This window comes from Amycolatopsis melonis (genome assembly GCF_040064235.1).
Classification (GTDB): Bacteria; Actinomycetota; Actinomycetes; order Mycobacteriales; family Pseudonocardiaceae; genus Amycolatopsis; species Amycolatopsis melonis.
Genome location: NZ_JBDZYD010000017.1, coordinates 164555 through 253652, shown reverse-complemented (window position 1 = coordinate 253652; position 89098 = coordinate 164555). Strand labels below are relative to the sequence as shown.

The window sequence follows — 89098 nt, the reverse complement described above, 5'->3', positions numbered from 1 at the left end:
TGTGGGTTAAGGCCCCCAACAGACCATTGGGTTGATAGGCCAGAAATGGAAGCACAGTAATGTGTTGTCGAGTTGACTGGTACTAATAGGCCGAGGACTTGCCTACGAAGATGTTACGCATCCACTCTACAGCTCTGAAACACCACACTAGGGTGTGTGTTGTTTCGTAGTGTTTCGGTGGTTATAGCGTCAGGGAAACGCCCGGTCCCATTCCGAACCCGGAAGCTAAGCCTGACAGCGCCGATGGTACTGCAACCGAAGGGTTGTGGGAGAGTAGGACACCGCCGAACTTACCTTCCGTACGGCCCGTTAGGATAGCCAGTTGGCTGCCCTAGCGGGCCGTACGCGTATGTCCAGATCATGATTTTCACGGCAGGAGGCCAGGTGTCCGAGTTCGGTCGACGAGACTCAGCGGATGATGGGTCCGGCCGGTCGGCACGCCGGGACGATGACTCCCGGGGCCGGTCGGACGCACCCCGGGGAGACAGGCGCGGCGCGCGGCAGGACCGCGGCGGCCGCGACGGCGGCTACCAGGGCCGGCCGCGCCGTGACGACCGCGGAGTCCGCGGCGGCGGCAAGCCGTACCGCGGCGGCGACGGTCCCCGCGACCGCGACCAGCGCGGAGGTTCGGCAGGCCAGGGCCGCAACTTCCCCGACCGCGACGACCGCCGCGGCGGCGGCTACACAGGCCGCCCCTCCGCCGGACGCCCGGACGACCGTGGCGGCAACCGCACAGCCGGCCGCTACGACGACCGCGGCGGCAACCGTTCCGGCGGGCGCTTCGACAACCGCAGCGACAACCGTTCCGGCGGCCGCTACGACGACCGCAGCGACAACCGCTCCGGCGGCCGCTTCGACGACCGCAGCGACAATCGTTCCGGCGGCCGGTACGAGGATCGTGGCGGCAATCGTTCCGGCGGGCGGTATGAGGACCGCGGCGACAACCGTTCCGGTGGGCGCTTCGACAACCGCAGCGACAATCGTTCCGGCGGCCGCTACGACGACCGCAGCGACAACCGCCCGGGTAGCCGTTACGAGGACCGTGGTGGCAATCGTTCCGGCGGCCGCTACGAAGACCGTGGCAGCAGCCGCCCCAGTGGGCGGTACGAGGACCGTGGCAGCGATCGCTCTGGCAGCCGTTACGAAGACCGTGGTGGCGACCGTTCCGGCGGGCGTTACGACAACCGCAGCGACAACCGCTCTGGCGGCCGGTACGAGGATCGTGGCGGCAATCGTTCCGGCGGGCGGTACGAGGACCGCGGTGGCAATCGTTCCGGCGGGCGGTACGAGGACCGTGGCGGCGATCGCTCTGGCAGCCGCTTCGACAAGCGTGACGACAGTCGTTCCGGCGGCCGCTACGAGGACCGCGGCGGCGATCGTTCCGGCGGCCGGTCCGACAAGCCCGGCCGCAGCTTCGACGACCGCGGCGGCCGTCCCGGGGGTGGGCGTCCGCAGGGCAAGTCGTCCTACGGTGACCGGAAGCCTCGCTGGGAAGACCGTGGCGGCTCCGGGAAGCGCGATGACGAGCGCAGCACCCGTTCGGGTGGTTTCCAGCGTCGCGACGAAGACCGCAGCCGCGATCGGCGCGAGGACCGTCGGGCGCCTCAGCCGAAGTTCGGGGGCGGGGCTCCGCTCGACGACGAGGCCCTCGCCAAGGAACTTCTCGAAGCTCCCGAACTCCCCGAGGACATCGAGTTCTCCGACCTCGACGAGGACGCCCGCCGCGAGCTGCGGACGCTTCCGAAGGGCCTGGCCGAAACCGTCGGGAAGCACCTCGTCGCCGCCGGGGGGCTGATCGACAGCGATCCCGAGGCCGCCCTCGAACATGCCAAGTACGCCAAGGCCAAGGCCTCGCGCGTGCCGATCGTGCGCGAAGCTCTCGGGCTCGTCGCCTACCACGCTGGCAACTGGTCGGAGGCCCTCTCCGAACTGCGGGCCGTGCGGCGGATGACGCGCAGCGACGACCACATCGCCATCATCGCCGACGCCGAGCGGGCGCTGGGCCGTCCCGAACGGGCGCTCGACCTCGCCAAGGAGGTCGACACCGCCAAGCTGACCAAGGCCACCCAGATCGAACTCGCGATCGTCGCGGCCGGGGCGCGGCGGGACCTCGGGCAGCTCGATGCCGCCGTCGTCTCCCTCCAGGGCGACGACCTCAAGCCCGAGAAGCGCGACCCCTGGAGCGCCCGCCTCTTCTACGCCTACGCCGACAACCTCGCGGCTGCCGGCCGCAAGGAAGAAGCCGTCCAGTGGTTCCTCAACGCCGCTGAGGCCGACGCCGAAGACGAGACCGACGCCGCCGAGCGGGCCGCCGACCTGTCGAACGAAGGCGAGACCGGCGCCGATGAGTGACGCCCTCCTCGCGGCCTACGACGCGGTCCTCTTCGACCTCGACGGCACCGTCTACCACGGCACCCGGGTCATCCCGGGTGCCCCGGAGACGGTGCGGGCCGCGCGGGAGCACGGCACCTCCGTCCGGTTCGTCACCAACAACGCCTCCAAGGCACCTGACGAGGTCGTTGCGCACCTCACCGGGCTCGGCATGCCGTCCGAGCCCGCCGAGGTGCACACCAGCGCCCAGGCCGGGGCCGTGCTGCTGCAGGAACGGCTCGAGCCCGGCGACGAGGTCCTCGTCGTCGGGACCTCGTCGCTCGCCGACGAGGTCGCCCGCGCCGGCCTGGAACCCGTGCGGCGGCACGGGGACCGCGTCCGGGCCGTCGTGCAGGGGCACTCGCCCGACAACACCTGGGCCGCGCTCGCCGAGGCATGCCTGGCCATCCGGGCCGGCGCGCTGTGGGTTGCCTGCAACGTCGACGCGACGCTGCCCAGCGAACGCGGCCTGCTGCCCGGGAACGGCTCGATGGTCGCCGCGCTGCGGACCGCCACCGACGTCGTGCCGCTCGTCGCCGGGAAGCCCGAACCGCTGCTGTTCGAGACCGCCGCCCGGTCCGCGGGTGCCGACCGGCCGCTGGTCGTCGGGGACCGGCTGGACACCGACATCGCCGGCGCCGTCTCCGCGGGCATCGACTCGCTGGTCGTGCTTTCCGGTGTCGCGACGCCGAAGCAGCTGATCGAGGCCATCCCGGCCGAGCGCGGCACCTACCTCGCCCGTGACCTCACCGCGCTCACCGAGCCCGCCGATGACCTGCGGATCGGGCCGCGGCCGGGCTGGTCGGTGCAGGTGCGGGACGACGTCCTGGTCGCGTCCGGCGACGGTGACGATCTGGACCTGCTCCGCGCGCTGTGCCACTCGGCGTGGGAAACCGGCATCACGGCGATCGACGGGGACGCCGAGGCACGGCTGGGCCTCTCCTGACTGATACCGTGAGTGACGTGCAGGACCATCCCTATCCCGTTCCGGGCCCGCCGCCCGGCGCGTTCTCGCAGCAGACCGACCCGCGTGCCGGCATCGACGAAGCCGTCGCCGGACTGGACGATCTGGACGCGCTGCCGCTCGCCGAGCACGTCGAGCGCTTCGACGCCGTGCACACCGAGCTGACCGTCGCCCTGTCCAGCATCGACAAGGTCTGACCGGCGTGCCCAAGCGGGCCCGCCTCGACGCGGAACTGGTTCGGCGCGGCCTCGCCCGGTCGCGCGAACAGGCGTCGGCCCTGATCACCGGCGGCAAGGTCACCGTGCGCGGCATGGTCGCGACCAAGCCCGCCACCGGCGTGGAATCCGATGCCCCCATCGTCGTCAAGGACGAGGACGACCCCGGCTGGGCCTCCCGGGGCGCGCACAAGCTCCTCGGCGCCCTCGAGGCGTTCACGGACCTGAGCGTCGAAGGCAAGCGCTGCCTCGACGCCGGCGCGTCCACCGGCGGGTTCACCGACGTCCTGCTCCGGCACGGCGCCGCGACCGTGATCGCCGCCGACGTCGGCCGCGGCCTGCTGGACTGGCGGATCCGCACCGACGACCGGGTGGTCGTCATGGACCGCACCAACGTCCGCAACCTGACTCCCGAGGACCTCGGCGGGCAGGTCGACCTCGTCGTCGGCGACCTGTCGTTCATCTCGCTCAAGCTCGTGCTGCCCGCGCTCGCCGCGTGCGCGCGCGACGGCGCCGACCTGGTGCCGATGGTGAAACCGCAGTTCGAGGTCGGCAAGGACCGGCTGGGCAGCGGCGGCGTGGTCCGCGACCCGCAGCTGCGCGCGGAATCCGTGCTCATGGTCATCGACGAGGCCGCGAAACTCGGCCTCGCGCTGCGCGGGGTGACCGCCAGCCCGCTGCCGGGACCGTCCGGGAACGTCGAGTACTTCGTGTGGCTCCGCAAAGAACACGTGGCCGAGTCCACTGTGGACGGGGTAGACAGGTCTGAGGCCGAGCGGCTCGTCCACGCCGCCGTCGAGGAAGGGCCCGCATGACCACCGAACGTGAAGTGCTCCTCATGGTGCACCCCGACCGCGACGCGACCGGCGAAGCCGCGCGCGAGGTCTCGGCGCGCTTCGCCAAGGCCGGCATCCGCATCCGGGTGATCGAGGACGACGTCTGCCGGCTCATCGACCCGGACCTGCACGGCGTCGGCGCGACCTGCACCGTCGTGGACCCGGCGGGCAACCCCGCCGACGGCGTCGAGCTGGTCTTCGTCCTCGGCGGCGACGGCACGCTGCTGCGCGCGGCCGAGCTGGCCCGCCCGGCCGGGGTGCCGGTGCTGGGCGTCAACCTCGGGCGCGTCGGCTTCCTCGCCGAGGCCGACTCCGACGCGCTGGCCGACACCGTGCAGCGCGTCGTCGACGGCGACTACCAGGTCGAAGAGCGGATGACCATCGACGTCACGGTCACTCACGACGGCGAAGAGGTCGCCCGCACCTGGGCACTCAACGAGGCCAGCGTGGAGAAGAGCAGCCGCGAGCGGGTGCTCGACGCGCTGATCGAGGTCGACGGCCGTCCCGTCTCGGCGTTCGGCTGCGACGGTGTGCTCTGCGCCACACCGACCGGTTCGACGGCGTACGCGTTCTCGGCGGGCGGCCCGATCATCTGGCCGGACGTCCAGGCGCTGCTGGTGGTCCCGAGCAATGCGCACGCGATGTTCTCGCGGCCGCTGGTCGTCTCGCGCGACTCGGTGATCACGGTCGGGATCGACCCCGACGGCTCGCCCGCGGTCCTGACCTGCGACGGAACCCGGCCCATCGATCTGGAACCGGGTGCTCGGGTGCGGGTGACCTGCGGCAAGATCCCGGTGCGGCTGGTGCGCCTGTGGGACGGCCCGTTCACCGACCGGCTGGTGCAGAAGTTCTCGCTGCCGGTGAAGAGCTGGCGGGAGCGGCACGCACGCCCCTGCGACTGAGCACCGCTCGGCGATTTATTCGAACACATTGGCGACGCGCCGGGTGCCCGCGCGCGCAGAGTGTCGGTGGTGGCCGCTACCGTAGGCGGCGTGCTGGCCGAGATGCGCATCCAGGGCCTCGGAGTCATCGAGGACGCCCTGCTGGAACTGCACGCGGGCTTCACCGTCGTGACCGGTGAGACCGGTGCCGGGAAGACCATGGTCGTCACCGGGCTGCACCTGCTGTCCGGGGGCCGCGCCGAGGTGTCCAAGGTCCGGACGGGAATGCTCAAGGCATTCGTCGAAGGGCGGTTCACCTACGCCGGCGTCGAAGGCGCCGAGCGGATCGTCACCGAAGCCGGTGCCGACGTGGACGAGGATGGCAGCGTGATCGCGCTGCGCGCGGTCGCCGTCGACGGGCGCTCCCGCGCCCACCTCGGCGGGCGGTCCGTGCCCGTCGGCGTGCTCGCGGAGCTGTCCGAGCAGCTGATCGCGGTGCACGGGCAGAACGACCAGCTGCGGCTGCTGCGCCCGGCCGAGCAGCGCGCGGTCATCGACCGGTTCGCCGGCGACTCCGTCGCGAAGCCCCTGCAGGCCTACCGGGAGATCCGGGCCGAATGGCTCGCGGTGATCGCGGAGCTGACCGAGCGCTCGACCCGCTCGCGCGAGATGGCGCAGCAGGCCGACCTGCTCAAGCACGGGCTCACCGAGATCGACGCCGTCGCCCCGGAACCGGGCGAGGACGTCGAGCTTACCGAGCAGATCAAGCGGCTCGCGGCGGTCGACGAGCTGCGGGCGGCCGCGACCGAGGCGCACATCGCCGTCTCCGGCTCCCCGGACGGCGATCCGGACGCCCCCGGCGCGGCCGGGCTCGTCTCCGAAGCACTGCGGCGGCTTTCGACGTCGGAGGACGCCGTGCTGCGGGAGCTGGCACCGCGGCTGGAGGAGGCGTCGGTGCTGCTCGCCGACGTCGGCGCCGAGCTGGGCAGTTACGTCGAGACGCTGGACGCCGACCCGGCGCTGCTGGAGAAGGTGCTGGCCCGCCAGGCCGACCTCAAGCGGCTGACCCGCAAGTACGCCGCGGACGTCGACGGTGTGCTCGCCTGGGCCGACGACGCGCGCCGCCGCCTGGAATCGATGGACACCTCCGAGGAGGCGCTCGCCGAGCTGGCGCTGCGGCGCGACCAGCTCGCGGTGCAGCTGGCCGCGCACGCCGCCGAGGTCTCGGCCGCGCGGGAGAAGGCGGCGGCCGAGCTGGCCGCGGAGATCACCCGCGAGCTGTCCGGGCTGGCGATGGGCCAGGCCGCGATCGAGGTGACGGTCGAGCAGCGCCCGGCCGAGCACGGCGACACCCACGCGCTGACCATCGACGGCCGCGCGGTGCACGCGGGCCCGGACGGCGTGGACGACGTCGAGCTGCTGCTGCGTGCGCACGACGGCGCGCCGCCGCTGCCGGTCCACAAGGCCGCCTCCGGCGGTGAGCTGTCGCGGGTGATGCTGGCGATCGAGGTGGTCCTCGCGCACGCGGACACCGTGCAGACGCTGGTGTTCGACGAGGTCGACGCCGGGGTCGGCGGCCGCGCGGCGGTCGAGATCGGGCGGCGGCTGGCCCGGCTCGCGCGCACGCACCAGGTCCTCGTGGTCACCCACCTGCCGCAGGTGGCGGCGTTCGCCGACCAGCACCTGGTGGTGGACAAGGGCCACAGCGGCGGCGTGACGCGCAGCGGCGTGAAGACCCTCGACCAGGCCGAGCGGGTCAGCGAGCTGGCCAGGATGCTCGCCGGCCTGGACAACGAGACGGGCCGCGCGCACGCCGAGGAGCTGCTGGCGACGGCGGAGAAGGACAAGGCGGAGTTCCAGCCGAAACGGAAGCGGGCCAAGAAGAAGTAGCCGCCGGGAAATAGTCTTCGCGGGACAAGCCGTCTGCGAAGGAAGGACCCCGATGCGTGCGGTCGTGCTCTCCGGGCCCGGTCCCGTCGAGAACCTCGAACTGACCGAGCTCCCGCTGCCCGCGACGAAACCCGGCTGGGTGCGGATCGCGGTCCGGGCGTTCGGGCTCAACCGGTCGGAGCTGCACACCCGGCTCGGCCTGGCCGAAGGCGTCACGTTCCCGCGCGTGCCCGGCATCGAGGCCGTCGGCGTCGTCGACGAAGACCCCGACGGGCTCCTGCCGCCCGGGCAGCAGGTCGCGACGATGATGGGCGGGATGGGCCGCACGTTCGACGGCGGCTACGCCGAATACACGCTCGTCCCGCGGACGCAGGTGATCCCGTTCCGCAGCGACCTGCCGTGGGCGGTGCTCGGCCAGGTCCCGGAGACGCTGCAGACCGCGTACGGCTCGCTCACCACCGGCCTCGACCTGCGGAAGGGCCAGACGCTGCTGATCCGCGGCGGCACGTCCGCCCTCGGCTTCGCCACCGCCACTCTGGCACGCGACCTCGGCGCCACCGTCCTCGCCACCACGCGGCAGCCGGACCGGCTCGAGACGTTGCGCGCGCACGGCGTGGACCACCCGCTTCTCGACGACGGCGACATCGCCGGGCAGGTCCGCGAGATCGTCCCCGGCGGTGTCGACGCGGCGCTCGAACTCGTCGGGACGCCGACCCTGCCGGACACGCTGAAGGCCACGCGCGTGCACGGCACCGTCTGCTTCACCGGCATGCTGTCCAACCAGTGGATCGTCAAAGATTTCTATCCGATCGGTTACCTTCCCGCCGGGGTGCGGCTGACCGCTTATGGTGGTGAGGCGGACGACCTGCCCGCCTCCGTCCTCCAGCGGTACCTCGATCGCATCGCCTCCGGCGAAGCGAGCCTCGGCCCGGCCAAGGTGTACCCGATGACGGAGATCCGGCAGGCGCACGACGACCTGGAGCACAACCGGACGGCGGGCAAGCTCGTCGTGCTGACCGGCCGAGCGGAGGGAGCCGCCCCGTGATCCTGCCGCCGCCCGCCGACGTCGAAGCCCAGCTCGCCGCCGCCCGGCGGGACAGCGACCTCGACCGCTACCTCGGCCTCCTCGCCGGCGAGGAGCTGTTCGTGCCGATCCGGCGGGTGGACGCCCGCAGCATCCTCGACGAGCGGGCGGAGACGTTCCCGAACGTCTACCACGAGACCGGCGGCGACGAGTTCCTGCAGGTCTTCACCCGCGGCGCGCTGCCCGACCTCGGCCCGGACATCGTGGTCATGAGCGGCGCGCTGGACTGGGCGGTCGACGGCGTCGGGCGGCACGAGCGGGTCGTGTTCAACCGCGGCACGCGCGGTGAGTGGCGGCTGCCGGGGGCGACCCTGCAGCCCTGGCTCGACGCGCACCTCGACGACGTCACGCCGCTGGAAGAGCAGGTCGAACGGCTGATCACCGCGTCGTACGGGCACCTGGACGGCCCGATCGCGCACGCGCTGGCCTGCGGTGCCCACCTGGCGGTGCTCAACGCGGCGCCGTGGAACGTCCTCGACGGCCGCTACCACGACTACGTCGCCGAGGTCCGCGGGCTGCGGGACTGGTGGGGCGTGCCGGACCCGCCGGGCTGGCGCGCGACCATGGCCGGGCTGATCGGTGACGGCTACGCGCTGACGCCCGGCAACCTGGCGCTGATGCTGCGCCTGCGGTTCGCCGCCGAATACGGGCTGCCGGGCGGCGAGTTCGACCCGGTGACGTGGGCGGGGCTGGCGGACCGCTGGTGTGCGGACAACGATGCCGCGGACCAGGCGGACGAGCTGCGGCAGGTCGTGCGCCGGGTGTCGCGCTACGAACAGCGGTTCCGCGCCGACGGCCTGCTCGACGCCGACGGGTTCGTCACGACGGCGCTGTCCTGGGACGTCGGCCGCGCGGTCACCATCGCCCGCAGCGGGCTGGCGGCGGGGTACTGCGACGCGCTGACCGCCGAGCTGATGGTGCTCGAAGCCGGTTCCCTCGCCCGCCGTTACCACCAGTCATGGGCCGACCTGTCGGCGGGGTACGTCATGGGACGGCTGCTGCACGACGGCGAAGACGAGTTCGGCGACTGGTACGCGGCGGCCGTGCGGGTCCACCACCTGCTCCTTCGGGATCCGGCGAGCCCGTGGCTGAACCTGGGGTTCGGGTCTCTTTCGGAGGAGTCCGACGCCTGACCCGCGCGGGGGAGAGCGACGGGGCTCACCACAACGGGTCACGACGGCTACGGCGTGGCGTACGTCGTCCCACGAGCAAATTTGTCACCATCGGCCACATGAAGCTCACGGGTCTGCTCACGCGGAATCAAGAACCCCTCCCGGGGATCACCGGGGTCGCCCGGGTCGACCGCCGCACCCGGGAGCTGCTGCGCCGGATCAGTCCCGGCGACATCGTCGTGCTCGACCAGCTGGACCTCGACCGCGCGACGGCCGACGCCCTGGTGGAGGCCGAGGTCGCGGGCGTGGTCAACGCGTCGCCGTCGATCTCCGGCCGGTTCCCGAACATGGGACCGGAGATCCTCGTCGCGGCCGGCATCCCGCTCGTCGACTCGGTCGGCGGCGAGCTGCTGCGCACGATCAAGGACGGCACGAAGCTGCGGCTGCACGACGGTGTCGTGTACGTCGGCGAGCGGCAGGTCGCCTCCGGCATCGAGCAGACCGCCGAGAGCGTCGCCGACCAGATGATCGAGGCCAAGGCCGGGATGTCGACGCAGCTGGAGGCGTTCTCGGCGAACACCATCGAGTTCCTGCGCCGCGAGCGCACGCTGATCCTCGACGGCGTCGGCGTGCCGGAGCTGAAGGTCCCGATCCGCGACCGGCACGTGCTGGTCGTGGCGGGCGGCAACGGGCACCTCGAAGACCTCAAGAAGCTCAAGAAGTACATCGCCGAGCATCGGCCGGTGCTGATCGGCGTCGACGCGGGCGCCGACACCCTGCGCGTGCAGGGGTACCGGCCGGACGTCGTCGTCGGCGACCCGACCGGCATCGGCACCGCGACCCTGCGCGGCGGCGGCGAGGTCGTGGTGCCCGCCCAGCCGGACGGGCACGCGCCCGGCGTCGAGCGGATCCAGGACCTGGGGATCGGCGCGGTGACGTTCCCCGCATCCGGCAACGCCGAGGACCTCGCGCTGCTGCTGGCCGACGCGCACGGCGCGAGCCTGGTCGTCACCGTCGGCTTCCAGGCCACGCTGCGGGAGTTCCTCGACCACGGCCGGTCCGGCTCGAACCCGTCGACGTTCCTCACGCGGCTGAAGCTCGGCACGAAGCTCGTCGACGGCAAGGCGGTGGCGACGCTGCACCGCAGCCGCGTGTCGATCGGCGCGGTCGTCCTGCTCGTGCTCGCCGCGGTGGTGGTGGTCGCCGCGGCACTGCTGGTGTCCGATGTGGGCTCGGTCTACGTGGACTGGCTCCGGCACACCTGGAATTCGTTCGCCGGCTGGGTCAAGGGGCTCTTCACGTGATTTCGCTGCGCTACCACGTCGTTTCCATCGCCGCCTGCTTCCTCGCGCTGGCCGTCGGCGTCGTGCTCGGCTCGACCGCCCTGAACGGCACGCTGCTGTCCGGGCTGGCCGGGGAGAAGAAGGACCTGGGCAGCCAGGTCGCGGACCTCGAAGCGCAGCGCAACGCGCTCAACGCGCGGCTGGCCGACGCGGACGCGTTCGCCGGCTCGATGGGCCCGAAGGTCGTCGCGGGCGCGCTGGACAAGCGGTCGGTGGTGCTGGTGACCACCGAGGACGCGCGCCCGGCCGACCGCGACGCGCTGAAGAAGCTGGTCGGCCAGGCCGGTGCCGCGGTGACCGGCGAGGTCCAGCTGACCGCGGCGTTCGCCGACCCGGACAAGGCCGACCAGCTGCGCGACGTCGTCACGCGGCTGCAGCCTGCCGGGGCGAAGTTCCCGACCGCGGGCGACTCCGGCACGCTCGCCGGCGCGCTGCTCGGTTCGGTGCTGCTGCTGGACAAGACGACGGCGAAGCCGCAGTCCTCGGGCGAGGAGCTGGCGGCCGCGCTCGGCGGGCTCACCGACGGCGGGTTCGTCAAGGCGGGCCCGGACGTCAAGCCTGCCCAGCTGGCGATCGTGCTGACCGGCGCGCAGGCGACCGGCGAGAGCGCGGGCGACCGCGCGGCGACGATCGCCCGGTTCGCCACGCAGCTCGACCGCAGCGGAGCGGGCACGGTCCTGGCGGGCGACGCCGGATCTGCCGACGGCACCGGGGCGCTGGGCGTGGTCCGCGCGGACACCTCGGCGACGTCGATCCTGTCCACTGTGGACAATGTGGACACCTCGGCGGGCCGGGTGAGCACGATCCTGGCGCTGAAGGAACAGCTCGACGGCGGCGCGGGCCGCTACGGCATCGCGGGCAACGCGACGGCACCCGCCCCGGGCGTCACCAACCCCGACGGCAACTGACCGGCTTCAGCTCACGACGGCCAGGTGCGGCGCTTGTCCAACGGCCGGGCGTACGAACCCGCGCGGCTCGTGTTCAAGCCCAGGGCAACGAGGGATTCGGCGAGGCGGACCGCGGCCGCGACGCCGTCGATCACCGGGATGTCCAGCATCGTCGCGATCTTGCGGTCCAGCCCGGTCATTCCCGCGCAGCCGAGGACGAGGACCTCGGCTCCGGCGTCGCGCGCGCGGCGTCCGGCGGTGAGCAACGCCGACTCCGTGCGGCGTTCGTCGGTCAGCTCCAGCACGCCGAGCCCCGCGCCGGTGACCGTGACGCAGTTCTGTGCGACGCCCGCCGCGTGCAGGCTGTCCTCGATCAGGCCGCACGTGCGGTCCAAAGTGGTCACCACACCGTAGCGGCGGCCGAGCAGGCAGGCCAGGTGCGCGGCCGCTTCGGTGATGTCGACGACCGGGACGTCCAGCAGCTCGCGGGCACCCTCGCGGCCGTGCTCGCCGAAGCCGGCGAGCACCACCGCGTCGAACGGTTCATCCAGGCCCCGCAACAGGTCCAGCACCGCGGCCGCGGACAGGAAGCTGTCGAGCCAGCCCTCGGCCGACTCCGGACCCCACCGCGGTGTCCGGGCGAGGATCTCGGTGCCCGGGCTCGCCGCGGCCCGGGCACCGGCTTCGATCTCCTTCGTCATCGCCTCGGTGGTGTTGCAGTTGGTGACGACGATCCTCATCGATGCTTCCTCGAAACCGCGTAGTACACGAGTGCCGACGACGCCGTGCCGATGAACCATGAGTACGGCGCCGCGGGGCCGAAGAACGGCACCAGTGCGATGACTGCGGACAACGCGGCCGTCGGGAAGAACGTCACCAGCGCCCGCGGGTTCACCCGGGGGTACGCGCCGCCGTCGACGAACAGCTGGGCGACGTCGACCTTGCCGCGGCGGATCAGGTAGTAGTCCACGATCATGATCCCGAACAGCGGGCCGAGGAACGCGCCGAGCCCGCCGAGGAAGTAGTTGACCACTGCCGGGGAGGAGTACAGCTTCCACGGCAGCACGCACAGCGCGGCGACCGCGCTGATCATCCCGCCGATGGTGAACGTGATCCGCTTCGGCCAGATGTTGGCCAGGTCGTAGGCGGGGGAGACGAAGTTCGCGACGATGTTGACGCCCATGGTGGCGACGGCGAAGGTCAGCGCGCCGACGATGAGCACCGGCGTGTTGTGCACCTTCGCCAGCAGCTCGGCCGGGTCGGTGATGGCCTCGCCGAACACCTGCATGCTGCCCGCGGTGACGATCACCGACAGCAGCGCGAACGCCGTCGAGTTGATCGGCAGGCCCCAGAAGTTGCCGCGCTTGACCGTCTTCTGGTCCGGCGCGAAGCGGGAGAAGTCGCAGAAGTTCAGCATGAGCGTGCCGTAGGTGGCCAGGATGAGCCCGGCCGCGCCGAACCACTGCCGGATCTGCTCGCCGGTCGAAAGCTGTTTCGGGCTGCTGGTGAAGGAGATGTTCCAGTGCCCGGCGGCGAGAATCCACACGGCGAGCGCGATCATCACGACCCAGATCGCCGGCCCGCACCAGTCCTGGAACTTGCGCACGGACTCCATGCCGCGGGTCAGGATCAGCGCCTGGACCGCCCACAGCGCGACGAAACAGATCCAGCCGAGCGCGTGCAGGCCGAGGAAACCGTGCTCGGTCAACGGTTTCAGGCCGGGGTCGATGGCGAGCACGAGCAGCGTGATGGCCACGCTCGCGAGGTAGGTCTGGATGCCGTACCAGAAGATCGCGATGATGGCGCGGATCAGCGCGGGCAGGTTGGCGCCGAACGTGCCGAAGCTGATCCGCGCCACGACCGGGAAGGGCACGCCGGTGCGCTGGCCGATCCGGCCCATCAGGTTCATCCCGAAGTAGATGATGATGAACCCGAACAGCAGGGCGGTGAACACCTGCCAGGCGGACAGGCCGAGCACGAACAGCCCGGCCGCGAAGGTGTAGTTGCCGAGGTTGTGCACGTCGGACATCCACAGCGCGAAGATGTCGTAGACCTTCCACCGGCGTTCCTTCGCGGGGGCGAGGTCCTCGTTCCACAGCCGGGGGTCGGGTGGCGGAGTTGTGTCTTGGTGGGGTTCCGTGAGCGGGGCGGCGGTCATGCAAGCCCTCCGATCGACGTGCGACGACGGCGATTTGGGATACCAAACTTTGGAATCCCAAATATCGCCCCGGCGTCCACGCGAGTCAACCCTTCCGCCGATAAACTCGTGTTACGGCCGGTTACGCCGGTGTTGAGGGAGGGGGCGCGGTGAACGAGCGGCAACCCCTCGCGGCCACGCGGCAGCGGGTCCGCGAGGAGCTGCGCGAACGGATCCTGACCGGACGCCTGCGCCCGGGCGACCGGCTGGTCGAGCGCGAGCTGGCCGAGGACCTCGGCGTCTCGCGCGTCCCGGTCCGCGAGGCCATCCGCAGCCTGGAGGCCGAGGGCTTCCTCGTCGTCCAGTCGCCGCGCCGGGTCGTCGTCCGGCAGCTCGCGCGCGTCGACGTCGAGGAGCTGTTCGACGTCCGGGAGGCGCTCGAAGGACTCGCCGCCGGGCTCGCCGCGGCGCGGGCCGGCGCGGCGGAACGGAAGCGGCTCGAACGCGTCCTCGCCGACGCCGCCCGCGCGACCGCCCGCGGTGACGCGGCCCGGATCCCGGTGCTCAACTCGCGCTTCCACGACGAGATCGTCGCCATCGCGGGCAACGCGCTGCTCAGCACGATGCTGCAGCCGCTGGAGGGCAGGCTCCGCTGGCTCACGAGCCAGAACGAGCACTGGGCCGACCTGCTCGACGAGCATCGCCGGCTCTACGAGGCGATAGTTTCCGGGGACGCCGAGCGCGCGAAGGCGTCCGCCGTGGAGCACGTGCGGGTGAACCGCGAAGTGACGCTGCGTTCCCTCTTCGGCGAAGAACCCGGGGAGCGGCCCGCGGGCTGAGGCCTGCCCGGTTTGGCGAAGATTGCGCGGGGGCGCCCGGTTTTTCAGCCATTGGCACCAGCGGTGACACGACTTTGGTCTGTGTCACGCGGCCGAACGGCTGCTTACGGTCTTCGCTCACCGGTCCCGCCGACCGGGTCCCCACCTTCCCGGAGGTTCACTGTGCGTAGAGCGACAGTATTCGCCGCAGCCTTCACCCTCGCCCTCACCACCGCCGGCATCGCCGACGCGGCCCCGGCGCCGCACGGCCACGCCCAGCGCGTCTGCTCGGCCGCGCCGGCCGGCTTCGCCGCGTGCAACGCCTGGATCGACACCGACACGACCTTCGCCGCCGCGCCGTCCGGGCTCGGCCCGGCCGACCTGCTGTCGGCGTACAACCTCGGCTCGCTCGCGGGCAGCGCCGGGGCCGGCCGCACGATCGCCATCGTCGACGCCTACGACGCCCCGACCGCTTTCTCCGACGTCAACGTCTACCGCGCGCAGTACGGCATCCCGGCACTCGCGTCCTGCACGCCGTCGTCGGTCAACGCCAGCACCACCCCGTGCTTCGCCAAGTCCAACCAGACCGGCGGGACCACCTACCCGCGCAAGGACGGCGGCTGGGCCCAGGAGATCTCGCTCGACGTCGACATGGCGTCGGCGATCTGCCCGAAGTGCAACATCCTGCTGGTCGAGGCGTCCTCGGCGAGCTTCACCGACCTCGGCACGGCGGTGAACACGGCCGTGAACCTGGGTGCCGAGGTGGTCAGCAACAGCTACGGCGGCAGCGAGTTCTCCAGCGAAGCGAGCGCCGAGGGCCAGTACTTCAACCACCCGGGCGTCGCGATCACGGTCAGCTCCGGCGACTCCGGCTACGGCGTCGAGTTCCCGGCCGCGTCGCGCTACGTGACTGCGGTCGGCGGCACCAGCCTGAAGAAGGCGTCGAACACCCGCGGCTGGAGCGAGACGGCGTGGAGCGGCGCGGGCAGCGGCTGCTCGGCCTACATCACCAAGCCGTCGTGGCAGACCGACAGCGGCTGCGGCAGGCGCACGGTCGCCGACGTCAGCGCGGTCGCCGACCCGGCCACCGGCGTCGCCGTCTACGACAGCACCGCCTACCAGGGCCGCTCGGGCTGGATGGTGTTCGGCGGCACCAGCGTCGCGGCTCCGGTCGTCGGCAGCGTCTACGCGCTCGGCGGTGTCACCGGCGTCACGGGCGCGAACACTGTGTACTCGCACACATCTTCGCTGTACGACGTGAGTGGCGGCAGCAACGGCTCGTGCGGCGGCAGCTACCTCTGCACCGCCGTGACCGGCTACGACGGCCCGACGGGCCTCGGTACGCCGAACGGCGGCACCGCCTTCTGACGCCAGGCGGACGGTCCGCCACACGGACGCCCGTGTGGTGGACCGTCACGCACCGCACTACCATGATCACGGAAACCCCGCTCTCCGAGCAAAAGTGGCATATCCGACACGCCCCATGAGCTCCGCCAACAGGCGCTTCCCAGTGGCTTCATGGGAAATTCACAGAATGGGTGGCAAGTCTGACAACGTGAACCACGCCGACGACGGTGCCGGACCGGTGGCACGATGACGACCGCCCAGGCCACACTCGAAGCACCCGCCCGCCGCACGAGACCGGGCGGCAAAGCGCCCTACCTGCACCAGATCGACCTGTTCCGGTTGGTCACGTTCGCCTGCGTCATCCTCATCCACGTGGTGGGCGCGACGAACTACGCGCAGGACGTGGGCGCCAACGCCGTCGAGACGCCGCTGCACTTCACGCGTGAGGCGTTCTTCGCGCTGACCGGCTTCGTGCTGGTGTTCCAGAACCGCCGCCGCGAGTTCACCGCCGCGGACTTCTGGCGACGGCGGCTGCCGCTGGTCGCGACGCCGTACCTGGCGTGGTCGATGTTCTTCTGGGCGTTCGCGCTGGTGACCGGCGAGCAGCAGCCGGGCTCGCTGGAGGCGTCGATGCGCCTGCTGCTGAAGGATCTCGTCACCGGCGGCGCCTGGTACCACCTGTACTTCCTGCTCGTGACGATGCAGGTCTACCTGCTGTTCCCGTGGCTGATCAAGCTCCTGCGGGCGACCGAGGGCAAGCACAGATGGCTGCTGCTCGGCAGTGGCGCGGTGCAGGTCGGCGTGACGTTCTTCATGACGTACCAGCCGTTCGGCGTCAGCTACGAGACCATCACCCACCTGTACGCCACGATCGTGCCGTACCAGTTCTACACACTGTTCGGTGCCGTGGTGGCCATGCACTTCGAGGCGGTGCACGCCTGGGCGGGCCGCCACCGGCTGCTGCTCGGCGGCGCGCTCGTCGCGGTGCTGGCGGGGACGGAGTGGTACTACCTCCGTACCGTCCACAAAGGAACGTTCCCGCAGGTGGCCAGCGACCCGTTCCAGCCGTACCTGATCCCGTGGTTCCTCACCGTGATCGCGGCGATCTACGCGTTCACGACGTGGTGGGCCGCGCGCCGCCGCGAGGGCAGCCGCGGCGCGCGGGTGGTGTCGTGGGCGGCGAACCGGTCGTTCAGCATCTTCCTCGTCCACCCGCTGGCGCTGGCCCTGCTCGGCCCGCTGATCCCGGTCGTGGCGGAACACTTCGGCGCGCCGTGGCTCAGCGTGATCATCTACGTCGCGACGATCGTCCTGACGATCCTGATCGTGGAGATCCTCCGGCGGCTGCCGGGCAGCCGGGCGCTCACCGGACGTCCCCGGCTGAAGGCCGCGGCCTGACCTCACCCGCACGGGTGGCCTCGGTCATAACCGGCGGCCGGGGCATGTCACAGCGCGCGGATCCGCAGCCGTGGGATATGCTGGCGGCCCGTGGGACTTCAGTCACGGGCTACCAAGTACGTCTTTGTCACCGGAGGCGTCGCCTCCTCTCTGGGTAAGGGACTCACGGCTTCCAGCCTGGGTCAGCTCCTTACCGCGCGCGGGCTTCGCGTCACGATGCAGAAGCTCGACCCCTATCTCAACGTCGACCCCGGGACGATGAACCCGTTCCAGCACGGTGAGGTGTTCGTCACCGACGACGGTGCCGAGACCGACCTCGACATCGGGCACTACGAGCGCTTCCTCGACCGCGACCTCGACGGCAAGGCCAACGTCACCACCGGCCAGGTCTACTCCGAGGTGATCGCCAAGGAGCGCCGCGGCGAGTATCTCGGCGACACCGTGCAGGTCATCCCGCACATCACCGACGAGATCAAGGCACGGATCACCGCCGCCGCCGGGCCCGACGAGACCGGCCAGACGCCGGACGTCGTCATCACCGAGGTCGGCGGCACGGTCGGCGACATCGAGTCCCTGCCGTTCCTGGAGGCCTGCCGCCAGGTCCGCCACGACGTCGGCCGCGACCACTGCTTCTTCCTGCACGTCTCGCTGGTGCCGTACCTGGCGCCGTCGGGCGAGCTGAAGACCAAGCCGACCCAGCACTCGGTCGCCGCACTGCGCAACATCGGCATCCAGCCCGACGCGCTGGTCTGCCGGGCCGACCGGGAGATCCCCGAGGACCTCAAGCGCAAGATCGGCCTGATGTGCGACGTCGACACCGAGGCCGTCATCGCCTGCCCGGACGCGCGGTCCATCTACGACATCCCGAAGGTGCTGCACGGCGAGGCGCTCGACGCCTACGTCGTCCGCCGCCTCGGCCTGCCGTTCCGCGACGTCGACTGGACGGTGTGGGGCGACCTGCTCGACCGGGTGCACAACCCGAGCGAGACGGTGAAGATCGCGGTCGTCGGCAAGTACATCGACCTGCCGGACGCCTACCTCTCGGTGACCGAGGCCCTGCGTGCGGGCGGGTTCGCCCACCGCGCCAAGGTCGAGATCGTCTGGGTCGCCTCCGACGACGCGCAGACCGCGTCCGGCGCCGCGTCCGTGTTGTCCGATGTGGACGGTGTGCTGATCCCTGGCGGGTTCGGCATCCGCGGCATCGAGGGCAAGGTCGGCGCGATCGAGTACGCGCGCACCCGCGGGGTGCCGCTGCTCGGGCTGTGCCTCGGCTTGCAGTGCATGGTCATCGAGGCGGCGCGGCACCTGGCGGGCATCAAGGACGCCGGGTCGTCGGAGTTCGACGAGAACACCAAGCACCCGGTCATCTCGACCATGGCCGACCAGCGCGACGTCGTCGCGGGGGAGCGGGACATGGGCGGCACGATGCGCCTCGGCGCGTACCCGGCGAAGCTCAAGCCGGGTTCGCAGGTCGCGAAGGCCTACGGGACCACCGAGGTGTCCGAGCGGCACCGGCACCGCTACGAGGTCAACAACGCCTACCGCAAGCAGCTCTCGGACGCGGGCCTGGTGTTCTCCGGCACCTCGCCGGACGACCACCTGGTCGAGTTCGTCGAGCTGCCCGCCGACAAGCACCCGTTCTTCGTCGGCACCCAGGCGCACCCCGAGCTGAAGAGCCGCCCGACCCGGCCGCACCCGCTGTTCAGCGCGTTCGTCAAGGCCGTCGTGGACCGCAAGGTCGCCGAGCGGCTGCCGGTCGAGCTGCCCGAGGCGCCGGTGGCGGCCCGGTGACCGCGCCGGGCGAGCACGAGTTCACCGTCGCGTCCAGCCGGGACGTCCACATCGGACGCGTCGTCGGCCTGCGGATCGACGAGGTCGTCATGCCGGACGGCAACACCGCGACCCGCGAGGTGATCGAGCACCTCGGCGCGGTCGCGATCGCCGCGCTGGACGAGGACGACCAGGTCACGCTGATCCACCAGTACCGGCACCCGGTCGGGCACCGGCTGTGGGAGCTGCCCGCCGGCTTGATCGACCACCTCGGCGAGGACCCGCTGGGCACGGCCCGCCGGGAGCTGGTCGAGGAGGTCGGGCTGGCGGCCACGGAGTGGTCGACCCTGGTCGACGTCGCGGCCTCGCCCGGCTTCACCGACGAGGTGGTCCGGGTCTTCCTGGCCCGCGGGCTGTCCGAAGTGGACCGCGACGTGCTCGGCGAGGAGGAGGCGGACCTGGTCATCCGCAAGTTCCCGCTCGCCGAGGCGGTCCGGATGGCACTGGCGGGCGAGCTGGTCAACGGCGCCACGGTGTCCGGCGTGCTGGCCGCGCACGCGGTGGTCACCGGCGCGGCCTCCCCGCGTCCGGCGGACGCGCCATGGGAGGACCGCCCGACGGCGTTCGCCAAGCGCCGCGAGTCCTGAGCCCGCGTGAAGGCCACCCCGAGGAAGTTCAAGTTCCTCGAGGTGGCCTTCACGGACTTCGGGCCGGCGGGGAACGGGGTTTCTGCCGGGTCGCGAGCCCCGGGCGGCCTAAGGTAGCCGCGTGGCAGCGGGCAGCACGGCCGACGTGATCGCCGCGTATCTCGACCACCTGGTCGTCGAACGCGGGACCGCGCGCAACACCCTGGTCAGCTACGCCCGCGACCTGCGCCGGTACGCCGCGCACCTCGACGGCGCGGGCGTCGCGAAGATCGCCGACGTCACGCCGTCGCACGTCACGTCCTTCGGGGCCGCCCTGCGCGAAGGCGACGACGAGCACCAGCCGCTGGCCGCGTCGTCGGCCGCACGGGCGCTGGTCGCCGTGCGGGGCCTGCACAAGTTCGCCCACGCCGAGGGCCTCACCGAGCACAACCCGGCCCGCGAGGTCCGGCCGCCGACGCCGGCGAAACGGCTGCCCAAGGCGTTGCCGGTCGACGACGTGCTGCGGCTGCTGGAGACCCCGCCGCCGGACGGCGAGCGCGCGCTGCGCGACCGGGCGCTGCTGGAGCTGCTCTACTCCACCGGGGCGCGGATCTCCGAGGCGGTCGGCCTGGACGTCGACGACGTCGACGACACCGAACGCACCGTCCTGCTCGACGGCAAGGGCGGCAAGCAGCGGATCGTGCCGATCGGCCGTCCGGCGCTGGCCGCCCTGCACGCCTACACCGTCCGCGCGCGCCCGGCGCTCGCCGCGCACGGCCGCGGCACCGCGGCGCTGTTCCTCAACGCCCGCGGCAGCAGGCTGTCCCGGCAGAGCGCGTGGCAGGTGCTCAAGGACACCGCCGAGCGCGCGGGCATCAGCGCCGCGGTCTCGCCGCACACCCTCCGCCACTCCTTCGCCACGCACCTGCTCGAAGGCGGCGCCGACGTGCGCGTCGTGCAGGAACTGCTCGGCCACGCCTCGGTGACGACGACCCAGGTGTACACCCTGGTCACGGTCAACACCCTGCGCGAGGTGTACGCGACGGCGCACCCGCGGGCGCTGGGCTAGAAAGCACTAGAAACGGCGAAGGGCCTTCCCAACCTGGACCGACGGTCGAGTGACATTGCCCCGTCGAGTCCGGCGCGTTGCTTTGCCGGGGCTCCGACTCCGGACATAGGCTGCGGCGGGACGCGACGAACAAGGAGCCTTCTCGCCATGTCGACACCGAACCAGCCGGCCGCCCCGGCCGAGTCCGCCGGGTCGGCGGCGGCGAACCTCAGCGAGGTCACCATCGCGACACCGATCGACCACGACGGCGACGAACAGCCGGAACGCAACGGCAAGAAGGTGAAGCTCGAGGGCATCGGGCCCACCGGCAGGCCGATCCGCGAGCACCCCGAGCCGCCGCCGCTGGACAAGCACGGCCCGGCCAAGATCATGGCGATGTGCAACCAGAAGGGCGGCGTCGGCAAGACGACGTCGACCATCAACCTGGGTGCCGCGCTGGCCGAGTACGGGCGCCGGGTGCTGCTGGTCGACTTCGACCCGCAGGGTGCGCTCGCCGTCGGTCTCGGCATCCAGCCGCACGAACTGGACCAGACGGTCTACAACGCCATCATGGAGCGGTCGGTCAGCGCCACCGACGTGCTGATGAAAACCCGCGTCGAAGGCGTTGACCTGCTGCCGAGCAACATCGACCTGTCCGCCGCCGAGGTCCAGCTCGTCGCGGAGGTAGGGCGCGAACACACGTTGTTACGGGTCCTTCGTCCGCTCATGAACGACTACGACTATGTTCTTGTCGACTGCCAGCCCTCGCTCGGCCTGCTCACGGTGAACGCGCTGACCGCCGCGGACGGCGTGATCATCCCGCTGGAGTGCGAGTTCTTCAGTCTGCGAGGCGTCGCCCTCCTGATCGACACCATCGAGAAGGTGCAGGAACGCCTCAACCCCAAACTGGACATAGTCGGGATTCTCGCCACCATGTACGACCCGAGAACCCTGCATTCGAAGGAGGTCATGGCTCGCGTGGTGGAGGCATTCGGCGAGACCGTGTTCGACACGGTCATCAACCGCACCGTGCGGTTCCCCGAGACGACGGTCGCGGGTGAGCCGATCACGACCTGGGCGCCCAAGTCGGCAGGCGCGGCGGCGTACCGCCAGCTGGCCCGCGAGGTGATCGCTCGGTGAGCAGGCGCGCGTCCCTGCCGGGAGCGTCGGAACTCTTCCGCATCACCTCGAATCCCGCCCTCGATCTCCCCTCCCCGCCCCCGGCCGCGCCGGCACCCGCCGAGCCGTCCGGAAACGGCAAGGCCAAGCCCGCCGGCCGCAAGGAGCAGCTCGCCCGCAGCGGCGACGCGGCCCCGCACGGGTCCGGCCGGACCAAGCACGACGCGAAGATCACCGTCTACGTCTCCGGCGACGAGCTGCTGGCCATGGAACAGGCCCGGCTGACGCTGCGCGCGAAGCACGAGCTGGTCGTCGACCGCGGCCGCCTGGTCCGCGAGGCGGTCGCGGTGCTGCTGGCCGACTTCGACCAGCACGGCGAGGACTCGGTGCTGGTCCAGCGGCTGCGGGTGGTCGGCTCAGACGGCGGCGAAACCGAGGGCTGATGGACGAGCCGCCAGCGGCTCCGGAGGAACAGGTCCCCGAAGAGCACCAGACGGTGCACGGCGGGATGATCCCCGAAGGCGTCAACACCGAAGAGCTGAGCACGTCGAAGTTCAAGGTGCGGCTGGCCAACTTCGAGGGGCCGTTCGACCTGCTGCTGCAGCTGATCTCGCAGCACCAGCTCGACGTCACCGAGGTGGCGCTGCACCAGGTCACCGACGACTTCATCGCGTACACGCGGGCGCTGGGCAGCGACTGGAACCTCGACGAGACGACGGAGTTCCTGGTCATCGCGGCCACGCTGCTGGACCTGAAGGCGGCGCGGCTGCTGCCCGCGGCCGAGGTCGAGAGTGAAGACGACCTGGCGCTGCTGGAAGCGCGTGACCTGCTCTTCGCGCGGGTGCTGCAGTACCGGGCGTACAAGCAGGTGGCGGCGCTGTTCGGCGAGCTGGAGCAGAACGCGCTGCGGCGCTACCCGCGGTCGGTGGCGCTGGAGGAGCGGTTCGTCGGGCTGCTGCCCGAGGTGATGCTCGGGGTGACGCCGGAGAAGTTCGCCGAGATCGCGGTGGCGGTGTTCCGGCCGAAGCCGCCCCCGACGGTGTCGATCGCCCACATCCACATGGGCCGCGTGTCGGTCCGCGAGCACGCGGCGGTGCTGCGCGTACTGCTGGCCGAACGCGGCCAGGCAACGTTCGGCGAGCTGGTCGAGGACTGCGAGCACACGGTCGAGATCGTGGCCCGCTTCCTGGCACTGCTGGAGCTGTACCGCGAGGCGACGGTCCAGTTCGAGCAGAGCGAAGCGCTGGCGGAGCTGCACGTCCGCTGGACGGGCGGCTCGAAGGAAGAAGCCTCCGCGGCGGCCGAGCTGGACCGCGCCGCCGGGGACGAAGAGGAGTACGGGTGAGCCCCGAGAACGACGAGCCGGTATCCCCGCCCGAACCACCGGCGGGCCAGCCGGAAGAAGCCGCGGCGGAACTGGCACTGGACGAGGCACTGTCCGGCGAGCCGGTCACCGATTCCGGCGAGCCGGAGGAGCCTTTGGCCGTGGAGGCGGAGGCGCCACTTTCACGTGAAAGTGACGCGCCTGCCGAGCCCGAGGCGGCGGCTGGGGAAGGCCGTGCCGAGGATGCCGAAGCCGGGGACGGCGAAGCGACGGGCTCTGCCGATGCTGCCGGGGTGACCGAAGCCGCCGAGTCCACCGGCGCGGCCGAATCCGGGGAGCCTTTGGCCGTGGAGGCGGAGGCGCCACTTTCACGTGAAAGTGACGCGCCTGCCGAGCCCGAGACCTCAGGTGACGGCGGCGAGGAGCCCGGTCCCGACGATCCCGAGTCCGACCTCGTGGCCACCGGGGACGTCAGCCTGCTGCCCGACGTCACCTCCGACGAGGCACTCGAAGCCGCGCTCGAGGCGCTTCTGCTCGTCGTCGACTCGCCGGCCAGTGAGGAACTGCTCGCCGAGACCCTCGAACAGCCCAAGTCGCGGATCGTCGTCGCGCTGCGGACCATGGCGCAGAAGTTCACCGAGCGTGCCTCCGGGATCGACCTGCGGCGCGTCGGGGAAGGGTGGCGGTTCTACACTAGGGACGTCTATGCCCCGTTCGTGGAGAAGCTCCTGCTGGACGGCCAGCGGTCGAAGCTGACCAGGGCCGCGCTGGAGAGCCTCGCCGTGATCGCGTACCGGCAGCCGGTGACCCGGGCTCGGGTTGCCGCGGTGCGCGGCGTGAACGTGGACGGCGTGATCCGGACGCTGCTCGCGCGCGGCCTCATCGAAGAGATGGGGACCGATCCCGAGACGACCGGCACGCTGTACGTGACGACCGAGCTGTTCCTGGAGCGACTGGGGCTGTCGTCACTGAACGACCTGCCGCCGATCGCTCCGTTGCTACCCGAAGTGGACACCATCGATGACATCCAGTGAACACCCCGACGGCGTCCGGCTGCAGAAGGTGCTGTCGCAGGCCGGGGTCGCCTCCCGGCGCGCGGCGGAGGACCTGATCGTCGCCGGCCGGGTCGAGGTGAACGGCGAGGTCGTCACCGAGCTGGGCCGCCGCGTCGACCCCGACCAGGCGATCATCCACGTCGACGGCACCCGCGTGAACCTGCGCGACGACCTGATCTACCTCGCCCTGAACAAGCCCAAGGGCGTGCACTCGACGATGTCCGACGACCGCGGCCGCCCCTGCGTCGGCGACTACCTGCGCGGCCGCTACGAGGAGACGCCCGGCGTCGTGCACGTCGGACGGCTCGACGAGAACACCGAGGGCCTGCTGCTGCTCACCAACGACGGCGACCTCGGCCACCGGCTGATGCACCCCTCCTACCGGGTGCTCAAGACCTACCTCGCCGAGGTCGACGGCCTGGTCCCGCGCGGGCTCGGCAAGGAGCTGCGGAAGGGCTGGGAGCTGCCGGACGGCATCGTCAAGGTCGACCAGTTCCGCGTCAAGGACATGCACTCCGGCAAGTCGCTGGTGGAGCTGGTGATCCACGAGGGCCGCAAGCACATCGTGCGCCGCCTGCTCAAGGACACCGGCCACCCGGTGCTCAAGCTGGTCCGCACGGCGGTCGGCGACGTCCAGCTCGGCAACCAGCGGTCCGGCTCGATCCGGCGGCTGACCAAGGGCGAGGTCGGCTCGCTCTACCGGGCCGTCGAACTCTGACGCACGGTCACCACAGGCCGATCCCCGCCGCACGCCCGACTTTCTGCCGTGGTGGGGAAATTTCCGCGGTCCTAGCGTGAGTGCCATGCGACTCGGTGTGATGTGCGGGGTCCTTGCGGTGCTCTTCTCCGGTGCGGTGGCTCCGGCGGCCGCGGCTCCGGCGGCGAGTGAACCGGTCTACGACTACGCGAAGGCGATCCGCGAAACCGTCTGGGTCGACATCGGGCGCGACGGTGACGGCGACGGGCGCTCCGACCGCGTCGCCGCGGACATCGTGCGGCCGTCCGAAGCGACGTCGCGGGTTCCGGTGATCATGGACGCCAGCCCGTACTACTCGTGCTGCGGGCGTGGCAACGAGAGCGAGCTGAAGTCCTACGACAGCGCCGGTAAGCCGGTGAAGTTCCCGCTGTTCTACGACAACTACTTCGTGCCGCGTGGCTACGCCGTCGTGCTGGTCGACCTGGCTGGGACGAACCGCTCGGCCGGCTGCGCCGACGTCGGCGGTGCCTCGGACGTCGGTTCCGCGCGCAAGGTCGTCGACTGGCTGAACGGCCGCGCCACCGGCTACAGCGCCAAGACCGGCGGCAGCGCGGTGACGGCGAGCTGGAGCACCGGGAACGTCGGGATGATCGGGAAGTCCTACGACGGCACGATCGCCAACGGCGTCGCGGCGACCGGTGTCGCGGGGCTGAAGACGATCGTGCCGATCTCGGCGATCAGCTCCTGGTACGACTACTACCGTTCCGACGGCGCCACCTTCGGCTTCAACCCCGACGGGCTCGCCCGCACGGTCGAGTCCCGCAACGGCGGCCAGAACTGCTCGGCGCAGAACCAGGTTCTCGCTTCCGGCGCCACCGCGAACGGCGACTACGGGCCCCTCTGGGCGGACCGCGACTACGTCGCCCGCGCGGGCAACGTGCGGGCCAGCGTGCTGCTGTCCCACGGCGTCAACGACCTCAACGTCAAGACCATCCACTTCGGACAGTGGTGGAGCGCGCTGAACGTCGAGAAGAAGATCTGGCTGTCGCAGACCGGGCACGTGGACCCGTTCGACTACCGGCGGGCGGCGTGGGTGGACCTGCTGCACCGGTGGTTCGACCACTACCTGCTGGGGCTGGACAACGGCGTCCAGAACGGCCCGGCGGCCAGCATCGAGCGGCAGCCGGACCAGTGGGCCGACCAGAGCGCGTACCCGGCGGCGAACGCGGTCGCGACGACGCTGCACCCGCAGGCGGCGGGGACGCTCGGCACCGCGACGTCGTCCGGGACGGCGTCGTTCACCGACAACCCGAGCCTGGGCGAGGACACCTGGGTGACCAACCCGGGCACCGCCGCGCTGACGTATTCGACCGGAACGCTCGCTGCGGACCTGCAGGTTTCGGGAACCTCGACGGTGACCGTGACGGCGACGCCGAGCACGTCGTCGGCACGGGTGTCGGCGCTCCTGGTCGACCTCGGCCCGGCGACGATCCGCAACTTCGCCGGCGGCGGCGAGGGAATCACGACGGGAACCGCGGAGAACTGCTGGGGCGCGTCGGCGCCGGGGGACGACGCCTGCTACCGGATCACTTCGGCGGACCAGAAGAAGGTCAGCTACACGATCCTCAGCCGCGGCTGGGCGGACCTGGCGAACTACGCGTCGCTGACCCAGGAACGGGCGCTGACCCCGGGAACGGCGTACACGATGACGTTCCGGCTGGCATCGACGGACCACGTGGTGCCGCGCGGACACGCGCTGGCGCTGATCATCGGCGGCACGGACGCGAGCTTCATCCGCGGCCCGGCCCAGCCGGGCCGGATCACGCTGGACCTGGCCCGGACGTCGGCCTCGGTGCCGCTGGCAGGCATCCCACCGGCGGCGACGACCCACCCGGCCCCGCCCGGGGCAGCGCACGTGCCGTCGGAGGCGCGGGCGGATCTGCGGTAGCCGGCGGCCAGTGCGCCCCAATGTGGCCTTGGGTGCGCTCAACGCACCAAAGGCGGCCTTCGGTGCGTCCAACGCACCGAAGGCCGCCTTGGGGCGCTTGGTTCGGGTGGAGCGGTGGGCCGGGGCCTGGCTTGGCTCGGGTGGACTTGTGTTGACCCGCGGTTGGCCGGCGCCGGGGCTGGAGCTAATCCGCGGCCGGGGTGCCCTGGTGGTGGAACATCTGCCAGTGCCCGTCCTCGGTGCGGCGCCACAGTGACGTTCGGTGGGCACGGCGTCCCGCGCGCTCGGACGTGTACTTCACCATCACCACTCCGTCGGCGATGCGCATTCCGCGCATGTCCTGCACCTCCGCCTGCTCCGCTTCGGGCGTCGACGCCGCGATCCGCAGCGCCTCCTCGTAACCGAACTCGCGGCCGGATGTGCCGAACTCGTGGAAGTCCGGCGCGATGAGCCGTGCGAAGCGGGCCGCATCGCGGCGGCAGTCGTTGCGGAGTGATTCACGTTCCGCCGCGATTGCCGCCGCCACCTGGTCGTCCATCAGCTCGCCTCTGCCGGTGCCGTCTTCGCCGCTGCCTTGCGCTGCAGGGCTCGGGCGATCGGCTCCACCACGCGGGCCGCCGTCGGGCCGAGGATCGCCATCAGGAGCACGTACGCCGTGGCCAGGGCCGCCAGCTCGCCGGTGACCGCGCCCGCCGAGACCGCCAGGCCCGCGATCACGATCGAGAACTCGCCGCGGGCCACCAGGGCCGCTCCGGCGCGGGCGCGGCCCATCTTGCCGATGCCCTGACGCCTCGCCGCCCACCAGCCGGTGGCGACCTTCGTCAGCGTCGTCACCACCGCCAGGACCACCGCCCAGCCGAGCACCGGCGGGATCGACGCCGGGTTCGTGTTGAGCCCGAACACCACGAAGAACACCGCGGCGAACAGGTCGCGCAGTGGCTCCAGCAGCCGCGTTGCGTTCTCCGCTGTCGAGCCGGAGATCGCGATGCCGAGCAGGAACGCGCCGACCGCGGCCGACACCTGCATCGCCGACGCGAACCCGGCCACCAGCAGGGCCGCGCCGAGGACCTTGAGCAGGAACACCTCGCGGTCCGGGCTGTCGACCGCCGCCGAGACGTAGCGGCCGAACTTCAGCGCGACCACCAGCACCACGGTGATCACCAGCAGCGAGATGCCGACCGCCTCCAGGCCGCCGAGCAGGGAGACCCCGCCCAGCACCGCCGTGAGGATCGGCAGGTACAGCGCCATCGCCAGGTCCTCGAACACGAGGATCGACAGCACCACCGGCGTCTCGCGGTTGCCGAGCCTGCCGAGGTCGCCGAGGACCTTGGCGACGATCCCGGACGACGAGATGTACGTGACGCCCGCCATCACCATCGCGCCGACCGGGCCCCAGCCCAGCAGCAGCGCGACGGCCGCGCCGGGCGCCGCGTTGAGGACGATGTCGAGCAGGCCCGCCGTCCACGAACGGCGCATCCCGGTGAACAGCTCGGCCGCGGAGTACTCCAGGCCGAGCAGCAACAGCAGGAGCACGACGCCGATTTCGCCTGCCAGGTGGGTGAACCCGCCGATGTCGGTCAGCGGGATCAACCCGCCCGAGCCGAAGCAGAGGCCGCCGAGCAGGTAGAGGGGGATGGGGGAGAGGCCGATCTTCCCGGCCAGGCGCCCGAGGGCGCCCAGCCCGAAGAAGACCGCCCCCAGTTCGATCAGGGACAGCGCGGTGTGGTCCATGGGCGGCTCAGCCGTACTTGAGGATCTTGGCGGCGGCTTCCAGGCCTTCGCCCGTGCCGACCGCGACCAGCAGGTCGCCTCCGGTGAACGTGAAGTCCGGCGTCGGCGAGGGGTGCACCTGCCCCGCCCGCGCCACCGCCACCACCGAAACGCCGGTGCGGGTGCGCATCCCGGTGTCGCCGAGCGTCCGGCCGTCGAACGGGCCGGACGGCTTGATCGGCAGCTGCCGCGTGCTGATCCCCGGCAGGTCGCGGTGCTCCTCGGTGAGCTGCGCGACCAGCTGCGGCGCGCCGAGCAGGTTGGCCAGTGCGCCCGCCTCGTCCGCGGTCAGCGGGATCGAGGCGAGGCAGGCATCGGGATCGTCCGATTTGGACACGATCAGCTCGATGTGGCCGTCCCGCTGGGTGACGACGCCGATGCGGCGGCCGGTACGGGTGGCGAAGTCCTTGCGGACCCCGATGCCGGGCAGGGGAGTGACTTCGACGTTCACCCGACCACCGTAACCCAGGTGTCCGATTCGCGGGTTTCAGCCGAGCAGCAGGAGCAGCGCCGCGACGAGCATGACGACGGCGGTCGAGCCGTGGACGCCGAAGGCGACGGCCTTCTTCCCGCGGTGGCGCAGGATGATCAGCATGTCGAAGACGGGCCAGAGCGCCGCGGCGAGCATGGCCCAGCCCAGCGCGTGCGCGTCGCCGTAGACCAGCAGGGCCAGCGGGACCAGGCCGGCGCCGATGTCGCGGCCGCCCTTGACGTTGAAGAAGGTGTCGGCGTTCTCCGGAATCTCGTTGAAGCCGAAGCCCACGGCGATCTTCCGCGGCGCGAAGAGGTAGTTGAGGCCGATGTAGATGATCCCGAGCGCGACGATCGCGGTGAGGACGTAGCCGGTGACGATCATGGTGTTTCCCTCCAGTTTTCTAGCATCGCTAGGATTGCTAGCAACGCTAACCTAGCGACGCTAGTTTGTCTAGCAGTGCTAGCATGTGACTCATGACGCAGCGACAACGCCGGGCACGCGACCGGACCGAGCGGGGACGGCGGATCGTCGCCGCGGCCAGGGAACTCGCCGAGGCGGAGGGCTGGGACGCGGTCACCACCCGGCGGCTCGCCGCGCTGATCGAGTACAGCCAGCCGGTCCTCTACAGCCATTTCCCGGGCGGCAAGGACGCGATCATGACGGCGGCCGCGCTGGAGGGCTTCGCGGAGCTGGCGGTGGCGCTCGCCGCCGCACGGGACGCGGGCATCGAGGGCGTCGCGCGGGCGTACGTCGACTTCGCCGAGGCCAAGCCCGCGCTCTACGACGCGATGTTCACGCTGGCGTCCGAGCTGCGGTTCGCCCAGGACGACACCCCCGAGGTGATGAAGGCGAACTTCACGGAGCTGCTGGCGGTGATCGAGCCGGTGGCGGGCAAGCAGGACCCGGGCGTCCTCACCGAGGTGTTCTGGAGCACCCTGCACGGCCTCGTGACGCTGGATCGCGGCCGTCGGCTGTCGCCGGAGAACCGGGCCGGGCGCCTCGCCTTGGTGGTCGCCCGCTTCGGGGCGCGGGCCGACTGATCTCGCCCGCACCCCGACCGGCAGAATGGACACCGGCCAGGACGAGACGAGAACGCGAGGAGAGTGCCGGTGACGGGAGCCCTACGTGGTGTGGTCGCGCTGGACGGCCCGTCGGGGACCGGGAAGACCACCGTCGCCCGCAAGCTCGCCGACCGGCTCGGGGCGGGCTACCTCGACACCGGTGCCATGTACCGGATGGTCACCCTCGCCGTGCTGCGCGCCGGGGTCGACCCGGCCGACGCCCAGGCCGTCGCGGCCGTCGCCGACCAGGCCGAGTTCAGCATCGGCACCAGCCCGGACCAGCCCGAGATCCGGCTGGCCGGCGAGGACGTCGCCGCCGACATCCGCGGGCCCGAGGTCACCAAGGCCGTCTCGCCCGTCTCGGCCGTGCCGCACGTGCGCGAGCTGCTGGTCGCGCGGCAGCGGCGGATCATCGACGACGTCGTGGCGCACCGCGGCGGGATCGTGGTCGAAGGCCGGGACATCGGCACGGTCGTCGCGCCGGACTCGCCGCTCAAGGTGTACCTGACCGCCTCCGCCGACGTCCGCGCGTCGCGGCGCAGCACCCAGGACACCGCCGCCGGGCGGAAGTCCTCGGTGGCCGACGCGCTCGCGTCCGTCGAACGCCGCGACCACCTGGACTCGACCCGCGCCGCTTCGCCGCTGCGCGCCGCCGACGACGCCGTGCACGTCGACACCTCCGAGCTGTCGATCGACCAGGTGATCGTCGCGCTGAGCGAGCTGGCCAGCCACCGCGGCCTGCTGGCGGGCTGCGGCGCCGAGGTCGCTCGATGAGCGGTGACGGACTCCCCGAGGGATCCGTCGGCGCACTCCACGACGCCGGGCGGGTCTTCGCCCGGTACTATCTGCGGTCGGCCTTCCGCGTCCGCGTGCACGGCCGCGAGCGCATGCCCGCCACCGGGCCGGTGCTGGTGATCGCCAACCACAGTTCGATGATCGAGCCGCAGCTGATCTTCGGAATGCTGCCGCGCCGCTCGGCGTTCCTGGTCAAGGCCGAGATGTTCGGCGGGATCGTCGGGAAGTTCCTGCTGGCGATCGGGCAGATCCCGCTCAAGCGCGGCGAGATCGACCGCAAGCCGCTGATGACCGCGGTCGGCGTGCTGAAGGACGGCGGGGTCGTCGGGATCTTTCCCGAAGGCACCCGCGGTGCCGGCGACGTCGGCGCGGCCGAACGCGGCGCGGCCTGGCTGGTCCGGGCCTCCGGCGCGACCGTGCTCCCGGTCGCGACGCGGGGCACGCTCAAGCCTGCCGGCGGCAGGCGGCGCTGGCGCCCGCGTGTGGACATCCTCGTCGGGGAGCCGTTCACGCCGGAGGTCGGACCCGGGAAGACCGGGCTCGACCAGGGCACCGAACAGCTGCGCGGCGAGCTCGCGGCGCTGGTGAAGACTTTGGACGACTGGCGTGCCGAACACGGATTCGGCGCGGTATAAGGGAAAATAGGTTCCGATGGAAGAGTACGAAGGCGTCGGCGAAGTCGACGGCACCTGGTCCGACGAGACCGAGTTCGCCGCGCTCGACGCGCAGATCGAGGCGGCGGAAGCGGCCGAGGAGGCCGCGCTGTCGCAGCCGGTCCTCGCCGTCGTCGGCCGCCCGAACGTGGGCAAGTCGACGCTGGTCAACCGCATCCTGGGCCGTCGCGAAGCCGTGGTGCAGGACGTGCCGGGCGTGACCCGCGACCGCGTCGCCTACGACGCCTACTGGGGCGGGCGCAAGTTCACCCTGGTCGACACGGGCGGCTGGGAGCCGGACGCGACGGGCCTGCAGGCCGCCGTCGCCGCGCAGGCCGAGCTGGCCATGCAGACGGCCGACGCGGTGCTGCTGGTGATCGACGCGACGGTCGGCGCGACCGCCACCGACGAAGCCGTCTCCAAGGTGCTGCGCCGCTCGAAGAAGCCGGTGCTGCTGGCGGCGAACAAGGTCGACGACGACCGGCTGCTCGCCGACACCGCGTCGCTGTGGTCGCTGGGCCTCGGCGAGCCGTACCCGGTCAGCGCGCTGCACGGCCGCAGCTCCGGCGACCTGCTCGACGCCATCCTCAAGGCCCTGCCCGAGTCGCCGCGCGAAGGCGGCCCGGTGACGTCCGGGCCGCGGCGCGTCGCGCTGGTCGGCAAGCCGAACGTCGGCAAGTCGAGCCTGCTCAACAAGCTGTCGGGCGAGCAGCGCTCGGTCGTCGACTCGGTGGCGGGCACGACCGTCGACCCGGTCGACTCGCTGGTCGAGCTGGACGGCGAGACCTGGCGGTTCGTCGACACCGCGGGCCTGCGCAAGCGCGTCAACTTCGCCTCGGGCATGGAGTACTACGCCTCGCTGCGTACCAAGACCGCGATCGACGCGGCCGAGGTCGCGATCGTGATGCTGGACGCGGCCGAGCCGCTGTCCGAACAGGACCTGCGGGTGCTGACCATGGTCGTCGAGGCCGGGCGCGCGTGCGTGCTGGCGTTCAACAAGTGGGACCTGGTCGACGAGGACCGCCGGCACGCGATGGTCCGCGAGCTGGACCGCGGCCTGGTCCGCGTGCCGTGGGCGGAGAAGGTCAACATCTCGGCGCTGACCGGCCGTTCGGTGCGCAAGCTCGCCCCGGCGCTGCGGACGGCGCTGAAGTCGTGGGACCAGCGGGTGCCGACCGGCCAGCTCAACGCGTGGCTGTCCGACCTCATCGCGGCGACCCCGCCGCCGGTCCGCTCCGGCAAGCAGCCGAAGGTGCTGTTCGCGACCCAGGCGGGCATCCGCCCGCCGACGCTGGTGCTGTTCACCACGGGCTTCCTCGAGGCGGGCTACCGCCGGTTCATCGAACGCAAGTTCCGCGAGCAGTTCGGCTTCACCGGCAGCCCCGTCCGGGTGAATGTCCGGGTCCGCGAAAAGAAGGCGAAGCCGAAGGCCGGCGGAAAAGCCGCCCGGACCCGGTGACGTTCCGGGCATCACACGTGATTCCACGGGCATCATGCGTGATTGGCGGGGCATCACCCTCGATGCCCCGCCAATCACGGGTGATGCCTCTCTGATCACGCGTGATGCCCCGATCTTCGTGAGGTCGGACACGCGAGCGTGACCCTGTGGATATCTTTTGGTGATCCGCGGGTATGGTGGAAGGTCGTTGCGGGCGCCTCATTCCGGAGTGCAAGCCCGATGAGGCTCCCGAAAGGTGAGTGGTGGGCTTGCGCGCCCATGGTTTTGTCCTGCCCGGGGTGAGCGGCCGATGACCGTCACCATCGAACCCCGCGGTTCCGCCCCCGAGGTCACGCAGGCCGATCGGGCCCTGTTCTGGTCCGGCCTCGGTGCCGGTGAGCGCACGCTGCTCGACATCCTCGCCGCCACCGCCGAGCGGCACCCGAACGCCGCCGCGATCGACGACGGCACCACCACCCTGACCTACCGGCGGCTGCTCGAGGAGATCGACGGCTACGGGCGGCGCCTGCGCAGCTACGGCGTCGGGCTCGGCGACCGCGTCGGCATCCGGATCTCCTCCGGCACCGCCGAGCTGTACGTCGCCATTCTCGCGACCCTGTCCGTCGGCGCCGCCTACGTGCCGGTCGACGCCGACGACCCGGACGAGCGTGCCGAGCTGGTCTTCGAAGAAGCCCAGGTCGCGGCCGTCGCGACCGACGGGAAGATCCAGGTCCACTCGACGCCCGGCGGCCGCGAAGGCCGTCCCGGCCCGGCCGACGACGCCTGGATCATCTTCACCTCCGGCTCCACCGGCAAGCCCAAGGGCGTCGCGGTCACCCACGCGAGCGCCGCCGCCTTCGTCGACGCCGAGGCCGGGCTGTTCCTGGCCGACGAGCCGATCGGTCCCGGCGACCGCGTCCTGGCCGGGCTGAGCGTCGCCTTCGACGCCTCCTGCGAGGAGATGTGGCTGGCCTGGCGGCACGGCGCCTGCCTGGTTCCGGCACCCCGCGCGCTGGTCCGCACCGGCGTCGACCTCGGCCCGTGGCTGGTCGCGCAGCGCATCACCGTCGTCTCGACCGTGCCGACGCTGGCCGCGCTGTGGCCCGCCGACGCCCTCGAAGACGTCCGCCTGCTCATCTTCGGCGGCGAGGCCTGCCCGCCGGAGCTGGCCGAGCGCGTCGCCGTCGAAGGCCGCGAAGTCTGGAACACCTACGGCCCGACCGAGGCCACCGTCGTCGCCTGCGCCGCGCAGCTCACCGGCGAAGGCCCGGTCCGGATCGGCCTGCCGCTGGCCGGGTGGCAGCTCGCCGTCGTCAACGACGAGGGCCAGCCGGTTGCCATGGGCGAGACCGGCGAGCTGGTCATCGGCGGCGTCGGCCTGGCCCGCTACCTCGACGCGGCCAAGGACGCCGAGAAGTTCGCGCCGCTGCCGTCGCTGGGCTGGCAGCGCGCCTACCGCTCCGGCGACATGGTCCGCGCCGAGCCGGAGGGCCTGCTCTTCCTCGGCCGTCTCGACGAGCAGGTCAAGCTCGGCGGCCGCCGCATCGAGCTGGGCGAGGTCGACGCCGCGCTGCAGGCCCTGCCCGGTGTGCAGGGCGCGGCCGCCGCGATCCGCCGCACCAAGGCGGGCAACCAGGTCCTCGTCGGGTACGTCGTCCCGGGCAGCGAGGACTTCGACCACGACCAGGCCGCGACGCGCCTGCGTGAACACCTCCCGGCCGCGCTGGTGCCGCTGCTCGCCGTCGTCGACGACCTGCCGACGCGCACGTCCGGCAAGGTCGACCGCACCGCCCTCCCGTGGCCGCTGTCCACAGTGGAGGCTTCCGGGCTGACCCCGACCGAGGCGTGGCTCGCCGAAGGCTGGGCCGAAATCCTCGGCGTGTCGGTCGACAGCCCGAAGGCGGACTTCTTCACCCACGGCGGCGGCAGCCTGACCGCCGCGCAGGTGGTCGCCCGCATCCGCACCCGGCACCCGCAGGTGTCGGTCGCCGACATCTACGCCTGCCCGAAACTCGGCGCGCTGGCCGCGATGCTGGACGCGCTGAGCGGCCAGGCCACCGAACGCCGGGACATCACGCCCACCAAGCGCCGCGCCGGCGTGATCCAGACGCTGCTGATGGTCCCGCTGATGGGTCTCGTCGGCCTGCGCTGGGCAACGCTGGCCGCCGCGCTGTCGAACATCCTGTCGCTGCTCGGGTTCGCCTGGGCGCCGACGCTGAACTGGGCCTGGATCGTCGTGGGCTGGGCCGTGCTCTTCAGCCCGGCGGGCCGGATCGCCGTCGCCGCCGGTGGCGCGCGCGTCCTGCTGTCCGGCGTCCGGCCGGGCACGTACCCGCGCGGCGGCAGTGTCCACTTGCGACTGTGGACGGCCGAGAAGCTCGCCGAGTTCTCCGGCGCGGACAGCGTTGCCGGTGCGTCGTGGATGACGACGTACGCCAAGGCGCTCGGCGCGCGGATCGGCAAGGACGTCGACCTGCACTCGCCGCCGCCGGTCACCGGCTTCCTCAAGCTGGGCCGCGGTGCCGCGATCGAACCCGAGGTCGACCTGTCCGGCCACTGGGTCGACGGCGACGTCGTGCACATCGGCAAGGTCCGCGTCGGTGCCGAAGCCCGTGTCGGCGCGCGCAGCACGCTGTTCCCGGGCGTCCGCATCGGCAAGGGCGCGGAGATCGCGGCCGGGTCGACCGTCCGCGGCGCCGTCCCGGCCGGGCAGCGCTGGGCCGGTTCGCCCGCCACCCGCGTCGGCAAGGAGGAGCGCGACGCGCTGAAGTGGCCGTCGAGCCGCCCGCCGCGGTCGCACTTCTGGGCCGTCGTCTACGGCGCTTCTTCGCTGGTCCTGGGCTTCCTGCCGGGCCTGGCCGCGCTGCCGGGCGTCGCGGTGCTGGGCTACGCGGTCGCCGGGGCCCCGACGCTCCTGGCCGCCTTCACGCAGGCGCTGCTCTTCGTGCCCGTCGCGACCCTCGCGTACTTCGGCACGTACATGCTGCTCGTGCTGGCCGGCGTCCGCTCGCTCAGCATCGGCATGGTCGAGGGCTACCACCCCGTGCACGGCCGCGTGGCGTGGCAGGTCTGGGCCACCGAGCGCCTGATGAGCATGGCCCGCGAAGGCCTGTTCCCGTTGTACGCCAGCCTGTTCACGCCGGTGTGGCTGCGGCTGCTCGGCGCGAAGGTGGGCCGCAACGTCGAGGCGTCGACCGTGCTGGCCCTGCCGAAGATGACCAAAGTGGACAGTGGCGCGTTCCTGGCCGACGACACCATGGTCGCCACCTACGAGCTGGGCCACGGCTGGCTGCACGTCGCCCCGGCCCGGATCGGCAAGCAGGCGTTCCTCGGCAACTCGGGGATGACCGCGCCCGGCCGCTCGGTGCCGAAGCGCGGGCTGGTCGGCGTCCTGTCGTCGACGCCGCTGAAGGCGAAGAAGGGCTCGTCGTACCTCGGGATGCCGCCGCTGCCGGTCCGCCGCGCGGTCGGCGAGGCCGACACGAGCCGCACCTACACCCCGGCGCTGCACCTCAAGGCGGCGCGGGCGCTGGTCGAGCTGTGCCGGATCGTCCCGGTCATGTGCGGGGTCGCGCTGACCGTGTCGGTCGCCTTCGGCCTGCTGTGGGCGGCCTCGGCGTTCGGCTTCGGCGTCGCCGTGCTGCTGGCCGGGCCCGCCCTGCTGGCCGCCGGGATCGTCGCCGCGCTGACCGCGACGGTGATGAAGTGGCTGCTGGTCGGCAAGTTCCGCGAGGTCGACCACCCGCTGTGGAGCTCCTTCGTCTGGCGCAACGAGCTGGCCGACACCTTCGTCGAGGCGCTGGCGGTGCCGTGGCTGATCGGCTCGGTCGGCGGCACCCCGCTGCTGACCGCCTGGCTGCGCACGATGGGCGTCAGGATCGGCCGCGGCGTCTGGCTGGAGACGTACTGGCTGCCCGAGTCCGACCTCGTCGAACTCGGCGACGGCGCGACGATCAACCGCGGCTGCGTCGTCCAGACGCACCTGTTCCACGACCGGATCATGAGCATGTCGCGGGTGACCCTCGGCGAGGGCGCGACGCTCGGCCCGCACGGGATCGTGCTGCCGGGCGCGGGCATCGGCGCCCGCACCACGGTCGGCCCGGGCTCGCTGGTGACCCGCGGGGACGAGGTGCCCGCCGACACCCGCTGGCTCGGCAACCCGATCTCCGCCTGGCCGGGCAAGTAACGAAAGCCGGACCGGGCGCGCCGGACTCACCCGTTCGTGCGAGCCTGGTTCCAGCACGCACGACGAAAGGGTCGCCACGGGTGATTGCGAAGGCCCCCGCCCCCGGCGCGGACACCTCCGGCGACCCCTACCTGCCCGCGCACGGCAACGGCGGCTACCGGGTCCGGCACTACGACCTGAACCTCGACTACAAGGTCGCGCCCAACCGGCTTTCGGCGTCGGCGGCGATCACGGCCGAGGCGACGCAGGCGCTGTCGCGGGCCAGCTTCGACTTCGGCGAGTTCCGGATCAACCGCGTGCTGGTCGACGGCAAGCCCGCCAAGTACCTCAAGCGCGGGGCGAAGCTGCACGTCAAGCCGGCGAAGTCGATTCCCGCGGGCGCGGAGTTCACGGTCGAGGTGCACTACGTCGGCAACCCGAGCCCGGTGGGCAGCCGCTGGGGTGACGTCGGCTGGGACGAGCTGACCGACGGCGCGCTCGTGGCGAGCCAGCCGGTCGGCGCGCCGTCGTGGTTCCCGTGCAACGACCACCCCTCGGACAAGGCGTCCTACCGGGTGAGCGTGACGACGGCGTCGCCGTACCTGGTCGCGGTCACCGGGAACCTGGCCGAGCGGTCGGTCGGGGGCAGCACGACGAAGTGGGTGTTCGACCGGCCGGAGCCGACGGCGACGTACCTGATGAGCGTCCAGATCGGCCGCTACGACGAGGTCGTGCTGACCGGCTCGCCGGTGCCGCAGCGCGCGGCCGTCCCGCCGAGGCTGCGCCGGGCGTTCGACCGCGACTTCGGGCGGCAGCCGCGGATGATGGAGTTCCTGCAGCGGCTGTTCGGGCCGTACCCGTTCGGCGAGTACGTCATCGTGGTCACCGACGACGACCTCGACGACCCGATCGAGGCACAGGGCATGGCGATCTTCGGCGCCAACCACGTCGACGGCCGCCGCACCCACGAGCGGCTCGTGGTGCACGAGCTGGCCCACCAGTGGTTCGGCAACAGCCTGACCGTGGCCGACTGGCGCCACATCTGGCTGAACGAGGGCTTCGCGACCTATGCGGAGTGGCTGTGGTCCGAGGAGTCCGGCGGCCCGGCGGCGGCGACGCTGGCCCGCGACTGGCACACCCGGATCAAGGCCAAGCCGGCCGACGTCCGCATCGCCGACCCGGGCGTGGCCCGGATGTTCGACGAGCGCGTGTACAAGCGCGGCGGGCTGACGCTGCACGCGCTGCGCGCGGAGATGGGTGACCCGGCGTTCTTCGCGCTGCTGACGGCGTGGGCGGGGGAGCACCGGCACGGGCTGGTGACGACGGCGCAGTTCGTGGCCGCGGCCGAGGCACACGCCGGTCGCTCGCTGGGTGCGTTCTTCACCCGCTGGCTCGACACGCCGGCGCTGCCGCCGCTTCCCTGACGTGCCCTTCCGCATTCATCCGATGTCTCTGCCGCTTTCCGGGTGATGGCCTCTGGCGTTTCGGGGACTCCTCTGCAAGTATGGCCGGACGCCGCCGCAGGATCTGCCCGAAACGTAGTATGAATTCGGAGGACGCTTCATGGAAGCAGTGTCCCGGCGGACGGTGCTCCGCGCTGCCTCGGTCGTCGCGGGGGCGGCCGCGTTCGGCGGTCTGTGGTCGCGGGCCGCGCCGCCCGCGCTGGCCGCGGCGAATCCGCACCGCGATGTCGCCGCCGATGCGCGGATGGTCTGGCGGCTGCTGCCGAAGAACTGGCAGGAAGGCCCGTTCCTCGCCAACGGCTACCTTGGCACCCAGGTCTACGCCGGGAAGACCCCGAACACCCTCAAGTTCATGCTGAGCCACACGCAGGTCCAGGACCAGCGGATCCAGTGGGAGGCAGGCATCGGCCTGTCCCGGCTGCCGATCGGGTACCTCACGCTCACCTTCGCCGGCGCGATCACCGCCGTCGACTGGACGCTCGACCTGTACAACGCCGAGCTGGGCGGCACCATCACCACCACACAGGGCTCGGTCGCCTTCTCCGCGGTCGTGCACAACGACCTCGGCGTGCTGCTCGTCTCGATGACCCCGAGCGCGGGTGAAGCCGGGGCGGCCTGGGCGTTCCAGCCGCTGGAGTCCGCGACCACCCGGACCGTCCGCAAGCCGCCGGAGTACGTCGCGAACCCCGCGCCCGAGAGCGCCGACGGGTACTGCGCGCAGCCGATGCTCGCCGGTGGCGGGTACACCACGGCCTGGCGGGAACGCGCGATCGGCTCCCGGCGCCTGCTCGCCGCCACCGTCGCCTACAGCTTCCCGGGCACCACGCACACCGCCGACGCCCTCGCCGCCGTCCGCCACGCGCTGGCCGTGCACCCGGACGCGCTGCTGGCCCGGCACCGCCGCTGGTGGAACGACTACCACCGGCGCAGCTTCGTTTCGGTGCCGGACAAGCAGATCCAGCGGTTCTACTGGATCCAGCTGTACAAGATCGCCTCGGCCACCCGGGCCGAGGGGCCGGTGGTGTCCGAATGGGGACCGTGGTTCCCCGAGGTCGGCAACAGCTGGACCGCCGTCTGGTGGAACCTCAACGTCCAGGTCACCTACCCGATCGTCAACAGCACCAACCACCCCGAACTCGACGCCGTCACCGAAACGTTCCGGCGCGACCACGCCAACCTCGAAGTGTCCGTGCCACCGGCCTACCGCGACGGCGACACCTACGCGCTTTCGCATCCCGGTGACTGGCGGCTGCGGCCCGGCGGCACGCGCTCGGTCGGTGTCCCCGGGACGACGTCCAAAACGGACCAGACCGGGAACCTGCTGTGGGGCCTGCACAACGTGTGGCTGGCCTACCGTCACCACATGGACCGGCGCGTGCTGCGCGACGTCCTGTACCCGACGCTGGCCAAGGCACTGAACTTCTACCGCCACTTCCTCTTCACCGGCCCGGACGGGCTGCTGCACCTGCCGCTGACCCGGTCGCCGGAATACGCCGACGCCCCCGACTGCACCTACGACCTGTCCCTGATCCGCTGGGCGGCCCGCACGCTCGTCGACTCGGCGCGGATCCTGTGCCTCGACGAACCGCGCGTCCCGATCTGGCAGGAGATCGGTGCGAAACTGGTGCCGTACCACGAAGATCCCGCCGACGGCGTGCTGATCGGCGACGGCGTGCCGCTGGCCGCGTCGCACCGGCACTTCTCCCACCTGCTGTGGCTGTACCCGTTGCGGGAGAAGAACTGGGACCGCGTAAGCGACCGGGACGTCATGACCCGCACGTTCAACCACTGGGTCGCCGACCAGAAGGCCTGGCACGGCTACAGCTACGCGGCCGCGTCGTCGATGTGCTCGGTGATGGACGCGCCCGAGGAGGCGGTGCGCTACCTGAAGTTCTTCCTCGACCGCAACGTCGTCGACAACACCGAGCTGACCGCCAACACCATGTACCGCGAGGGCTCGAACTTCGCGATCGAAAGCCCGATCACCGCCGCACAGTCCGTTGTGGACATGCTGATGCAGGGATCCGGTGGCGTGCTCAAGGTTTTCCCGTCGGTGTCGGCGACCTGGCGTGACGCCTCGATCCAGGGCCTGCGCGCGGAAGGCGCGTTCCTCGTGGACGCCTCCCGCCGCGGCGGCACCACCGAATTCGTCCGTGTGCACAGCGAAGCGGGGGAGCCGCTGGTGCTGCAGCACGGCATCGCCGGGGACGTCGACGTCCGCGACGAGCACGGCAGGCGGCTGCCGGTCCGGCCGGCCGGGCCCGGTCGGCTCGCGATCGGGCTGCGCCGCGGCGGCACCGCCGTCGTCACCCCGCGGGGCGGGCGGCCGGACTTCGGCCCGCGCGACGTCCCCGCACTCGGTTCCGCCCCGGCGTGGGGGCTGCCGGGCTGACATCCGTTTCCGACGAGGAGGTCGAATGGAGATCACCCGCAGGACGATGCTCGCCGGGCTGGCGGCGGCCGGGATCGCGACACCCGCGTACGCCGACGTCCCGGGCAGCGACGACTTCGGCTGGGCGGCGTTCCTGGCCACCGCGGACCTGCAGTGGCGGCGGCTGCCGAAGACCTGGTACGAGGGCCCGTTCCTGGGCAACGGTTTCCTCGGCTCGGGCATCTACGCCGAGCCGGGGAGCAACGCGCTCCGCTTCAACGTCCAGCACAGCCAGGTGCAGGACCACCGGCCGGAGTTCGGCTCGCTGTTCGGGCTAGCGCGGCTGCCCATCGGGTACTTCACGCTCGAACCCGCCGGGACGATCACCGCGATCGACTGGCGGCTGGACCTGTGGAACGCCGAGCTGACCGGGACGATCACCACCACGGCGGGCAGCCTGAGCCTGCGTGCGATCGTCCATACCAGACAGTCGCTGCTCGCCGTGGAAATCCGGCCCAGTGAAGGAGAACGCGGGTTCCGGTGGGTGTTCCACCCGGCGGTCGCGGTCAGTCCGCGTGCCGATCCCGTGTGGAACAAGCCGCCGCCGGACGGCTACACGGCGAATCCGCCGGTCCAGCGGTCCAGCAGCGGGGACGCCGAGCTGGCCGTCCAGCCGCTGCTGGCCGGGGGCGAGCACGTGACGGCCTGGCGGGAGGTGACGCGCGGCGGCACGCGCACGCTGTACACGTCCGTCGCGTGGTCGCATCCGGAGAAGACGTCGGTGGCGAGGGCACTCGGCACGGTTCGCCGGGCGCTGCCGTTCGGCGCGCTGACGTCCGAGCACCGGCGCTGGTGGCACGACTACTACCGGCGCAGCTTCCTGTCCATTCCGGACAGTCGCCTGCAGAGCTTCTACTGGATCCAGCTGTACAAGGTGGCGTCGGCGGCGCGGCGGGAGGCGCCGGTGATGGCGACCTGCGGGCCGTGGCTGGAGAACACGCCGTGGCCGGCAACCTGGTGGAACCTCAACGTCCAGCTCGAATACTGGCTCATCCACGGCTCCAACCACCTGGAACTGGACGCGGTCAGCTACGCGCTGGACAGGTACCGGGACAACCTGACCAGCCAGGTCGCGCCGCCGTACCAGGCCGATTCGGCGGGCATCCCGCGGACGACGGACATGACGCTGCGCAACGGCGTCGCCAACGCCACCAGCGGGTACCCGGTCGGCATCCCGGGCCGGGACACGCCGACCCCGGAGGTCGGCAACCTGACCTGGGCGCTGCACAACGTGTGGCTGTCCTACCGGCACACGATGGACGCGGGAATGCTGCACGGCACGCTGTTCCCGTTGCTGCGCAAGGCGATCAACTACTACCTGCACTTCCTCGCGCCGGGAGCGGACGGGAAGCTGCACCTGCCGCCGACGTTCTCGCCCGAGTACGGCGTCAACGCCCCGGACTGCAACTACGACCTCGCGCTCATCCGCTGGGGCTGCAAGACGCTGCTGCACACGGCACCCGGTGATCCGCTCGCGGCGAAGTGGCGGGACGTCCTGGCGAATCTGGTGGACTACCCGGCCGACGCCAACGGTTACATGATCGGCGCCGGGGTGCCGTTCGCGAAGTCGCATCGGCACTATTCGCACTTGCTGCAGATCTATCCGCTCTACGACGTCACCTGGGAGCAGCCGGAGCACCGGCAGATCATCGAGACGTCGCTCAACCACTGGGTCGGCTTCGAAGGTGCGCTGCAGGGTTACACCTTCACCGGGGCCGCGTCGATCTCGGCGCAGATGCTGCGGGGCGAGCAGGCCGCGTTCTATCTCGGCGAGCTGCAGCGGCGCTACCTCCAGCCGAACACGATGTACAAGGAGTCCGGGCCGGTCATCGAGACGCCGTTGTCGGCGGCGAAGTCGTTGCAGGACATGCTGGTGCAGAGCTGGGGCGGGGTGCTGCGGCTCTTCCCGGCGGTGCCGCCGTCGTGGGGCGACATCGCGCTGCGCGACTTCCGCACCGAAGGCGCGTTCCTGCTCAGCGCGTCGCGTGCCGGCGGGCGGACGCGGTGGCTGAAGGTGCACAGCGAGGCCGGGGCGCCGTGCGTGCTGCGGCCGGGCATCGACGGCGAACTGGTGGTGACGGACGCGCGTGGCCGCACCCGCCGCTGGCGCACCCTGCCGGACGGCGACGTCCAGGTGGACCTCGGGCGCGGCGAGGACGCGTTCGTGTACCGGAAGGGGGACAAGCCGGACTTCGGCGTCCGGCCGGTCGCGCCGGGCGGCGCCGCCCCGCCGTGGGGCCTGCCGTGATCGGCGGTTTCCGCCCGCCGAAGCCGTCGCGACGGCAGAATGGGGCTCTCCGACGAAGGGGGAGCGTGGATGAGCGAGCCGGGTGGCAGACCGCCGTACCAGTACCCGCAGTGGCAGCCGCCGGCGCCGCCGAAGAAGCTGTCCTCGGCGGCCACCGTGCTCGTCGCGGGCTCGGTCGTCGTGGTGATCGTGATGGTGCTGGCCTTCCTGGCCTGGGGCTACCCCGGATTCCTGCGTGAGCCGGACGGCCGCGCGGCCGTCGCCCCCGGCTCCTGGACCGGCGGGCCGCCGACGCTCGTGACCCCGACGACGGCGGTGCCGAGCACCCCGGTCTCGGTGCCGGGCGGGCGGGTGCCGCTGCCGACGCGGACCAAGCCGCTGGCGAACCCGGTGACGTGCGCGTTCACCCCCGACGCCGTCACGCCGGCGCCGAAGAAGGCGACGCTCCCGCCGGACGGCCCGGCACCGTCGTCCGGCACGGCAGGCGTGCGGCTGACGACGACCGCGGGCGACATCGGGCTCACGCTGGACCGCGCGCTGGCGCCGTGCACGGTGGTCAGCTTCCTGAGCCTGGTCCGGCAGGGGTTCTACGACGGGACGTCGTGCCACCGGCTGTCGGTGACGCCGGGCCTGCAGATGCTCCAGTGCGGCGACCCGGCAGGCGACGGAACCGGCGGGCCGGGCTACACGATCCGCGACGAGGTGTTCCCCGGCCTGACCTACGGCCGGGGCATCCTGGCGATGGCCAAGACGGCCGAGCCGGACACCGGCGGCTCCCAGTTCTTCCTGGTCTACGGCGACACGACGATCCCGCCGGAGTACACGGTGTTCGGCAGCATCGACGACCAGGGCCTGGCGGTCCTGGACCGCGTCGCCCGCGGCGGCGTCGACCAGTCCCGCCCGGGCCCCGGCGACGGCAGCGGTCCCCCGAAAATCCGGGTCACCTTGACCCACGTCACCACGTGACGAAAGGGGCATCACGCGTGATCCGGCGGGCATCATGCGTGATTGGCGGGGCATCAGCCTCGATGCCCCGCCAATCACGAGTGATGCCCCTCTGATCACGCGTGATGCCCGTCCGGGCCCGGAAAATCGGTGGCGCCGGGTGCGGGGGACCGTGATGATCCGGGCATGAGCGACGCAGCGCAGCCCGCCCGGACCTTCGGCTGGTGGGACATGTTCGTGCCTCCCGGCGACGATCCTCGCTCCGACGGCGGGTTCGAGAACTCCGAACGCGGGATTCTCGTCGGGTACCTGCACGACCGGCGGCTCACCCTGCAGCTGAAGTGCCGTGACCTCGACGCCGAGGGGATGGCGCGGCGCTCGGTCGAGCCGTCGAACCTCTCGCTGCTCGGCCTGGTCCGGCACCTGGCCGAGATGGAGCGGTTCTGGTTCCGCGAGGTCATGGCCGGGGAGAAGACTCCGCCGCACTTCCGCACCGAGGACAACTCGGACGCCGACTTCGACGACGTCGTGGCCGATCCGGCCATGGTCGAGGAAGCCTGGGCGACCTGGCGGGCCGAAGTGGAGTTCGCCGAGCGGTTCGTCGCCGAAGCGCCCGATCTCGGTATCCGGGGCAAGGACGAGGACGGCACGCCGTTGCGGGAGGTCCTCGTCCACATGATCGAGGAGTACGCCCGCCACAACGGGCACGCCGACCTGCTGCGCGAGCGGATTGACGGCCGCGTCGGGCAGTAGCCAGACAGTCAGACGTCCAGCACCAGCCGCGGGGACAGTGCCCGGGAGACGCACGGGTACATGCGGCCGTCCGGGGCGCCGATGTCGTCGCGGTGCTCGGGTTCACCCGCCAGCACGGCGACTTCGCAGCTGCCGCACACCCCTTCCCGGCACGCGGACGGCACCGCGCGCCCGGCGTGGTTCAGCGCGTCGAGCAGCGATTCGTCGGCCGGTACCGCGATCGTGCCGCCGGACCGGGCACACACCACCTCGAACGCCGTGTCCGGCCCGAACGTCCGCCGGGTGGGCTCGAACCGTTCGGTGTGCACCCGCGGGAACACCGCCTCGGCCTCGGTCACCATCGACGCCGGGCCGCAGCAGTAGACCTCCGCGGCCGGGAACTCCGCCGCCAGGGCGGCGAGGTCCGGACGGCCGAGCCGGACGCGGTCCCCGTACGTGGCCACCAGTTCCTCGGCGAACGGCCTCGACCGGCCCGCATACGCCAGCGTCACCGCGGCGCCGGACGCGACGGCGGCCCGCAGCATCGGCACGATCGGTGTGATGCCGATGCCGCCCGCGACGAACAGGTACTCCGGCGCCGGTCGGAGCGGGAAGTGGTTGCGCGGCAACGAAACCGAGAGTGTCCGGCCCGGCCGCAGGAACAGGTGGACGTACTCCGAGCCGCCGCGGCTGAGCGGGTCGTGGCGGACCGCGATCCGGTAGGCAGAGAGGTCGGCGGGATCGCCGCACAGCGAGTACTGCCGGGTCAGCCAGTTCGGCAGCTCAAGGTCGATGTGGGCGCCCGGCTCCCACGGCGCCAAGGGACCTTCGTCGCCGCGCAGGACCAGCGAGACGACGTCCTCGGTGAGGCGTTCGATGCGCTCCAGAACGGTTTTCTGCATGTCAGTACAGCTTCCGGTAGCCGTCTTCGAGGAGCTGGTCGAGCAGGGCAGGCTCGAGGCCCATCTTCTCCGCGGCGATTTCGCCCGCCGAGGGCAGTTCCGCCGCGAGTGCCTGGCTCGCCGGGTCCCACAGCCGCGAGCGGATCAACGCGCGGCCGCAGTGGAAGTACACCTGCTCGACGTCGACGACGATCGCCAGCATCGGCGCCTTCGCCTCGGTGCGCATCCGGGCGAGGACGTCCGGGTCGTCGGTGACGTACGCGCTTCCGTTGACGCGCAGGGTTTCCCGCATGCCGGGGACGAAGAACAGCAGGCCGACGCCGTCGTTCTCGGCGATGTTGCGGAAGGAGTCGGCGATCTTGTTGCCGGGCCGGTCGGGCAGGGCCAGGGTGCGCTCGTCGAGCACCTTGACGAAGCCGGGGTAGTCGCCGCGGGGCGAGCAGTCGGCGCGGCCCGCCGCGTCGGCCGTCGCCAGCGTCAGGAACGGCGAGTGCGCGATGAAGCGGCGGGCGTGGGCGTCGATGCGGTCGCCGATCTTGGCCTCGATCGTCGCCTCGGGGTCGCCCAGCCGGGCCCGCACCTCGGTCATGGAGACTCGGTGGAGCGTGTTTGTGCTGGTCATGCCACAATTATGAGCAATCACTCAGGTCTTGACTACTCGCTTTCCCTGGAGGCTTCCGTGCCGTCGGACCAGCGCCGCATCCAGCCGCGCAAGCAGCCACGACAGGTCCGCGCCGAGCTGACCCGGCAGCGGATCCTGACCGCGGCTGCTCACGTTTTCGCCGAGCACGGCTACGCCGCCGGCACCACCAACCGCATCGCCGAGCGCGCCGGGATCTCCATCGGCTCGCTGTACCAGTACTTCCCGAACAAGGACGCCATCCTCGCCGAGCTGCTGACCCGCCACCTCGACGACGGCACGGCGGCCGCGGTGCAGGTCCTGACCGGCCCGCTGCCCGAGTCGATCGAGGACGTCTTCCGCGTCTTCGTCCGGCTCGCGGTCGAAGCGCACCTCGACGACCCCCACCTGCTGCGCATGCTGCTCGAAGAGGCGCCACGCTCGAACGAGCTGCTCGAACGGGTCGGGAAGGTGAAGCGGGCCATGGTCGAGCACACACGCGACCTGCTGGAGAACCATCCCGAGGTCCGGGTCGCCGACACCGCCACGGCGGCGCGCCTGGTCATCGCGACGGTCGAGCTGGCCGTCCACGACCTGCTGGCCGAGCCCGACCCGATCGACGCCCGGCGGCTCGAGGACGAGATGGTCGCGATGCTGACCCGGTACGTCAGGGGGTGAACTGGTAGGCGCCCGCGTCGATCCGGGTGCCGACCGGGTTGCCGTCGACGTCGACGGCCGCGTACTTCGTGACGCCGAGGCCGATGGCGGGGCTGCCGGTCCGGAGGATGAGGTTGGTGGCGGAGGTGAACTTCGGGTCGGCGACCTTGTCCGTGGCGCCCGGGGTGAACTGCCGCTGGCCGCCGTAGAAGACGTTGTGGTCGGTCGCCGTCCAGCCGGTGTCGGCGTACCCGACCTTCATCGCGGCCTGGATGACGTTCTGGGTCAGCTTGAGCGTCTGGTTGGTGCAGCCGCCGTAGCAGACGAAGCCCTCGGACTCGGCGTGGCTCAGCCGGACCGAGTTGTTGCGGAAGATCGTGCCGGTGACCGGGCCGTTGCCGTCCTGGGCGCCGCGCGTCACGATGCCGCCGCGGGTCTTGCTGCCGAAGACGGCGTTGTATTCGAAGACGTTGTTGCGGGACACGCCGTCCGGGTCGTTCGCGTCGGTGCCCAGCTCGGTGAAGGACTCGTTGTCCTCGGAGATGTTGTGGTGGATGACGTTGTCCGAGCCGTAGAAGATCTCGACGGCGGCGCCGTCGAGCCCGCCGAAGTCCTCGCTCACCGCGATCGACCCGCTGATCCGGTTCCAGCCGATGTCGGATCCGTTGCCCTGCACCAGGATCGCGAACGCGCCGGAGTCGTCGTTGCCGCCGGGGGTCACCACGGTCATGTGGTTGTTGTCGACGAGGTCGTTCTGGGTGACCTCGGTGCCGTCGGCCGACGGCGCGATGTAGACACCCGCGCCGGCGCCGGTGATGTAGTTCGACAGCACCTTGTCGTGGTCGCCACCGACCTCGACACCGGCCCAGGAGCAGCGCCCGGCGTCGGCCGCGACACCGACCTGGAGATCCTGCACGGTGATGTAGTTGCCGGGGAGGTTGACGCACGCTTCCTGGTTGCCCTGAACGATCGGCCGCGCACCGTCGCCGTAGGCGCCGATGGTCACCGGCGCGGTGGCCGACCCGCTCCCGCGGACGGTCAGCCCGCCGGTCCAGGTCCGGCCGCGCCGCAGCAGCACCCGGTCCCCTGGCTTGAGTTCGGTCGCGCCGACCTTGGCGAGGGACTTCCACGGCGCGGCCTGGGTGCCGGCGGCGCTGTCGCTGCCGAGGGCCTGGTCGACGTAGTAGGTGTTCGGCGCGGCGACGGCGTCGGTCGCGGTGGCCGTGGTGGCGGCGAGGGCGGCGAACACGCCGAGCGAGAGCAGTTTCCACTGGTTCGACATGGCCCGCGACGGTAGGCCGGGCCCGTACACGCGATGTACAAGCCCGGATTTCGTTGCTTGCCGCGTGACGCCGGTCAGGCGTTTGCCCGGCGCAGGCGTTCGGCCGCCTGGGCGCGGACCGCCTCTCCGCACACCGGACGGTCGCCGTGGAGGGCCTCCCAGCGGGCGTTGTGCAGCGCGGGCCACAGGCTCGCCGCCCAGGCGATCTCCTGTTCCTCCGCGGTGAACCGGCGGCCGCGGAGTTCCTGGTAGGCCGCCAGGAACGCGGCAGAACTCTCGATCGGCGCCAGCGTCGGTGGCGAGATGCTGGCGAACGTCCCCGAGGCCGCGCCCGCCAGTGCCGCCTCCGGCTGCCATGCCAGGCTGTCCCAGTCGTCCACCGCGTGGATTTCCCCGCCGAGCCAGCGGAGGTTCTGGGCTTCGAAGTCGGCGTGGCCCAGCACGCTCGGCAGGTCCGTGGCCAGCAAACGCTTGCGTGCCCGCGTTGCCGTCTCGGCGATGAAGGCAGGCACCGCACTCTGGTCGCGCGCGTCGAGGAAGCCGATCGGCGGCCACAACCCGGGACCGGTGTGGTCCCAGCGTGCCCAGCGCGGGTTCGGCAGCGGTGGCGGGACCGCCACGCCGGCCAGCTCGGCCATCAGCCGGGCGAAGACCCGGGCGCAGCGCACGGCGACGTCCGGGGTGCCGCTCGGCAGCGGCGCGCCGCCGGGGAGGAATTCCTCCGCGTGCACGGCCATCGTGTCGGCCGGGTGCACCGGCGTGAGCGGTCGCGGGCACGGGAATCCCCGCCCCGCCAGCCGGGCCTGCGCGGCGACGCAGGCTGCGGTCCGGCCCTCGTCCTCCCGGGCCTTCACCACGACCTCGCGGCCGTCGGTCAGCCGCAGCCCGGTCACCGCCGACAGCGACCGTCGCTCGAACAGCACTTCGGACGGCTCGGCTCCCAGGTGGGCGAGGCACCAGCCGGGCAGCCAGTCCATCTCAGCGGTCCCGTGCCACGAGCGCCGCCTGGGTGCGGCTCGTGACCCCCAGCTTGGCCAGCACGTTGCCGACGTGCACCTTCACTGTGCGCTCCGCCAGGCCCAGCCGGGTCGCGATGTCGCGATTGGACAGTCCTTCGCCGAGCAGGTCCAGCACGTCCCGTTCCCGCGGTGTCAACGTTCCGCCCGCGCTCAGTGCCGCGGCCACCGCGGGGCTCAGCGCCGTGACGCCCTGGTGCGCGGCGCGGACGGCTGCCGCCAGTTCGTCGCCGGACGAGTCCTTCAGCACGAATCCCGCCGCGCCCGCGGTCAGGGCTTCGCGGATCTCGCGGGGACGGCCGACCGTCGTCAGCATGAGCACGCGCGGGGCCGGTGACGGCAGCCGGCGCAGGACTTCCAGGCCGTCCATGCCGGGCAGGTACAGGTCGAGCAGCACGACGTCGGCGTCCCCCGACGCGGCGAGCAGCTGCGGCCCGCTCGCGTACTGCGCGACGACGTCGATGTCCGGCTGGGCCGCCAGGATCAGCGCGATTCCCTCGCGCACCAGCGCGTGGTCGTCGACGACCTGCACCCGGATCATGCCCTCACTCTACTGTCGGCCCATGCGTCAGTCTCTCGTCACGACGGCGGCGGTGGCCGCGGTGTTCTTCGCCAGTGGCGCCTGGACGCCGCAGCAGGGCTGGCTCGCGGCCGCGCTCAGCGTGGTCCAGCTCGGCCCGCTGCTGTGGTCCCGCCGCGCCCCGGCCGCCGTGCTGGTCGTCGTGACACTCGCGACGGCCGGGCACCTGCTGCTCGACCAGCCGCGCAACACCATGTACGTGCCGGTGCTGCTTGCCCTGTACAGCACGCCCCAGCGGTGGCTCGCGGTGTCGGCGGCGCTGGTGGTCGGTGCCGCGGTGTTCCCGGCGAAGGGCCCGCTGGACGGCACGGTCCTCGCGGTGACGATCTGCGCGGTCGCCTGGCTGCTGGGCGCCGAACGCCGTCGCGCGCTGGCCGACCGGGCCGAGCGCGCCGCCCGGCGGCTGCACGACACGCTCGCCCAGACCACCGCCGTCATGCTGGTGCAGGCGGAAACCCTGCGCGCGGTCGGCAACCTGACCGACGCCGACCGCGCGCGCCTGGACACCCTGCTGGCCGCCGGGCGCGGCGCGCTCACCCTGGTCCGCCGCACCCTCGACGACCTGCACGACGACGCCGAGCGCGCCCCGGACCTGGCCGAGGTGCTGGCCCGGCTGCGCACCGCGGGCCTGGTGCTCGACCGCGACCCGGTGCTGCCCGCGCTGCCGCGCCCGGTGCGGGAGCTGGCCGAGCGGTTCGTCGCGGAGACCGCGGTGAACGCCTTGCGGCACAACGGTCCCGGTGTCCGGCTGAGGTTCGCCGTCGTGGCAGGCGACCCCGTGACGATCACCGCGCGCAACCCGCTCAAGGGGAACCCGTCCGCGAGCGGTGGTTACGGGCTCGCCGGGCTCGCGGAGCAGGCCGCGGCTGCCGGGGGAGCGATGTCGTTCGGGCCGCGTGACGGCGAGTGGGTCGTCAGTGTCGAGCTGCCAGCAGCTGGGACACGGTCACGAACCGGAAGCCGCGCTGCTTGAGCCGGTCGAGGAGCGGGCCGAGCGCCTGGCGGGTCGGCTCGCGCGCGGGGTACATCGCGTGCAGGAGGATGATCGATCCCGGCCGTACCCCGGCTTCGGTCGTCGCGATGATCGTGGCCGCGTCCGGGGTGCCCGCCGAGTCCGGCTCGACGTCCCAGGTGATCGTCAGCCTGCCGTGCCCGGCGAGGTAGCGGGGGAGGGCGAAGAGCTTCTTGCCGTTCGGCGGGCGGAAGTGGATCGGGCCGGTGTAGCCGGTGGTGCGGATGAGGGCGTCGGTGGCCTCGACCTCGTCGGCGACCCACGCGGGTGTCACGCCGATCATGCGCTCGTGGCTGAAGCTGTGGTTGCCGATTTCGTGTCCCGCGGCGGCGATGTCCTTGGTCGGCTCGGGGTGGGCGGCGATGTCCCGGCCGATGAGGAAGAAGGTTGCGGGCACCTCGCGGCTCTTGAGGGTGTCGAGGATCGCCTGAGTCCCCGCGGGATCGGGCCCGTCGTCGAAGGTGAGGGCGACGATCTTTTCGGTGGTCTCGACGCGGTTCACGAGCGTGCCGAAGAACTGGAAGGTCCGCGAGTCGGCGACCTGGAGCAGGGTGTACGCCCCGGCGACCACGACGACGAGCACGCTCGCGACGGCGACGGTCCAGCGCCGGGCCCGGCGGGATTTCAGGATCATGTCCCGCACCCTGGCGAGCCTCGCGCGGCACGGGAAGCCGCGAAGGTACTAGTACCTGCGTTGACGCTCTCGGCGTGTCAGCATATGCTGACGAAATGAGTCTCATGGCGGATCTGGAGCACACCGTGCGCAGCTCCGACCCGGACGTCGCGTTGCGGGCGGTCGCGCGGCTGCGGCGCCTGGCCGAGCAGCTGGAGACCGAGCAGGTGGCGGCCGCCCGGCGGGCCGGCTGGTCGTGGCAGGACATCGCCGACCGGCTGGGTGTCACCAAGCAGACCGTGCACCGCAAGCACCGTGGCCGGGAGGGCTGATGTTCGGCGGGGACCATCCGGCGGTCGGGCAGGTTTTCCGCCGCGCCGCCGAGCTGGCACGGGAGTTCGGGCACAGCCGCGTCGGCAGCGAACACCTCCTGCTCGCGCTCACGGAAGGGCCGCTGTCCGGCCTCACCGGGATCGAGCGGGCGGTGCACCTGGCGGCCCCCGACGGCGCGGGCGTGGCCGCCGACCGGGAAGCGTTCACGGCACTGGGCATCGATCTCGGCCCGCTGCCGGCCCAGCTGGCGGACCGGCCGCCGGCCAGGGAACCCCTCCTGCCACTCGGGGTCGCGCGGGTCCGGCGGCGATGTGCCCGCGCGAAGCCACCGATCGGCCTGGACGTCCAAGCGGCCTACGCGGCTTCGCTGCGTCTCGCACTGGCCCGCCGGGAACGTCAGCACCGCGTCGAGCACCTCGCGCTGGCACTTGTCGCGCTCGACCCCGGCACCGACTGGGTGCTGCGCACGGCGGGCGCGGACCGTCGTGCGCTGCTCGCGCGCCTGGCATCGGCGTTCCCGCCACCGCGGCGCAATCCGCTGCTCCGCGCCGAGCGGCGGGCCGGCTGCCGGGCGCGGTGCCGCGACATCGTCCGCCGCTACCAGCACACCACGGGCCGGATGGCGGTCACGCCGTCGGCCCTCTCGGACCTGGTGCTCAGAGCGGGTTGAAGACGCCCAGGGGAGCGGTGCAGAACGGCCCGCCGACGTACTCGGCCGCCGGTCCCGTCGGGGCCGGCTGGGAAGCCAGCTGGTCGGCGTACACCTCCGCGTCGTCCAGGGACTGGTACCCCAGCGCCTCCGCTTCGGCGAGGGAGTAGATCCGGCGCGTGTTGTCCGAGACGCCCCAGATCAGCCGGTACCCCGGCGAAGGCGCCGCCAGGCAGGCCTCGAACAGCCGGGCCGCGTCGTCGGGGGAGAGCCACGTCGTCAGGCCGCGCGGGCCCAGCGGCAACGGCGTTTCGAAGCACGAGCCGATGCGGATGACGATCACGTCCATCCCGAACCGCGAGTGGTACAGGCTGCCCAGTGCCTCGATTGCCGCCTTGGAGACGCCGTAGTACGTGTCCGGGCGCGGCGACGAATCCGCCGGGAGGTCCTCGTCGACCCGGCGGAAGCCGACCGCGTGGTTGCTGGAAGCCAGGATGACGCGCTGGATCCCGGCGGCTCGTGCCGCCTCCAGGACCGTGTGCGTTCCGTTGATGTTGACGTCCAGCGTTGCTTCCCACGAGTTCTCGCGGCTGTGCCCGCCCAGGTGGATCAGCGCGTCGACGCCTTCGCACGCCGCCGCCATCGCCGCCGGGTCGGTCACCGACGCCGTCACGACTTCCTCGGCGGGGTCCGACGCCGTCTGCGGGGCCAGGTCGAGCAGGCGCAGCACCCGGCCGGGGCGCCGCAGGCGGGGCCGCATCAGGGTGCCGACGACGCCCGCCGACCCGGTGATGAGCACGCGCTGGTCCGTCATGGGGTTCCTTTCACCGAGGGGGATCTCAACGGATGCCGGCGCGGCGCAGCTGCTGCCCGAGCTCGGCGGTGGTCTCGGCGAGCAGCTCGCCGACCCGGCGGGCGTCGGCGTCGCTCACCTGGGAAATCGGCATCGAGCAGCTGATCGCGTCGGTGCCGGGGATGCGGTAGGGGATCACCGCGGCCACGCACCGGACGCCGAGAGTGCCCTCTTCGACCTCGGCGGCGTACCCGCGTTCGCGCGTCTTCGCGCACTCTTCGTGCAGGGCTTCGAGCGTGGTGATCGTGTTCGGCGTCAGCGCGGCCAGCACCGGCGGCATCAGCGCCTCGATCTCGTCGTGCGTCAGCTCGGCGAGCAGGGCCTTGCCCAGCGCGGTCGCGTGCGCGGGCAGCGTGCGCCCGACGCGGGAGACCAGGTGTGTCGACCGCTGCGACTCCCGCGTCTCCAGGTAGACGACCTCGGTGCCGTTGCGGCGCGCGAAGTGCGCGGTGAAGCCGGTCTTCTCGCGGATGCGTTCCAGCGCCTCGGTGGCGAACGGGACGACGGCGTCGCGGTCGAGGTAGGCCGTGCCGCAGATCAGCGCGCGGACGCCCAGCCGGTAGCGCGCGGTGTTGGTGTCCGCCTCCAGCCAGCCCGCTTCCAGCAGCGTCCGCAGCAGGCCGTGCAGCGACGAGCGCGGAAAGCCCGTCCGCGCGTGCAGGTCCGACAGGGACAGCCAGACGTCGTTGGCCGCGAACGTCTCGATGAGGTCGACGGCCCGGCGCGCGGACTTGACGCCGGAGGACTCGGCCGGGGCGGCGGCGCCGTCGGCCGCGTTGTCCACCTTCTGCGGCATTTGTGCTCCTCCGTCCGGCCGTTGACTTGTGACTCCGGCCATATTAGCGTCCCGAACAACGTTCTTATGGATGAACATAATCACTATAACAGACTCCGTTCATGGATGTGAACACAACCGCATCGCCGTGGACGCGGAAGGGAGCCTGCGGTGCACGCACTCGACTGGACGATGATCTGCGCGTACTTCGCGCTGATGATCGTGATCGGCTGGTGGTCGCACAAGAGAATCAGCGACGTGAAGGACTTCTTCACCGCCGGCGGGCGGATGCCGTGGTGGCTGGCAGGCATCTCGCACCACATGTCCGGCTACAGCGCCGTGCTCTTCGTCGCGTACGCGGGCGTCGCGTACACCAGCGGCGTCACCGTGTACTTCTGGGGCTTCGCCAGCATCGGCATCGGCGTGGGCATCGGCAGCTGGCTGTTCGCCGCGCGCTGGAACCGCCTGCGCTCGAAGGTCGGCGTCGCTTCGCCGCTGGAGTACCTGGCCAAGCGGTACAACGTGCCGACGCAGCAGGCGCTCGCCTGGAGCGGCAGCCTGCTGAAGATCTTCGACATCGCCGCCAAGTGGTTCGCCGTCGCGACGCTGCTGCACGTGTTCGCCGGGCTGGACTACAACCTCGGCATCCTCATCACCGGCGCGGTCACCCTCGTCTACTGCACCATCGGCGGCCTGTGGGCCGACGCGCTCACCGACTTCGGCCAGTTCGTCATCCAGGCCATCGCCGCGGTCGTGATGATCGTCGTGGTGCTCGGCAAGCTGGGCGGCATCTCCGCGCTCTGGACGATGTGGGACAAGCTGCCCGAAGGCCACGTCGACCCGGTGACGTCCAAGTACACCACCATCTTCCTGCTCGTCTACGTGCTGGTGAAGACGCTGGAGTACAACGGAGGCATGTGGAACCTGGCGCAGCGGTACATGGCCGCGCCGAACACCCACGAGGCCCGGCGCGGCGCGCGGCTTTCGTCCGCCCTGTACCTGCTGTGGCCGCTGGTGCTGATGTTCCCGATGTTCGCCGCGCCGCTGCTGATCCCCGGCATCAAGGACCCGACGCAGTCCTACGCGATCATGACCACGACGTTCCTGCCGCCGGGCCTGATCGGCCTGGTGCTGGCCGGCATCTTCTCGCACACCATGGCGATGGTCTCCTCCGACGCCAACGCGATCTCCGCGGTGATCACCCGCGACATGATCCCGGCCGTGTTCGCCAAGGCCCGCCGGTGGACCGACGGACAGGGCCTCAAGGCCGCGCGGATCACCACGGTCGTGTTCGTCGCGCTGACCATGCTCGTGGCCACACAGGCGCAGAACCTCGGCGGCGTGCTGCAGATCGTCGTCAACTGGGTCGCCGCGCTGATGGGCCCGATCTCGATCCCGCTGCTGCTGGGCATGCTGCCGTGGTTCCGCAAGTGCGGCCCGCGGGCGGCGCTGGTGTCCTGGGCGGGCGGCCTGATCGACTACGCGCTGGTGTACTACGTCTTCAAGGCGAACCAGACGGTACTGGTCGCGACGCCGATCCTGGTCTCGCTCGTGTTGTACGTCGGTCTCGGCCTGCTCGCGCCCGAGCGCAGCGCGGCCGCCGACGAGATCGTGGACTCCGTGAACGCCGACGACGATGTCGACCGCACGAAGGAAGGCACGACCGTGCCCGCCTGACGACGGCCAGACCCGGCCGGAACCGAACAAGGACGAAAGAGCGGAAACTGATGGCACAGAACGAGATCGAGCTGGACGGCCTGCTGGCGTTCCCCCTCACCCCGTTCACCGAGGACCTCGAGGTCAACCTCGACGCGCTCGCGGAGAACGTGGAGAGTCACATCGCGGCGGGCGCCGGTGCGCTGTTCGTGGCGTGCGGCACCGGCGAGTTCAGCTCGCTCTCGCCCGCCGAGGTCGCCGCGGTGCTCGCCAGGGCCAGGGAGGTGGCCGCCGGCCGCGTCCCGGTCTGGGTGGGTGCCGGGGGCGGCGCGGCGTCGGCGCGGGCCGGTGTGGCGGCGGCGCAGGCCGGCGGCGCCGACGGCGTCCTGCTGCTGCCGCCCTACCTCGTCACCGGGCCGCCGTCGGGCCTGGTGGACTTCGTCCGCTACGCCGTCGGCGACTCGTCCGTGCCGGTGATCGTCTACCACCGCGGCACCGGCGTCTTCACGCCGCCGACCGCGGCTTCGCTGCTGGACATCCCGTCGGTCGTGGGCTTGAAGGACGGCTACGGCGACGTCGAGTGCATGACCCGGATCATCACCACGATCCGGTCGCTGGACACCGAGCGGGCGCGGAACTTCCTGTTCTTCAACGGGTTGCCGACCGCCGAGGTCTCGGCCAAGGCGTACGCCGCGATCGGCGTCGCCCGGTACTCTTCGGCGGTGCACTGCTTCGCGCCGGAGATCGCGCACCGCTTCCACCGCGCGCTCGCCGAGGGCGACACGCGCGTGATGGACGCCCTGCTGGCCGGGTTCTACCTGCCGCTGGTGGCGTTGCGGGACGAGACGTCCGGCTTCGCCGTTTCGCTGGTGAAGGCCGCCGCCCGGCTGCGCGGCGACAAGGTCGGCCCGGTCCGGCCGCCGCTGGTGGAGCCGACGCCGGAGCAGATCCGCCGGCTGGAGAAGATCGTGGAGGACGGCTTCGTGACGCTGAAGGGGCTCGCCTGATGCAGATCCTCGACGTGGTGCTGACCCCGGTCGCGTTCGCCGACCCGCCGCTGCTCAACGTCATGGGCGTGCACGAGCCGTTCGCGCTGCGCAGCGTCGTCCAGGTCAAGTGCGAGGACGGCGTCGTCGGGCTCGGCGAGTCCTACGGCGACGAGGCGTTCCTCGGCGAGGTCCGCAAGGTGCTGCCGCGGCTGCGCGGGCACGACGTGTTCGACCTGCCCGGCCTGCAGCGGCTGGTCGCGGAGGCGTTGTCCGACACCGTGCTGACCGACGCGCACGGCCTGATCGGCGGGTTCTCCATCCGCAAGACCATCGCGAGCGTGTACTCGTTGTTCGAGGTCGCCTGCCTGGACGCGCAGGGCCACTACCTGGGCCGTCCGGTGACCGACCTGCTCGGCGGCAGGACCCGCGACGCCGTCGAGTTCTCCGCGTACCTGTTCTACAAGTACGGCAGGCACGCCGACGGCCGCGAGGACTCCTGGGGCGAGATCACCACGCCCGAGACTCTGGTCGGGTCGGCGAAGCGGATGGCCGACGAGTACGGCTTCAAGTCGATCAAGCTCAAGGGCGGTGTCTTCGAGCCCGCGCAGGAGGTCGACGGGATCCGTGCGCTGGCCGAGGCGTTTCCCGGGCACCCGCTGCGGATCGACCCGAACGGTGCCTGGACGGTCGAGACGGGCATCCGCGTGGCGTCCGAACTGGACGGTGTCCTGGAATACCTCGAAGACCCCACGCCGGGCATCGAGGGCATGGCGCGGGTCGCCGCCGAGGCGTCGATGCCGCTGGCCACCAACATGTGCGTGGTCAACTTCGGCGACATCGAGCCGGGCTTCCGGGCGCGGGCCATCGGCGTGCTGCTGTCGGACCACCACTTCTGGGGCGGCCTGCGGTCCACGCAGGCGTTGTCGGTGACGTGCGAGAGCTTCGGCGTCGGCCTGTCGATGCACTCCAACAGCCATCTCGGGATCAGCCTGGCCGCGATGGTGCAGGTCGCCGCGGCGACGCCGCACCTGACCTACGCCTGCGACACGCACTGGCCGTGGAAGGTCGAAGACGTCGTCGAGCCGGGCGTGCTGGAGTTCCGCGACGGCGCGGTCGCCGTGCCCACGACCCCGGGGCTGGGCATCACGCTCGACGAGGACGCGCTGGCGAAGCTGCACGAGAACTACGTCCGATGTGGACTGAAGAAGCGCGACGACGTGACGTACATGCGGAACTTCGTCGAGGGTTTCGAGCCGAACACGGCGAGGTGGTGACCCGGTGAAGGTGACCGGCTACGCCTATCCCTGGGACGTTCTGGAACCCGGCTTCGTGGCACGGGTCCGGGCGCTCGGCGTCGACGAGGTGGCGGTCGCGCTGTCGTACCACAGTGCGCGTGCGGCGACGCCGTGGTCGGCGTCGCGGACGGCCGTCGTCGCCCGGCGCGCGGCGTTCTACCGGCCGGTTTCCGGGGACTGGGGCAGGCTGCGTCCGTCCACTCCGGACTGGATTTCGACCCCGGACTCCGGTGGCGACGCCGTCCGGCTGCTCAACGAGGCCGGGATCCCGGCGGCCGCATGGATTGTGCTGACGCACAACTCGCAGCTGGGCTACGAGCACCCGGACGTCGTGGTGCGCAACTGCTTCGGCGAGACCTACCCGTGGGCGCTGTGCCCGTCGCAGCCCGCGGTGCGCGAGTACGCCGCGAAGGTGACCGCCGAAGCCGTCGCCGGGCTCGACCTGGCGACGGTGATCCTCGAAGCGTGTGGCCCGCTCGGCGCGGTGCACCAGCACCAGCACGAGAAGACCGACGGCGTGTGGGCGCCCGCGGTGGCCCGGTTGCTGTCGATCTGCTGCTGCGACGCCTGCGCTGCGGGCTGGGAAACCGACGCCGATGCCGTCCGCGCCCAGCTCGTCGAGGAGGTCCGGCGGCTGATCGCCACCGGAGATCTGTCGGTGACGGGCGACCGGCTTCCCCCGGAGCTGACCCAGCTGCTGCTGCGCGTCCGGCAGCAGGCGACCGACGAGCTGCGGGCCGCCGTGCTGGCCGCGCTCCCGCCGGGGGTGCGGATCGTGCTGCACGGCGCGCTCGACCCGTGGGTCACCGGCGCGCTGCCCGGGCTGACGCCGTCCGCGCCGGATGACGTCGACGCGGTCGTGCTGTTCGGCTGGATGCCCGCCTCGGGCGCCGAGGCCGTCGCCGCGGCCCGGGAGGCGTTGCCGGAAAAGGTCACGATCGGCAGTTACATCACCGCGGTCGCCGCCACGCCGGTGCCGGACGTCGCCGCCTACGTCGGCGAGCTGGCCAAGGCGGGTGCCGGCGAGCTGCACCTGTACCACCTCGGACTGGCCGGTCCGGGCCGCTGGCCCGACCTGGAAACGGCCACCGCCGCCGCCCACGAAAACTGAGGAGCTGTTCCACCCATGAGCCAGGCCACCGACGCCGCCACGCTCGAGAAGATCCTCGCGGGAGCCGCCTCGGCCGCCCGCCCCGCCGCCGCGGCCACCCCGGCCGAGCGCGCCCGCTGGCTGGCCGCGGCCGCCGACGCCCTGGACGCCGCCGCCGAGGAGCTGATCGCGCTCGCGCACCAGGAGACGCACCTGCCCGCCACCCCGCGGCTGGCAGGCGAGCTGAAGCGCACGACGTTCCAGCTGCGTCTCTTCGGCGAAGTGCTCGAGGACGGCGAGTACCTCGGCGCCACCGTCGACCATGCCGACCCGGAGTGGCCGATGGGCCCGCGTCCGGACATCCGCCGCGTGAAGACCGCGATCGGCCCGGTGCTGGTGTTCGCCGCGAGCAACTTCCCGTTCGCGTTCAGCGTCGCGGGCGGGGACACGGCGTCCGCGCTCGCCGCGGGCTGCCCGGTCGTGCTCAAGGCGCACCCCGGCCACCCGGAGCTGTCCGCGCTGACCGGCCGGATCGTGCGCGAAGCCCTGCTCGGCGCGGGCGCGCCCGAGGGCGTCTTCGACGTGATCTTCGGCCAGGAGGAAGGCGTCACGGCACTGAAGGACCCGCGCATCGCGGCGGCGTCGTTCACCGGGTCGATCCCCGGCGGGCGGGCGTTGTTCGACATCGCGAACGCGCGGCCGAGGCCGATCCCGTTCTACGGCGAGCTGGGCAGCGTCAACCCGGTCGTGGTGACCGAGGCGGCGATCGCCGCGCGCGGGGAAGCCGTCGCCAAGGGCTACGCCGGGTCGTTCACCCTCGGCGCGGGCCAGTTCTGCACCAAGCCGGGCCTGCTGTTCCTGCCCGAGGACCACGGCCTCACCGAGACGCTGCGGTCGGCGCTGGCCGGGGCCGCGGCCCAGCCGATGCTCAACGACCGGATCGCGGAGGGATATGCCGCGAAGCTTGCCGCGCTGCGCGAGGCCCCGGGCGTCGAGGTCGTGTCTTCGTCGGAGTCTGCTGCGCCGGCGTTCACACCAACGCTGCTGGCGACGACGGGCAAGCAGTTCCTCGAAGGCGGAGCGGCGGTGCACGAGGAGTGCTTCGGCCCGGCGTCGCTGATCGTCACGTACACCGACCAGGCCGAGCTGCTGAGCCTGCTCGACGTCCTCGAACCGGGACTCACCGCCACAATCCACGGCGAGGAGTCCGAAGTGGACTGGATCCGGCCACTGCTGCCGGCCCTGTCCCGCATAGCCGGACGGCTGCTGTGGAACGACTGGCCCACAGGGGTGACGGTGAGCTGGGCCCAGCACCACGGAGGCCCATACCCGGCAACAACGGCCCCGACGACGACCTCGGTCGGTACTGCGGCGATCGAGCGGTTCCTGCGCCCGATCGCCTGGCAGGGCTTCCCGGACGCCCTGCTCCCCGAACCCCTGCAGGAGGCCAACCCCTGGCAGCTACCCCGCCGCACCGACGGCTCCCGCTGACCCCGCTGAGCCCGCTAGCCCATGACCCGCTGACCCCGCCGCACTGACGGCTCCCGCTGAACGGCTAACCCACTGAACCGCGAACCTACTAACCCCGCTGACCCCCGCCGCGCTGACGGCTCCCGCTGAACGGCTAACCCCGCTAACCCACTGAACCGCTAACCCACTGACCCCGCGGGGGCGCCCCCCCGTTTTCCACTTTACCGCTTGGCACCGACAGTTTCCGGTGCCGCCGACGGCGCCGCCAACTCGGTGCCACCGGACCCGCGGGGGCGCCCCCGGTTTCCACTCTACCGTTCGGCACCGACAGTTTCGGTCGCCGAAAGCCCTGAAGGCCACCTTCAGGGCACCAGGCCCCGATCCACCGAAGCCTGACCGAAGAATGCCTGGCCGGGTGGTCTGCCGCGGCTGGTCGTGAGTGGCGATTCGGGTTAGAACCCGAATTACCACTCACGACCAGACTGGCGGCGGGCCCCGGGTCGGCTGAAGGGCGCTCTGGCGCAGCGAAAGGGACTTTCGTCGCGTCAGACGCCAGGAACGTCCCTTTCAGCGCATGCCGTGCACTGAAGGGGTCCGTCAGAGAACAAAATCCGCCGCCGCACAACTGAATCCGTTCCCCGCAAGCCAAGGATGTCTTGATCCTGGGAAGGCATGGTCATGCCCGTGAACCGGAGAAATGTCCTGCGCGGTGGCGCCCTGGCGGCCGCTTCCACCGTGCTCCTGAACCGTCCGGCCGTCGCTGTGCCGAGAACGAAGGCCGCGCTCTCGCCGATCGTCGCGGCCTACCGGCAGTTGCAGACCGGGATCAACCGGCCGTCGCCGGAACGCGCCGCGGCGCTGGTGAACCTCAGCCGTGTTGCCAAGGCCTACAACGCCGGCATGTCCGTCGCGGGCGGTGGTGCTCCACTGTGGACGGACCTCCCGCTCGGCCCCGGCAGCGACTACACGACATCGATGTACGCCCGGCTGCGGGCGATCGCCGTCGACTGGGGCACGCCCGGCAGCGCGCTGGCCGGTGACCCGGACGTGCTCGACCGGATCAAAGCCGCGCTGGAACTCCTCTATGCCAGCCAGTACAACGAAAACGTCGGCGAGATCGGCAACTGGTACACCTACGAGATCGGCATCCCGTACTACCTGCTGCACACGCTGTCGGTGGTCGCCGACCAGCTGACCGCGGAGCAGCTGGCCCGCTACCTGCGGCCCATCAAACGGTTCGTCGGCGACCCGAACCGGCGCGCGAACAACGCGTCGGTCATCGAGACCGGCGCCAACCGCGCGGACAAGGCGCTCATCTCCGTCGTTGCCGGGGCGATGCTCGGGGACACCCCATGGATCAGGACCGGCATCGACGCCCTCACCGACGTCGCGGGCGGGGGTGCGGCGAGCGTCGTCGCGAAGCTGGACCGGGCCGCGGGTGACGGCTTCCACGTCGACGGCTCGTTCATCCAGCACGACACCATCCCGTACCCCGGCCACTACGGCATCGTGCTGCTGACCGCGCTCGCCGGGGCCATCCACGTCACCCAGGGCACCGAACACGCGCTGCCGCAGCCGTTGAAGGACAAGATCTACACGCTGGTCGCCGACAGCTTCGCGCCGTTCGTCCACGCCGGCGCGCTCATGGAACCGGTGCGCGGGCGGATGCTGTCGCGTCAGGGGGAGACCGGGCACGACATCGGCCATCAGCTCACGGTGGCGACACTGGTGCTGGCCCGGACCGCCTCGGGCAAGACGAAGGCCGACCTCAACGCGCTTGCCGCGAAGTGGATCAAGGAAGGGACTTACGCGCCGTTCCTCCAGATCCCGGACCCCGAGCGGTTCGCGCCCGGGCCGGACCTGGTGGGCACGCCGGGCATCGAGTTCGCGCAGGACATGCTCGCGGCCGGGACCCGCCCGGCGCGGGTGACCGCCGCACACCGCGTCTTCGGCCAGCAGGACCGGATGGTGCATGTCACCGAGGGCTGGTCGGCGTCGCTGGGCGTCAGCTCGACGCGGATCTCCCGCTACGAAGCCATCAACGGGCAGAACCTCAAGGGCTACCACGTCGGCGACGGCGTGCTGTACACGTTCCTGCCGAACGCCAAGGGCCACTACACCGACGCCTACTGGCCGACGGTCGATCCGCTGCTGCTGCCGGGCACGACGGAGAACGACGGCCCGCCCGACCCGAAGTTCGGCGGCGTCCCCCTCGGCCCGAACGCCCACACCGGCGGCGTCCGCTGGGACGCGCGGCACGGCGCGCACGCGTTCGCCTTCACCTCCTGGGACGGGTCGCTGACCGCGAAGAAGTCGTGGTTCTTCACCCCGGCCGGGATCGTGTGCCTCGGCGCCGGGATCACCAGCACGTCCGGGTACGCCGTGCGCACCACGATCGAGAACCGCAACCTCGGCGAGGGCGGCGGCGGTGCGCTGCTGGCGGACGGCCGCCGGGTCCCCACCGACCTCGGCAAGGCATCCTCGCTGCGCAATCCCCGGTGGGTGCACCTGGCCGACGTCGGCGGGTACGTGCTGCTGGACGACGCCGCGGTGACCGCGCTCCGCGAGGACCGCACGGGCACGTGGCGCGGCATCGACACCGGCGCCAACACCAAGGGCTCCACGACCCCGTACACGCGCCGGTACCAGAAGCTGGTGCTGGAGCACGGCGTCCGGCCGTCCGGCGCGACCTACGCCTACGCGGTCCTGCCCGGCGCCTCGTTGGTCGAGACGTTCGCGGCGGCGTGGGCGTGGCGCGTGCGCGCGAACACGCCGGTCGTCCAGGCGATCCGGCTGCCCGAGGGTGTCTTCCTGGCGAACTTCTTCGCGGCGGGCTCGGTGGACGGCGTGAGCGTCTCGGGGCCCGCGTCGGTGGCGGTCGGGCGCCGCGAGCTGGCGGTCGCGGACCCGACGCAGCTGCAGGACAGCGTCACGGTGACCGTGCACGGCAAGGCGGTGACGGTGCCGCTGAAGGGCACGTTCGGCGCCACCAAGGTGGTGCCGCTGCCGTGAGACCTCCCCGCCGGGCCGGTGCCCCGACCCGGTCCGGCGGGGTCCCCACCTCGGGTTAGGCTGGCTTTCATGACCACCGCCGAGCACGTCGACGTCCTGATCGTGGGCGCCGGGCTGTCCGGCGTCGGCGCCGCCTGCCGGGTGCAGGAGCGGCTGCCGGGCCGGACGTACGCGGTCCTGGAAGCCCGGGACGCGATCGGCGGCACCTGGGACCTCTTCCGCTACCCGGGCATCCGGTCCGACTCGGACATGTTCACCCTCGGCTACCCGTTCCGGCCGTGGAAGGACCCGAAGGCGATCGCGGACGGGCCGTCGATCCTCGCCTACATCCGCGAGACGGCCGCCGCGTCCGGGGTCACCCGGCACATCCGCTTCGGGCACCGGGTGGTGCGGGCGTCATGGTCGTCGGACTCGGCGCGGTGGACGGTCTCCACGGCGCACGGCGCGACGTTCACCTGCCGGTTCCTGTACCTGTGCAGTGGTTACTACTCGTACGAGTCGGGGCACGTCGTCGACTTCCCCGGGCGGGAGGAGTTCCGGGGCGAGATCGTGCACCCGCAGCACTGGCCCGCTTCGCTCGACTACACCGGCCGCCGGGTGGTCGTGATCGGCAGCGGCGCGACGGCGGTGACGCTGGTCCCGGCGCTCGCGGCGGAAGCGGCGCACGTGACGATGCTGCAGCGGTCGCCGTCGTACATCGTGGCGCGGCCGGGGCACGACGCGCTCGCCGACCGGATGCGTGCCGCCCTGCCGGAGCAGCTCGCGCACCGGCTGGTGCGCGCCAAGAACGTCGTGCTGGGCACGCTGTTCTTCCAGCTGATGCGGCGGCTGCCGCGCCGGGCGGCGCAGGTGCTGCGCAAGCGCGTGGCGGCGCAGCTGCCGACGTCGATCCCGGTGGACCCGCACTTCGTGCCGTCGTACAACCCGTGGGACCAGCGGCTGTGCCTGGTCCCGGACGCGGACCTGTTCCGCGCGCTGCGGTCGGGCAAGGCGGACATCATGACCGACCGGATCGAGCGGTTCACCCCGTCCGGCGTGCGGCTGTCGTCCGGCCGCCTGCTCGAGGCGGACGTCATCGTGACCGCGACCGGGCTGAACCTGGTGGCCTTCGGCGGAATCGCGCTCGAGGTCGACGGGCGCGCCATCGAGCCGGGGGAGCAGCGGGTCTACAAAGGACTGATGTTCGGCGGCATCCCGAACCTGGCGTGGTGCGTCGGCTACACGAACAACTCGTGGACGCTGCGGGCGGATCTGGCGTCGCAGTACGTGTGCCGCCTGCTGTCCTATCTGGACAGTCGTGGCTTCGCCTACTGCGTCCCGGACCCGGACGCGGCTTCGGCGGCGGGCAGGCCGCGCCCGATCGTGGACCTGCAGTCGGGGTACATCCGGCGGGCCGCTTCCGGCCTGCCGAAGCAGGGCGGGAAGCGGCCATGGATGATGCGCCAGAACTACCTGCTGGACTTCGCCGACATGCGCTTCACCCGCGTCGACGACGGGGTGCTGCAGTTCGGCTGAGGTGACTTTCGGGCAGTGGAAAGATCGCCTCTGCGGGTGGAATACCGTGTCCGTTGGCTCCTGGTCGGCGATTTTCCGCCGTGTCACCGTGGTGAGCACACGCCATCACGTGATCAGGGAGGAAACACTGATGCGACTCGGAACCTTGGTGAAATCGGCGGCGGTCGCGCTGGCCGTCCTGGGCGGCGGCCTGGCGGTCACCGCGCCAGCGTCGGCCGCGACCGGCACCGCCTTCACCGTGCCCAACGACCTGCACGCGGGCGACTGCACGATGTTCCACGGTGCGACGTGGGTGCTGAACTCGGACGGAACGGCCTCGTTCGACGGGACGGTCACCAGCAGCGACGACCGGGACGCCTGGCTGATGACGGTGCACGTGATGGACCACAACGGCGCCGAACTCGGCCTGGTGGGCAACAGCTTCCCGAACACGCCGGACCCGAACAAGTTCGCCCAGAACATGCCGGACAGCAGGCTCCAGTACCGGTGGCTGGCGACCGGTCACTTCCCGGCGTCCTGGTACGGCCTGATCGGCTACCTGCGGCTCGAGAACCACTGCTGACGGGGTCCGCACCGGTCGTGGGGGGGGGCAAGCTTTTTTAAAAAAGTGTTTTCAAACCCCCCACCACCGGCGTCGGGGGGCCGCCCCGGTGGTTAGTGACAAACTGTTTAAAAACCCTGTTTCTCACTCACGACGAGCCGCGGGAGAGTGGTTGCGCGTGGCGCGGCTACTCAGCCCTGGCGGGCCTTCGCGCGCGGGGTGTCCTTGTTGATCACGAACACCCGTGTGCCGCGCCGGATGACCTGGGCGCCGGGCTGCCGGGCGAGCGACCGGAGCGAGCTGCGGACCTTCATGGCGAGCCGTCCTTTCCGCGGGAGCTGTCCCGCACCCTCGTCAACCCCCGGGTGAGCCCGTTTAATCCCGCAACTCAGCTGCTCTCGCGGGCCACCCACCCCTGCAGGTCGTCACCGCGGATGGCCGCCGCCATGAGGTCGGGGAACTGGTCCGGTGTGCACGCGAACGCCGGCACCCCCAGTTCGGCCAGCGCCGCCGCGTTCTCGTGGTCGTACGACGGCGCGCCCGAGTCCGACAGCGCCAGCAGCGTCACCACCTGCACGCCCGCGCCCACCAGCTCCGCGATCCGGTGCAGCAGCTCCTCCTCGTCGCCGCCCTCGTAGAGGTCGCTGATCAGCACCAGCAGCGTCCGCTCGGGCCGCTCGACCAGGCCCTGGCAGTAGGCGATCGCCCGGTTGATGTCCGTGCCGCCGCCCAGCTGGGTGCCGAACAGGACGTCGACCGGGTCGGCCAGGTGCTCGGTCAGGTCCGCCACCTCCGTGTCGAAGGCGACGAACGAGGTCTTCAGCGCCCGCATCGAGGCCAGCACCGCCCCGAACAACCCCGAGTAGACCACCGACTCCGCCATCGAGCCCGACTGGTCGACCGCCAGGATCACGTCGCGCTGCACCGCCTGCTGACGGCGGCCGAAGCCGATCAGCTTCTCCGGCACGATCGTGCGCAGCTCGGGGGAGTAGTGCTTGAGGTTCGCGTGGATCGTGCGGGCCCAGTCGACGTCGCCCGGCCGCGGGCGGTGCGTGCGCGACGCCTTGTCCAGCGCGCCCCGGACCGCCGCGCGGGTGCGCTCGGCCAGCCGCTCCTCCAGCTGCTCGACCACCTTGCGGACGACCTCGCGCGCGGTCTCCTTCGTCTCCTCGGGCAGCACGCCGTTCAGCGACAGCAGCGTCCCGACCAGGTGGACGTCCGGCTCGACCGCCGAGAGCAGCTCCTTCTCCAGCAGCATGCGCGTGAGCCCCAGCCGGTCGACCGCGTCGCGCTGCATCACCTGCACCACGGTGCTCGGGAAGTAGCGCCGGATGTCGCCCAGCCAGCGCGCGACCCGCGGCGCCGACGCGCCCAGGTTCGCGCTCCGCGGCCCGCCCGCCGCCTCTTCGTCCGGCTTGTCGTAGAGCGCGGCCAGCACCGCGTCGACCCCACTGTCCTCATCGGACAGTTGCGCCTCGGCCAGCCCGGAGCCCGGCCCGGCACCCTCGCCGCCCAGCACCAGCCGCCAGCGCCGCAGCCGGTCGGTGTCGGTGGTCATGCTCCCACCCCCAGCAGGGTCGCCAGGACCGGCAGCACGCTCCCGGCCCGGTCCTCGTCCAGTTCGTCGGCCACCGCCACCACGCGTGCCTGCCCGGTGAGCCCGGCCGCGCGGTGCCCGATCGCCCGTTTCTCGGGGCCGCTGAAAGCCCCGAACGTCCGGCGCAGCAACGGAAGCACCTCGGTGAAGACGTCCGCGGGGATCGCCGCGAGCCACGCGTCGATCACCCGCAGCAGGCCCTCGTCGTGCACCAGCAGCAACGCGCCGCCGTCGAAGAAGCCTTCGACGTAGGCCGCGCCCGCCGACGGCGTGACGCCCGGGGTGAGCGCCCGGCCCAGCCGCAGTTCGATGTCGAGGGCGTCGAACAGCCCGGCGTCGTGCAGGATCCGGGTGAGCCGCCCGGCCAGCAGCGGTGGCAGCGACGGCCGTTCCGCCAGCCGGGCCAGCGCCGTCAGCCAGCGGTCCTTGGCGTCCTCGCCCAGCAGGGACGTCGCGTCGTGCACCCCGTCGACCAGCTTCGCCAGGCGGGCCGCGGCGTCGTCGTCGATGCCGTGTGCCGCCGGCGGCAGCCCGGCGCAGATCCGGTCCAGCATCCGGTCGGCGACCGCCCGCAGCGCGCCGGTGTCGGTGCCGCGGACGTTCCCGTACCGGGTCGCCCTGGCCAGCGCGGGCAGCGCCGACATCAGGCGGGCGACGTCCGCGTCCGCCGCCGCGCGGGCGTCGAGCGCCGCGAGCGCTTCGGGCAGCGCCTCCGGCAGGTCGGCCAGCAGGCAGTTCTCGACGGCCGTGGTGACCTCGTCCAGCGGGGGCGTGCCCTCGACGGCCGCGCGGACCGCGGCGGTGGCCGCCGACGGCACGGTCGTGCCGTACACCGCGGCCGCGACCAGATCGACCTCGAAGGACGGCTCCCACGCCAGCGACCAAGTCTCCCGGAACGTGCCCTTGTTCCGCCGCGCCGACGCCTCCCGGCTGCCCCACTCGATGCCGAGGATCCGCAGCCGGTGCAGCAGCTTCGAGCGGTCGAGCCCGCCGGGCGTCCGCAGGTCGAGGTCGAGTTCCTTGACGACCGGGTCCTTCTTGAGCCGCAGGCGTTTCGCCGTCGCGGTCAGGTCCGCGGCCAGCGGCGGCTGCGGCACCCGGTCAGGGACCTCGCCGAGCCGTTCGCCGACCACCAGCCGCCGGGTCACCAGGTCGACCTGCACCTCGTCCCCGCCGCACAGCACCGACCGGGTCGCTTCGGTGACCTCGGCCAGCCCGGCCGACGACCGCCCACGCAGCGTGGCGAGCGTCTCGGCCAGGCGGACCGCCTCGATGACGTGCGCGGTCGAGACGGGCAGGTCTTCTTCCCGCAGCACCGCGGCGACCCCGGTGAGCCAGCGCGTGGTCACATCGCCGTCGGTGGTGAAGAGGTGGTGGTACCAGCCCGGCGAGCGCACTCCGGCGCCGTAACCGCTGGCCGAGGCGAGGCGCCCGTGGGTCCACGGCACCCAGGTGCACGTGACCTTCCGCTTCGGCAGTCCTTTGAGGACGGCCTGGTCGTGCGACGCGGGCGGCAGCGGATCGGCCAGCGCGGGCACGTGCCAGGCGCCGCAGACCACGGCGATGTTCTCGAAGCCGTCCTTGCGGGTGCGGCGCAGCACCGAGCGCATGTAGGCCTCGCGGCGGGCTTCGTTGCCCTGTGGCGGTTTTTCGTCCTCCCGCACCGCGGTCATCGCGTCCGCGATCACCTCGAACGGGTTCTCGGCGTCCCGCCGCGACTCGACGACGTCGTCCCACCAGCGTTCCGGATCGTCGTACCCGCCGGCCGCGGCCAGCAGGGCCAGCGGATCGACCGGCGGCCCCGCGTGCTCGTCCGGCCCGGCCGCGAACGTGTGCGCGGCCGGGAGGTCGCAGAACCGCACCGGAATCCCGGCCTCGCGCGCGTAGACCAGCGCCTGCCACTCGGGGCTGAAGACCGCGAACGGCCAGAACGCGGCGCGCGAGACGTCGTCGGCCGCGTACGCCAGCAGCGCGACCGGCGGCTGCATGGCCGGGTCCTCGGTCAGCTCGACCAGGGCGTCGGCTTCGGGCGGTCCCTCGATGAGCACGACGTCGGGTTCCAGTTCGGCCAGCCGCGTCGCCACGGCCCTTGCCGATCCCGGGCCGTGGTGGCGGATGCCGAGCAGGTGGGTCGCGGTCAAGAGAGCTCCTGACCGGCCCGGTAGAAGTCGGCCCAGCCGTCGCGCTCGCGGACCACCGTCTCCAGGTACTCGATCCAGATCGCGCGGTCGGCCACCGGGTCCTTGACCACCGCGCCGTGGATGCCTGCCGCGATGTCGTGCGGGCGCAGCACGCCGTCACCGAAGTGGGCCGCCAGGGCGAGCCCGCCGGTGAGCACGCTGATCGCCTCGGCCGTCGACAGCGTGCCGGACGGCGACTTCACCGCCGTGCGGCCGTCTTCGGTCCGGCCCGACCGCAGCTCGCGGAACACCGTGACCACCCGGCGGATCTCGGCCAGCTCGGCGGCTTCCGCGGGCAGCTTCAGCGACCTGCCCAGCTCGGCGACGCGCCTGCTGACGATCTCGACTTCGGCTTCGGCGCTGTCCGGCAGCGGCAGGACCACGGTGTTGAACCGCCGCCGCAGCGCGCTCGACAGCTCGTTGACGCCCTTGTCGCGGTTGTTCGCCGTCGCGATCAGGTTGAACCCCGGGCGGGCCTGCACTTCGGTGCCCAGCTCGGGGATCGGCAGTGTCTTCTCGGACAGGATCGTGATCAGCGAGTCCTGGACGTCGGCCGGGATGCGGGTCAGCTCTTCGAGCCGGGCCAGCTTGCCGTCGCGCATCGCGCGCAGCACCGGGCTTTCGACCAGCGCGGCGGCACTCGGGCCCTCGGCGATCAGCCGGGCGTAGTTCCAGCCGTAGCGGATCGACTCCTCCGACGTGCCCGCGGTGCCCTGCACCAGCAGTGTCGAGTCGCCGCTGATCGCGGCGGACAGGTGTTCCGACACCCACGTCTTCGCCGTGCCGGGCACGCCGAGCAGCAGCAGCGCGCGGTCGGTGGCCAGCGTCGCGACGGCGACCTCGATCAGCCGCCGCGGGCCGACGTACTTCGGCGTGATCACCGTGCCGTCCGGCAGCGTGCCGCCGAGCAGGTACTCGACGACGGCCCAGGGTGAGAGGTGCCAGTTCGGCGGCTTGGCCCGGTCGTCGGCGGCGGCCAGCGCGGCCAGCTCGGCGGCGTGGTCCTGCTCGGCGTGCGGCCGGAGGACGGTGGCGGGGGCGGTCATGCGAGCTCCTCGTACATTTCGCGGCGGAAGTTCAGTGTTTCGGTGAGCGCCCGGCGCCACGGCCCGGCGTCCATGGTCAGCCGGGTGGTGGCGAGCGGGTGGCGCAGGCACTCCGCCGGCACCGCGCGCGCGATGACGACGGCGGCGTGCGAGACCAGCCGGTGGTCGTCCTGGCGGGCAATCCAGTCGAGCAGGGCGGTGCCGAGTTCCTTCGTCCACGGCCGGGGCAGCTCGTGCACCAGCCGCGCGAACGACTCGACGGGCAGCCTGCTCACCAGGTGCCCGACGGTCGCGGCCTGGCTCGCCGGGCCCAGCACGCCGAGCAGCGGCGGGGTGGTGCGCCCGCCCGGATCGGCGCCGATCAGCGCCTGCGCCCAGGCTTCGTCGCGCTGGCGCAGCGCGGCGGTGGCCCAGGAGTCGCGCAGCACGCCGGGCGGGCAGCCTTCGACGGTCATCCGGACCACCTCGGCGGGCGGCCCGAACTCGCTCCAGAAGGACAGCGGCGCGGCCGCGACCAGCGTCCGCAGCCGGACAGTGCCCTCGCCGCGTTCGCCTTGCGGCATCGACACTTCCAGTACCCGGCCCCGGCGGCGGACGAGCGGCCGCAGGCGGTCGGCCATCAGCTGCCCGTACCGGGTGCCGGGCAGCCGGCCGAGCAGCTCGGCGGCCCGTTCCCGGACGGCGGCCGCGCGGTCGGTCAGCGCGGTTTCGAGGAAGTCCTCGTCCTCGGGGCGGAGATGCCCGGCGAGCACGCCGAGGAAGTCCGACCGGACGTCGGCGGGTTCGCTCTTCCACGTCGAGTGGAGGGCTTCGCGGGCGACCTCCGGGGCTTCGGCCAGCCGGGTGGCGAGCCAGCGGCGGCGCTGGGCCAGGCTGCCGTACTGCCAGACGTCCCCGGACTCCTCCGGCGGCGCGGCCAGGAAGGCCCAGTCCGGGTTCCGCTGCCCGAGCCACGCCCCGAGCGTCCCGGCGACGGCCGCCAGCGGGGTCCGCAGGGCGGCCTTCGTGCGGGCGGCCTCGGCCAGCAGCGGCAGGGTTTCCGGCGGGACCCGGTACCGCGTCCCGGCGACGATGCCGAGCCATTCCAGCAGCAGGTCGGGATGACTGGCGGCGAGCAGCCGCGCCAGCCGTTCCCGCGCGAGCGGCGGGACGAACGGCCGTTCGTCGGCAGCCGCGGCGGGCAGGGGCTTGACGTCGGCGAGCGGCCGCTTCCCCGCCCGGCGGTAGGTGGTGAGCACGGCCGCGGCGGTGAGCAGCTGTTCGGCGGGATCGTCGCGCCCGGCCGCGAGCTGCCGGACGGCGGCCGGTTGCGCGGCCAGGTCCAGCGTGCGGCGGCGGGTGCCGAGGAGCGCCGTGCCGACGAGGTCTTCCCAGGCTTTCACCGTTGCACCGCCTTCCGGAGAGTCGCGAGTGAGAGGTCTGCCGTGGCTTGTCGTGAGTGAGAAACAGGGTTAGAACACTGTTTCTCACTCACGAGCCGGAACGGCCGGGGCATGGAGGTCACAGCCGCACCGCCCGGTCTTCGTGCCAGCAGGTCAGGGGCCGCAGGCCTGCCGGGCTCCACTCGCCTGCCACCGTCAGCGGACGGCCCGCCGACAGGGCCAGCAGCGACCACGGGAACGCCGACGGCACCAGCGGCAGCGCTGTTCCGTCCTTTTCGGACAGACACCAGCCGCCGGCGTGCTCGGCCGGGGTCACCCCCGACAGCAGGACCGGCCAGCGTTCCAGCCACGGGTCCGCGGCCATCGCCCTGGCGTACGCCGCCAGCGCGTCCTCGATCGAACCGCCGTCGGCCGCCGGGGCCGCGAGGGGGATTCCGCGCTCGGCCACGAGAGCCCGCAGCGGTGCCGCACCGGGGTAGAACGCCAGCTCCGCCGCGAGCACGTGCCCCGGAGGCAGCGACGCGTCGAGCGGACGGCCCGGCGGCGCGAACGACAGCACCAGCGCGTCCCGTCCCGTGCGACGCCCGCGCAGCCACGTCCGGCGCGTGAGCAGCCGGTCGTTCTCCTCGTCGGCCGCGCCGGTGATCAGCCAGTCGTCCTGCACGCGTTCGCCCTGCTCGAGCACGCGTGCCGTCTCGACTGAGAAGCCCAGCCGCGTCCGGACCGTCTCCGCCAGTGGCGGGGGCAGGGCGGCCAGCCTGCTCGCCGCGTCCGCGAGCAGGTACAGCAACGACAGCTCGCCGAGCAGCGCCTCCGGCCAGTCCCGGCGGCCGACGATGCCCGCCGCGCGCCGCAGGCCGCCCGCGAGGCCGGACGCCTGCGCGTCGACCATCCGCGCCGCGACCGTGCGGAGCTCTTCGCCGCCGTTGCGGTCGAAGCCCGCGAAGCCGGCACCGATCCGGTCGGTCAGCCAGATCTTCAGTTCCGCGACGCCGCCTTCGACGCGCGCGGCGCGTTCCCCGGCGCGGCGGGCGGCCGCCTCCTCGTCCTTCGGCCCGGCCGCCTCGGCGCGGTTTTCCGCCCGGCGAGCGCGTTCGGCGCGTTCGGCGCGTTCGGCCAGCCAGGCGTGCACCCAGTCCGGCGGCGGCCCGGCGCGCACCTGCCCGGCCGCCCACAGCATCAGCAGTCCCAGCGCGTGCTTGCACGGGAACTTCCGGCTGGGACAGGAACACCGGAACGCGGGCTCGCCGAGTGCGACGCACGTCTGGTACGGCTTCTTGCCACTGCCCTGGCAGAAGCCCCACACGGCGTCATCGGACGCACCCGCGCCCGACCACCGGGCAGGCGCGGCGAGCGCCCGGCCCGCCTTCTCCGAAGCGGCGTCCGGGGCCAGCCCCGCCACGTGTTCCGCGGTCCACGGCACCGCCGCCACCACCTGTCCCCCCACTGTTCTCCCTCGGGTTTCCGGTCCTGGCTGAAGCATGCCAGTACCCACCGACAATTTCCGGAGGCGTTGACGCGGGCCGCTATTCCAGTACTAGAATACCGGCGTGCTGACGGATGCGGAACTGACGGTGCTCGGCCTCGTGGCCGAGCGGCCGAGGCACGGCTACGAGCTGGACGAAGTCGTGTCCGAACGCGGTATGCGCGACTGGACCGCCCTCGGGTTCAGCTCGATCTACTACGTGCTCGGCAAGCTCCGCGACCGCGGCCTGGTCGCCGAGGTCGCGGGGGAGCGCGCGCACGCCAAGGCCAAGAAGACGTTCACGGTCACCGAAGCGGGCCGGGAAGCGTGCGCGGCCGCGGCGGAGGCGGCGATCGCCGAACTGCGCCCGGTGCACCCGCCGGTCCTGGTGGGACTGGCGAACAGCCCGGCGATCCCGCCTGCCCGGCTGAAAGCGGCGCTGGCTCGCCGCGCCGAAGCGGTCGAGGACAAGCTGGCGGAAGTCCGCCGCGCGGCCGCCGCCCAGTCCGGCGCGCCGCCGTTCGTCCGGGCGATCTTCGACTACTCCGTCGCCCAGCTCGAAGCCGAAGCCCGGTGGCTGGCTGGAAGGACACTGTGATGCCCTACGACGTCAAGAAGGACCTCAAGCACCTCTACGCGCCGAAGAACACGGACTGGGCGCTGGTGGACGTGCCGGGCCAGCAGTTTCTCGCGGTCGACGGCCGCGGCAACCCGAACACGGCGGAGAGCTACCGGCAGGCGGTCCAGGCGCTCTACGCGGTCGCATACACGATCAGGATGGCCGGTGGGGACTTCGTCGTCGGGCCGCTGGAAGGCCTGTGGTGGGCCGAGGACTACGCCGCGTTCACCGTGCGGGCCAAGGATTCCTGGCAGTGGACGATGCTCATCTCGCTGCCGGGGCGGATCGGCGAGGACACCGTCCAGGAAGCGCGGGAATCGGTGCGGCGCAAGAAGAAGATCGACGTGCCGGTCCGCGTCGAGAAGCTGCACGAGGGCCGCTGCGCGCAGGCGCTGCACATCGGCCCCTACGACGACGAAGGCCCGCTGCTGGCCCGCCTGCACGGAGAATTCCTGCCGGCACACGGCTTGACGCCGACCGGGCTGCACCACGAGATCTACCTCGGCGACCCGCGGCGCACGGACCCCGCGAAGCTGAAGACGGTGCTGCGGCAGCCGGTCGGCTGAGCCGGGCCTTCGGCGGCGGTTCGTTGGCCGGTCGCCAGCGCCCCAAGGTGGCCTTCGGTGCGTTGAGCGCACCGAATGTGGCCTTGGCGAACCACCTTTGCTGGCCTCCGTTTCGGGGGGAACTGTGGTCCGGGGTGCGGTCGGAGGGTGGTGCGGTGTCTTGAATGACTCATTCAGGTCTTCGGAGGTCCTGAATGAGTCATTCAAGACGCTGGGGTGACCCACTCCCCGGCTGCGCCGGGCCTGCGCCTTGCCCATCGGACAGTAGGTCACCAATTGGCCGTTGGCCTTCGGTGCGCTCACCGCACCCAAGGTGGCCTTCGATGCGTTGAGCGCACCGAATGTGGCCTTGGGCGCTCCTCCCATGCCCCCACCGCCGCCCTCAACGGAGGCGCTTCGCGCCGCTGTGTTCACCAGCGCACCCAAGGCTACCTTGGGGCGTTGGGGAGCCGGGGTCAGTAGTCGCTCGTCGTCCAGGTGTCGTCGTGCAGGAGGCGCTTGAGGATCTTGCCCGTCGCGTTGCGGGGCAGGTCCGGCACGAAATACACGTCGCGCGGCACCGCGAAGCGGGCCAGGCGCTGGTGGATGTACTGGCGGATGTCCTCCGCGTGCAGGGAAGCGCCGCGCCGCGGGACGACGTACGCCGCCAGGCGCTGGCCCCACTCCGCGTCCGCCACGCCGACCACCGCCGCGTCGTGGACGCCCGGCAAGGCCACCAGTGCCTCCTCGACCGGGCGGGGGAACACGTTCTCGCCGCCGGAGACGATCATCTCGTCGGCGCGGCCGGTGACGAACAACCGTCCCGCCGCGTCGAGGTAGCCGACGTCGCCGGTTGCCATCAGGTCCGCCGCCCGCGCCGGGTCGGTTCCGTTCGTGTAGCCCTCGAACAGCATGTCGTTGCCGACGAAGATCTGGCCTTCGGCGCCCGGCGGCACCGGCTTGCGGTCCTCGTCGAGGATCGCCAGCCGCGTGCCGAGCGGGCAGCGGCCCGCCGTGGTCGGGGCCGCGCGCAGGTCGGCCGGGTCGGCGATGCTCGCCCACGACACCTCGGTCGAGCCGTAGAAGTTGTAGAGGATGTCGCCGAAGGTGTCCATGAACGCCGTCACGAACGCGCCGGACATCGCCGAGCCGCTGCTGGCGACGATCCGCAGCGACGACAGGTCGTAGCGCGCGCGGACCCGCTCGGGCAGGTCCATGATCCGCTGCAGCATGATCGGCACGGCGAACAGCGCGTCGCACTTCTGCTCGGCGATCGTCCGCAACGTCTCTTCGGCGTCGAACTTGCGGTTCAGCGCCAGCGAGGACCGCAGCGCCATGCCGATCTGCATCGCGGCGAGACCCCAGGTGTGGAACAGCGGCGCCGCGACGAGGAGCCGGTCGCCGGCCCGCAGCGGGATGCGGTCGAGGATCGCCGCGGCCGAGCCGAGGCCCTTCGGGGTGGGGCGGCGCGCGCCCTTCGGCGTCCCGGTGGTGCCGGAGGTCAGCACGACCAGGCGGCCGGGCCGGTCGGCGGGCTTCGGCGGGTCGGCGGGCGCGGCCTGGATCAGCTCGTCGACGGTCGGGTAGCCGGCGTCGGCGTCCGGCCACGTGCTGATCCGCGCGAACTCGCCCGGCACGTTCGCGATGGTCTGGGCGAACTCGTCGTCGGCCATGACCGCGGCGGGCTGGTGCTCGGCGAGCACGTCCTTGACCGAGGCCGCGGACAGGCCGGTGTTGAGCAGCAGGACGTCGGCGCCGAGCTTGCTCGCGGCGACGAACGACTCGACCATCGCGCCGTGGTTGCGGCACATCAGCGCGATCCGGTCGCGCTCGCCGACACCCAGCTCGCTCAGCGCGTTGGCGAGCCGGTCGGTGCGTTCCTGGACCTGGCGGAAGGTGCGGAGGCTGCGCTCGTCGTGCAGCGCGGGCTCGTCGGGGACGCGGGCCGCGGAGGCCTGGTAGCCGCCCGCGACGGTGGCGCCCCACTGCGCGAGGGAGTTCAGCTGGCGGGCCAGCTTGTCCGGCCGGGCGGCACTGAGCACGCCCGCGCGCACGAGGATGCCCGCCGTGCGCAGCTTGGTGGCCTTGGTGCCGTCCTGGTCGGCTTCGGCGTCGGCCTCGCCGGCGAGGTGCAGGTCGAGCCGCCGCGCGACCGCCCGCACGTCCTTCTTGACCGACGAGACCAGGTCCAGGTGCGACGGCGGCAGCATCATCCGGACGAACAGCTCGGTCCGCCCGCCTGCCAGCGGTCTGAGTTCGAGCGAGACCCAGGTGCCCTCGTCGGGGATGCCGCACCACACGACGTGCTCGCCCGGCCGGTACACGACGGCCTGTATCCGCGTCTCCAGCATCGGCCCGCGCTCGGGCGCGATCCGGATCAGGCCTTTCGGGCCGCGCCCGCGTGTGGCCGGCTCGTGGATCTCGCACCAGCTGATCTCCGGCACGAACCGCGAGTACCACTCCGGCGATCCGACGATCTGCCACACCACCTCCGGCGAATGCCCGACAACGGCGCTCGCCTCGACCACATCGTCACGCATCTTCTGCCCTCACCGCAGTGTCACCGAACAGACGTTCAGGTCACGGAGGCGTCACGTTATCAGCAAACGGGTGATCACGGATACTCCGAACGGCCAGATACCAGCCGGTAACGGACACTGGCAGTGGGTCCGCGGGTGTCCATTGTAGATCGATTAACGCCGTTCACCGAGCATAGTGGCCACATTCGTGTGCCGTCGGTGAGCTACCCGGGAGTTCTGCTCCGGTTGGCATTCACCGGATCGGGGGCATAACGGGCGACCAGCACCGCACCGATGCGGGCCAGCTCGGCCCGCACGGACTCCGGGCCCTCGACCTGGACGTCCGCGCCCCACCCCGCCAGCTCCTGGGCGATCATGACCGGCGCCGGGGCCGCGACCCGGACGCGCACCCGGTCCTCCGGCAGCTCGGCGACCAGCGTGCAGTGCCGTCCGAACCGGCCCTGCATCACCGGCAGGTGGCGGCGGGCCAGCACCACGTCCGCGGTCAGCAGGGACCGCCGGCGCTCGACCTCCTCGACCACTTCCCGCCACACCGAGGCCAGTTCCAGGTCCGACGGCCGGTCCGCGGCCTCCTCGGTAGGGGTGGCCGTCACGATCCGGTCCACGCGGAACGTCCGGCGGCCCTTCGCCGTGCCCGCCACCAGGTACCAGACGTCGTCCTTGTCGACCAGGCCCCACGGGTCCACGAGCCGTTCCGAGCGTTCGCGTCCGGCGTACACCAGGTGGACCCGGCGGCGGGCGATCACGGCGTCGCGCAGCAGCTCCACCATCGGAGGCCGCTCCTTCGGGCGCTCGCCCCACCCCGCCTGGTCGACGACCACCGCGTCCGCCGCGGCTTCGGCGTCCGCGCGGAACGTGCCCGGCAGGGCGCCCATCAGCTTCCGCAGCGCCGACTTCACCTCCGGGGAGCCCGCCGCGGCCGGGCCCCCCAGGAGGAACAGCGCCTGCGCTTCGCGTGCGCTCAGGCCGGACAGGTCGGTGCGCGCGCCGCCGACCAGCTGCCACCCGCCGCCGCGGCCGGGCTGCGGATAGACGGGCACCCCGGCCGCCGAGAGGGCTTCCAGGTCCCGGCGCGCGGTCGCGACGGAGATCTCCAGCTCGGCCGCCAGTTCGGCGGCCGTGACGCGGCCGCGGGCCTGCATCAGCAGGAGCGTGGCCACGAGGCGGTCGGCGCGCATGCGGAAAGTGTCGCAAACAAAGTGCTCACTCGATGAGCACTTTCACTCCGCATGCTGTTCGCACCACCGCTTGAGAGGAGCAGGACATGCTGCGAGGAATGGCCACCGTGACCTACTACGCCGACGACCACGCGGCCGCGAAGGCCTGGTACACCGAGTTCCTGGGGCTGGAGCCGTACTTCAACGTCCCCGGGTACTCGGAGTTCCGGCTCGGCGACCACCAGCACGAACTCGGCATCATCGACCGGAAGCACGCGCCCACCCGCCCGGACCAGCCGGGCGGCGCGGTCGTCTTCTGGCACGTCGACGACCTCCAGGCGACGGTCGCGCGCCTGCTGGAGCTGGGCGCCAAGGAGTACGAGCCGGTGATCGAACGCGGGGACGGGTTCGTGACGGCGTCGGTCGTCGACCCCTTCGGCAACGTCCTCGGGGTGATGACCAATCCGCACTACCTCGCCATGCTGGCGCGCTGAAGCCATGTGGCAGAGCACCACGGGATCTTCGCGACTTGTGGTGCTCGCACACATGGCCCGCGACCCGCGTCACGCTTACCGTTCCCGTCCATGACCAGCGATCTGGACGGGCGCACCGCCCTCGTCACCGGTGGGGCCGGCGGTATCGGCCTGGCCTGCGTCCGCGCCCTCGCCGCGGCGGGGGCCAAGGTGCACGTCGCCGACGTCGACGCCGCGCGGGCCGAGGCCGCCGCCACCGAGGTCGGGGGCTGGGCGCACGTCGCCGACCTCACCGATCCCTCCGCCGTCGACACGCTCCCCGCCGAAGTCGACATCCTGGTCAACAACGCCGGGATCCAGCACGTCGCGCCGCTCCAGGACTTCCCGCCCGCCGAGTTCGCCCGGATCCAGGCGCTGATGGTCACCGCACCCTTCCTGCTCATCCGGCGCACGCTGCCGTCGATGTACGCCAGGGGCTGGGGCCGGATCGTCAACATGTCGAGCGTCCACGGGCTGCGTGCCTCCCCCTACAAGGCCGCGTACGTCGCCGCGAAGCACGGTCTCGAAGGCCTCTCCAAGGTCGCCGCGCTCGAAGGGGCCGAGCACGGCGTCACCAGCAACTGCGTGAACCCCGGGTACGTCCGCACGCCGCTGGTCGACGGCCAGATCGACGCGCAGGCCGCCGAGCACGCCATCCCGCGCGAGGACGTCGTCGCCGAGGTCCTGCTCCGGCGCGCCGCGATCAAGAAGCTCATCGAACCGGACGACGTCGCTTCCCTGGTGGTGTGGCTGTGCTCCCCGCGCGCCGGCCACGTCACCGGGGCCTCCATCCCGCTCGACGGCGGCTGGACCGCTTCGTAAGACAAACCCGACCCCACAAGGAAGTGGAGCCCGCAGTGAGCCAACCCCACCGGTCGGCGATCGCCAAGATCGTCGGCGCGAGCCTGATCGGCACCACCATCGAGTGGTACGACTTCTTCCTCTACACCTCGGCCGCCGCGCTGGTGTTCAACAAGCTGTTCTTCCCGACGGCCAACCCGCTCACCGGCACGCTGCTGGCGTTCCTGACCTACGCCGTCGGGTTCCTCGCCCGGCCGGTCGGCGGCCTGGTCTTCGGCCACTTCGGCGACCGGCTCGGGCGCAAGAAGCTGCTCATCCTCAGCCTGGTGCTGATGGGCGGCTCGACCTGCCTGATGGGTGTCCTGCCGACGTACGCGGCCGCGGGTGTCGTGGCGCCGCTGCTGCTCACGCTGCTGCGGCTGGTCCAGGGCTTCGCGCTCGGCGGCGAGTGGGGTGGCGCGGTCCTGATCGTCTCCGAGCACGGCGACGACCGCCGCCGCGGGTTCTGGGCGAGCTGGCCGCAGTGCGGCGCGCCCGGCGGGAACCTCCTGGCCACGGCGGTGCTGGCGATCCTGTCCGCGACGCAGTCGGACGCGACGTTCCTGTCCTGGGGCTGGCGTGTCCCGTTCCTGCTCTCCGGTGTGCTGCTGCTGATCGGGTTGTGGATCCGGCTGGCCGTCGCCGAGTCGCCGGTGTTCCTGGCCGCGCAGGCGAAGGCGGCGGAACGGGCCGAGAAGCACGTGCCGGTCGTCGACGTCTTCCGCCGCAGCTGGCGCCAGGTGCTGATCACCATCGGCGCCCGGATGGCCGAGAACGTCTCCTACTACGTGCTCACCGCGTTCATCCTGGTCTACGTCACGACCGGGCTGCACCTGCCGAAGGGCGTCGGCCTGAGCGCGGTGCTCGTCGGCTCGGCCGTGCACTTCGTGACGATCCCGCTGTGGGGCGCGCTGTCGGATCGCGTCGGCCGCCGTCCGGTGTACCTGACCGGCGCGATCGGGATGGCCGTGTGGGGCTTCGCGTTCTTCGCGCTGCTGGACACGAAGTCCTCGGCGGTGATCGTGCTGGCGACGATCGTCGGGCTGGTGCTGCACGGCGCGATGTACGGGCCGCAGGCGGCGTTCTTCGCCGAGCAGTTCCCGACCCGCGTGCGCTACACCGGGCTTTCGGTGGGCGGCCAGCTGTCCTCCATCGCCGCCGGTGCCGTCGCGCCGCTGATCGCCGTGGCGCTGTTCTCCGCCTGGGGCAGCACCGTGCCGGTCTCGCTGTACGTCGCGGCAATGTGCCTGCTCACGGTGATCGCGCTGCTCGCCGCCCGCGAGACCCGCGGCACGTCGCTGCACGACGACGCCGTCGAAGCGGAGACGGCGGCCGTTTCGCCCTAGCATGACCGCCGTGACCGCACCGTCCGGATCCGACACCGCGCTGCGCCGGCTGCTCGACCTGCTCGCCTCCGGGGCGAGCACCGAGCAGCTGGCGCACGTCGTCGTGACCGCCCGCGCCGAAGGCACGCTCGGGCCCGCCGACCTCGCCGCGCTGGCCGGCGCGGGCGAGCAGGCCCTGCGGATCCGCGAGACCCTGGAGGAGCACCGGCGGCGCGAAGCCCAGCTCGTCGCGCTGTTCGAGACCGCCAGCGAACTCGCCGCACTGTCCGATCCGGACACCGTGCTGCGCTCGATCGTCCGGCGGGCGCGGGCACTGCTCAACGTCGACGTCTCGTACCTGAGCCTCAACAACGAGGCCGAGGGCAAGACCTACATCCGCGTCAGCGACGGGTCGGTGTCGGCGGAGTTCCAGCAGATCGTGCTCGGCATGGGGGAGGGTCTCGGCGGGCTCGTCGCGCAGACCGCCCGGCCGTACGCGACGTCGGACTACTTCACCGACGACCGGTTCAAGCACACCCGGCACATCGACTCCGGCGTCCGCGACGAAGGCCTGACCGCGATCCTCGGCGTCCCCCTCGCGATCGGCCCGAAGGTCCTCGGGGTGCTCTTCGCCTCCGACCGCGCGACCCGGGAGTTCACCGCCGACGAGGTCGCGCTGCTGTCGTCGCTGGCCGACCACGCGGCCATCGCGCTGGACAGCGCCAACCTGCTCGACCAGACCCGCCGCGCCGTCGCCGAGCTCAACGAGGTCAACGCGACGATGGAACGCGCCGAGGACGCGCACGACCGGCTGACCGACCTGGTGCTGCGCGGCGGCGACCTGCCCGAGATCGCCGACGCCGTCGCCGACGTCATGCACGGCGACCTCACGGTGTACGACGCCGACGGCACGCTCCTGGCCAGTTCGGCGGCGCCGTCACCCCTCGACCCGGACGCGCTCGCCGCGGCCCGCGCCGGCGGCCGTGCCGTGTCCACAAAGGACAACTGGGTGTGCGCGGTGCAGGCCGGTCCGGAACTGCTCGGCAGTCTCGTGCTGGCCGGGCGCGCCGGGCTGACCGACCCCGACCGGCGGCTGTTCGAACGCGCCGGCGTCGTGACGGCGCTGCTGCTGATGCTGCGGCGCTCGGTGGTGCGGGCCGAGGACGAGGTCCGCGGCGAGCTGCTGACCGACCTGCTCACGGCACCGGACCGCAACCCGCGGGCGCTGCTGGCCCGCGGACGGCGGCTCGGGATCGACCTGTCGGCCCCGCACGCGGTCCTGGTGGCACACGCCGACGGCGGCTCGCGGCGGCGCGTCGCGAGCGCCGCCGCCCGGCACGCGACGCTGGTGGGCGTGCACGCGGAGGAGGTCGTGCTGCTCGGCACGGGCGACCCCGACGAGCTGGCCCGCCGTGTCGCGGCCGACCTGGGCGCGGCGACCGGCCGCCCGGTCACGGTGGGCGCGGCCGGCCCGGCGAGCGGCCCGTCGGCGATCGCGCGGGCACACGCGGAAGCGGCCCGCTGCGTCCGGGCACTGCTCGCGCTCGGCCGGACCGGCGAGGGCGCGGCGATGGCGGGACTCGGTTTCCTCGGCCAGCTGCTCGGCGACCGCGCGGACCTCGACGCGTTCGTCCGGCAGACCCTCGGCCCGGTCCTCGACTACGACGAGCGCCGCGGGACGGAGCTGGTGGCGACGTTGCGGGCGTACTTCGCGAGCGGGTCCCAGCTGGCGCGCACGAAGGACGTCCTGCACGTCCACGTGAACACGGTGGTGCAGCGGCTGGAGCGGGTGGCGTCGCTGCTGGGGGAGGACTGGCAGGCGCCGGACCGGGCACTGGAGATCCAGCTGGCGCTGCGGCTGCACCGGCTAGCCGGGTGAGCCGAACGCGGCGGACCGGCGGACGACGACGGTCGCGGTGAGGGCGATGGCTGCGGAAGCCAGAACTGCTGCGGGCAGGGCACCGTGGTCCAGGGCGAAGCCGCCGAACGCCGCGCCGAGGGCGATGCCGACCTGGAACGCCACGACGTAGACCGCCGACGCGAGGTCCGGCCGGTCCTTCGCCACGCGCAGGACCGCCGCCTGCAGCACCACGCCGATGCCCGCACCCGGCGCGGCCCACAGCACGATCACCGCCCCCGACACGACAGCCGGGCCACCGGCGAGCAGCGCCAGCATGCAGACGGCCAGGCCGCCCGTGGTGACCAGTGCGGTGGCGCGCGGGTGCCGGTCGATGCGGCCGCCGATCAGGACCAGCCCGGCCATCCCGGCCACGCCGTAGGCGAACAGCAGCGTCGAGGTCGCCGGGCCGGTGAGCCGGACGTACCGGGCGATGATCGCGGTGATGTAGGTGTAGGCCGCGAAGTGCGCGGTCACCACGAGCAGGGTCGTCAGGTGGACCGGGACCAGTGCCCGGTCGGTGACGACGTCCCGGACGGCGAGCGGCGCCCGGTCCGGGGCCTGGGCGGGCATCGGCTCGACCGTGGCGCGGATGACGGCCGCCGTCAGCGCGGCGACGCCCGCCACCACCAGGACCGCGGGCCGCCAGCCGAGCGTGGCGCCGAGCCACGAGCTGACCGGGAGCCCGAACAGGACGGCCAGGGAGTTGCCGGCGAAGACGACCGTCGTCGCGCGGCCGCCGCGGCCGGGGCCGAGCAGCCGGGTGGCCATCGCCGCGACGACCGACCAGAACACGCCGTGGCCCATGGCCGCGACCAGCCGGGCGGCCACCGCGACGCCGTAGCCCGGCGCGACGGCGAGCACGAGGTTGGAGACCACGACCATCGCCAGCGTCACCAGCGCGGTCGCGCGGCGGTCCCAGCGCGCGGTCAGCGCGACCAGCGGGACCACCGTCACCGCGACGACGACCGCGTACCCGGTCATCAGGAGCCCGGCGGCCGGTTCCGCCACGCCGAGGCCGCCTGCCAGCTGCGGCAGCAGCGCGACGGGCAGGTTTTCCGAGGTCACGGACACGAAACAGGCGGCACTGAGTGCTCCCAGCGCGACCCGGGTGCGGGGTGCGACGAGCATTGTTTAACGATACACAGCTAAGGTGGGGGCATGTCCAGTGCCCCGCGCGTGACGATGACCGACGTCGCGCGCCACTGCGGCGTCTCGGTGATGACCGTGTCGTACTGCTACAACCAGCCGGACCGGGTCGCGCCCGCCACGCTGCGGCGGGTCCGGGAGGCCGCCGCCGAGCTCGGTTACCGCGGGCCGGACCCGACCGCCCGGTCCCTGCGGCGGCGGCACACCGGCGCGATCGGCGTCGTGCTCGGCGAGCACCTCGCCTACGCCTTCGACGACCCGCAGGCCCGGCGTTTCCTCTCCGGCGTCGCGCAGGTGTGCCGCGAGCGCGGCAGCGGGCTGAACCTCATCCCGACCACCGGCGCCGAGGAGGACGCCGAGCGCGTCCGGTCGGCGTCGGTCGACGGCTACATCCTCTGGACGACCGTCGACGCCGACCCGGTGCTCCCCGTCGTGACCGGCCTCGGCAAGCCCGTCGCGATCCACGGCGGCCCGGCGGTGCCGGGGGCCCGGGTGGTCGGCATCGACAACCGCGCGTCGGCCCGCGAACTGGCGGCGCGCACCTTCGCCGGGGCCCGGCGCCCGGCGGTGCTCAGCTTCCCGTTCGGCCGCGACCGCCGTCCCCGCCTGGAAACTGCGCCGGACCCGGCCGCGGTGGCGTTTCCTGTGACGCGGCAACGCCTTCTCGGGATCTACGACCACTGTGGCGGCCCGGTTCCGGTGGCGGTCGTCGCCCGCAACGACCGCGAGGAAGCGGCCGAACTGGCCGAAGCGCTCCTGGACACCGGCCCGGACGCGGTGATCGCGATGAGCGACCAGCTGGCGTTCGCGGTCCTCGACGCCGCGCGGCGCCGGGGCCTGGCGGTCCCGCGGGACCTCGCGGTCGCCGGCTGGGACGACGGCCCGGACGCCGAGGCGGCGGGCCTGACGACGATCACCCAGTCACTGTCCGGCCAGGGCCGGGACTGTGCGTTGATCGCACTCGGCGAGCGGGGACCGGCCGGAGAAGCCGAGTGGACCGCGACCGTGCGGACCAGCACCAGGTGACCCGGCGGTCCACCTTGGGCGCATCACACGACATGTGACTACGCCCGGCCCGGATCCACCGATCGCGTGGGCTGAAAGGGACTTTCCTGGCGTCTGATGCAAGGAAAGTCCCTTTCGCTGCACCAGATGAGACGAACGTCCCTTTCAGCCCGCCCTCGGCGCCCTACAGAGTCCAGTCCGGATCGGCTGCGTCAGATGAGAGGAAGGTGCCCTTCAGCGCGGCGGGAGACCGCGCGACTGTGCCGGTCCGCGCGGGCTCAGCACTGCCCGTCGGCGAGCACCCAGTAACCCGGCGACGTCTCGCGCAGGGCGTGGACGACGAACGTGTTCCACAGCCCCATCGCCTGGTTCGATCCGTTCGCGTACGTCTGCCCGTTGCTCTGGTGCGCCCGGCCTGCCTGCGTGTGCGCGTAGTTGCTCGCGCTCACGCACGTTCCCGGAGATGTGGTCGGCGTCGTCGTGGGGGTGCCGGTTCCGTTGTCCAGACCCCAGAACAACCCGGTGTAGTAGCTGGAGCAGATGCCGGCGAGGAAGTACGCGCCGGTGCTGCCGCACTGGGCCGGGCCCGTGCCCGGGTCGACCGCGGTGCCGTGGCCCATCCCGGCGATCGAGTACAACTGCACCTTGCCGGCGTACGTCGTCAGGGTCGTGCCGCCGGGGAGGGACTGGGTGCTCGTCGGCGTCTGGGAGACGCCGTGGACCGCCGTCCACTGGTCACGCAGCTCGGTGCCGTTGACCGGGTAGACCGTGTAGTCGCCGGTGCCCTGCCAGATCGCCACGCGCGGCCACGGCCCGCCGTAGCCGGGGTACTGCGCCTTCACCCGCGACGCCCACTGCGCCGGGCTCAGATGCTGGTCGTTCTGCTGGCAGTTCGTCGCCTCGGTGACGCTCGTCGCGCACTGCGCCGGTAGTCCGGCATCGATGCCGCCCCCGGCGAAGACGTCCGGATAGGCCGCGAGCAGGTCGGCGGTCATGCCGCCGCCCGCCGACAGGCCGGTGACGAACACCCGCGAGCGGTCCGAGCCGTGATCCGCGATGGCCTTGTCCACCATGGATTTGATCGACGCGGCCTCGCCGTTGCCGCGGGTGTCGTCGGCGGTGGAGAACCAGTTGAAGCACTTCAGCGAGTTGTTCGCGGTGGACTGCTGCGGGAAGACGACCTCGAACCGCCAGCGGTCGGCGAGCTCGGGCCAGCCGGAGTGCGCGTGGTAGTCGGCGGCGCTCTGCGTGCAGCCGTGCAGCGCGACGACCACCGGGCGGCCGGGTTCGAGCCCGGCCGGGGTGTAGGTGTACATCGCCAGCGCGCCCGGGTTGGCGCCGAACGAGGAGACCTGGACGAGCGTCGACGGCGGCGGGTCGGCGGACGCCACGCCGACGGTGGTCAGGACCGCGGCCGTGACCGCGGCGAGCCCGGCGAGAGCGAGTTTGCGCATGGTGAGTTCCTTCTCGTCGTTGAGAGGGGTCTCAGCGACGCTAAGACGGCACGTTCGCGCGGACCATGTGGCCGTCCACCACATCCGCGCGGGAATTCATGGTGCCTGCCGGGATGGTTCTGCGGTCGCGCACGCGCTTGGGTTGGCGTTCCAGCGGAAACCGGAGGTGGACCGTGCGCAGATGGCTGGTTCTGGTGGTGGCAGGGGCACTCGCGGCGGCCCTGCCCGCGACGGCGTCGGCTTCGGCCGGGCGCTGCGGAGTGACCGTGCCGGGCGCGCAGCAGCAGGTGTCGGCCTGCCTCGACGACCTCACGACGACCGGCACGCTCGCGTCGGGCCACACCGTCGAGGCGGACTGGGCCGGGCTGACCCCGGCCGGGCTGCCCGCGCCGCACGGAGTGCCCGGCGTCCAGGTCGACGGCTACTTCCCGGACACGTCGACGGCGAACGCCAACCACGGCTGGAACCACGACGCGCAGTTCGTGCTGCGCCTGCCGGACCGGTGGAACGGCGGCCTCGTCGTCTCCGGCGCGCCCGGCGTGCGGCGGCAGTACGCGAACGACCGCGCGATCGGCGACCAGGCGCTGGCCGAAGGCTACGCGTTCGCGGCGACCGACAAGGGCAACACCGGCGCGGCGTTCTACACCGACGGCGTCCGGCCCGGCGACGCGCTGGCGGAGTGGAACTTCCGCGTCACCCAGCTGACGCTCGCGGCACGCGGCGCGGTGACCCGGCACTACGGCCGCCCGCCGTCACGCACCCTGGCGGCCGGGCTGTCCAACGGCGGGTACCTCGTGCGGTGGCAGCTGGAGAACCGGCCGTGGCTGTACGACGGCGGCGTCGACTGGGAAGGGACACTGTGGACGGACAGCGGACCGAACCTGCTGACGTTCCTGCCGCCCGCGTTGCGTGCTTACCCTGCGTACGCGGCGGGTTCCGCGACAGCGCACCAGTCCATTTTGGACGCGGGATTCGCGCCAGGCTCGGAGTTCCTGTGGGACTACCACTACCGCGTCTACTGGGACCTGACCCAGCGGATCTACCGCGAAGAGGTCGACCCGTCCTTCGACGGCGCACTGCAGGCCGGAATCCCCTTCTGCGCCAGTGGAACCCCTTCCTGTGACGCGGACTACGACTACGCGTCCCGCCCGCCATCGGTGGCGCGGGCGGTGGAGCGGATCTCGCTGACCGGCCGGATCGGCAAGCCGCTGCTGACCCTGCACGGCACGCTCGACACGCTGCTGCCGATCACCCGCGACTCCGACGTCTACGACCGCATGATCACCGCGGCCGGCCGCGGCGCACTGCACCGCTACTACCGCATCGAGGGCGGCAACCACGTCGACGGCCTGGCCGACCAGTACCCGGACCGCCTCCGGCCACTGGCACCCTGCTTCCGGACGGCGTTCGACGCACTGGCAGGCTGGCTGCACGGCAAGCGTCCCCCGGCCTCGGCGACGATCCCCCGCCCGGACGGTGCCACTCCGGCGGAGCTGGCCAGCACCTGCTCACTCGGCTGAGGCGGAAAGCCGTGAATGCCACATTGAGGGACTTCAAGTCCCTCAATGTGGCATTCACGGACCGGGTCAGTCGCCCTTGATGAGGTGGTTGGCCAGCACCGGGCTGAACGTGCCCGCCGGGATGCCCTGGCCGTAGCCGCAGCTGCCGTCGGAGTCACCCGGGACCTTGATCCACAGCTGCATCTCCGGGCCGCCGCCGAGCTGGGAGGTTGCACCGAGCTTGCGCTTCGGCGGGTTGCACCACTCGGAGTCCGTGCCGTGGCCGTTGCCGTTGCGGCTGGTGTCCACCACGAACGGCGCCGCGTAGCCCAGCGCCGCGTCGACCGCCTTGCCGTAGGTCGTCGACTCCGCGGTCGTGTAGAAGTTGGACACGTTGAGCACGAACCCGTGGATGGACTGGACGCCCACCGACTTGAGCCGCTCGGCCATCACCGAGGCGGAGATCCAGGTCGCGTTGCCGCCGTCCAGGTACGCCCACGTGTTGGGGGCCTTCTGGGCGAACTGCGTCGCCGCGTACTTCAGCAGGTCGATCCGGTCGGTGCGGGCGGTCCCGGTCAGGCAGTCGAGCTGGGCCAGCGCGTCCGGCTCGATGATCACGATCGCCGGCTTGCCGCCGATGCCGTCGGCGAACGCCGAGATCCAGTCGCGGTAGGCCTGCGGGCTGCCGGCGCCGCCGGTCGACTCGCCGCCGCAGTCGCGGCCGGGGATGTTGTAGGCGACCAGCACCGGCAGCTTGTCGGCGACGTCGGCGGCGTAGGTGAACTTGTCGACCGACGCGCGGATGTCGCCGCTCCAGTTGCCGAACCAGCGGGCGCCGGGCTTGGTGGCGATCGACGCCTTGATCGGGCCCGCGAGGCTGTCGGCAGGGTGGTCGCGCACCCACACCGCCGGGTTCGAGTCCGGGTCGACGTAGAAGCCGTTGGTCTTCTCGAGCGGATTACCGTCCGCGGCGACGGCCGGG

Annotated in this window: 77 protein-coding genes and 2 rRNA genes (1 of these 79 only partly in view); 54 read left to right on the top strand and 25 right to left on the bottom strand. The window is 71.9% G+C overall.

What is annotated here, in order from left to right; translation table 11 throughout:
- The 12 genes from ABJI51_RS38760 to ABJI51_RS38705 form a co-directional block, all read left to right on the top strand.
- Positions 1 to 106: ribosomal RNA gene (locus ABJI51_RS38760) — 23S ribosomal RNA — on the top strand; the annotation flags it as partial.
- Positions 107 to 173: 67 nt separating this feature from the next.
- Positions 174 to 290 (top strand): 5S ribosomal RNA (rrf, locus tag ABJI51_RS38755).
- Between the two features lie 94 nt (positions 291 to 384).
- Entirely contained in the window at positions 385 to 2352 is a 1968-nt protein-coding gene (locus tag ABJI51_RS38750; RefSeq protein ID WP_348956134.1) for a hypothetical protein, read from the top strand.
- Positions 2345 to 3316: an HAD-IIA family hydrolase gene (locus ABJI51_RS38745; protein WP_348956133.1), complete on the top strand. Its 972-nt coding sequence runs from the start codon at positions 2345 to 2347 to the stop codon at positions 3314 to 3316. The genes ABJI51_RS38750 and ABJI51_RS38745 overlap by 8 nt, the downstream gene beginning before the upstream one ends.
- 17 nt (positions 3317 to 3333) lie before the next feature.
- On the top strand, positions 3334 to 3531 hold the full coding sequence (locus ABJI51_RS38740; protein WP_348956141.1) for a hypothetical protein: 198 nt from the start codon (positions 3334 to 3336) through the stop codon (positions 3529 to 3531).
- A gap of 5 nt (positions 3532 to 3536) precedes the next feature.
- Positions 3537 to 4364: a TlyA family RNA methyltransferase gene (locus tag ABJI51_RS38735; protein ID WP_348956132.1), complete on the top strand. Its 828-nt coding sequence runs from the start codon at positions 3537 to 3539 to the stop codon at positions 4362 to 4364.
- Positions 4361 to 5287: an NAD kinase gene (locus ABJI51_RS38730; RefSeq protein WP_348956131.1), complete on the top strand. Its 927-nt coding sequence runs from the start codon at positions 4361 to 4363 to the stop codon at positions 5285 to 5287. The genes ABJI51_RS38735 and ABJI51_RS38730 overlap by 4 nt, the downstream gene beginning before the upstream one ends.
- 90 nt (positions 5288 to 5377) lie before the next feature.
- Positions 5378 to 7156 (top strand): DNA repair protein RecN, encoded by a 1779-nt coding sequence (gene recN / locus ABJI51_RS38725; protein ID WP_348956140.1) that lies wholly within the window; start codon positions 5378 to 5380, stop codon positions 7154 to 7156.
- Between the two features lie 52 nt (positions 7157 to 7208).
- Positions 7209 to 8201, top strand: a complete 993-nt coding sequence (locus ABJI51_RS38720; protein ID WP_348956130.1) for a zinc-binding alcohol dehydrogenase family protein — start codon at positions 7209 to 7211, stop codon at positions 8199 to 8201.
- On the top strand, positions 8198 to 9373 hold the full coding sequence (locus ABJI51_RS38715; protein WP_348956129.1) for a DUF1266 domain-containing protein: 1176 nt from the start codon (positions 8198 to 8200) through the stop codon (positions 9371 to 9373). The genes ABJI51_RS38720 and ABJI51_RS38715 overlap by 4 nt, the downstream gene beginning before the upstream one ends.
- A 98-nt stretch (positions 9374 to 9471) precedes the next feature.
- Positions 9472 to 10656, top strand: coding sequence for a putative cytokinetic ring protein SteA (gene steA / locus ABJI51_RS38710; protein WP_348956128.1), 1185 nt, complete (start codon positions 9472 to 9474; stop codon positions 10654 to 10656).
- Positions 10653 to 11603: a copper transporter gene (locus tag ABJI51_RS38705; RefSeq protein ID WP_348956127.1), complete on the top strand. Its 951-nt coding sequence runs from the start codon at positions 10653 to 10655 to the stop codon at positions 11601 to 11603. Before steA ends, ABJI51_RS38705 begins: the two co-directional genes overlap by 4 nt.
- Before the next feature lie 11 nt (positions 11604 to 11614).
- Here ABJI51_RS38705 and ABJI51_RS38700 read toward each other — a convergent pair whose 3' ends face one another.
- Positions 11615 to 12322 (bottom strand): aspartate/glutamate racemase family protein, encoded by a 708-nt coding sequence (locus ABJI51_RS38700; RefSeq protein ID WP_348956126.1) that lies wholly within the window; start codon positions 12320 to 12322, stop codon positions 11615 to 11617.
- Positions 12319 to 13740 (bottom strand): NCS1 family nucleobase:cation symporter-1, encoded by a 1422-nt coding sequence (locus ABJI51_RS38695; protein ID WP_348956125.1) that lies wholly within the window; start codon positions 13738 to 13740, stop codon positions 12319 to 12321. The genes ABJI51_RS38700 and ABJI51_RS38695 overlap by 4 nt, the downstream gene beginning before the upstream one ends.
- Before the next feature lie 149 nt (positions 13741 to 13889).
- Between ABJI51_RS38695 and ABJI51_RS38690 the strand changes: the two genes are divergently transcribed.
- The 12 genes from ABJI51_RS38690 to ABJI51_RS38635 all read left to right on the top strand — a co-directional run bounded on the left by ABJI51_RS38690 (position 13890) and on the right by ABJI51_RS38635 (position 26869).
- The gene (locus ABJI51_RS38690; protein ID WP_348956124.1) at positions 13890 to 14558 is read left to right on the top strand and encodes a GntR family transcriptional regulator; all 669 of its coding nucleotides are present in this window, start codon (positions 13890 to 13892) and stop codon (positions 14556 to 14558) included.
- A gap of 162 nt (positions 14559 to 14720) precedes the next feature.
- Positions 14721 to 15905, top strand: a complete 1185-nt coding sequence (locus ABJI51_RS38685; protein ID WP_348956123.1) for a S53 family peptidase — start codon at positions 14721 to 14723, stop codon at positions 15903 to 15905.
- Between the two features lie 225 nt (positions 15906 to 16130).
- Positions 16131 to 17282, top strand: a complete 1152-nt coding sequence (locus ABJI51_RS38680; protein WP_348956122.1) for an acyltransferase — start codon at positions 16131 to 16133, stop codon at positions 17280 to 17282.
- 90 nt (positions 17283 to 17372) lie between these two features.
- Complete coding sequence (pyrG, locus tag ABJI51_RS38675; RefSeq protein ID WP_348956121.1) at positions 17373 to 19073, top strand: CTP synthase; 1701 nt, start codon at positions 17373 to 17375, stop codon at positions 19071 to 19073.
- A complete protein-coding gene (locus ABJI51_RS38670) occupies positions 19070 to 19699 on the top strand; it encodes an NUDIX domain-containing protein (protein WP_348956120.1) in 630 nt (209 codons plus the stop codon). Before pyrG ends, ABJI51_RS38670 begins: the two co-directional genes overlap by 4 nt.
- Before the next feature lie 145 nt (positions 19700 to 19844).
- Complete coding sequence (gene xerD / locus ABJI51_RS38665) at positions 19845 to 20747, top strand: site-specific tyrosine recombinase XerD (protein WP_348956139.1); 903 nt, start codon at positions 19845 to 19847, stop codon at positions 20745 to 20747.
- Positions 20748 to 20894: 147 nt separating this feature from the next.
- The gene (locus ABJI51_RS38660; protein ID WP_348956119.1) at positions 20895 to 21866 is read left to right on the top strand and encodes a ParA family protein; all 972 of its coding nucleotides are present in this window, start codon (positions 20895 to 20897) and stop codon (positions 21864 to 21866) included.
- Entirely contained in the window at positions 21863 to 22288 is a 426-nt protein-coding gene (locus ABJI51_RS38655) for a cobyrinic acid a,c-diamide synthase (RefSeq protein ID WP_348956118.1), read from the top strand. The genes ABJI51_RS38660 and ABJI51_RS38655 overlap by 4 nt, the downstream gene beginning before the upstream one ends.
- Positions 22288 to 23190, top strand: a complete 903-nt coding sequence (locus tag ABJI51_RS38650; protein WP_348956117.1) for a segregation and condensation protein A — start codon at positions 22288 to 22290, stop codon at positions 23188 to 23190. The genes ABJI51_RS38655 and ABJI51_RS38650 overlap by 1 nt, the downstream gene beginning before the upstream one ends.
- Positions 23187 to 24203, top strand: a complete 1017-nt coding sequence (gene scpB / locus ABJI51_RS38645) for an SMC-Scp complex subunit ScpB (RefSeq protein WP_348956116.1) — start codon at positions 23187 to 23189, stop codon at positions 24201 to 24203. Before ABJI51_RS38650 ends, scpB begins: the two co-directional genes overlap by 4 nt.
- The gene (locus ABJI51_RS38640) at positions 24190 to 24942 is read left to right on the top strand and encodes a pseudouridine synthase (RefSeq protein WP_348956115.1); all 753 of its coding nucleotides are present in this window, start codon (positions 24190 to 24192) and stop codon (positions 24940 to 24942) included. Before scpB ends, ABJI51_RS38640 begins: the two co-directional genes overlap by 14 nt.
- Before the next feature lie 85 nt (positions 24943 to 25027).
- Positions 25028 to 26869, top strand: coding sequence for a Xaa-Pro dipeptidyl-peptidase (locus tag ABJI51_RS38635; protein ID WP_348956114.1), 1842 nt, complete (start codon positions 25028 to 25030; stop codon positions 26867 to 26869).
- Positions 26870 to 27053: 184 nt separating this feature from the next.
- Here the strand turns inward: ABJI51_RS38635 and ABJI51_RS38630 are convergent, their stop codons facing one another.
- The 4 genes from ABJI51_RS38630 to ABJI51_RS38615 are packed head-to-tail and all read right to left on the bottom strand — an operon-like array spanning position 27054 to position 29495.
- The gene (locus ABJI51_RS38630; protein ID WP_348956113.1) at positions 27054 to 27407 is read right to left on the bottom strand and encodes a nuclear transport factor 2 family protein; all 354 of its coding nucleotides are present in this window, start codon (positions 27405 to 27407) and stop codon (positions 27054 to 27056) included.
- Positions 27407 to 28600, bottom strand: coding sequence for a cation:proton antiporter (locus ABJI51_RS38625; RefSeq protein ID WP_348956112.1), 1194 nt, complete (start codon positions 28598 to 28600; stop codon positions 27407 to 27409). The genes ABJI51_RS38630 and ABJI51_RS38625 overlap by 1 nt, the downstream gene beginning before the upstream one ends.
- Positions 28601 to 28607: 7 nt before the next feature.
- Positions 28608 to 29090, bottom strand: coding sequence for a cation:proton antiporter regulatory subunit (locus ABJI51_RS38620; RefSeq protein WP_348956111.1), 483 nt, complete (start codon positions 29088 to 29090; stop codon positions 28608 to 28610).
- A gap of 36 nt (positions 29091 to 29126) precedes the next feature.
- Positions 29127 to 29495: a DUF4267 domain-containing protein gene (locus ABJI51_RS38615; RefSeq protein ID WP_348956110.1), complete on the bottom strand. Its 369-nt coding sequence runs from the start codon at positions 29493 to 29495 to the stop codon at positions 29127 to 29129.
- 92 nt (positions 29496 to 29587) lie between these two features.
- On the opposite strand from ABJI51_RS38615, the gene ABJI51_RS38610 reads away from it, so the two are divergent.
- The 10 genes from ABJI51_RS38610 (at position 29588) to ABJI51_RS38565 (ending at position 45066) form a co-directional block, all read left to right on the top strand.
- Positions 29588 to 30154 carry a TetR/AcrR family transcriptional regulator gene (locus ABJI51_RS38610; protein WP_348956109.1) on the top strand — a complete coding sequence of 189 codons (567 nt, stop codon included), beginning with the start codon at positions 29588 to 29590 and terminating at the stop codon, positions 30152 to 30154.
- 90 nt (positions 30155 to 30244) lie between these two features.
- A complete protein-coding gene (gene cmk / locus ABJI51_RS38605) occupies positions 30245 to 30949 on the top strand; it encodes a (d)CMP kinase (protein WP_348956138.1) in 705 nt (234 codons plus the stop codon).
- Complete coding sequence (locus tag ABJI51_RS38600) at positions 30946 to 31605, top strand: lysophospholipid acyltransferase family protein (protein ID WP_348956108.1); 660 nt, start codon at positions 30946 to 30948, stop codon at positions 31603 to 31605. Before cmk ends, ABJI51_RS38600 begins: the two co-directional genes overlap by 4 nt.
- Positions 31606 to 31621: 16 nt before the next feature.
- Complete coding sequence (der, locus tag ABJI51_RS38595) at positions 31622 to 33082, top strand: ribosome biogenesis GTPase Der (RefSeq protein WP_348956107.1); 1461 nt, start codon at positions 31622 to 31624, stop codon at positions 33080 to 33082.
- A 289-nt stretch (positions 33083 to 33371) separates the two neighbouring features.
- Entirely contained in the window at positions 33372 to 37247 is a 3876-nt protein-coding gene (locus ABJI51_RS38590; protein WP_348956106.1) for a Pls/PosA family non-ribosomal peptide synthetase, read from the top strand.
- A gap of 80 nt (positions 37248 to 37327) precedes the next feature.
- Entirely contained in the window at positions 37328 to 38650 is a 1323-nt protein-coding gene (locus ABJI51_RS38585; protein ID WP_348956105.1) for a M1 family metallopeptidase, read from the top strand.
- A 139-nt stretch (positions 38651 to 38789) separates the two neighbouring features.
- A complete protein-coding gene (locus ABJI51_RS38580; protein WP_348956104.1) occupies positions 38790 to 41081 on the top strand; it encodes a glycosyl hydrolase family 95 catalytic domain-containing protein in 2292 nt (763 codons plus the stop codon).
- A 25-nt stretch (positions 41082 to 41106) separates the two neighbouring features.
- Positions 41107 to 43368: a glycosyl hydrolase family 95 catalytic domain-containing protein gene (locus ABJI51_RS38575; RefSeq protein WP_348956103.1), complete on the top strand. Its 2262-nt coding sequence runs from the start codon at positions 41107 to 41109 to the stop codon at positions 43366 to 43368.
- A 69-nt stretch (positions 43369 to 43437) separates the two neighbouring features.
- Positions 43438 to 44334, top strand: coding sequence for a peptidylprolyl isomerase (locus ABJI51_RS38570; protein ID WP_348956102.1), 897 nt, complete (start codon positions 43438 to 43440; stop codon positions 44332 to 44334).
- 165 nt (positions 44335 to 44499) lie between these two features.
- Positions 44500 to 45066: a DinB family protein gene (locus tag ABJI51_RS38565; RefSeq protein ID WP_348956101.1), complete on the top strand. Its 567-nt coding sequence runs from the start codon at positions 44500 to 44502 to the stop codon at positions 45064 to 45066.
- A gap of 8 nt (positions 45067 to 45074) precedes the next feature.
- Here the strand turns inward: ABJI51_RS38565 and ABJI51_RS38560 are convergent, their stop codons facing one another.
- Entirely contained in the window at positions 45075 to 45947 is an 873-nt protein-coding gene (locus tag ABJI51_RS38560; protein WP_348956100.1) for a PDR/VanB family oxidoreductase, read from the bottom strand.
- A 1-nt stretch (position 45948) separates the two neighbouring features.
- Positions 45949 to 46569, bottom strand: coding sequence for an MSMEG_1061 family FMN-dependent PPOX-type flavoprotein (locus ABJI51_RS38555; protein WP_348956099.1), 621 nt, complete (start codon positions 46567 to 46569; stop codon positions 45949 to 45951).
- Positions 46570 to 46626: 57 nt separating this feature from the next.
- Between ABJI51_RS38555 and ABJI51_RS38550 the strand changes: the two genes are divergently transcribed.
- Positions 46627 to 47244 (top strand): TetR/AcrR family transcriptional regulator, encoded by a 618-nt coding sequence (locus ABJI51_RS38550; protein ID WP_348956098.1) that lies wholly within the window; start codon positions 46627 to 46629, stop codon positions 47242 to 47244.
- Here ABJI51_RS38550 and ABJI51_RS38545 read toward each other — a convergent pair.
- From ABJI51_RS38545 to ABJI51_RS38535, 3 genes are all read right to left on the bottom strand, one after another.
- Positions 47234 to 48505: a right-handed parallel beta-helix repeat-containing protein gene (locus ABJI51_RS38545; RefSeq protein ID WP_348956097.1), complete on the bottom strand. Its 1272-nt coding sequence runs from the start codon at positions 48503 to 48505 to the stop codon at positions 47234 to 47236. The genes ABJI51_RS38550 and ABJI51_RS38545 overlap by 11 nt on opposite strands.
- 74 nt (positions 48506 to 48579) lie before the next feature.
- A complete protein-coding gene (locus tag ABJI51_RS38540; protein ID WP_348956096.1) occupies positions 48580 to 49482 on the bottom strand; it encodes a phosphotransferase in 903 nt (300 codons plus the stop codon).
- Between the two features lies 1 nt (position 49483).
- Positions 49484 to 50062 carry a LuxR C-terminal-related transcriptional regulator gene (locus tag ABJI51_RS38535; protein ID WP_348956095.1) on the bottom strand — a complete coding sequence of 193 codons (579 nt, stop codon included), beginning with the start codon at positions 50060 to 50062 and terminating at the stop codon, positions 49484 to 49486.
- A 22-nt stretch (positions 50063 to 50084) separates the two neighbouring features.
- Between ABJI51_RS38535 and ABJI51_RS38530 the strand changes: the two genes are divergently transcribed.
- Complete coding sequence (locus tag ABJI51_RS38530; protein WP_348956094.1) at positions 50085 to 51074, top strand: histidine kinase; 990 nt, start codon at positions 50085 to 50087, stop codon at positions 51072 to 51074.
- Here the strand turns inward: ABJI51_RS38530 and ABJI51_RS38525 are convergent.
- Positions 51016 to 51747, bottom strand: a complete 732-nt coding sequence (locus ABJI51_RS38525; RefSeq protein ID WP_348956093.1) for a polysaccharide deacetylase family protein — start codon at positions 51745 to 51747, stop codon at positions 51016 to 51018. The genes ABJI51_RS38530 and ABJI51_RS38525 overlap by 59 nt on opposite strands.
- 95 nt (positions 51748 to 51842) lie before the next feature.
- Here ABJI51_RS38525 and ABJI51_RS38520 point away from each other — a divergent pair, with 95 nt between their 5' ends.
- A complete protein-coding gene (locus tag ABJI51_RS38520; protein ID WP_348956092.1) occupies positions 51843 to 52058 on the top strand; it encodes a helix-turn-helix domain-containing protein in 216 nt (71 codons plus the stop codon).
- On the top strand, positions 52058 to 52729 hold the full coding sequence (locus ABJI51_RS38515; protein WP_348956091.1) for a Clp protease N-terminal domain-containing protein: 672 nt from the start codon (positions 52058 to 52060) through the stop codon (positions 52727 to 52729). The genes ABJI51_RS38520 and ABJI51_RS38515 overlap by 1 nt, the downstream gene beginning before the upstream one ends.
- On the opposite strand, the gene ABJI51_RS38510 is transcribed toward ABJI51_RS38515, so the two are convergent.
- Together ABJI51_RS38510 and ABJI51_RS38505 are read right to left on the bottom strand one after the other, a co-directional pair.
- Positions 52716 to 53522: an NAD-dependent epimerase/dehydratase family protein gene (locus tag ABJI51_RS38510; protein ID WP_348956090.1), complete on the bottom strand. Its 807-nt coding sequence runs from the start codon at positions 53520 to 53522 to the stop codon at positions 52716 to 52718. The genes ABJI51_RS38515 and ABJI51_RS38510 overlap by 14 nt on opposite strands.
- A gap of 25 nt (positions 53523 to 53547) precedes the next feature.
- On the bottom strand, positions 53548 to 54357 hold the full coding sequence (locus ABJI51_RS38505; protein WP_348956089.1) for an IclR family transcriptional regulator: 810 nt from the start codon (positions 54355 to 54357) through the stop codon (positions 53548 to 53550).
- Positions 54358 to 54507: 150 nt separating this feature from the next.
- Between ABJI51_RS38505 and ABJI51_RS38500 the strand changes: the two genes are divergently transcribed.
- The 8 genes from ABJI51_RS38500 to ABJI51_RS38465 all read left to right on the top strand — a co-directional run bounded on the left by ABJI51_RS38500 (position 54508) and on the right by ABJI51_RS38465 (position 65925).
- Positions 54508 to 56013, top strand: a complete 1506-nt coding sequence (locus ABJI51_RS38500; protein ID WP_348956088.1) for a sodium:solute symporter family protein — start codon at positions 54508 to 54510, stop codon at positions 56011 to 56013.
- A gap of 50 nt (positions 56014 to 56063) precedes the next feature.
- Positions 56064 to 56999, top strand: coding sequence for a 5-dehydro-4-deoxyglucarate dehydratase (locus tag ABJI51_RS38495; protein WP_348956087.1), 936 nt, complete (start codon positions 56064 to 56066; stop codon positions 56997 to 56999).
- Positions 56999 to 58255: a glucarate dehydratase family protein gene (locus tag ABJI51_RS38490; RefSeq protein ID WP_348956086.1), complete on the top strand. Its 1257-nt coding sequence runs from the start codon at positions 56999 to 57001 to the stop codon at positions 58253 to 58255. Before ABJI51_RS38495 ends, ABJI51_RS38490 begins: the two co-directional genes overlap by 1 nt.
- A gap of 4 nt (positions 58256 to 58259) precedes the next feature.
- A complete protein-coding gene (locus ABJI51_RS38485; protein ID WP_348956085.1) occupies positions 58260 to 59387 on the top strand; it encodes a hypothetical protein in 1128 nt (375 codons plus the stop codon).
- Positions 59388 to 59402: 15 nt separating this feature from the next.
- Positions 59403 to 60857 (top strand): aldehyde dehydrogenase (NADP(+)), encoded by a 1455-nt coding sequence (locus ABJI51_RS38480; protein WP_348956084.1) that lies wholly within the window; start codon positions 59403 to 59405, stop codon positions 60855 to 60857.
- 657 nt (positions 60858 to 61514) lie between these two features.
- The gene (locus ABJI51_RS38475; RefSeq protein ID WP_348956137.1) at positions 61515 to 63848 is read left to right on the top strand and encodes a polysaccharide lyase 8 family protein; all 2334 of its coding nucleotides are present in this window, start codon (positions 61515 to 61517) and stop codon (positions 63846 to 63848) included.
- Positions 63849 to 63917: 69 nt separating this feature from the next.
- The gene (locus ABJI51_RS38470; protein ID WP_348956083.1) at positions 63918 to 65363 is read left to right on the top strand and encodes a flavin-containing monooxygenase; all 1446 of its coding nucleotides are present in this window, start codon (positions 63918 to 63920) and stop codon (positions 65361 to 65363) included.
- 130 nt (positions 65364 to 65493) lie between these two features.
- A complete protein-coding gene (locus ABJI51_RS38465; RefSeq protein WP_348956082.1) occupies positions 65494 to 65925 on the top strand; it encodes a DUF6294 family protein in 432 nt (143 codons plus the stop codon).
- Between the two features lie 170 nt (positions 65926 to 66095).
- Here the strand turns inward: ABJI51_RS38465 and ABJI51_RS38460 are convergent, their stop codons facing one another.
- The 6 genes from ABJI51_RS38460 to ABJI51_RS38435 all read right to left on the bottom strand — a co-directional run bounded on the left by ABJI51_RS38460 (position 66096) and on the right by ABJI51_RS38435 (position 73556).
- Positions 66096 to 66218 (bottom strand): ribosomal protein bL36, encoded by a 123-nt coding sequence (locus ABJI51_RS38460; protein ID WP_348956081.1) that lies wholly within the window; start codon positions 66216 to 66218, stop codon positions 66096 to 66098.
- Between the two features lie 74 nt (positions 66219 to 66292).
- Positions 66293 to 67462 carry a VWA domain-containing protein gene (locus ABJI51_RS38455; RefSeq protein ID WP_348956080.1) on the bottom strand — a complete coding sequence of 390 codons (1170 nt, stop codon included), beginning with the start codon at positions 67460 to 67462 and terminating at the stop codon, positions 66293 to 66295.
- Positions 67459 to 69642: a DUF5682 family protein gene (locus ABJI51_RS38450; RefSeq protein WP_348956079.1), complete on the bottom strand. Its 2184-nt coding sequence runs from the start codon at positions 69640 to 69642 to the stop codon at positions 67459 to 67461. The genes ABJI51_RS38455 and ABJI51_RS38450 overlap by 4 nt, the downstream gene beginning before the upstream one ends.
- On the bottom strand, positions 69639 to 70727 hold the full coding sequence (locus ABJI51_RS38445) for an ATP-binding protein (protein ID WP_348956078.1): 1089 nt from the start codon (positions 70725 to 70727) through the stop codon (positions 69639 to 69641). The genes ABJI51_RS38450 and ABJI51_RS38445 overlap by 4 nt, the downstream gene beginning before the upstream one ends.
- Entirely contained in the window at positions 70724 to 72109 is a 1386-nt protein-coding gene (locus tag ABJI51_RS38440) for a DUF5691 domain-containing protein (RefSeq protein WP_348956077.1), read from the bottom strand. The genes ABJI51_RS38445 and ABJI51_RS38440 overlap by 4 nt, the downstream gene beginning before the upstream one ends.
- Before the next feature lie 118 nt (positions 72110 to 72227).
- A complete protein-coding gene (locus ABJI51_RS38435; RefSeq protein WP_348956076.1) occupies positions 72228 to 73556 on the bottom strand; it encodes an SWIM zinc finger family protein in 1329 nt (442 codons plus the stop codon).
- A gap of 103 nt (positions 73557 to 73659) precedes the next feature.
- Here ABJI51_RS38435 and ABJI51_RS38430 point away from each other — a divergent pair, with 103 nt between their 5' ends.
- A complete protein-coding gene (locus ABJI51_RS38430) occupies positions 73660 to 74172 on the top strand; it encodes a PadR family transcriptional regulator (protein ID WP_348956075.1) in 513 nt (170 codons plus the stop codon).
- Positions 74172 to 74759 (top strand): GyrI-like domain-containing protein, encoded by a 588-nt coding sequence (locus tag ABJI51_RS38425; RefSeq protein WP_348956074.1) that lies wholly within the window; start codon positions 74172 to 74174, stop codon positions 74757 to 74759. The genes ABJI51_RS38430 and ABJI51_RS38425 overlap by 1 nt, the downstream gene beginning before the upstream one ends.
- 455 nt (positions 74760 to 75214) lie before the next feature.
- Here the strand turns inward: ABJI51_RS38425 and ABJI51_RS38420 are convergent, their stop codons facing one another.
- Positions 75215 to 77278, bottom strand: coding sequence for an AMP-binding protein (locus ABJI51_RS38420; protein ID WP_348956073.1), 2064 nt, complete (start codon positions 77276 to 77278; stop codon positions 75215 to 75217).
- Positions 77279 to 77481: 203 nt separating this feature from the next.
- Entirely contained in the window at positions 77482 to 78456 is a 975-nt protein-coding gene (locus ABJI51_RS38415) for a helix-turn-helix transcriptional regulator (protein ID WP_348956072.1), read from the bottom strand.
- A gap of 86 nt (positions 78457 to 78542) precedes the next feature.
- Between ABJI51_RS38415 and ABJI51_RS38410 the strand changes: the two genes are divergently transcribed.
- The 4 genes from ABJI51_RS38410 (at position 78543) to ABJI51_RS38395 (ending at position 82991) form a co-directional block, all read left to right on the top strand.
- Entirely contained in the window at positions 78543 to 78929 is a 387-nt protein-coding gene (locus ABJI51_RS38410; RefSeq protein WP_348956071.1) for a VOC family protein, read from the top strand.
- A 90-nt stretch (positions 78930 to 79019) separates the two neighbouring features.
- Positions 79020 to 79769, top strand: coding sequence for a 3-hydroxybutyrate dehydrogenase (locus ABJI51_RS38405; RefSeq protein ID WP_348956070.1), 750 nt, complete (start codon positions 79020 to 79022; stop codon positions 79767 to 79769).
- A gap of 35 nt (positions 79770 to 79804) precedes the next feature.
- Positions 79805 to 81133, top strand: a complete 1329-nt coding sequence (locus ABJI51_RS38400) for an MFS transporter (protein ID WP_348956069.1) — start codon at positions 79805 to 79807, stop codon at positions 81131 to 81133.
- A gap of 1 nt (position 81134) precedes the next feature.
- Positions 81135 to 82991, top strand: a complete 1857-nt coding sequence (locus ABJI51_RS38395; protein WP_348956068.1) for a helix-turn-helix domain-containing protein — start codon at positions 81135 to 81137, stop codon at positions 82989 to 82991.
- Here the strand turns inward: ABJI51_RS38395 and ABJI51_RS38390 are convergent.
- Positions 82980 to 84140 (bottom strand): MFS transporter, encoded by a 1161-nt coding sequence (locus ABJI51_RS38390; RefSeq protein WP_348956067.1) that lies wholly within the window; start codon positions 84138 to 84140, stop codon positions 82980 to 82982. The two genes, ABJI51_RS38395 and ABJI51_RS38390, sit on opposite strands and share 12 nt — an antisense overlap.
- 30 nt (positions 84141 to 84170) lie before the next feature.
- Here ABJI51_RS38390 and ABJI51_RS38385 point away from each other — a divergent pair, with 30 nt between their 5' ends.
- The gene (locus ABJI51_RS38385) at positions 84171 to 85184 is read left to right on the top strand and encodes a LacI family DNA-binding transcriptional regulator (protein WP_348956066.1); all 1014 of its coding nucleotides are present in this window, start codon (positions 84171 to 84173) and stop codon (positions 85182 to 85184) included.
- A 257-nt stretch (positions 85185 to 85441) separates the two neighbouring features.
- On the opposite strand, the gene ABJI51_RS38380 is transcribed toward ABJI51_RS38385, so the two are convergent.
- Positions 85442 to 86617 carry an extracellular catalytic domain type 1 short-chain-length polyhydroxyalkanoate depolymerase gene (locus ABJI51_RS38380; protein ID WP_348956065.1) on the bottom strand — a complete coding sequence of 392 codons (1176 nt, stop codon included), beginning with the start codon at positions 86615 to 86617 and terminating at the stop codon, positions 85442 to 85444.
- 191 nt (positions 86618 to 86808) lie between these two features.
- On the opposite strand from ABJI51_RS38380, the gene ABJI51_RS38375 reads away from it, so the two are divergent.
- The gene (locus tag ABJI51_RS38375; RefSeq protein WP_348956136.1) at positions 86809 to 88137 is read left to right on the top strand and encodes a tannase/feruloyl esterase family alpha/beta hydrolase; all 1329 of its coding nucleotides are present in this window, start codon (positions 86809 to 86811) and stop codon (positions 88135 to 88137) included.
- A gap of 66 nt (positions 88138 to 88203) precedes the next feature.
- On the opposite strand, the gene ABJI51_RS38370 is transcribed toward ABJI51_RS38375, so the two are convergent.
- A protein-coding gene (locus ABJI51_RS38370) for a glycoside hydrolase family 6 protein (RefSeq protein WP_348956064.1) crosses the window boundary here: on the bottom strand, positions 88204 to 89098 show its 3' portion. 62 nt of this gene lie beyond the right edge of the window; only the last 895 of its 957 coding nucleotides appear in the window; its start codon lies beyond the right edge, outside the window; its stop codon occupies positions 88204 to 88206.

Bases quoted from the DNA above. Each gene is read 5' to 3' on its own strand.
- ABJI51_RS38745 (WP_348956133.1), top strand. From the start codon at position 2,345: ATGAGTGACGCCCTCCTCGCGGCCTACGACGCGGTCCTCTTCGACCTC.
- ABJI51_RS38730 (WP_348956131.1), top strand. From the start codon at position 4,361: ATGACCACCGAACGTGAAGTGCTCCTCATGGTGCACCCCGACCGCGAC.
- ABJI51_RS38720 (WP_348956130.1), top strand. From the start codon at position 7,209: ATGCGTGCGGTCGTGCTCTCCGGGCCCGGTCCCGTCGAGAACCTCGAA.
- steA (WP_348956128.1), top strand. From the start codon at position 9,472: ATGAAGCTCACGGGTCTGCTCACGCGGAATCAAGAACCCCTCCCGGGG.
- ABJI51_RS38700 (WP_348956126.1), bottom strand. From the start codon at position 12,322: ATGAGGATCGTCGTCACCAACTGCAACACCACCGAGGCGATGACGAAG.
- ABJI51_RS38695 (WP_348956125.1), bottom strand. From the start codon at position 13,740: ATGACCGCCGCCCCGCTCACGGAACCCCACCAAGACACAACTCCGCCA.
- ABJI51_RS38680 (WP_348956122.1), top strand. From the start codon at position 16,131: ATGACGACCGCCCAGGCCACACTCGAAGCACCCGCCCGCCGCACGAGA.
- ABJI51_RS38660 (WP_348956119.1), top strand. From the start codon at position 20,895: ATGTCGACACCGAACCAGCCGGCCGCCCCGGCCGAGTCCGCCGGGTCG.
- ABJI51_RS38650 (WP_348956117.1), top strand. From the start codon at position 22,288: ATGGACGAGCCGCCAGCGGCTCCGGAGGAACAGGTCCCCGAAGAGCAC.
- ABJI51_RS38640 (WP_348956115.1), top strand. From the start codon at position 24,190: ATGACATCCAGTGAACACCCCGACGGCGTCCGGCTGCAGAAGGTGCTG.
- ABJI51_RS38635 (WP_348956114.1), top strand. From the start codon at position 25,028: ATGCGACTCGGTGTGATGTGCGGGGTCCTTGCGGTGCTCTTCTCCGGT.
- ABJI51_RS38630 (WP_348956113.1), bottom strand. From the start codon at position 27,407: ATGGACGACCAGGTGGCGGCGGCAATCGCGGCGGAACGTGAATCACTC.
- ABJI51_RS38625 (WP_348956112.1), bottom strand. From the start codon at position 28,600: ATGGACCACACCGCGCTGTCCCTGATCGAACTGGGGGCGGTCTTCTTC.
- ABJI51_RS38615 (WP_348956110.1), bottom strand. From the start codon at position 29,495: ATGATCGTCACCGGCTACGTCCTCACCGCGATCGTCGCGCTCGGGATC.
- ABJI51_RS38610 (WP_348956109.1), top strand. From the start codon at position 29,588: ATGACGCAGCGACAACGCCGGGCACGCGACCGGACCGAGCGGGGACGG.
- ABJI51_RS38600 (WP_348956108.1), top strand. From the start codon at position 30,946: ATGAGCGGTGACGGACTCCCCGAGGGATCCGTCGGCGCACTCCACGAC.
- der (WP_348956107.1), top strand. From the start codon at position 31,622: ATGGAAGAGTACGAAGGCGTCGGCGAAGTCGACGGCACCTGGTCCGAC.
- ABJI51_RS38590 (WP_348956106.1), top strand. From the start codon at position 33,372: ATGACCGTCACCATCGAACCCCGCGGTTCCGCCCCCGAGGTCACGCAG.
- ABJI51_RS38580 (WP_348956104.1), top strand. From the start codon at position 38,790: ATGGAAGCAGTGTCCCGGCGGACGGTGCTCCGCGCTGCCTCGGTCGTC.
- ABJI51_RS38575 (WP_348956103.1), top strand. From the start codon at position 41,107: ATGGAGATCACCCGCAGGACGATGCTCGCCGGGCTGGCGGCGGCCGGG.
- ABJI51_RS38570 (WP_348956102.1), top strand. From the start codon at position 43,438: ATGAGCGAGCCGGGTGGCAGACCGCCGTACCAGTACCCGCAGTGGCAG.
- ABJI51_RS38565 (WP_348956101.1), top strand. From the start codon at position 44,500: ATGAGCGACGCAGCGCAGCCCGCCCGGACCTTCGGCTGGTGGGACATG.
- ABJI51_RS38560 (WP_348956100.1), bottom strand. From the start codon at position 45,947: ATGCAGAAAACCGTTCTGGAGCGCATCGAACGCCTCACCGAGGACGTC.
- ABJI51_RS38555 (WP_348956099.1), bottom strand. From the start codon at position 46,569: ATGACCAGCACAAACACGCTCCACCGAGTCTCCATGACCGAGGTGCGG.
- ABJI51_RS38545 (WP_348956097.1), bottom strand. From the start codon at position 48,505: ATGTCGAACCAGTGGAAACTGCTCTCGCTCGGCGTGTTCGCCGCCCTC.
- ABJI51_RS38540 (WP_348956096.1), bottom strand. From the start codon at position 49,482: ATGGACTGGCTGCCCGGCTGGTGCCTCGCCCACCTGGGAGCCGAGCCG.
- ABJI51_RS38535 (WP_348956095.1), bottom strand. From the start codon at position 50,062: ATGATCCGGGTGCAGGTCGTCGACGACCACGCGCTGGTGCGCGAGGGA.
- ABJI51_RS38530 (WP_348956094.1), top strand. From the start codon at position 50,085: ATGCGTCAGTCTCTCGTCACGACGGCGGCGGTGGCCGCGGTGTTCTTC.
- ABJI51_RS38525 (WP_348956093.1), bottom strand. From the start codon at position 51,747: ATGATCCTGAAATCCCGCCGGGCCCGGCGCTGGACCGTCGCCGTCGCG.
- ABJI51_RS38520 (WP_348956092.1), top strand. From the start codon at position 51,843: ATGAGTCTCATGGCGGATCTGGAGCACACCGTGCGCAGCTCCGACCCG.
- ABJI51_RS38515 (WP_348956091.1), top strand. From the start codon at position 52,058: ATGTTCGGCGGGGACCATCCGGCGGTCGGGCAGGTTTTCCGCCGCGCC.
- ABJI51_RS38510 (WP_348956090.1), bottom strand. From the start codon at position 53,522: ATGACGGACCAGCGCGTGCTCATCACCGGGTCGGCGGGCGTCGTCGGC.
- ABJI51_RS38505 (WP_348956089.1), bottom strand. From the start codon at position 54,357: ATGCCGCAGAAGGTGGACAACGCGGCCGACGGCGCCGCCGCCCCGGCC.
- ABJI51_RS38495 (WP_348956087.1), top strand. From the start codon at position 56,064: ATGGCACAGAACGAGATCGAGCTGGACGGCCTGCTGGCGTTCCCCCTC.
- ABJI51_RS38490 (WP_348956086.1), top strand. From the start codon at position 56,999: ATGCAGATCCTCGACGTGGTGCTGACCCCGGTCGCGTTCGCCGACCCG.
- ABJI51_RS38480 (WP_348956084.1), top strand. From the start codon at position 59,403: ATGAGCCAGGCCACCGACGCCGCCACGCTCGAGAAGATCCTCGCGGGA.
- ABJI51_RS38475 (WP_348956137.1), top strand. From the start codon at position 61,515: ATGCCCGTGAACCGGAGAAATGTCCTGCGCGGTGGCGCCCTGGCGGCC.
- ABJI51_RS38470 (WP_348956083.1), top strand. From the start codon at position 63,918: ATGACCACCGCCGAGCACGTCGACGTCCTGATCGTGGGCGCCGGGCTG.
- ABJI51_RS38465 (WP_348956082.1), top strand. From the start codon at position 65,494: ATGCGACTCGGAACCTTGGTGAAATCGGCGGCGGTCGCGCTGGCCGTC.
- ABJI51_RS38460 (WP_348956081.1), bottom strand. From the start codon at position 66,218: ATGAAGGTCCGCAGCTCGCTCCGGTCGCTCGCCCGGCAGCCCGGCGCC.
- ABJI51_RS38455 (WP_348956080.1), bottom strand. From the start codon at position 67,462: ATGACCACCGACACCGACCGGCTGCGGCGCTGGCGGCTGGTGCTGGGC.
- ABJI51_RS38445 (WP_348956078.1), bottom strand. From the start codon at position 70,727: ATGACCGCCCCCGCCACCGTCCTCCGGCCGCACGCCGAGCAGGACCAC.
- ABJI51_RS38425 (WP_348956074.1), top strand. From the start codon at position 74,172: ATGCCCTACGACGTCAAGAAGGACCTCAAGCACCTCTACGCGCCGAAG.
- ABJI51_RS38420 (WP_348956073.1), bottom strand. From the start codon at position 77,278: ATGCGTGACGATGTGGTCGAGGCGAGCGCCGTTGTCGGGCATTCGCCG.
- ABJI51_RS38415 (WP_348956072.1), bottom strand. From the start codon at position 78,456: ATGCGCGCCGACCGCCTCGTGGCCACGCTCCTGCTGATGCAGGCCCGC.
- ABJI51_RS38410 (WP_348956071.1), top strand. From the start codon at position 78,543: ATGCTGCGAGGAATGGCCACCGTGACCTACTACGCCGACGACCACGCG.
- ABJI51_RS38405 (WP_348956070.1), top strand. From the start codon at position 79,020: ATGACCAGCGATCTGGACGGGCGCACCGCCCTCGTCACCGGTGGGGCC.
- ABJI51_RS38395 (WP_348956068.1), top strand. From the start codon at position 81,135: ATGACCGCCGTGACCGCACCGTCCGGATCCGACACCGCGCTGCGCCGG.
- ABJI51_RS38390 (WP_348956067.1), bottom strand. From the start codon at position 84,140: ATGCTCGTCGCACCCCGCACCCGGGTCGCGCTGGGAGCACTCAGTGCC.
- ABJI51_RS38385 (WP_348956066.1), top strand. From the start codon at position 84,171: ATGTCCAGTGCCCCGCGCGTGACGATGACCGACGTCGCGCGCCACTGC.
- ABJI51_RS38380 (WP_348956065.1), bottom strand. From the start codon at position 86,617: ATGCGCAAACTCGCTCTCGCCGGGCTCGCCGCGGTCACGGCCGCGGTC.